Source organism: Superficieibacter electus, assembly GCF_002915575.1.
In the GTDB taxonomy this organism is placed as follows: domain Bacteria; phylum Pseudomonadota; class Gammaproteobacteria; order Enterobacterales; family Enterobacteriaceae; genus Superficieibacter; species Superficieibacter electus.
In genome coordinates this window covers 115344-230686 of the sequence record NZ_PQGD01000008.1, presented here as the reverse complement: position 1 = coordinate 230686, position 115343 = coordinate 115344, and the positions used below count along the sequence as shown (strand labels likewise).

At 51.9% G+C, this 115343-nt stretch carries 102 protein-coding genes, 1 tRNA gene and 6 pseudogenes (1 of these 109 only partly in view); 58 read left to right on the top strand and 51 right to left on the bottom strand.

Annotation, left to right across the window (positions count from 1 at the left end; all coding sequences use genetic code 11):
• Together CHU32_RS12090 and fhuF are read left to right on the top strand one after the other, a co-directional pair.
• A protein-coding gene (locus tag CHU32_RS12090; protein WP_103675772.1) for a GGDEF domain-containing protein crosses the window boundary here: on the top strand, positions 1-76 show its 3' portion. The gene continues 989 nt to the left of window position 1, outside the view; 76 of the gene's 1065 nt are visible here — the last part of the coding sequence; its start codon lies beyond the left edge, outside the window; the stop codon is at positions 74-76.
• A 92-nt stretch (positions 77-168) separates the two neighbouring features.
• On the top strand, positions 169-960 hold the full coding sequence (gene fhuF, locus CHU32_RS12085) for a siderophore-iron reductase FhuF (protein WP_103675771.1): 792 nt from the start codon (positions 169-171) through the stop codon (positions 958-960).
• Between the two features lie 40 nt (positions 961-1000).
• Here the strand turns inward: fhuF and CHU32_RS12080 are convergent, their stop codons facing one another.
• A complete protein-coding gene (locus CHU32_RS12080) occupies positions 1001-2338 on the bottom strand; it encodes a PTS sugar transporter subunit IIC (RefSeq protein WP_103675770.1) in 1338 nt (445 codons plus the stop codon).
• Positions 2339-2677: 339 nt separating this feature from the next.
• On the opposite strand from CHU32_RS12080, the gene CHU32_RS12075 reads away from it, so the two are divergent.
• On the top strand, positions 2678-3136 hold the full coding sequence (locus tag CHU32_RS12075; protein WP_103675769.1) for a YbaK/EbsC family protein: 459 nt from the start codon (positions 2678-2680) through the stop codon (positions 3134-3136).
• A 45-nt stretch (positions 3137-3181) separates the two neighbouring features.
• Here CHU32_RS12075 and bglJ read toward each other — a convergent pair whose 3' ends face one another.
• Positions 3182-3820, bottom strand: coding sequence for a DNA-binding transcriptional activator BglJ (bglJ, locus tag CHU32_RS12070; RefSeq protein ID WP_103675768.1), 639 nt, complete (start codon positions 3818-3820; stop codon positions 3182-3184).
• A gap of 11 nt (positions 3821-3831) precedes the next feature.
• A complete protein-coding gene (locus CHU32_RS12065; RefSeq protein WP_103675767.1) occupies positions 3832-4554 on the bottom strand; it encodes a helix-turn-helix transcriptional regulator in 723 nt (240 codons plus the stop codon).
• A gap of 509 nt (positions 4555-5063) precedes the next feature.
• Here CHU32_RS12065 and CHU32_RS12060 point away from each other — a divergent pair.
• The 8 genes from CHU32_RS12060 to opgB all read left to right on the top strand — a co-directional run bounded on the left by CHU32_RS12060 (position 5064) and on the right by opgB (position 11787).
• The gene (locus CHU32_RS12060; RefSeq protein WP_103675766.1) at positions 5064-5840 is read left to right on the top strand and encodes a threonine/serine exporter family protein; all 777 of its coding nucleotides are present in this window, start codon (positions 5064-5066) and stop codon (positions 5838-5840) included.
• A complete protein-coding gene (locus CHU32_RS12055) occupies positions 5831-6304 on the top strand; it encodes a threonine/serine exporter (RefSeq protein ID WP_103675765.1) in 474 nt (157 codons plus the stop codon). Before CHU32_RS12060 ends, CHU32_RS12055 begins: the two co-directional genes overlap by 10 nt.
• A 66-nt stretch (positions 6305-6370) precedes the next feature.
• Positions 6371-6826 (top strand): MarR family winged helix-turn-helix transcriptional regulator, encoded by a 456-nt coding sequence (locus tag CHU32_RS12050; protein WP_103675764.1) that lies wholly within the window; start codon positions 6371-6373, stop codon positions 6824-6826.
• Between the two features lie 73 nt (positions 6827-6899).
• Positions 6900-7328 (top strand): organic hydroperoxide resistance protein, encoded by a 429-nt coding sequence (locus CHU32_RS12045; RefSeq protein ID WP_103675763.1) that lies wholly within the window; start codon positions 6900-6902, stop codon positions 7326-7328.
• A 133-nt stretch (positions 7329-7461) separates the two neighbouring features.
• A complete protein-coding gene (gene dnaT / locus CHU32_RS12040; protein ID WP_103675762.1) occupies positions 7462-8001 on the top strand; it encodes a primosomal protein DnaT in 540 nt (179 codons plus the stop codon).
• A 2-nt stretch (positions 8002-8003) separates the two neighbouring features.
• Entirely contained in the window at positions 8004-8741 is a 738-nt protein-coding gene (dnaC, locus tag CHU32_RS12035) for a replicative helicase loader DnaC (protein WP_103675761.1), read from the top strand.
• Between the two features lie 64 nt (positions 8742-8805).
• Positions 8806-9279: a YjjA family protein gene (locus CHU32_RS12030; RefSeq protein WP_103675760.1), complete on the top strand. Its 474-nt coding sequence runs from the start codon at positions 8806-8808 to the stop codon at positions 9277-9279.
• A gap of 216 nt (positions 9280-9495) precedes the next feature.
• Positions 9496-11787: a phosphatidylglycerol--membrane-oligosaccharide glycerophosphotransferase gene (gene opgB, locus CHU32_RS12025; RefSeq protein WP_103675759.1), complete on the top strand. Its 2292-nt coding sequence runs from the start codon at positions 9496-9498 to the stop codon at positions 11785-11787.
• Positions 11788-11834: 47 nt separating this feature from the next.
• On the opposite strand, the gene CHU32_RS12020 is transcribed toward opgB, so the two are convergent.
• The 9 genes from CHU32_RS12020 to tsr form a co-directional block, all read right to left on the bottom strand.
• The gene (locus CHU32_RS12020; RefSeq protein WP_103675758.1) at positions 11835-12740 is read right to left on the bottom strand and encodes an Rpn family recombination-promoting nuclease/putative transposase; all 906 of its coding nucleotides are present in this window, start codon (positions 12738-12740) and stop codon (positions 11835-11837) included.
• A 129-nt stretch (positions 12741-12869) separates the two neighbouring features.
• On the bottom strand, positions 12870-13880 hold the full coding sequence (locus CHU32_RS12015; RefSeq protein WP_103675757.1) for an SIS domain-containing protein: 1011 nt from the start codon (positions 13878-13880) through the stop codon (positions 12870-12872).
• Between the two features lie 15 nt (positions 13881-13895).
• Positions 13896-14957 carry an SIS domain-containing protein gene (locus CHU32_RS12010; protein ID WP_103675756.1) on the bottom strand — a complete coding sequence of 354 codons (1062 nt, stop codon included), beginning with the start codon at positions 14955-14957 and terminating at the stop codon, positions 13896-13898.
• Between the two features lie 12 nt (positions 14958-14969).
• Positions 14970-15812 carry a PTS system mannose/fructose/sorbose family transporter subunit IID gene (locus tag CHU32_RS12005; protein WP_176691645.1) on the bottom strand — a complete coding sequence of 281 codons (843 nt, stop codon included), beginning with the start codon at positions 15810-15812 and terminating at the stop codon, positions 14970-14972.
• Positions 15790-16569 (bottom strand): PTS mannose/fructose/sorbose/N-acetylgalactosamine transporter subunit IIC, encoded by a 780-nt coding sequence (locus CHU32_RS12000; RefSeq protein WP_103675754.1) that lies wholly within the window; start codon positions 16567-16569, stop codon positions 15790-15792. The genes CHU32_RS12005 and CHU32_RS12000 overlap by 23 nt, the downstream gene beginning before the upstream one ends.
• Positions 16570-16585: 16 nt before the next feature.
• Positions 16586-17056: a PTS sugar transporter subunit IIB gene (locus tag CHU32_RS11995; RefSeq protein ID WP_103675753.1), complete on the bottom strand. Its 471-nt coding sequence runs from the start codon at positions 17054-17056 to the stop codon at positions 16586-16588.
• 14 nt (positions 17057-17070) lie between these two features.
• Positions 17071-17493: a PTS sugar transporter subunit IIA gene (locus tag CHU32_RS11990; protein WP_103675752.1), complete on the bottom strand. Its 423-nt coding sequence runs from the start codon at positions 17491-17493 to the stop codon at positions 17071-17073.
• 90 nt (positions 17494-17583) lie between these two features.
• The gene (locus tag CHU32_RS11985) at positions 17584-20352 is read right to left on the bottom strand and encodes a sigma-54-dependent transcriptional regulator (protein WP_103675751.1); all 2769 of its coding nucleotides are present in this window, start codon (positions 20350-20352) and stop codon (positions 17584-17586) included.
• A 339-nt stretch (positions 20353-20691) separates the two neighbouring features.
• Positions 20692-22356 (bottom strand): methyl-accepting chemotaxis protein, encoded by a 1665-nt coding sequence (tsr, locus tag CHU32_RS11980; RefSeq protein WP_103675750.1) that lies wholly within the window; start codon positions 22354-22356, stop codon positions 20692-20694.
• Positions 22357-22721: 365 nt separating this feature from the next.
• On the opposite strand from tsr, the gene CHU32_RS11975 reads away from it, so the two are divergent.
• The 3 genes from CHU32_RS11975 to yjiA all read left to right on the top strand — a co-directional run bounded on the left by CHU32_RS11975 (position 22722) and on the right by yjiA (position 26130).
• Complete coding sequence (locus CHU32_RS11975; RefSeq protein WP_103675749.1) at positions 22722-24872, top strand: carbon starvation CstA family protein; 2151 nt, start codon at positions 22722-22724, stop codon at positions 24870-24872.
• A gap of 95 nt (positions 24873-24967) precedes the next feature.
• Positions 24968-25162: a YbdD/YjiX family protein gene (locus tag CHU32_RS11970; RefSeq protein WP_103675748.1), complete on the top strand. Its 195-nt coding sequence runs from the start codon at positions 24968-24970 to the stop codon at positions 25160-25162.
• Between the two features lie 11 nt (positions 25163-25173).
• Positions 25174-26130, top strand: coding sequence for a GTPase (yjiA, locus tag CHU32_RS11965; RefSeq protein WP_103675747.1), 957 nt, complete (start codon positions 25174-25176; stop codon positions 26128-26130).
• 30 nt (positions 26131-26160) lie between these two features.
• Here the strand turns inward: yjiA and CHU32_RS11960 are convergent, their stop codons facing one another.
• Both CHU32_RS11960 and rihB read right to left on the bottom strand, forming a co-directional pair.
• On the bottom strand, positions 26161-27411 hold the full coding sequence (locus CHU32_RS11960; protein ID WP_103675746.1) for a NupC/NupG family nucleoside CNT transporter: 1251 nt from the start codon (positions 27409-27411) through the stop codon (positions 26161-26163).
• A gap of 131 nt (positions 27412-27542) precedes the next feature.
• On the bottom strand, positions 27543-28475 hold the full coding sequence (gene rihB, locus CHU32_RS11955; RefSeq protein ID WP_103675745.1) for a ribosylpyrimidine nucleosidase: 933 nt from the start codon (positions 28473-28475) through the stop codon (positions 27543-27545).
• A 129-nt stretch (positions 28476-28604) separates the two neighbouring features.
• Between rihB and CHU32_RS11950 the strand changes: the two genes are divergently transcribed.
• Positions 28605-29300, top strand: coding sequence for a transcriptional regulator YeiL (locus tag CHU32_RS11950; RefSeq protein ID WP_103675744.1), 696 nt, complete (start codon positions 28605-28607; stop codon positions 29298-29300).
• Positions 29301-29363: 63 nt separating this feature from the next.
• Here CHU32_RS11950 and CHU32_RS11945 read toward each other — a convergent pair.
• A pseudogene (locus CHU32_RS11945) lies at positions 29364-29612 on the bottom strand (cell filamentation protein Fic); the annotation flags it as partial.
• Positions 29613-29732: 120 nt separating this feature from the next.
• On the opposite strand from CHU32_RS11945, the pseudogene CHU32_RS28585 reads away from it, so the two are divergent.
• The 4 genes and pseudogenes from CHU32_RS28585 to CHU32_RS11925 form a co-directional block, all read left to right on the top strand.
• Positions 29733-29920 (top strand): annotated as a pseudogene (locus CHU32_RS28585) (restriction endonuclease); the annotation flags it as partial.
• A gap of 63 nt (positions 29921-29983) precedes the next feature.
• On the top strand, positions 29984-31603 hold the full coding sequence (locus CHU32_RS11935) for a type I restriction-modification system subunit M (RefSeq protein WP_103675743.1): 1620 nt from the start codon (positions 29984-29986) through the stop codon (positions 31601-31603).
• A complete protein-coding gene (locus CHU32_RS11930) occupies positions 31593-33005 on the top strand; it encodes a restriction endonuclease subunit S (protein WP_103675742.1) in 1413 nt (470 codons plus the stop codon). The genes CHU32_RS11935 and CHU32_RS11930 overlap by 11 nt, the downstream gene beginning before the upstream one ends.
• A 94-nt stretch (positions 33006-33099) precedes the next feature.
• Positions 33100-36363 carry a type I restriction endonuclease subunit R gene (locus CHU32_RS11925; protein WP_103675741.1) on the top strand — a complete coding sequence of 1088 codons (3264 nt, stop codon included), beginning with the start codon at positions 33100-33102 and terminating at the stop codon, positions 36361-36363.
• Positions 36364-36443: 80 nt separating this feature from the next.
• Here the strand turns inward: CHU32_RS11925 and CHU32_RS11920 are convergent, their stop codons facing one another.
• Positions 36444-36608 carry a DUF1127 domain-containing protein gene (locus tag CHU32_RS11920; RefSeq protein ID WP_103675740.1) on the bottom strand — a complete coding sequence of 55 codons (165 nt, stop codon included), beginning with the start codon at positions 36606-36608 and terminating at the stop codon, positions 36444-36446.
• A gap of 176 nt (positions 36609-36784) precedes the next feature.
• On the opposite strand from CHU32_RS11920, the gene CHU32_RS11915 reads away from it, so the two are divergent.
• Positions 36785-38197: an aminotransferase-like domain-containing protein gene (locus CHU32_RS11915; RefSeq protein ID WP_103675739.1), complete on the top strand. Its 1413-nt coding sequence runs from the start codon at positions 36785-36787 to the stop codon at positions 38195-38197.
• A 48-nt stretch (positions 38198-38245) separates the two neighbouring features.
• Here CHU32_RS11915 and CHU32_RS11910 read toward each other — a convergent pair whose 3' ends face one another.
• Positions 38246-38704, bottom strand: a complete 459-nt coding sequence (locus tag CHU32_RS11910; RefSeq protein WP_103675738.1) for an RICIN domain-containing protein — start codon at positions 38702-38704, stop codon at positions 38246-38248.
• 286 nt (positions 38705-38990) lie between these two features.
• Positions 38991-40364 (bottom strand): NAD-dependent succinate-semialdehyde dehydrogenase, encoded by a 1374-nt coding sequence (locus CHU32_RS11905; RefSeq protein WP_103675737.1) that lies wholly within the window; start codon positions 40362-40364, stop codon positions 38991-38993.
• A gap of 607 nt (positions 40365-40971) precedes the next feature.
• Between CHU32_RS11905 and CHU32_RS11900 the strand changes: the two genes are divergently transcribed.
• The 5 genes from CHU32_RS11900 (at position 40972) to CHU32_RS11880 (ending at position 44897) form a co-directional block, all read left to right on the top strand.
• Positions 40972-42252, top strand: a complete 1281-nt coding sequence (locus CHU32_RS11900) for a DUF445 domain-containing protein (protein WP_103675779.1) — start codon at positions 40972-40974, stop codon at positions 42250-42252.
• A gap of 9 nt (positions 42253-42261) precedes the next feature.
• Positions 42262-42501, top strand: a complete 240-nt coding sequence (locus CHU32_RS11895; protein ID WP_103675736.1) for a DUF2164 domain-containing protein — start codon at positions 42262-42264, stop codon at positions 42499-42501.
• Positions 42502-42720: 219 nt separating this feature from the next.
• Positions 42721-43872 (top strand): double-cubane-cluster-containing anaerobic reductase, encoded by a 1152-nt coding sequence (locus tag CHU32_RS11890; protein WP_103675735.1) that lies wholly within the window; start codon positions 42721-42723, stop codon positions 43870-43872.
• A gap of 9 nt (positions 43873-43881) precedes the next feature.
• Entirely contained in the window at positions 43882-44649 is a 768-nt protein-coding gene (gene yjiL, locus CHU32_RS11885) for a putative 2-hydroxyacyl-CoA dehydratase activator YjiL (protein WP_103675734.1), read from the top strand.
• Entirely contained in the window at positions 44646-44897 is a 252-nt protein-coding gene (locus tag CHU32_RS11880) for a putative Se/S carrier protein (protein WP_103675733.1), read from the top strand. The genes yjiL and CHU32_RS11880 overlap by 4 nt, the downstream gene beginning before the upstream one ends.
• On the opposite strand, the gene CHU32_RS28245 is transcribed toward CHU32_RS11880, so the two are convergent.
• The gene (locus CHU32_RS28245; RefSeq protein WP_176691641.1) at positions 44894-45064 is read right to left on the bottom strand and encodes a hypothetical protein; all 171 of its coding nucleotides are present in this window, start codon (positions 45062-45064) and stop codon (positions 44894-44896) included. The genes CHU32_RS11880 and CHU32_RS28245 overlap by 4 nt on opposite strands.
• Positions 45065-45122: 58 nt before the next feature.
• A complete protein-coding gene (locus tag CHU32_RS11875) occupies positions 45123-45587 on the bottom strand; it encodes a hypothetical protein (protein WP_176691644.1) in 465 nt (154 codons plus the stop codon).
• Between the two features lie 158 nt (positions 45588-45745).
• On the opposite strand from CHU32_RS11875, the gene CHU32_RS11870 reads away from it, so the two are divergent.
• Positions 45746-46615, top strand: coding sequence for an SdiA-regulated domain-containing protein (locus tag CHU32_RS11870; RefSeq protein ID WP_103675732.1), 870 nt, complete (start codon positions 45746-45748; stop codon positions 46613-46615).
• On the opposite strand, the gene CHU32_RS11865 is transcribed toward CHU32_RS11870, so the two are convergent.
• The 5 genes from CHU32_RS11865 to betC form a co-directional block, all read right to left on the bottom strand.
• The gene (locus CHU32_RS11865; protein ID WP_103675731.1) at positions 46612-47676 is read right to left on the bottom strand and encodes a DUF2955 domain-containing protein; all 1065 of its coding nucleotides are present in this window, start codon (positions 47674-47676) and stop codon (positions 46612-46614) included. The genes CHU32_RS11870 and CHU32_RS11865 overlap by 4 nt on opposite strands.
• On the bottom strand, positions 47666-48733 hold the full coding sequence (locus CHU32_RS11860; protein WP_103675730.1) for an HlyD family secretion protein: 1068 nt from the start codon (positions 48731-48733) through the stop codon (positions 47666-47668). Before CHU32_RS11860 ends, CHU32_RS11865 begins: the two co-directional genes overlap by 11 nt.
• Positions 48730-49200 carry a MarR family winged helix-turn-helix transcriptional regulator gene (locus CHU32_RS11855; RefSeq protein ID WP_103675729.1) on the bottom strand — a complete coding sequence of 157 codons (471 nt, stop codon included), beginning with the start codon at positions 49198-49200 and terminating at the stop codon, positions 48730-48732. The genes CHU32_RS11860 and CHU32_RS11855 overlap by 4 nt, the downstream gene beginning before the upstream one ends.
• Positions 49201-50005: 805 nt before the next feature.
• Positions 50006-50956 (bottom strand): choline ABC transporter substrate-binding protein, encoded by a 951-nt coding sequence (choX, locus tag CHU32_RS11845; RefSeq protein ID WP_245880214.1) that lies wholly within the window; start codon positions 50954-50956, stop codon positions 50006-50008.
• A complete protein-coding gene (betC, locus tag CHU32_RS11840) occupies positions 50953-52497 on the bottom strand; it encodes a choline-sulfatase (protein ID WP_103675726.1) in 1545 nt (514 codons plus the stop codon). The genes choX and betC overlap by 4 nt, the downstream gene beginning before the upstream one ends.
• Before the next feature lie 105 nt (positions 52498-52602).
• Here betC and CHU32_RS11835 point away from each other — a divergent pair, with 105 nt between their 5' ends.
• The 3 genes from CHU32_RS11835 to CHU32_RS11825 all read left to right on the top strand — a co-directional run bounded on the left by CHU32_RS11835 (position 52603) and on the right by CHU32_RS11825 (position 55313).
• Positions 52603-53535 (top strand): LysR substrate-binding domain-containing protein, encoded by a 933-nt coding sequence (locus CHU32_RS11835; RefSeq protein ID WP_103675725.1) that lies wholly within the window; start codon positions 52603-52605, stop codon positions 53533-53535.
• Between the two features lie 102 nt (positions 53536-53637).
• Positions 53638-54474, top strand: a complete 837-nt coding sequence (locus CHU32_RS11830; RefSeq protein WP_103675724.1) for an ATP-binding cassette domain-containing protein — start codon at positions 53638-53640, stop codon at positions 54472-54474.
• A gap of 11 nt (positions 54475-54485) precedes the next feature.
• Positions 54486-55313 (top strand): ABC transporter permease, encoded by an 828-nt coding sequence (locus CHU32_RS11825; protein ID WP_103675723.1) that lies wholly within the window; start codon positions 54486-54488, stop codon positions 55311-55313.
• 123 nt (positions 55314-55436) lie between these two features.
• Here CHU32_RS11825 and CHU32_RS11820 read toward each other — a convergent pair whose 3' ends face one another.
• Both CHU32_RS11820 and CHU32_RS11815 read right to left on the bottom strand, forming a co-directional pair.
• Positions 55437-56657, bottom strand: a complete 1221-nt coding sequence (locus CHU32_RS11820) for a TerD family protein (RefSeq protein ID WP_103675722.1) — start codon at positions 56655-56657, stop codon at positions 55437-55439.
• A 52-nt stretch (positions 56658-56709) separates the two neighbouring features.
• Complete coding sequence (locus CHU32_RS11815; RefSeq protein ID WP_103675721.1) at positions 56710-57606, bottom strand: LysR family transcriptional regulator; 897 nt, start codon at positions 57604-57606, stop codon at positions 56710-56712.
• A gap of 87 nt (positions 57607-57693) precedes the next feature.
• Here CHU32_RS11815 and CHU32_RS11810 point away from each other — a divergent pair, with 87 nt between their 5' ends.
• Positions 57694-58479 carry an NAD(P)H-dependent oxidoreductase gene (locus CHU32_RS11810; RefSeq protein WP_103675720.1) on the top strand — a complete coding sequence of 262 codons (786 nt, stop codon included), beginning with the start codon at positions 57694-57696 and terminating at the stop codon, positions 58477-58479.
• A gap of 55 nt (positions 58480-58534) precedes the next feature.
• Here the strand turns inward: CHU32_RS11810 and CHU32_RS11805 are convergent, their stop codons facing one another.
• Complete coding sequence (locus CHU32_RS11805) at positions 58535-59569, bottom strand: ParB/Srx family N-terminal domain-containing protein (protein WP_103675719.1); 1035 nt, start codon at positions 59567-59569, stop codon at positions 58535-58537.
• Positions 59570-59731: 162 nt separating this feature from the next.
• Between CHU32_RS11805 and CHU32_RS11800 the strand changes: the two genes are divergently transcribed.
• Positions 59732-63058: a DEAD/DEAH box helicase gene (locus CHU32_RS11800; RefSeq protein WP_103675718.1), complete on the top strand. Its 3327-nt coding sequence runs from the start codon at positions 59732-59734 to the stop codon at positions 63056-63058.
• Positions 63059-63101: 43 nt separating this feature from the next.
• Positions 63102-63233, top strand: a pseudogene (locus CHU32_RS28580) (transcriptional regulator); the annotation flags it as partial.
• Between the two features lie 205 nt (positions 63234-63438).
• On the opposite strand, the gene CHU32_RS11790 reads toward CHU32_RS28580, so the two are convergent.
• The 3 genes from CHU32_RS11790 to CHU32_RS11780 all read right to left on the bottom strand — a co-directional run bounded on the left by CHU32_RS11790 (position 63439) and on the right by CHU32_RS11780 (position 65747).
• Positions 63439-64716 carry a type II toxin-antitoxin system HipA family toxin gene (locus CHU32_RS11790; RefSeq protein ID WP_103675717.1) on the bottom strand — a complete coding sequence of 426 codons (1278 nt, stop codon included), beginning with the start codon at positions 64714-64716 and terminating at the stop codon, positions 63439-63441.
• A complete protein-coding gene (locus tag CHU32_RS11785; RefSeq protein WP_103675716.1) occupies positions 64706-65044 on the bottom strand; it encodes a helix-turn-helix domain-containing protein in 339 nt (112 codons plus the stop codon). The genes CHU32_RS11790 and CHU32_RS11785 overlap by 11 nt, the downstream gene beginning before the upstream one ends.
• A gap of 238 nt (positions 65045-65282) precedes the next feature.
• Positions 65283-65747, bottom strand: coding sequence for a hypothetical protein (locus CHU32_RS11780; protein ID WP_103675715.1), 465 nt, complete (start codon positions 65745-65747; stop codon positions 65283-65285).
• Positions 65748-66122: 375 nt separating this feature from the next.
• Here CHU32_RS11780 and CHU32_RS11775 point away from each other — a divergent pair.
• Positions 66123-67344, top strand: a pseudogene (locus CHU32_RS11775) (conjugal transfer protein TraG N-terminal domain-containing protein); the annotation flags it as partial.
• 278 nt (positions 67345-67622) lie between these two features.
• Here CHU32_RS11775 and CHU32_RS11770 read toward each other — a convergent pair.
• From CHU32_RS11770 to CHU32_RS11760, 3 genes are read right to left on the bottom strand one after another with little or no spacing between them, the layout of a single operon-like run.
• Entirely contained in the window at positions 67623-69800 is a 2178-nt protein-coding gene (locus CHU32_RS11770; protein WP_103675714.1) for a Z1 domain-containing protein, read from the bottom strand.
• A 6-nt stretch (positions 69801-69806) separates the two neighbouring features.
• Positions 69807-71321 (bottom strand): ATP-binding protein, encoded by a 1515-nt coding sequence (locus CHU32_RS11765; protein ID WP_176691643.1) that lies wholly within the window; start codon positions 71319-71321, stop codon positions 69807-69809.
• A gap of 21 nt (positions 71322-71342) precedes the next feature.
• The gene (locus CHU32_RS11760; protein ID WP_103675712.1) at positions 71343-72704 is read right to left on the bottom strand and encodes a DNA cytosine methyltransferase; all 1362 of its coding nucleotides are present in this window, start codon (positions 72702-72704) and stop codon (positions 71343-71345) included.
• A gap of 682 nt (positions 72705-73386) precedes the next feature.
• Between CHU32_RS11760 and CHU32_RS11755 the strand changes: the two are divergent.
• The 5 genes and pseudogenes from CHU32_RS11755 to CHU32_RS11740 all read left to right on the top strand — a co-directional run.
• Positions 73387-74242 (top strand): annotated as a pseudogene (locus CHU32_RS11755) (phosphorothioated DNA-binding restriction endonuclease).
• Positions 74243-74536: 294 nt separating this feature from the next.
• A complete protein-coding gene (locus CHU32_RS11750; RefSeq protein WP_103675711.1) occupies positions 74537-74806 on the top strand; it encodes a hypothetical protein in 270 nt (89 codons plus the stop codon).
• A gap of 234 nt (positions 74807-75040) precedes the next feature.
• Entirely contained in the window at positions 75041-75154 is a 114-nt protein-coding gene (locus CHU32_RS28575) for an ArdC-like ssDNA-binding domain-containing protein (RefSeq protein ID WP_245880216.1), read from the top strand.
• 51 nt (positions 75155-75205) lie between these two features.
• Positions 75206-75556: a zincin-like metallopeptidase domain-containing protein gene (locus tag CHU32_RS28570; protein ID WP_245880213.1), complete on the top strand. Its 351-nt coding sequence runs from the start codon at positions 75206-75208 to the stop codon at positions 75554-75556.
• A gap of 67 nt (positions 75557-75623) precedes the next feature.
• Positions 75624-76058, top strand: a pseudogene (locus CHU32_RS11740) (site-specific integrase); the annotation flags it as partial.
• 149 nt (positions 76059-76207) lie between these two features.
• Here CHU32_RS11740 and CHU32_RS11735 read toward each other — a convergent pair.
• A tRNA-Leu gene (locus CHU32_RS11735) sits at positions 76208-76292 on the bottom strand.
• A 237-nt stretch (positions 76293-76529) separates the two neighbouring features.
• Between CHU32_RS11735 and CHU32_RS11730 the strand changes: the two genes are divergently transcribed.
• From CHU32_RS11730 to ahr, 3 genes are all read left to right on the top strand, one after another.
• On the top strand, positions 76530-77543 hold the full coding sequence (locus tag CHU32_RS11730; protein ID WP_103675709.1) for an HNH endonuclease domain-containing protein: 1014 nt from the start codon (positions 76530-76532) through the stop codon (positions 77541-77543).
• Entirely contained in the window at positions 77543-78121 is a 579-nt protein-coding gene (locus CHU32_RS11725) for a class I SAM-dependent methyltransferase (protein ID WP_103750853.1), read from the top strand. Before CHU32_RS11730 ends, CHU32_RS11725 begins: the two co-directional genes overlap by 1 nt.
• 83 nt (positions 78122-78204) lie before the next feature.
• The gene (gene ahr / locus CHU32_RS11720) at positions 78205-79224 is read left to right on the top strand and encodes an NADPH-dependent aldehyde reductase Ahr (protein ID WP_103675707.1); all 1020 of its coding nucleotides are present in this window, start codon (positions 78205-78207) and stop codon (positions 79222-79224) included.
• A 173-nt stretch (positions 79225-79397) separates the two neighbouring features.
• Here ahr and CHU32_RS11715 read toward each other — a convergent pair whose 3' ends face one another.
• The 3 genes from CHU32_RS11715 to lptF all read right to left on the bottom strand — a co-directional run bounded on the left by CHU32_RS11715 (position 79398) and on the right by lptF (position 83328).
• Positions 79398-81038 carry a dihydroxyacetone kinase subunit DhaK gene (locus tag CHU32_RS11715; protein WP_103750852.1) on the bottom strand — a complete coding sequence of 547 codons (1641 nt, stop codon included), beginning with the start codon at positions 81036-81038 and terminating at the stop codon, positions 79398-79400.
• 107 nt (positions 81039-81145) lie between these two features.
• Positions 81146-82228 (bottom strand): LPS export ABC transporter permease LptG, encoded by a 1083-nt coding sequence (lptG, locus tag CHU32_RS11710; protein WP_103750851.1) that lies wholly within the window; start codon positions 82226-82228, stop codon positions 81146-81148.
• Positions 82228-83328: an LPS export ABC transporter permease LptF gene (lptF, locus tag CHU32_RS11705; protein WP_103675704.1), complete on the bottom strand. Its 1101-nt coding sequence runs from the start codon at positions 83326-83328 to the stop codon at positions 82228-82230. The genes lptG and lptF overlap by 1 nt, the downstream gene beginning before the upstream one ends.
• Before the next feature lie 262 nt (positions 83329-83590).
• Between lptF and pepA the strand changes: the two genes are divergently transcribed.
• The 3 genes from pepA to CHU32_RS11685 all read left to right on the top strand — a co-directional run bounded on the left by pepA (position 83591) and on the right by CHU32_RS11685 (position 88582).
• Positions 83591-85102, top strand: coding sequence for a leucyl aminopeptidase (gene pepA, locus CHU32_RS11695; protein WP_103750850.1), 1512 nt, complete (start codon positions 83591-83593; stop codon positions 85100-85102).
• A gap of 181 nt (positions 85103-85283) precedes the next feature.
• Positions 85284-85727: a DNA polymerase III subunit chi gene (gene holC / locus CHU32_RS11690; RefSeq protein WP_103675701.1), complete on the top strand. Its 444-nt coding sequence runs from the start codon at positions 85284-85286 to the stop codon at positions 85725-85727.
• On the top strand, positions 85727-88582 hold the full coding sequence (locus tag CHU32_RS11685; RefSeq protein ID WP_103675700.1) for a valine--tRNA ligase: 2856 nt from the start codon (positions 85727-85729) through the stop codon (positions 88580-88582). Before holC ends, CHU32_RS11685 begins: the two co-directional genes overlap by 1 nt.
• Positions 88583-89132: 550 nt before the next feature.
• On the opposite strand, the gene CHU32_RS11680 is transcribed toward CHU32_RS11685, so the two are convergent.
• On the bottom strand, positions 89133-90338 hold the full coding sequence (locus tag CHU32_RS11680) for a YjgN family protein (protein ID WP_103675699.1): 1206 nt from the start codon (positions 90336-90338) through the stop codon (positions 89133-89135).
• 195 nt (positions 90339-90533) lie between these two features.
• Between CHU32_RS11680 and CHU32_RS11675 the strand changes: the two genes are divergently transcribed.
• Positions 90534-91031 carry a GNAT family N-acetyltransferase gene (locus CHU32_RS11675; protein ID WP_103675698.1) on the top strand — a complete coding sequence of 166 codons (498 nt, stop codon included), beginning with the start codon at positions 90534-90536 and terminating at the stop codon, positions 91029-91031.
• Positions 91032-91131: 100 nt separating this feature from the next.
• Entirely contained in the window at positions 91132-91623 is a 492-nt protein-coding gene (locus CHU32_RS11670; protein WP_103675697.1) for a DUF3617 domain-containing protein, read from the top strand.
• A gap of 43 nt (positions 91624-91666) precedes the next feature.
• On the opposite strand, the gene CHU32_RS11665 is transcribed toward CHU32_RS11670, so the two are convergent.
• From CHU32_RS11665 to rraB, 3 genes are read right to left on the bottom strand one after another with little or no spacing between them, the layout of a single operon-like run.
• The gene (locus CHU32_RS11665; protein WP_103675696.1) at positions 91667-92389 is read right to left on the bottom strand and encodes a topoisomerase II; all 723 of its coding nucleotides are present in this window, start codon (positions 92387-92389) and stop codon (positions 91667-91669) included.
• Between the two features lie 16 nt (positions 92390-92405).
• Positions 92406-93164, bottom strand: a complete 759-nt coding sequence (miaE, locus tag CHU32_RS11660) for a tRNA isopentenyl-2-thiomethyl-A-37 hydroxylase MiaE (protein WP_103675695.1) — start codon at positions 93162-93164, stop codon at positions 92406-92408.
• A gap of 48 nt (positions 93165-93212) precedes the next feature.
• Positions 93213-93626 (bottom strand): ribonuclease E inhibitor RraB, encoded by a 414-nt coding sequence (gene rraB / locus CHU32_RS11655; protein ID WP_103675694.1) that lies wholly within the window; start codon positions 93624-93626, stop codon positions 93213-93215.
• 164 nt (positions 93627-93790) lie between these two features.
• On the opposite strand from rraB, the gene argF (CHU32_RS11650) reads away from it, so the two are divergent.
• Positions 93791-94795, top strand: coding sequence for an ornithine carbamoyltransferase (argF, locus tag CHU32_RS11650; protein ID WP_103675693.1), 1005 nt, complete (start codon positions 93791-93793; stop codon positions 94793-94795).
• A gap of 40 nt (positions 94796-94835) precedes the next feature.
• On the opposite strand, the gene CHU32_RS11645 is transcribed toward argF (CHU32_RS11650), so the two are convergent.
• The 6 genes from CHU32_RS11645 to CHU32_RS11620 all read right to left on the bottom strand — a co-directional run bounded on the left by CHU32_RS11645 (position 94836) and on the right by CHU32_RS11620 (position 101310).
• A complete protein-coding gene (locus tag CHU32_RS11645; RefSeq protein ID WP_103675692.1) occupies positions 94836-95561 on the bottom strand; it encodes a GntR family transcriptional regulator in 726 nt (241 codons plus the stop codon).
• An 85-nt stretch (positions 95562-95646) separates the two neighbouring features.
• Positions 95647-97065, bottom strand: coding sequence for a YfcC family protein (locus CHU32_RS11640; RefSeq protein ID WP_103675691.1), 1419 nt, complete (start codon positions 97063-97065; stop codon positions 95647-95649).
• A 77-nt stretch (positions 97066-97142) separates the two neighbouring features.
• Complete coding sequence (locus tag CHU32_RS11635) at positions 97143-98711, bottom strand: amidohydrolase (protein WP_245880212.1); 1569 nt, start codon at positions 98709-98711, stop codon at positions 97143-97145.
• 97 nt (positions 98712-98808) lie between these two features.
• Positions 98809-99639 (bottom strand): PfkB family carbohydrate kinase, encoded by an 831-nt coding sequence (locus CHU32_RS11630; RefSeq protein ID WP_103675690.1) that lies wholly within the window; start codon positions 99637-99639, stop codon positions 98809-98811.
• Between the two features lie 10 nt (positions 99640-99649).
• Complete coding sequence (locus CHU32_RS11625; protein WP_103675689.1) at positions 99650-100624, bottom strand: SIS domain-containing protein; 975 nt, start codon at positions 100622-100624, stop codon at positions 99650-99652.
• A 233-nt stretch (positions 100625-100857) separates the two neighbouring features.
• Positions 100858-101310 carry a YhcH/YjgK/YiaL family protein gene (locus CHU32_RS11620; protein ID WP_103675688.1) on the bottom strand — a complete coding sequence of 151 codons (453 nt, stop codon included), beginning with the start codon at positions 101308-101310 and terminating at the stop codon, positions 100858-100860.
• A 665-nt stretch (positions 101311-101975) separates the two neighbouring features.
• Between CHU32_RS11620 and arcA the strand changes: the two genes are divergently transcribed.
• The 11 genes from arcA (at position 101976) to CHU32_RS28795 (ending at position 111716) form a co-directional block, all read left to right on the top strand.
• Positions 101976-103196 carry an arginine deiminase gene (gene arcA, locus CHU32_RS11615; protein WP_103675687.1) on the top strand — a complete coding sequence of 407 codons (1221 nt, stop codon included), beginning with the start codon at positions 101976-101978 and terminating at the stop codon, positions 103194-103196.
• A 10-nt stretch (positions 103197-103206) separates the two neighbouring features.
• Positions 103207-104142 (top strand): carbamate kinase, encoded by a 936-nt coding sequence (gene arcC / locus CHU32_RS11610; RefSeq protein ID WP_103675686.1) that lies wholly within the window; start codon positions 103207-103209, stop codon positions 104140-104142.
• 21 nt (positions 104143-104163) lie between these two features.
• Positions 104164-105168, top strand: coding sequence for an ornithine carbamoyltransferase (gene argF / locus CHU32_RS11605; RefSeq protein ID WP_103675685.1), 1005 nt, complete (start codon positions 104164-104166; stop codon positions 105166-105168).
• Between the two features lie 47 nt (positions 105169-105215).
• Positions 105216-106619, top strand: a complete 1404-nt coding sequence (locus CHU32_RS11600) for a YfcC family protein (protein ID WP_103675684.1) — start codon at positions 105216-105218, stop codon at positions 106617-106619.
• 132 nt (positions 106620-106751) lie between these two features.
• Positions 106752-107231: an arginine repressor gene (locus CHU32_RS11595; protein ID WP_103675683.1), complete on the top strand. Its 480-nt coding sequence runs from the start codon at positions 106752-106754 to the stop codon at positions 107229-107231.
• A 98-nt stretch (positions 107232-107329) separates the two neighbouring features.
• Positions 107330-107467, top strand: coding sequence for a pyr operon leader peptide (gene pyrL, locus CHU32_RS11590; protein ID WP_103675682.1), 138 nt, complete (start codon positions 107330-107332; stop codon positions 107465-107467).
• Positions 107468-107469: 2 nt separating this feature from the next.
• The gene (pyrB, locus tag CHU32_RS11585) at positions 107470-108405 is read left to right on the top strand and encodes an aspartate carbamoyltransferase (protein WP_103675681.1); all 936 of its coding nucleotides are present in this window, start codon (positions 107470-107472) and stop codon (positions 108403-108405) included.
• 10 nt (positions 108406-108415) lie between these two features.
• Positions 108416-108877 carry an aspartate carbamoyltransferase regulatory subunit gene (pyrI, locus tag CHU32_RS11580; protein ID WP_103675680.1) on the top strand — a complete coding sequence of 154 codons (462 nt, stop codon included), beginning with the start codon at positions 108416-108418 and terminating at the stop codon, positions 108875-108877.
• Between the two features lie 348 nt (positions 108878-109225).
• Complete coding sequence (gbpA, locus tag CHU32_RS11575) at positions 109226-110680, top strand: N-acetylglucosamine-binding protein GbpA (protein WP_103675679.1); 1455 nt, start codon at positions 109226-109228, stop codon at positions 110678-110680.
• Between the two features lie 122 nt (positions 110681-110802).
• Entirely contained in the window at positions 110803-111189 is a 387-nt protein-coding gene (gene ridA, locus CHU32_RS11570; RefSeq protein ID WP_046495614.1) for a 2-iminobutanoate/2-iminopropanoate deaminase, read from the top strand.
• Positions 111190-111263: 74 nt separating this feature from the next.
• Entirely contained in the window at positions 111264-111716 is a 453-nt protein-coding gene (locus CHU32_RS28795; protein WP_103675678.1) for a transposase, read from the top strand.
• A gap of 79 nt (positions 111717-111795) precedes the next feature.
• On the opposite strand, the gene CHU32_RS11560 is transcribed toward CHU32_RS28795, so the two are convergent.
• The 3 genes from CHU32_RS11560 to CHU32_RS11550 are packed head-to-tail and all read right to left on the bottom strand — an operon-like array spanning position 111796 to position 115094.
• On the bottom strand, positions 111796-112689 hold the full coding sequence (locus tag CHU32_RS11560; protein ID WP_103675677.1) for a PHP domain-containing protein: 894 nt from the start codon (positions 112687-112689) through the stop codon (positions 111796-111798).
• A gap of 17 nt (positions 112690-112706) precedes the next feature.
• Positions 112707-113942 (bottom strand): DegT/DnrJ/EryC1/StrS family aminotransferase, encoded by a 1236-nt coding sequence (locus CHU32_RS11555; RefSeq protein ID WP_103675676.1) that lies wholly within the window; start codon positions 113940-113942, stop codon positions 112707-112709.
• Positions 113943-113951: 9 nt separating this feature from the next.
• Entirely contained in the window at positions 113952-115094 is a 1143-nt protein-coding gene (locus CHU32_RS11550) for a radical SAM protein (protein ID WP_103675675.1), read from the bottom strand.
• Positions 115095-115343: the final 249 nt, after the last annotated feature.

Here is a 115343-nt window from a genome sequence, read left to right as displayed (position 1 = left end):
GGACAAGGCGCTGTATGAAGCTAAGCATTTGGGGCGTAACAATATTCTGAGCAGCGAAGAAATTCGCTTCGCCTGAGCGCCAGGCGGCAGGCGAAAAACAGTTGCGATCGCTTTTATCTATAGTTAGGATTGGCAATCATTATCATTTAGATTCTTGTCTTCCTGCGTATGGCATACCGTTCCGCACCGATCGCTGAAAATGTTATCTGGCGGGCTCCTTTTACAGAAAAGAGAGTCACGCTGGCGGACGCTATACGCACCACCATTGCTACAAACCGGGCGCATATGCTCGATTTTATTCGCCTGGATGCGTTACCTCCCACCCATGCGATGCCTCTTGCCATCTGGTCTCGCCCGGCAGAGTTACGGCGTCTGCTCGCCATTTACGGCGATCATATCTACCGTAATAAACCGACGCAGGCACGGGAAGATAAACCACTACTCTCACTCTGGGCGCAATGGTATCTCGGATTGCTGGTACCGCCGCTGATGCTGGCGTTGCTAACCGGGGACAGCGTGCCGGACCTTTCGCCTGAACATTTTCATGTTGAATTCCACGAGACAGGCCGTGCGGCCTGTTTTTGGATCGAGGTGATAGAAGATATGCAGGGCGCGTCACTTTCCGCCACCGGGCGCATGGAAAAGCTGATCACGCACGCGCTAATGCCGGTCGTCCAGGCACTCGAAGCGACGGGTGAGATTAACGGCAAGCTTATCTGGAGTAATACCGGCTATCTGATTAACTGGTATCTGGGGGAGATGAAATCACTGCTCGGTGATACGCTGACGGAAACCCTCCGTCAGCATTGTTTCTTCCATAAGCAACTTGAGGATGGCAGTGACAACCCGTTATGGCGCACCGTTGTGCCGCGCGACGGGCTACTGGTGCGTCGTACCTGCTGCCAGCGTTACCGCCTGCCGGATGTCCAGCAGTGCGGCGACTGCACATTAATAAAATAAAGACGTACCCGGTGGCGTGATGCCGCCGGGCAATGCAGGTTTATGCAACCTGTTCCCCTTCTACCCGCGCAGCTTCCTGTGCTTCCTGTTCCAGCAGTTGTTTCTCGTATACTTTAAAGAACGGGAAATAAATGACTGCAGAGACAATCGCCAGCACAATCACCAGAATGGCGGCACGGAAATCCCAGCCCAGCGCCCACGCAGCACCAATAGGTGCAGGAGCCGTCCACGGCACCACGGAAATAACCCGCCCGATCAGATCCATCTTCATCACGCCCCAGGCGAGAACGGCGTTAACCATCGGTGCCAGCAGGAACGGAATAAAGAACACCGGGTTCATGACAATTGGCGTACCGAAAATGACCGGTTCGTTGATGTTGAAAATGCTGGGCACAACACTCAACCGGCCAATTGAACGTAAGTGGGCAGAGCGGCTACGCAGATAGCAAATCACCAGACCCATGGTTGCACCAGAACCACCAACCACAATAAAGAACGTCCAGAACGCTTCCATAAAGATGTGCGGTAGCGGCGCGCCCTGTGCAAGCGCACTCTGGTTCATGCCCAGGTTAGTCAGCCAGAACATTTGCAGCATCCCGGACACAATCGCCGCCCCGTGAATGCCCGCGAACCACAACAGGTGACCAATCAGCACCGCCAGCAAAATAGCCGGCAAGGAATCTGCCGCCGAAACCAGCGGTTTAAAAATAGACATGATTGCCTGCGGGATTAGCATACCAAACTCGCTCTGCAGCCACAGACTCAGCGGATACAGGGTGACCACCACAACCAGGATAGGGATCAGTAGATCAAACGAGTTTTTGATCATCGGAGGTACCGCGTCTGGTAACCGAATACCGATATTATGTGCTTTCAGAAAACGCATCACCTCGACACAATAGATCGCCACAAGAATCGCCGTGAAGATCCCGGTCCCGCCGAGACTATCAACCGGCAGTGCCCCATTGGTTTTTGGAGACGCCACCAGCAGAAAAGCCATGATAGACAGCATCGCGCCCATAAAAGGATCGAGCTGGAATTTTTTCTCGTAATGTTTACCCAGGTTGTAGGCAATGGCCGCACAAATGTAGATGGACATAATCCCCATCGTCATATCAAACGGCGTTAAAATACGCGCTTCATATTGCTTCGCCAGATCCAGCCAGGCACGGGCAAACCCCCAGGTGGTATCCGGGGAAAACGGCGGATAAACAAAAACCAGTAAAAACGACCCAACAATCATAAATGGCATGGCGGAGATAAAACCATCCTTGATTGCCATGACATGACGCTGAGCAGAAACACGGCCAGCGACGGGGCTAACGTAGTTTTCTACGAAGCGGAATATCAAGTTAAACGCAGCATGATTAGCAGACATAGCAGCCCTCCTGACAGGCTATAGACGTAAGCACAGCGGCCCTTATTTTATAGCCGTACGTGCTTCCGCCTTGTGAGCGACGTTGTCTACTGGTCAATTTTCCAGCATATATGCTCATAAGGATAGATATCATGCACGGCTCTTATTATTTCAAAACAGTGGAAGTTACAGTCGTAGTATTAAACTGCATTGCAGTTATCTGCAACCGGTTACTGTAACCGGTTGCAGCGAATGTGAAGGCGATCGATAAATCTTAATATTTCTGGTACCAGAAGGTGGTTATTTACATTGGCCCGATGTATGTGACAGATTAAAACGGATAATAGTCAGGAGATCCTCATGAGTCTGGAATCTGTGCGACAATTTTTTGCCGATCGCGCCCCCGATGTTGAAATAATTGAACTTAGTCAAAGTACTGCCACCGTGGCACTTGCTGCTGCCGCTCACCGCGTTGAGCCTGGACAGATAGCAAAAACTCTGTCTTTAAAAATAAAAGATAAGGTGATCCTGGTGGTGGCAAAGGGTGATGCACGGCTGGATAACAAAAAACTGAAATCCTTTTTTGGTGCGAAAGCCCGGATGCTAAGCAGTGATGAAGTCGTCACGTTGACGGGCCATCCTGTGGGTGGCGTCTGCCCTTTTGGGCTGGAAAATCCACTGGCTGTCTATTGTGATATCTCGTTGCGGCAATATCAGGAAGTGTTACCTGCTGCAGGGGCAATTCACAGTGCAGTCAGGATCGCGCCAGAGCGGATGGCGCAACTTACCGAGGCAACCTGGATAGATGTTTGTCAGTAACACCGCCGGCAAAGGAAGCCACTCCTTTGCCGGGTCGCTGTCTCCTCAGTGCGCGGTAACCGCGCTTTCTGCCATCATGTAGTCTTCACCGGGAACGGATATATTGATCAGAATATCCGCCGCGTGTAAAAGCCCCATATCAGAACTTACCCCCAGTTTCGTCATCGCATTGAACTTATGCGCACGAATGGTTTTGATATTGCGCGCCAGCTGGGTCGCAATTTCAGGCATAGAGTAGCCGTACGCCATGAACTGAAGAATGGCGCGTTCAGTCGGGCTGAGCATACGAGAGCTGCTGACATACCAGTGATTGTGGGCATTAACATTCACCCGACGCGTTTCGCGCAGTAAGGTAACCAATTGTGCCTGCAGAACATCCAGTGAGGCCGTTTTACTGATGATACCGTGTAACCCTGAAGGGGCTAAATGACTGACCAGCCGTGCCTCACGCTCATCGTTAGCTAATATGATCCGCTGTGTTTTTGGATACAGCTGACTTAGCTCGCTTAACAATACCAGTCCTTCACGCCGCTGTTCCCTGCTGCCTGAAAGTGAGTAAATGACTGAAAAAAAACCACGCTTACTCAGCGCCTCTTTTAACTCAAGGTAGTCTCTAAAAAAATGTACCGTATAATTCTCAGTAGAGGCTGCCGCAAACAAATGACGCAGCCCAACTTCGGTCATTCTACAAGGTTCTACGATAGCGACATGTCGCTTTGCGGTGCTTTTTTCCATTCGATTGAATCTCCATAGGCTGAAAATAAATTCAGCTCTTTCATTCCCTGTGCGCTATTTATCCATGCGTACATCTCCGCATTACTGCGTAACGCTAAACGGCGCATTGCACTATTTTTTTGCGCGCTAATGGTTTTATTGCTTTTCTTCAGTAATGCCGCAATCTGGTTAATGCCCCAACCTTTACCAAGAAGGCGCAGTACCTTACGCTCAGATAGCGTCAGCACGGCTAGCGACTCTTCTTCACCGATCGCGTTTTCTGTCTCTACAGCCAGTAACGTCTGGCTAATGCGTTCTGCGGACAATCCTCCCGCATGAATCGCTTTGACCACCTGATCGACTGGCTCGGCATCAGAAAGCAAGGTGCTTTCGGGACGCATCAAGAACTCAACGGCCAGAGGATAGATGGGACGGGAGACAAGGAATATCCAGTGGATATCACGGTATTGCGAGATTAATGCGTAGTATTGCTCACAGAGGGCGCGAGCATGACGAAACTCGCCTGAAAGATCGACCAGCACGACCGCGGCACGGCGAAGTTGAAAAAGCGTTAGCTCTTCAGGAGATCGACATGAGGTAAGTTCATACTCAGGGAAATGCATTTCCATTATCCCGCTCAGCCCGGTTTGCATGACCGGTATTTTGCTGATAATGACGCCGTGCTTGCAATATCCTGATACCATTGAAATAACCTCCGCATCCTGTCGAAGAATCACTTTATTTTATGACTGCATAACATCATTCACGTGAATAAATAATTTTAATATATTCACATGCAACTTAGTGAATCTTTCTCTTCCCTGTAAGTGTCCATTATTGTACATTTAACAATGTGCAACAATCCTGTGTATTACATTATACCTTTCTTAGGACAATGTGAACCTGATAAATATCGCACAATAACAAAAAAAAATTAATCAATTTAAAATTAGAAAAGCAGAAATGCTTTTTAAGGCAAACTAAAAATATTCATTAAGTAAATACTTAATGCTTTTTATAGAAGTGAGACAACTACTTTCCCTGCCGCCACGATCATACAGAACTCGCTGTCACATTGGCCAGCGTGACAGGAAAGAGTAAGCCATGCGGGTTTTTTGCACGTTTTTTGATCTTAGCCACCGCCATCACCCGGCCATTTCATGGTAAAACAGGCCATGCACTGCTTTTTCATTCTTCCATTTCAGGGCCATCCATGCAAGTCGATCAGTCGTTACAGCGGACTATTACGCGGTTATGTATTCAGTGCGGGCTGTTTTTATTGCAGCATGGAGCGGAAAGCGCGCTGGTGGAAGAGCTGTCAACACGCCTGGGACGTGCTCTTGGGATGGACAGCGTTGAAAGCTCGATTTCCTCGAATGCCATCGTATTAACCACGATTAAAGACGGACTCTGTCTGACCTCTACGCGTAAAAACAGCGATCGTGGCATAAATATGCATGTGGTAACCGAAGTGCAACACATTGTCATTATGGCGGAACATAAACTGCTGGATTACCGGGATGTGGAAAAACGGTTCAGCCACATTAAACCGCTACGTTATCCGCGCTGGCTACTGGTACTGATGGTCGGCCTCTCCTGCGCCTGCTTTTGCGTGTTGAATAAGGGCGGCTGGGATGGGGCCTTTATTACGTTTTGCGCCAGTGCTATCGCGATGTACGTGCGCCAGGTGCTCACGCACCGCTCTATGCATCCGCAGATTAACTTTTGTATCACCGCTTTTGTGGCTACTACCGTTTCTGGCCTGCTGCTTCGGCTTCCCTTATTTAGTGACACTTCAAGCGTTGCCATGGCCGCCAGCGTTTTACTTCTGGTGCCGGGTTTCCCCTTGATTAATGCGGTAGCCGATATGTTTAAAGGTCATATTAATACAGGGCTTGCCCGCTGGGCCATTGCCAGCCTGTTAACTCTGGCGACCTGTATTGGCGTCGTGATGGCACTGACGCTATGGGGGCTGCGGGGATGGGCGTGATCGACTTTCTGCTGGCATTGATGCAGGACATGATCCTCTCGGCCATTCCTGCAGTCGGCTTTGCCATGGTATTTAACGTCCCTCACCGGGCGCTTCCCTGGTGCGCGCTGCTGGGTGCAATCGGGCACGGTTCACGAATGGTCATGTTCACTGCCGGTTTTAATATCGAGTGGTCAACATTTATGGCCTCCATGCTGGTGGGCACGATCGGTATTCGCTGGTCGCGATGGTATCTGGCGCATCCGAAAATATTCACTGTGGCAGCGGTAATCCCGATGTTTCCAGGTATTTCTGCCTATACCGCGATGATTTCAGCGGTAAAAATTAGCCATTTTGGCTATTCCGAGGAGCTGATGATTATGCTGCTGACCAATTTTCTCAAAGCCTCCTCAATTGTCGGCGCACTTTCCATCGGGCTGTCTATTCCAGGCCTGTGGCTCTATCGCAAGCGTCCACGCGTATGATCGCAGCGCCGGGAGTCATTCTATAATTGCTTGCAATTAAATCGCACGCTATCTATATTGAACATTATGAAAACGACATTCTCCCGGCCTTCGGGCGAGGCGCTGCACCTGGATAAGCAGCTCTGCTTTGCTCTTTATTCCACAAATCTGGCGCTGCATAAGCTCTACCGACAACTGCTGGCTCCGCTTAACCTGACTTATCCGCAATATCTGGTGATGCTGGTGCTGTGGGAGAGGGATGACATTACCGTTTCCGAAATTGGCGAAAGGCTGTTTCTGGATTCTGCAACGCTGACGCCGTTACTGAAACGACTGGAATCTGCCGGCTTACTGGAGCGCCAGCGCTCACGTCAGGATGAACGCCAGGTAATGGTGACGTTGTCCGGCAGCGGGCGAGCGCTGGAAAAGCAGGCGCAAAAAATACCGGATGCGGTCGGCTGCGCCCTCGCCTGCGAGAGTGATACGCTGACGGCACTTAAACAGCAGCTTGAAGAACTTCGTGAACAACTACAGCGGCGTTAGCCTGATTTACGCCGATGAGAACGTTATTTAAATCGCACGCTATTTTATAGCAAACAACAATAAGGAACCTGCCATGTCTTTAGAAAAAGTGATTTACACCGCCAAAGCCAAAGCTACCGGTGGCCGTGATGGTCGTGCCACCTCTTCCGATGGATTTCTGGACGTTAAACTGGGCGTACCAAAGGAAATGGGCGGTGCAGGTGCTGAAGCGACTAACCCGGAACAACTGTTTGCCGCAGGTTATTCCGCCTGTTTCCTCGGGGCCATGAAATTTGTTGCCGGCCGCGACAAAATCGCTATTCCAAAAGAGGCTTTTGTCGAAGGTGAAGTCGGTATCGGCCCACTGCCGACCGGTTTTGGCATTGAAGCTACGCTCACTATTCACCTGCCAGGTATGGACCAGGCGGAAGCGAAAAAGCTGGTGGATGCGGCCCATATTGTGTGCCCGTACTCCAACGCCACCCGTGGCAACATTGACGTGACGCTGAATATCGTCGACTGAGTAAGCCTTCTTAATACAGGCGTGCCCCGGTACGCTTGTATTAATCCCCTCCTCGCCTGCCTGCCATTCCCTGCACTGTGTTACTATGTGCCATTATTACTTCAGTCTCCCTTTTTTAGTATTGAGATAGCGTATGTCTTCCAGAATTTTGACGCCTGATGTGATCGGTATTGACGCCTTTATGCACAATTACGCCAGCGTGCTGGCGCAGGCTGAAGGCCAGGCAGTTGCTGTCTTTGCCAATAACGCACCGGCGTTTTATGCGCTCTCCCCTGCCCGCCTCGCGCAGTTGCTGGCGCTGGAAGCTAAACTGGCGCGCCCTGGCAGCGATGTTACGCTGGATGAGCGTTTGTATGAAGAGCCAGCCAGTGCGCCGGTGGCGGTGCCAATGGGTAAATTTGCCATGTATCCCGACTGGCAGCCCGATGCTGATTTTCAGCGTCTGGCAGCCCTGTGGGGCATTGCGCTTACTCAGCCGGTGACGGCAGAAGAGCTGGCCGCCTTTACCGCCTACTGGCAGGCCGAAGGCCGCGTTTTCCACCATGTTCAGTGGCAGCAAAAACTGGCGCGTAGTGTGCAAATCAGCCGGGCCAGTGGTGGGAGTGCGACAAAACGTGATATCAATAGCCTGAGTGAACCTGACGATCAGATCCCCCCCGGTTTCAGAGGTTGAACATGAAAAACGTCGGCGAATTAATGAAACGTTTGCAAAAGGTAATGCCAGCGCACATCAAGCCCGCTTTCCATACGGGTGAAGAGCTGCTGGCCTGGCAAAAAGAGCAGGGAGAAATCCGCTCCGCCGCCATTGAGCGCGAAAACCGGGCGATGAAAATGCAGCGCACGTTTAACCGCTCCGGCATTCGCCCTCTGCATCAAAACTGCTCTTTTGAAAATTACCATGTGGAAAACGAAGGGCAGATGAATGCGCTGGCAAAGGCACGGCAATACGTAGAAGAATTTGACGGCAACATTGCCAGCTTTATCTTTTCAGGCAAGCCCGGTACCGGTAAGAATCACCTTGCTGCCGCCATCTGCAATGAATTGCTGCTGCGGGGTAAATCGGTTTTGATTATTACTGTGGCCGATATTATGTCGGCGATGAAAGACTCATTCGGCAACCGGGAAATCAGTGAAGAACAACTGCTCACCGATCTGAGCCGGGTCGATTTGCTGGTCATTGACGAAATTGGCATGCAGAACGAGTCACGCTATGAAAAAGTGATTATTAATCAGATTGTCGATCGCCGCTCCTCTTCCAAGCGTCCGACTGGCATGTTGACCAACAGCAATATGGACGAAATGAACAAACTGCTTGGTGAACGCGTGATGGATCGAATGCGCCTTGGTAATAGTTTGTGGGTGATCTTTAACTGGGATAGCTACCGCAGCCGCGTGACCGGGAAAGAGTATTGAGATAATTCTTGTCCGCAGGCGGGGTATACTCAAAAAATGGCTTCTGTTTAACATGAGTATATCTATGAAACCTGCAAAATCGTTGTTTTGTGGCGCACTACTGAGCGTCGCGCTGCTCTCCCCCACCGCTAATGCCGCAAGCTGGCAGGATTCTCTTTCAAGCGCTGCCAGCCAGTTAAATAGTCAGAACGGTAGCCAGCTCTCCTCGCTGGGCAGCCTGCTTAACGGCGGCAGCCAGGCGTTAAGTGCAGACACCATGAATAATGCCGCCGGCATCCTGCAATACTGCGCCAAACAGAAGCTGGCGTCGGTCACCAGCACGGAAAATATTAAAAATCAGGTGCTGGAAAAACTGGGACTGGATCAGCAGGAGCAAAAGGAAGATACCAACTATCTGGAAGGTATCCAGGGACTGCTGAATACCAAAAATGGCGAACAACTCAACCTCAGCAATCTGGGTGAAACGCCGCTGGCGCAAAAAGTGAAAACCAAAGCCTGCGATCTGGTCTTAAAACAGGGCGTTAACTTCCTTTCCTGATCTCCTCTTAATGGCCGCGCCCGTGATGACGCGGCCTCTTCCTTAATGACATAAAAATACGCCCGCGATCGCAAAAGGTCGCTTTTCGGACGAATTCCGAACCACAGCACATTTTTATGACGCCATAATTGCAGCAATGCGACAACGCCATTACATTGTAGGCGCTAAAAAAACACTGATTAGCCAGTAGAGCCTGGCGCTGTTGAGGATAGCTCGTTGTCAGAACTCATTTCCGTTGCCTTGTTCCTGGCCTCAGTGGTGATTTACGCCTGGAAAGCAGGCCGTAACACCTGGTGGTTTGCCGCCACGCTGACGGTACTGGGCATATTTGTTGTATTGAACATCACGCTTTATGCCAGCGACTATTTCACTGGCGACGGCATCAATGACGCCGTGCTCTATACCCTGACTAACAGCCTTACCGGAGCAGGAGTCAGTAAATATATCCTTCCCGGGGCGGGTCTGAGCCTGGCGTTAATCGGCGTTTTTTTTGCGCTAGGCTGGGTGCTGCGCCGCCGTCGACATCATCCGCATCATATTGGTTATAGCCTGCTGGCGCTGGTACTGGCACTGGCCTCCGTTGACGCCAGCCCGGCCTTCCATCAAATCACCGAGCTGGTGAAATCGCAGTCCCGTGATGGCGATCCGGATTTTGCCGACTGGTATAAAGAACCCTCGAAGCGCATCGCTAACCCTAAACTAAACCTGGTGTATATTTACGGTGAAAGCCTGGAGCGTACTTACTTTAACGAACAAGCGTTTCCGGATTTGGCTCCTGAACTTGGCGCGCTAAAGAAAGAAAGCATCGATTATAGCCATACGGAACAACTGCCGGGCACGGATTACACCATTGCCGGTATGGTTGCGTCCCAGTGCGGTATTCCTCTGTTCGCGCCCTTTGAAGGCAATGCGTCAGCGTCGGTTTCCAGTTTCTTTCCGCAAAATATTTGTCTCGGCGATATCCTGAAAAACTCCGGTTATGAAAACTATTTTATGCAGGGTGCCAACCTGCGCTTTGCCGGGAAAGATGTGTTTCTTAAGTCACATGGATTCGATCATCTTTACGGGGCAGAAGAACTGAAAACTACCGTGGCTGACCCGACTTACCGCAACGACTGGGGCTTTTACGATGATACCGTACTGGATGAAACCTGGAAGAAGTTTGAGGAACTTTCCCGCAGCGGTAAACGCTTTTCGTTATTTGCCTTAACCGTCGATACGCATCATCCCGATGGTTTTATTTCCCGCACCTGCAAGCGCAAAAGCTATCAATATGACGGTAAGCCGAATCAGTCTTTCAGCGCAGTAAGCTGTAGCCAGGAGCACATCGCCGCGCTGATTGAAAAAATCAAAGCCTCGCCGTGGTTTAAAAACACCGTTATCGTCGTCTCCTCCGATCATCTGGCGATGAATAACACGGCGTGGAAATACCTGAATAAGCAGGATCGCAGCGATCTGTTTTTTGTTTTGCGTGGCGATAAACCTCAACAGGACGTGTCGGGGGTGAAGCGCAATACAATGGATAATGGCGCAACGGTGCTGGATATTATGGGCGGCGATAACTTTATCGGACTTGGACGTAGTAGCCTCTCCGGGCAGTCGCTTTCCGAAGTTTTCCTGAACATGAAAGAGAAGGTGCTGGGCTGGAAGCCTGATATTGTGCGTCTGTGGAAATTCCCGAAAGAGATGAAGGACTTTACCATCGACGGCGAGAAAAATACGATAGCTTTCTCAGGAACTCACTTCCGTCTGCCGCTACTGCTGCGCGTGTCTGATAAGCGTGTAGAACCCCTGCCGGAAAGTGAATACTCTGCTCCGCTTCGTTTCCAGTTGGCCGATTTTGCTCCGCGCGATAATTTCGTCTGGATAGATCGCTGCTACAAAATGGCGCAACTGTGGGCACCGGAACTTGCCCTTTCGACTGACTGGTGCGTTTCTCAGGGCCAGTTGGGTGGAGAGCAAAAAGTTCTGCATGTCGATAACGCCCAATGGAAGGGGAAAACCGCGTTTAAAGAAACGGTGATCGATACCGATCGCTACAAGCACAATGTCGATCTGCTGAAAGTTGTCGACAACGACATCCGTTATAAAGCCGACAGCTTTATCTTTAATGTAGCGGGCGCGCCGGAAGAAGTGCAACAGTTCAGCGGGATTTCACGCCCCGAATCCTGGGGACGCTGGTCCAATGCGCAGCTCGGTAAAGAGGTGAAGATTGAGTATAAGGAACCCCTGCCGGAGAAATTCGATCTGGTGATCACTGCCAAAGCCTGGGGTCCAAATGCCAACCGGCCAATCCCGGTACGCGTCGGTAATAAAGAGCAGACGCTGACCTTAAGCAATGAGGTGTCCACCACTACGCTGCATTTCGACAATCCGTCGCGCAGCAAAACGCTGGTGATCGTACCGCCGGAACCGCAGTCTACCAATGAGGGTAATATCCTGGGCCATTCACCACGGCAACTGGGGATTGGAATGGTAGATATCAAAGTGGTTAAGTCTGAGGGATAAAATTTTTTGCCGCCCGGCGGGGAGATCCTGCCGGGCATTAAGGAGGCTTAGTGCGGCAGAAGCTGTTTTACATCGCTGGCGCTTAAGCCAGTTGCGCGCAGCACGCTTTCGACTCCAACGCCATCACGCAGCAGATTACGGGCTATTCTCAACGCTTCCGCACGACGTCCTTCTTTATGCCCCTCTTCACGTCCTTTTTGTTCAAGTTGTTCAGCAATAGTCATCAACGTTTCCTCATGTTGCGGTAAACGACGCGCCAGCTGACGAAAAAATGTGCCAGCGTCCAGGGTGCTGCCGTACTGACCGATATAGTTAAACAAGGTGATAAGTTGTCTGTGAGTAGTATATCCAGGCAATATTAGCGTGACCAGTTGCTCAATGAATCCGGCGAGATCGCGCTGGCGAATATGCTTTTGTAACAGTTCCAGTAACGCAACCCGGCGGTGTTGCATAATGACATCATCCGGGATAACGGTAATATCCACCAGCGGAAACGGCTGACAGTAAAGCTGCTGCGCAAGCGCCGGGTCGCTGAATTCCGCCAACCAGTTAAGCGGCCAGGGATAAGGCGTCTCAATGCCGTGGTAAAACAGCATGGGAACCACCAGCGGCAACCGTTTATGACCCGCGTCCAGGTGACGCTGCATCGCGCCAATAGCATAGCGCATCAGGCGAAACGCCATATGGCTGTCTGGTGAACTCTGATGTTCAATGACGACATAAATATACCCTTCACTGTCCTGCATTTTCACGGAGTAAAGTACGTCCGAGTAATACGCCCTGAGATCTTCTTCAACAAAGCTCGCCGACTCCAGCTTTAGCGTCTGTAAATCACAGCGTTGAAGTACAGAGGAAGGCAGATGAATATCAAGAAAATCACGCGCGGTATCCGTATGACGGAGAAACTGTTTAAAAACAGCGTCGTGAGGCGTAGCAGTGCTGTGCTTTTTCATGGCAATCCCGTGCCGGTTAACAGTAAGCCGGACTGTATCACCGTTTGCCTTATCGTCTGTTTCGGGTTCAACGATTTACGAGCCTGCTCGAAAAAAAATTGCCCGGCACAAAAGGCCGGGCAGCGTCGGTTAATACTCGAACTGTCGATAGTAACGGCGAATATTTAAATCGTGTCCGGTATGGTGTTCGAAGTGCGCCGCCAGCCTGTCCACCAGCAGCGTGGAAACTATGCACGGCGCGAGTAGCCAGCGGAAAGCGTCGTCAATGCCGTTCAGGCGGTAATCGCGCGGATCAATCACTACCAGGTGCTGCGTAATTTTCTGCGCAAAATGCTCGACGCGATCGTCCAGCGCGCGACATCTCCCCTCGCCTTTCACCAGGAATAACGGCACCTCTTTCTCCAGCAGTTCCAGCGTGCCGTGGAAAAACTCGGCGGAAGAGACAGATTTGGTGCGCTTCCACTGCATCTCTTCGAGAATACACATTGAGAAGAGATACACTTCGCCCCACATCTCCGCGCCACCAATCCACATCATATAATCACTACTGTGATACTGACGGGCTATTTCCTGCGCGCGCGGATCGAAGTCGCGTTTTGCCTGTAATAAATTCTCCGGCAATAATTCCAGTTGGCGGGCGAAACGCTCGTACTGCGTAAATTCGCCATTCAGCGCAATCAGGCGGAAGAAAAGCCAGTAAAGCAGCATATACTCGTATTCCACACCGTTTTTATGACGCATCGGAATATGCCAGGTAGAGGCACGAGCAAGCGGCGAATCGGCATTTTTCGTGATGGCGACGACGCGAATACCCTGGGCCTGGCACCATTCGGCAATGGCTACAGACTCTTTGGTATCACCTGATTTAGACAGGGTAATTACCACCGAGTCTTTATTCATTTTTTTACTGCCTTTACTGATTAACTCTGCAGCTTGTTCGACGTAGACCGGCAGCATGGTCATTTCTTTGGCAAATTCATTAATTGCCATCATCGGTGCCAGCGAACCGCCAACGGCGGCAAAAAATACATTACTGAATCCGCTCTGATGAATATCTTCCGCGGTGTGCTCCGCCTGTTTACGCGCAGCAACGATCTCACGAGCACTGGTCTGGTACTCGTCCTGATTAAACCCTAACATATTATCTCCTGACTATCAGATTTTGCTTTTTAATACCCGATCGAAGTCATCGAATATCCGCACAGATAAATCAATACCTTTTAATGAAGCAATGTGGAACGCCAGCATTTGAACAGGCACAATTAATAACAGGGGAGCCAGGTGATGATCGAGCGGGCAATTCAACGCCAGCGTATTATCATCTCCCCGATCCTCCAGCGTCAGGACAAATGCGTTTTTTACCGACGGGGACATATAGTCGCATAACGCAACACTGCGCGGCTCGTGGCGATCCTGAATAAAAAACATCACATGCTCACGATTGGCCTCCAGATAGGGGCCATGCATATACGCCTCAAGTTCAAAGCCACTGGAGGGAACGCGTACGGTTTCGGTAAATTTGGTTTCCAGCTCCTTTGCGACCCCAACCAGTGCGCCGTAGCCCACTGCGACGAACCGTGTACCGTCACGCAGGGTATCCCGATGTCGTTGAATAAATGCCTGCGTTTGCGCAATCGTTGCCGGAAGGGCGTGAATCAAACGCTCCAGTCCGGTAAGCCAGACCTCAGCGTGCTGCGGCGTGGTTTTGCCCTGTGCTCTGGCAAGGGTCAACGCCATCAGCAGAAGATTGAGCACCGTAGCGCTAAAACCCCGCGTTACGAAGCCGACACTTTCAATACCGGTATTAATATCAATCACCTCATCACACTCCCGCGCTATCGGACTTTGCGGATCGGACGTCAGAGCGAAGACCGGCAGCGATGCGGCGCGGATTTTACGTACCGCGTCGAGTGTTGACGCGCTTTTCCCGCTCTGTGAGACGGCAATCACCATATCGGTATGCGGATCAATGCGCTCATAGTGGGTAAAGTTATACGGCTCTTTAATTTCCACCAGCATGCCGAATTGCTGTTCAAAGAAGTAGCGCGCGCACAGGGCCGCGTTAAGTGACGATCCGGTTGCCAGGATCAGCAGGCGCTTAATCGCCCGCGTTTGCGCGAACCTGTCCACCGGCTGGAGCGTCTGCGGATAATCACGCAGGATCTGCGCCAGCGCGGCCGGCTCCTCATTGATGTAGCTCATCATTGTCGGTTTCATTTTTCCCTCCGGTTAAAATATGCCTATCCATGAACCTAAAATGCCCACCAGTGCCATACCTCCGATAATGGTCAACGGCTTGACTTTACGCCCGAGCAGCCAGTAAACGATGCCAAAACTCACTAACGGCAGCAGGCAGGGCATGATGTCGTTAATAATTCCCTGGACCTCGGTCTTCGCCTCACCGGCACCAAAGGTAATAGGAATGGTGATGTCAATCATCGACGCAGTCATCGCTCCCACCACCATCAGACCGATAATAGAGGCACCGTAAGTCAGACTTTCCATCATTCCGCTTTGCTGAATGCGGTGCAGCACACCGGTTCCCAGCACGTAGCCCCAGCGGGTAAATAGCCAGCGCACCAGCAGGTGCGGCACGTTAAACACCAGCAGGAACAGGATCGGCCCGAGGATATTCCCCTTCAGCGCCAGACTGGTGCCAATACCGGTGGCAATCAGGCGCAACGTGCCCCAGAAAAAAGAATCCCCCAGCCCGGCCAGTGGTCCCATCAGAGACGCTTTAACGTTATCGACAGCGTTAGCATCCCTATTGCCGTTCTGACTGTTCTTCTCCTCCATCGCCGTGGTAATGCCGAGGATCAGCGTTACGATATGCGGCGTGGTATTGAAAAACACCAGATGGCGTTTCAGCGCGATAACCAGATCGGCCTTACGCGGATATAGCTTTTTCAACACCGGGATCAGGGCATAAACGAACGCCAGGTTCATCTGTCGCTCATAGTTCCAGGAAAACTCCATCTGGAACGACCGCCAGAACACGCGACGCAGATCCCGCGCGGTGATGACGCTCTCCGCCGTTTGTGCGTCGTCGTCAGAAATCATCTTCGTTGTCATCCGGAACTCCTTGTGCGGTAGAAGGGCTGAGCGAATTAAAGGCGGTGACATTCACCATGATGACCGCCACAATGGCCCCGAGAATGGCAATACCCGTCACCGGGATTTTGAGATAGGCCATCAGTACAAAACCGAGGAAAAAGTACGGTGCTACTTTTTTGTTAATCAAAAGCCGCGCCAGCATCGCGAAACCGAGAGCCGGAATGATCCCCGTTGCCACGCTCAGGCCGTGCTTGATAAATTCCGGGATCGCATCAAGTAATCCTTTTACAGCGCTACTGCCCACGAGGAACGACACGGTTACCACCGTTGCCAACATTAATGACAGGCCAAACCCGGCGATCAGGTGCATGCGTTCAATACCGCGGGTATTCGCCTCGTCCGCATAGCTGTCGGCTTTCTGGCTTAGCATCGGAATGAATATCCCCAGATAGACGTTTTTCAACACCAGCGTCAGCGTGGCAATTGGCAGCCCCAACAACAGCGCCGTTTCCGTTCCCGCACCGGAGGTAATGGCAAATGCCACGCCAAGGATGCCGCCAGTCACTACGTCCGGCGGGATAGACGCCCCCACCGAAAACGAACCGATAAACGCCAGTTCCAGCGTCGCGCCCATGATGATGCCCGTCTGTACATCGCCCAGTACCAGCCCCGTTAGCAGGCCAGTCACAATGGGACGAGACAGTAACGAGGTTCCCATCGCATATTCAGACTGGGCGATAAATGCCACCAGCCCAAGTAAAAGTGCTTCAACCATAATGAGTCCTCCGCGATTAAACGCAGTCGGTAAATAGCTGCTTGCGATCGTTAGGTACCAGGCGAATTTCCACTTCAACCCCCGCCTGTACTAATTGCTGCAACTTCTCTATTTCATCCGGCAGCAAATTAATCGCTTTAGAAATATTCTTACTTCCCTCTCTGGCTTTAATGCCGCCCAGATTAATGCTCGTAATCTCAGGCACTTCACGAATAATTCGCCAGGCATCGTTAACGGACTCCACCACAATAAATAACTGGTATTTGTCCGTTACTCCGCTTTTTATCGCTTCAATTGAATCGTGAATATTTTTAATGACAAGCTTAACCGATGGCGGTTTAGCAAGCTTGATCGTTGTCTTTCTTAATTCATCATCAGGTACATCATCATTAGCGATGAGGATACAGTCCGCCCCGACATACTGGGTCCAGGAGAAGGCTACCTGCCCGTGTAACAGTCGATGATCTACGCGTAGAAAAGTAATCATAATATCCCTCTGTGTCAGAATTCTTTATCGTTATGCATTGCGTCATGAATCGTTTGATTGCAATACTGAATACTCTCCTTCGAATTTATTAGTGCCTCATTGATATATTTAAGGGTGTTTTCTTCTTCCATTGAAATTAATAAGTCGATGGCCAGAGGTAAATTCAACCCCGCTAACAGATGGAAGCCCGGACGAGGTAAAAAGCGAATGAATTCGTTATTTACACTGCCAGCAAAGATATCAGTAATGACCACAACTTCGTCATTATCAGAAAAGCGCGCCATCAGCTCGTTGACCTGATGGCTGATATCCACGCCGTCATCTATATAGGCGCACAGTGTGTGGATATCGCGCTGTTTACCCAGAATAAGCTCTACGGAGCTTAATATACCGCTGGCGAGCAAGCCGTGACTGGCAAAAATAATGTGTCGTTTCATCCTGACCTCGTTAAGCCCCTTTACTGAATAAAAGAGTGCAACCGGCGTGCCAGAAAAAGTGGCGCGCCGTAAAGGAGATGAGGAAAAACGCTAAAACTCTTGATCCTGCTCGATTAATTCCGTTTCAAGCGACAGGATGTCGTGAATGTAATACAGCTCGGAGACAGGGATTTTGACACTATAACTGCTTTCAATGACACTAAATGCTTCGCGCAATAACGCCAGCGCTTGTTCCTGACACTGTCCGTTACCGCTATAACGCTGAATAGCTGTATTGCGGATCAGGCGCTCAATCAGGCAACTGATGTGAACATACAGGGCAACTTTGCGATCGTTGGCGACCTCTCTACCGACAAGATGTTCGTAGCGCGCTAAAAACTGCTCCACCTGATTGAGGACTTTGCCCGTATCCAGAATCGTCACTGACTCAATAACCCGACGCAGAGAAAAGTTTTTTAACATCAGATTATTGATTTCATTTACTCTTTCGGTAGTGGTGACATTGCCAAAAATACGCATCAAATGGCGGTTTCCTTCACCAGAAACCAGCGAATCCAGCGAAATCCACGGTACGGATGTAATATGCGGGTCGAGGGTGCCGACAATTGCCAGCACGTCATAACGCGTAAAAATAGCTTCATCACCGCGGTTCCCTGCCAGCGAGTCGTAGTCACAGGCCACAACCTCAATCGCCAAATCCTGCGGGATGCTGTCCTTCAACAGCGTACATAAATTTGATGCCGCCCCTATCCCTGTGGCGCAGGCGGTCAGGATCACCTTTGGTTTATTGATTTCTGGCCAGACCAGCTGATATTCCACTGGCAAAGAGGTATGGATGTCGCGGGCAATATCCTCAATAAAATGGCCCTGTAAAATACGATCCCCCACGTACAGCGCCATGCCAGTTGAAACATTATTAATAATCGCCACCGGCGTGGTCATTGCGCGGTTAAAGTGACGATGGATCTCTTTAAGCGATCCCATATCAACAAGGATCACCAGCCCGCTGGCCAGTGTGTTGCGCTCAATGTAGCTCATCACTTCTGCGGCAATGGCCTCCGGCGTGACATCGAGCGGCATATCAAATGATTCAAACAGATTACTTTTCAGCAGTCGATTTGCCACATTAGCGATACTACTGGCGGTGGCATAGCCGTGCGCAAGGATCACCGCCCGCGTTACGGGCTGCTGGTTCATCGCTCCCGCTTTTTGTAGCCACAGCATCAGTAGCAATATGTCAATGCGCCGTGGTTCGATATCCAGTTTGTGTCCGATGGCTTCCAGCACCTCCTGACAAAAATGCCACAGCAGGGGGTATTTTTGCGCCAGAAAAGTTTCCATTTGCCGTGTGCGCTCATGACTTAGCCGTGATGTTACGCTGGCAGAACGGTGTACCAGATAATGGCTTAATGCATAAAGACAGTTGCCGTTGAACTGAATATTAAAACGTTTCTCCAGCCGGTAAAATTCCTCACGCACCTGATTTGTCGTCAGCAATAATAATGTCGGGCTTTGCTTGTGATGACTCTCAAAAATCAACCGATCAAAAAGCGTTTCAATCTCCTCCCCCATCAACTTTTGTACATCCTCCCACCTGGCCTGCCCGTCGGCCACGTGGCCGAAAAGCGCCAGCACGCGACACTGTACATCACAGATAATCCCCTGCACGCTGTCTCTGGCGTTGAGCAACCACAGCAGGCTGTTATGCGGATCGACCGTCAGCGGCGGCTCTTCATTAAGCGGCTCGCTGAGCGCCACCATTGAGGCCAGTACGTTTTCGGGCAGATCGTGGATGGCAATTTTCAGCGTCTCGCTACCGGGTTTTTTTGCCCAGGCAGAGGCGACCGTGTATTTCACTACATTTTTTAGCTCACCAACGTTGCCACGGTAAACGGTGCCGTTCAGCACCTGAATCAGCCGCGAGCTTAGCGTTAACGGAACGCCCACCTTTTTCGCCTCCTGCCAGAAAAACTGCAAAATCAGCGCTTCTTTCTCTTTGCGGCTACGGTTTTGCAGGTCCGGCAGCGTTACCTGAATGGGAATACGGCGCAGAAAAGTGGTCAGGAAGGTACTGTGAATATCCTCAGTGGTGGCGAAGACAAGCCGAACCTGCACCGCTCGCCCCCGCGCCGTTTCACCCAGCCGGTAAATTTCCCCGCAGTCCAGCCAGGTAAATAGTTTCTCCTGACCATCAGCGTTGAGGCGATGCACTTCATCCAGAAAAAGTACGCCACCGTTCGCCGCCTCAAATGCCCCTTCCCTGTCGTTTTGTGCACCGGTAAATGCGCCTTTCACATAACCAAACAGATTGGCGGCCAGCAACTCCGGGTTGCTGGCGTATTGCGCACAGTTGAAGCTAACCAGCGGCGCATCCGGCTCCAGTATTCCCTGCGCCAGCGCGTATTCATGCATCAGCTGTGCCATATAACTTTTGCCGGTACCACTCTCACCAGTGATCAACAGCGGCAGGCCACCGTCCGGATAAAACAACGCCGTTTTCATTTGCTCAATGGGTTTTTTCAGGCTTTCATCGTGGCCAATAAGTAAAGAGAAATGGTCGGGGGCAGGTCGCTCCTGCTCTCCCTCTGTCAGCAGTTCCGCCACGCTGGCATATTCCTCGCGGCTTAACGGAAAGTAGTGCTGGCAAAAGGTGCCTTTATGCAGAAAGTAGACGGGTCGGGTATTTATTTTGATTAGCTCGCCTTCTGCCACCAGTTGATTCAGATAGTGGCTGGCGGTATTACGCTGCATAGCAAAACGCCCGGCGAGGTAACGTGCCGTGAAAACCTCGCTCACCGCCTGGGGATTAAAAAAATCCGTTTGATTACTGAGGAAAGCCAGCAGTTCTTCTTTACGCATCGACTCCGCCCTGGTGAATGCATGGGGAGGCTATGATGCCGTCAAATGCCTATTCTTTTGTACACTGATTTCACATTCTGCGGCGCAGGGCACAAAATGATCGTCACGACCTTATGTGTAAAGGGGTGAACACCTTGATTAAGGGGCGGAACAATCCGCCTTTAGATTGGAATAAAGGCCCCTTCAGATCGATTGTTCACCAACCTGTTTTTGTTATTTTTCCGGGTAAAGGTTCCTTTTACCCGGCCCTATAAAAGCTCTAATATCAATACGTTATTGTAACCTGTAGATCTGTGCAAGCGAAGCACCGCCTGGCATCATTCTACGGTATAACGTTTATCAGAAGGTTTCCCAGTTCTCGCTGCCCTCAGCGGCAACCGCTTTACGCGCCATCACCGGAGCCGGAGTGGACGTCACCTTCGCCGTATTCACCTCACGCTGCTGCGCCTGCAAAATACGGAATACAGCGACGGCCTGGGTCAGGCGACTGGCCTGCTCTTCCAGCGCGGCGGCGGCGGCGGCAGATTCTTCCACCAGCGAGGCGTTCTGCTGTGTCACACGATCCATCTCGGCAACCGCCAGCCCCACCTGGTCAATACCCCGGCTTTGCTCGTCTGAGGCGGACGCGATTTCACCCATAATATCAGTCACGCGGGTGACGGCATTGACGATCTCATCCATTGTTTCACCCGCGCTCTCAACGAGTGTGGAACCCAGATCAACACGGTTTACCGAGTCTTCAATCAGGCTTTTGATTTCGCGGGCTGCCTGCGCGCTACGCTGCGCAAGGTTACGCACTTCACCGGCCACCACTGCAAAGCCCCGACCCTGCTCGCCAGCGCGCGCAGCTTCAACGGCGGCATTTAACGCCAGGATATTTGTCTGGAAAGCGATACCATCGATCACACTGATAATATCGGCGATTTTTTGCGAACTGCCCGCAATGTCCCGCATCGTTTGTACTACGTTGTCCACCACTTTGCCGCCTTTCTGCGCCGTTTCGGAGGCGCTCAGCGCCAGCTGGCTGGCCTGGCGGGCGTTCTCGGCGTTCTGCTTGACGGTGGCGGTTAACTCTTCCATGCTGGCAGCCGTTTCTTCCAGAGAGGCCGCCTGCTGCTCGGTACGGGAAGAAAGGTCATTGTTACCCATCGCAATTTCGCTGGCCCCGCTGTAAATGGCATCCGCGCCATCACGCACGTCACCCACGGTACGTACCAGCTCACCCTGCATATGGCGCAGACTATCAGCCAGTTGCCCCATCTCATTGGAGCCTTCCACGTCGATAGGTTTCACCAGGTCGCCGCTGGCAATATGTCGAATGCTTTCTATCAAACGGTGCAGCGGCGTCAACAGTGCGCGGGTAATGCCCATCCACACCACCATGATGACGAGCAGCACCACTAAAAGCGTTCCGCCCAGTACCCATAATGTCTGGTTATACGATCCCTGGTTTTCTTCGACCGCTTGTTGATACAGCGTGTCATTTTGCTGCAGGTATTCACGATACTGCTTCTCAAAACCGTCCTGATAGCTCTGGGTCGGCTGATCGAAAAACTCGTTGATCTTACCTGCACCCAGTAAGCGGATCAGATCGGCCAGCGCATCGTGGTAAATGCCATAGTTACGCTTGATTTCCATCGCCGCTACGTTGCTTTGACGCGGATCGCGCGGCTGAGCTTCGTATTCTGCCCATGCCTCTTCCGCCTGCTTCAGCGTACGGCTGGCGATCTGCGATAGATCAGACACGGTTGCGCCGCTGCCGATATTGTTCTGATCCATCATATAGCGGATGCCCGCGCGGTTAAGCGTATTACGGGTCTGTAACAGCGCAACCCAGCTTTCATTAAGGGTGGACTGCTGCTGGCGGATGGTTTGCAGGACAGTGAAGTTTTCTTTGTCGTGCTTCAGGGCGTTAAAGAACAGGCCACCTGAGGTGAGCTGTAAAAGGCCAAATAATCCCAGTACCAGCATTAAGCCGGTGACAATCTTGATACGATTTAACATGTCTTCTCTTCCATTAAACTGATATCGGGTTTTCGGCCCGGGAGGAGAAAACTTTACGGAAAATCGTGCTGTACACCCTTCTCAATAACCTGGTTCTGGTGACGGTAGCGGCTTTAAGACTGTCCACGTAACCGCTTTTTTAATTGTGATCTCAATCACATATTCGTTTTGCGCCTGTCTTGCCTGCTAACCGCTCCCCCGCTTCTCTGACCGCTTAAATTCGCATACGACCACTCATTCAAATTGTCCAATTTTTACGCGCCCCCCTCTGGCATCATCCGCACTGGCATAGCAATTTCAGAACATTTCTTACACATACCTACGCAGCTGCGGCTGCTTATTTTCTTAAACGGCCAGGTTTCACTATGGATACTAAAAAACTCTTCAGGCACATACCCTGGGTGATTCTCGGGATCATCGGTGCATTCTGTTTGTCGGTTGTCGCCCTGCGACGGGGTGAGCACGTCAGCGCCCTGTGGATTGTGGTGGCGTCCGTCTCGGTCTATCTGGTGGCGTATCGCTACTACAGCCTTTACATCGCCCAGAAGGTGATGCAGCTTGACCCGACGCGGGCAACACCTGCGGTCATCAATAATGACGGTTTGAACTATGTTCCGACCAACCGTAACGTCCTGTTTGGACACCACTTTGCCGCCATCGCTGGCGCAGGCCCGCTGGTTGGGCCGGTGCTGGCAGCGCAGATGGGCTACCTGCCCGGCACCCTGTGGCTGCTGGCCGGGGTGGTTCTCGCCGGTGCGGTACAGGACTTTATGGTGTTGTTTATCTCGTCTCGCCGTAACGGTGCGTCTCTCGGTGAGATGATCAAAGAAGAGATGGGTCCGGTACCCGGGACTATTGCGCTCTTCGGCTGCTTCTTAATCATGATCATCATCCTCGCCGTACTGGCGCTGATTGTGGTGAAAGCGCTGGCGGAAAGTCCGTGGGGCGTGTTTACTGTCTGCTCAACGGTGCCGATCGCATTGTTTATGGGCATTTACATGCGCTTCCTGCGGCCTGGTCGCGTGGGCGAAGTGTCGATTATCGGCATCGTGCTGCTGGTGGCTTCCATTTACTTTGGCGGCGTGATTGCCCACGACCCGTACTGGGGTCCGGCGCTGACCTTCAAAGACACGACGATCACCTTTACCCTGATTGGCTACGCGTTCGTGTCCGCCCTGCTGCCGGTATGGCTGATTCTGGCCCCGCGCGATTATCTCGCCACCTTCCTGAAAATCGGCGTGATCGTCGGTCTGGCGATTGGCATCGTGATCCTTAACCCGGAACTGAAAATGCCTGCCATGACCCAGTACATTGACGGTACCGGGCCACTGTGGAAAGGCGCGCTGTTCCCGTTCCTGTTTATTACCATTGCCTGCGGTGCGGTCTCCGGCTTCCATGCGCTGATTGCCTCCGGCACCACGCCGAAACTGCTGGCCTGTGAAACCGACGCCCGTTTCATTGGCTATGGCGCAATGCTGATGGAGTCGTTTGTCGCGATCATGGCGCTGGTGGCAGCGTCAATCATTGAACCGGGTCTCTACTTTGCGATGAACACCCCGCCAGCCGGTCTTGGCATCACCATGCCGAACCTGCACGAGCTGGGCACTGAAAATGCGCCGGTGATCCTCGCACAGCTAAAAGACGTGACCGTGCATGCAGCGGCCACCGTCAGCAGCTGGGGCTTTGTGATCTCCCCTGAGCAAATTCTGCAAACGGCGAAGGATATCGGTGAGCCTTCGGTACTGAACCGTGCCGGTGGTGCCCCAACGCTGGCTGTCGGTATCGCCCACGTGTTCCATAAGATCATTCCGGCGATGGATATGGGCTTCTGGTATCACTTTGGCATCCTGTTTGAAGCGCTGTTTATCCTCACCGCCCTGGATGCGGGTACCCGTTCCGGTCGCTTTATGTTGCAGGATCTGCTGGGTAACTTCGTGCCGTTCCTGAAAAAAACCGACTCGCTGGTGGCGGGTGCCGTTGGTACGGCGGGCTGCGTCGGCCTGTGGGGCTATCTGTTGTATCAGGGCGTGGTCGATCCGCTGGGCGGCGTGAAAAGCTTGTGGCCGCTGTTCGGTATCTCCAACCAGATGCTGGCCGCCGTCGCGCTGGTCCTCGGCACCGTGGTACTGGTGAAAATGCAACGCACCAAATACATCTGGGTCACAGTGATCCCGGCGGTATGGTTGCTGATTTGCACCACCTGGGCGCTGGGCCTGAAACTGTTCAGCACCAACCCGCAGATGGAAGGCTTCTTCTACATGGCGAACCAGTACAAAGAACGTATTGCCGCCGGTAGAGAGCTGACCGCGCAGGAAGTGGCCAACATGAATCATATCGTGGTCAACAACTACACCAATGCGGGCCTGAGTATCCTGTTCCTGGTGGTGGTTTACAGCATCATTTTCTACGGTCTGAAAACCTGGATGAAGGCGCGTAACACCAGCGGTCGCACCGACAAAGAAACTCCGTACGTTCCGGTGCCGGAAGGCGGCGTGAAGACCTCTTCACATCATTAATAGTCATGCCGGATAGCCTGTTGCTAATCCGGTATTGACTCAGGCCAGACGGTACGTAAATCACCGTCTGGCTTTATTCATATCTGGATGGCGCAATGTTTGGTAACTTAGGACAGGCAAAAAAATACCTCGGCCAGGCGGCAAAGATGCTGATTGGCATTCCGGACTATGACAACTATGTTGATCATATGAAAACTAACCATCCGGATAAACCTTACATGACCTACAACGAATTCTTCCGCGAGCGTCAGGAAGCGCGCTACGGTAGCGGTGGAAGCAGTTGCTGTTAAAAGGAACGATGATGACTCCGATTGCTGTCACTCTTCTTACGGGCTTTCTCGGCGCGGGAAAAACCACCCTCCTGCGGCATATACTCAATGAACAGCACGGTTTTAAAATCGCCGTGATCGAAAACGAATTCGGCGAAGTCTCCGTAGACGATCAGCTGATCGGCGATCGCGCCACGCAAATTAAAACCCTGACCAACGGCTGCATTTGCTGTAGCCGCTCTAACGAGCTGGAAGATGCGCTGCTGGATCTGCTTGACGGTCTCGACCGGGGTGAGATCGACTTCGATCGACTGGTGATTGAATGCACCGGCATGGCCGATCCCGGTCCGATTATTCAGACCTTTTTCTCGCATGAAATCCTCTGCCAGCGCTACCTGCTGGATGGCGTTATTGCGCTGGTGGATGCCGTTCATGCCAATGAGCAGATGAACCAGTTCACCCTTGCCCAATCGCAGGTGGGCTATGCAGATCGCATCCTGCTGACCAAAACCGACGTTGTGCAAGAGACAGAAAAGCTGCGTGAACGCCTGGCGCGCATCAACGCCCGCGCGCCGGTTTACACGGCTATCCATGGCGATATCGACCTTTCCCTGCTGTTTAACACCAACGGTTTTATGCTCGAAGAGAATGTCGTCGCGGCTAAGCCACGTTTTCATTTTATGGCGGATAAGCAGAATGACATTACTTCCATCGTGGTCGAGCTGGATTACCCGGTTGATATCAGCGCTGTATCACGGGTAATGGAAACGCTGCTGCTGGAATCGGCGGAAAAACTGCTGCGCTATAAAGGCATGTTGTGGATCAAAGACGCGCCGAACCGCCTGCTGTTCCAGGGCGTCCAGCGGCTGTATAGCGCCGACTGGGATCGCCCGTGGGGTGAAGAAACGCCGCACAGCACGCTGGTGTTTATTGGCATCCAGCTGCCGGAAGACGAGATCAGGGCCGCATTTGCGCAGTTGCGGGGTTAAAAAGTGCCCGCCTTATCCGGCGCGCCTCCTTCAGGCCATACCAATAAAGAAACCGGCGATGGTGGCGCTCATCAGGTTGGACAGCGTGGCCGCCGCCAGCGCGCGCATTCCCAGTTGCGCAATTTCTGACGCCCGCCGGGGCGCTATGGCGGAAAACGCGCCGACGACCACGCCGATGGAGCCGAAGTTGGCGAAGCCACACAGCGCGAAAGACACAATGGCAACGGTTTTCACATCCAGTGTTCCGGCTGCCTGTAGATACGGAGAAAAACTGAGATACGCCACGAACTCGTTAATTGCCAGTTTCTGCCCGATCAAACTCCCCGCCAGCGTCGCATCATTCCAGTCAACGCCCATCAGCCAGGCCAGGGGTGCCAACAGATAACCAAGGATGCTTTGCAGCGTGGCATCGCCGAAGCCGAACCAGTCGCCTACGCCACCAATAATGCCGTTGATCAGCGCAATGATTGCCACGAAGGCCATCACCACCGTCGCCACGCCAACGGCGATTTTTGTACCGGTCATCGCCCCACTCGCCACTGCTTCAATCAGACTTTTCGGCGGCGTTTCGCTAAATGACAGATTGTCGAACGTCACCTGTGAGGCTTCCGTTGCCGGGCTGAGCAGGCGGGCAAATAGAATCCCGCCGGGGATCGCCATCAATGACGCCGCCAGCAGATATTCAATCGGCACGCCCAGACTGGCATAACCAATCATCGTCGAACCAGCAATAGACGCCATCCCGCTACAAATGGCGGTAAACAGCTCGTTACGATTCAGACGATTGATAAACGGCTTCACGATTGCCGGGATCTCATTTTGCCCGAGAAAAATGGTGGTGACGGCGACAAAAGATTCGATCTTACTAATGTTAAGGGCCTTCTGAAAAATACCGCCAAGAAGGCGGATCAGTATTCCCATTACACCAATATAATAAAGCAGGCTAACTAACGCGGTGATAAAAATAATAGCGGGCAGAACCCGGAAGGCAAAAATAAAACCGGCACCGTCAAACAACGTATCCATTTTCGGCCCAACCAGCGAACCAAAAATAAATGCGCTACCGGCGTCACTATAGGTAATGACCTGATGAATTCCATAGGCAGCCTTTTCTGCCAGCCATTTGCCTGGCGGCAAATAAAGCATAATCCCGCCAATGACGATTTGTAATAATAATGCTGCACCAGTTGTTCGCAGACTAATGTTCTTTTTATTTACTGACAGTAGAAAAGCAATTGCCAGTAATACCACCATACCCAGAACGCTTCTCATTACTTCCATAATGATGATCCTTTATATTGGTCTTTCGGTATGTCTGATATCGTTACGGGCGACCGCTGACTGCCCGTTGCAGGAGTCAGGCATACAGCGATACGGCTGAATGCCTGTTACAGAGGGTGTTGATGCCAGAATTAGTGATACATCCGCACACACTCTTCGACCAGTCCCCAGAACCAGTCGGTATCAATGGTGATCCCCACCTTCGCGTTCGCCGGTTTACCAAGAACGCCGAGTTCATCGCAGACGGTACGTCCATAGCAGGGGCCGCTGTTCACATCGATTTCAACGTACATGTCCTGGGTTTTAATGCCCTGCGGATTGATCAGATAGCCGATACAGGTTGCATCATGCACCGGTCCACCGGCTAAGCCGTAGTTTTCAAACTGGGTTTTCAGGGTGAAGTTCATGATATCGCTGAACAACTGACCGGCGACACCGCCAGCTTTTTCCATCCTGGCAATAACGTCAGGAGTACAAACCGTTTGATTGGTTAAATCCAGCCCCATCATTACCAGCGGTGCGCCGGAGGTAAAGACCACACGAGCCGCTTCCGGGTCGGCAAAAATATTAAATTCGGCCGATGGCGTAAAATTCCCGGTACCATAGGCACCACCCATCAGGATAATTTCGCGGATTTTAGGAATAATGGCGGGCTGCATGCGCATCGCTACGGCAATGTTAGTAAGCGGCGCGGTGGGAATTAGCGTAATATCACCGTCGCTGGCCATCAGCGTATCGATAATATAATTAACGGCATTTTTACTTTCCGCCTTACGGGTCAGCGGCTCAAATACCGGACCATCCAGCCCCGTTTCGCCATGGATATTATCCGCCACGATCTGCTCACGCATCAGCGGCTGCGGCATTCCCGCGTAAACTGGCACATCAATCCCCAGCTTCTGACAGACGTTTAAGCCGTTAGTCACCGTTTTATCCAGCGTTTGATTGCCTGCAACAATCGTGATGCCCAGTAAATCAATTGCCGGATGACGTGCCGCCATCATTATTGCAATAGCATCATCATGACCAGGATCGCAATCCAGAATAATTTTTCTCTTTTGCATTTTTTATTTCCTCTGTTAGCTGTTACGTTATTTTCGTCTCATCAACGGAAAACTAACCCTGTCGATGATTGAATCATAACAACAGAAAACGTATGCTAAATATGAGAAATCTCATACCGGGAAATTATTATGCAAGAAATAAAAAATGACGTTCTTCGCCAGCAACTGATAAAAAAATCGGAGTATAACGATCGTTTTTCTATTGATGTCATGCATGAAACGAGATTGTTTCGCATTGTTGCCGGTGATTATATTGTCAGAGAAGGTCATCAGCCGATGTACCTTTTTTACCTCGCTCGTGGGCGGGCAAAACTGTACGCCACCCTTGCTAATGGCCGGGTGTCGCTAATTGATTTCTTTAGCGCGCCCTGCTTTATTGGTGAAATCGAGCTGCTGGATCAGCACCACGAGCCACGCGCCGTGCAGGCACTCGAGGAGTGCTGGTGCCTGGCCCTGCCAATGAAATCCTTTCGTTCGCCACTTTTAAACGACACCCTCTTTTTACGCAATCTCAGTATTGCGCTAAGCCAGAAAAACTACCGTAATATTGTTTCCCTGACCCAGAACCAGTCATTTCCGCTGGAGAACCGGCTGGCCGCTTTTATTTTATTAACACAGCATTGTGACATATATCACGAAAAACATACCCAGGCGGCGGAATATATGGGAGTGTCTTATCGCCATTTATTATACGTGATCGCGCAATTCACCCGTGACGGCGTGCTGGAAAAGCAAAAAGGCGGGTATGTTATCCGTGACAAAAAGGCGCTGACGGCGCTGGCGCAAGAGATGGAGCCGGAGCACAGGACGGCACAAGGAGCATGATACCTTACGTCTGATAGCATTCCTGCAAAAATGCCATCATCTCGCTGGCCTTTTTGCTGTGGTAAAAACGCCCCACTCCAGCGCCTCGTTACGGGCGATAATACCGTGCAGCAGAGGGAAAGTTTTTTTGTCGAGCTCGAAACGCCCGCTCTGCACCAGTGCAATGAGTTTTTTTGCGCTGTCCGCCAGGTTCAGTACCTGCTCGGTATCACTGACTTTATGCCCGCCCACCTTAACGCCATCCAGCAGAGTTTTCACTTCAACGTAGGTATAGGGATTATTTTCAAGTTGCGCAGCATCCCAGGTGAGTCCCTATAATTCGGTTGTCATTGTTCAGCCCCTTTTGCACAGTTTTACCGTAGTATTATTTCATAGCCTCGTTTTTAACCCAATGCTCAGGATCTGGGACCCATTTTCGCCATTTTGCCTGTAAAAGCTTTACGCAGCACGCTGATCACCATGGGAAAATTTTCCGCCAAATGCGCAGTAGCCGCACCATTCCCCGGTAATAGCCTGCTGGAGCTGTTGATTGAAAACAATGTCGGTATTCGACGCAGCAACGCGGTGAAACCACACTGAATGTGGATTTACAGCTATTCGATGAACTGGAGATTGAGTAGAGGGCGAATTTCGCCGCTTTTATCGTTACAATAGCCTCCAAATTTTTCCTAATCGAGTTCATCATGGCCAAAGCACCCACTAAAAAAGCCAAACCAAAGAAAGGCTTTGAAGACACATTATGGGATACCGCGAACCAGCTTCGCGGCAGCGTTGAATCCTCCGAGTACAAACACGTGGTATTAAGCCTCGTGTTCCTCAAATTTATCAGCGATAAGTTTGAAGCCCGCCGTCAGAAGATGAAAGACGAAGGTCAGGGCGATTTCCTCGAAATGGAAGTCTTCTATCAGCAGGATAACATTTTCTATCTGCCGGAAGAGGCGCGCTGGTCGTTCATCAAGCAGCACGCCAAGCAGGATGATATTGCCGTACGCATCGATACCGCGCTCTCGACCATTGAGAAGCGCAACCCGACGCTGAAAGGCGCGCTGCCAGACAACTACTTCAGCCGTCAGAATCTGGAAACCAAGAAGCTGGCATCGCTGATCGATACCATCGACAACATCGAAACGCTGGCCCATGAAACTGACGTGGAAGCGCTGTCGAAAGAGGACCTGGTCGGTCGCGTGTACGAATACTTCCTCGGCAAATTTGCCGCCACCGAAGGCAAAGGCGGCGGCGAGTTCTATACGCCAAAATGCGTGGTGACGCTGCTGACCGAAATGCTTGAACCGTTCCAGGGCAAAATTTATGACCCCTGCTGCGGCTCGGCGGGGATGTTTGTCCAGTCAGTGAAGTTTGTTGAAAGCCATCAGGGGAAAAGTCGCGATATCGCTCTGTACGGTCAGGAGCTGACGGCCACCACCTACAAGCTGGCGAAGATGAACCTTGCCATTCGCGGGCTTTCCGCCAACCTTGGCGAGCGTCCGGCGGATACCTTCTTCAGCGACCAGCACCCGGATCTGAAAGCCGACTATATCCTGGCCAACCCGCCGTTTAACCTGAAAGACTGGCGCAACGATGCCGAGCTGACTAAAGACCCACGTTTTGCCGGTTACCGCACGCCGCCGACCGGGAACGCCAACTACGGCTGGATTTTACATATGCTCTCTAAGCTGTCGGCAAACGGCACCGCCGGTTTTGTGCTGGCGAACGGCTCGATGAGCTCCAATACCAGCGGCGAAGGCGAAATTCGCGCGCAGATGATCGAAAACGATCTGATCGACTGCATGATTGCCCTGCCCGGCCAGCTGTTCTACACCACCCAGATCCCAGTGTGCTTGTGGTTTATGACCAGGTCGAAAGCAGCCGATCCGGCCAAAGGCTACCGCAACCGTCAGGGCGAAACGCTGTTTATCGACGCACGTAATCTCGGCACCATGATGAACCGCACCACCAAAGAGTTGACGACGGACGATATCGCCACCATCGCCGACACCTACCACGCCTGGCGCAGCACGCCGGAAGAGCTGGCCGAGCGCGTAAAGCGCGGCGACAGCAGGCTGGCGCAGTACGACGATCAGGCCGGGTTCTGCAAGGTCGCGACTATTGCAGAGATCAAGGCTAACGACTACGTGTTGACACCGGGTCGCTACGTCGGCGCTGCCGAGCAGGAAGACGATGGCGTGGCATTTGAAGCCAAAATGCGTGAATTGTCGAAGACGTTGTTTGCACAGATGAAGCAGGCGGAAGAACTGGATAAGGCGATTCGCCAGAATCTGGAGGGGTTGGGTTATGGGGAGTAATTGGGTCACCGTTAGCATTGACGATATTAAGTCACCTGAGAAATATAGTTGTGTTGGAGGCCCATTCGGTTCTTCTCTTTCACAAAAACATTATGTCGATTCAGGTGTTCCTGTTATCCGAGGCACCAATTTAACCGGAGATATATTTTCAGAGAGTGGCTTTGTTTTTGTTTCTCCGGATAAAGCAAATGAATTACAACGCAACATGGCCTTTCGTGGAGACATTGTATTTACACAACGGGGAACGTTGGGACAAGTAGCGTTGATTCCTGAAGACTCAATATACGAACGATATATTGTGTCTCAGAGCCAAATGAAGTTGACTGTAAATCCGAAACAAGCGGATGCATATTTTATCTACACATATTTCAGAACTAACGAAGCCAAGGCATTGATTGAAAATAATGCTATTGTTGGAGGAGTTCCTCATATCAACCTTGGTATTTTGAAAGAATTTAAGTTGAGACTCCCTCCACTTTCAGATCAAAAGCGAATCTCTGAGGTTTCCAAGTCTATTGATAACAAAATCAATCTAAACTGCCAAATCAACCAAACCCTGGAACAAATGTCCCAAACCCTGTTCAAATCCTGGTTTGTGGATTTCGACCCGGTGATTGATAACGCGCTGGATGCGGGAAACCCAATCCCGGAAGCGCTGCAATCTCGCGCCGAACTGCGTCAAAAAGTACGCAATAGTGCAGATTTCAAACCACTTCCAGCGGATATTCGTGCTCTGTTCCCGGCTGAATTTGAAGAAATAGAGTTGGGTTGGGTGCCAAAAGGTTGGATCACAACATCTTTCAACGATTTGATAGAACTAATTGGTGGTGGCACACCTAAAACCTCTGTAGAAGAGTACTGGAATGGAGATATTCCGTGGTTCTCTGTCGTCGATGCACCTAATGAATCCGACGTATACGTATTAAATACAGAGAAAAACATTACCACTGAAGGGCTCAATAATTCCTCAGCAAAATTATTAAGAAAAGGAACAACAATAATCAGCGCCAGAGGAACTGTAGGGAAATGCACTATGGTTGCTGTACCGATGGCAATGAATCAGTCATGCTATGGTGTTAATGGTAAAAATAATATTTCTGATGAGTATGTTTATTTTCAATTAAAAAATGCAGTCCAGACTCTTCAACAAATGGGGCATGGTTCAGTTTTCAACACAATAACAAGAGATACATTCAAAAATATTAAAATTCCCTTTTGCAATGAAGAATTAACAAATAGCTTTTCTTTGCTTGTTAAAAATTATTTTTCAAAAATACTGAATAATAATTATCAAAATATTGCTTTAACCGCCCTCCGCGACACCCTGCTTCCCAAAATCATTTCCGGCGAGCTGTCCCTGGAGGCTCTGCCAAACTTGGTAGCCCAAACCGAACCCGCATAACGCATTTTGCCCCTGAAAAATCAGGGGCTTTCTGTTAAGGTTTTCTCTGTTACAGGAACCCTTACCAGAAACTCAGCCAGGGCCGGAGCGAGATATGCATCTCTCATTCAGTGAAGCGAAGTTAGAACAGGCGATAATCGAACTGCTACAGGATCAGGGCTATCAGCACCTGATCGGCGATGATGTACCGCGTTCCAGTCTCGATCAGGTCATTATCGAAGACGATCTTCGTCATTACCTCGCCGCGCGCTATCAGGTCGACGGCATCACCGAAGAAGAGATCCAGCGGCTGATCAAGCAGTTCACCACCCTGCCCGCTTCCGATCTCTACGAAAGCAACAAAACTTTCTGCGCCTGGCTGGCCAATGGTTTCCTGTTTAAACGCGACGATCGCCAGCAGAAAGATCTCTATATCGAACTGCTCGACACCCGGCACCTGCCCGCCGCGCTGCGTGAACTCTTTGATACTGACGACGTGCCGCTGCGACAGGCCGCTGAACCCAGCGCGCCGTATATCTGCAAGCCGCTAAACCGCCTGAAGGTGGTTAATCAGTTGAAAATCACCGGCAAAGAAAACCAGCCACGCATTCCGGACGCCATTCTGTATATCAACGGCCTGCCGTTAGTGGTATTCGAATTTAAAAGCGCGGTGCGCGAGCAGGAAGCCAATATTGGCGACGCCTATAAGCAGCTCTGCACCCGCTATCGTCGCGATATCCCGCAGCTGTTTGTCTATAACGCGCTGTGCATTATCAGCGACGGCGTCAATAACCGCATGGGCAACCTGTTTGCACCGTACGAATATTTCTACTCCTGGCGTAAAGTCACCGGTAATGAAAACCGCGAGCAGGACGGCATCCCTTCCCTGCACTCGATGATTCAGGGGCTGTTTCACCCGGTCCGCCTGCTGGATGTGATTAAAAACTTTATCTGCTTCCCGGATAAAGCCAAACACGAAATAAAAATCTGCTGCCGCTACCCGCAGTACTATGCGGCGCGTAAGCTGTACTACAGCATCGAACGGGCGCGTAAACCTTTCGGCGACGGCAAGGGCGGCACCTACTTTGGTGCGACCGGCTGCGGCAAGAGTTACACCATGCAGTTCTTAACTCGTCTGCTGATGAAAAGCGTCGAATTCGCCAGCCCAACGATCGTGCTGATCACCGACCGCACCGATCTGGACGATCAGCTCTCAGCGCAAATGTGCAATGCCAAAAACTATATCGGCGACGAGACCGTGGTGCCCGTCACCAGCCGCGACGATCTGCGGGAAAAACTGGCCGGTCGCAACAGCGGCGGCGTCTTCCTGACCACCATCCATAAATTTACCGAAGACACCGAACTGCTCTCCGGGCGCAGCAATATCATCTGTATTTCCGACGAAGCGCACCGCAGCCAGGTCAACCTCGATCAGAAAGTGATCGTCGATAAAGAAAACGGCAAGGTACGCAAAACTTACGGCTTCGCCAAATATCTGCACGACTCACTGCCGCAGGCCACCTACGTCGGTTTTACCGGCACCCCTATCGACGCCACGATGGAAGTCTTTGGCAACATTATCGACAGCTACACCATGACCGAATCCGTGCAGGATGAGATCACCGTGCGCATCGTCTACGAAGGCCGCGCGGCGAAGGTCATCCTTGATGCCGGTAAACTGGAAGAGGTGGAAAAGTACTACGCAGAGTGCGCTGATGCGGGCACCAACGAGTGGCAAATCGACGAGAGTAAAAAAGCCAGCGCCACCATGAACGCCATTCTTGGCGATGACGATCGCCTGGAGGCACTGGCGGAAGACTTTGCGAAGCACTATGAAAAACGTGTCAGCGAAGGCTCAACGGTGAAAGGCAAAGCGATGTTTGTCTGCGCCAGCCGTGAGATTGCCTGGGATTTCTATCGTCAGTTGCAAGACTTTCGTCCGGCATGGTTTGAGGTGAAACAGGCCCCGGATGGGGTTGAGCTGACGGAGCAAGAGCAAAAAGAGCTGCCGCTGTCCGAAATGGTCAAGATGGTGATGACGCGCGGCAAAGATGACGACGGCAAACTGTACGATCTGCTGGGCAGTAAAGAGTACCGCAAAGAGCTGGATAAACAGTTCAAAAATGCGAAGTCGAATTTCAAAATCGCCATCGTGGTGGACATGTGGCTGACCGGGTTCGACGTGCCGGAGCTGGACACCATTTATATCGATAAGCCGCTGCAAAAGCATAACCTGATCCAGACCATCTCCCGCGTCAACCGCAAGCTGGAAGGCAAAAGCAAAGGGCTGGTCGTCGACTATATCGGCATTAAGCGCCAGATGAACCAGGCGCTGGCGATGTATTCCCGCATTGATGCCACTAACTTTGAAGATATCCAACAGTCAGTGATTGAGGTGAAAAATCATCTCGATCTGCTCACACAGGTGTTCCATGAATTCGACAGCCGCCCTTATTTCAGCAGCGAGCCGCAGGCGCAGTTAGCCTGCCTGAACAACGCGGCAGAATTTGTCATGCGTACCCAGAAGCTTGAACGCCGCTTTATGGGGCTGGTGAAGCGCCTGAAAGCGGCCTATGACGTTTGCTGCGGCAGCGAAGCGCTTTCGCAGGCCGAGCGCGACCATATCCATTTTTATATTGCCGTGCGCTCTATCGTCTTCAAGCTGACCAAAGGCGATGCGCCGGACGTCACGCAAATGAATGCCCGCGTGCGCGAGATGATCTCCGAAGCGCTAAAAGCTGACGGCGTGGAAGAGCTGTTTTTCCTTGGCGACAAGAAAGCGGAGTCGATCGATATTTTCGACGACGATTATCTGGCGCGCATTAATAAGATCAAACTGCCGGCCACCAAAATCCAGCTACTGCAAAAGCTGCTGGAAAAAGCCATCAGCGACTTTAAAAAGGTTAACCAGTTACAGGGGATTAACTTCACCCGTCGTTTCCAGTCGATTATGGATAAATATAACGAGCGCCGGGAAGATGACGTGCTCAACGGTGAAGAGTTCGATCATTTCAGTCAGGAGATGACCGATATTATCTACGATATTAAAACCGAAATGGGCACTTATGCCGAGATGGGGATTGATATCGAAGAGAAAGCCTTTTACGACATTCTGGCGCATATGCGCGATAAATATCAGTTCACCTATGAGGACGACAAGATGCTGGCGCTGGCAAAAGAGATGAAGGCGGTGGTCGATAACACCTCGAAGTATCCGGACTGGAGCAAGCGCGACGATATTAAGGCGAAGCTGAAAGTTGAACTCATTCTACTGCTGCATAAACACAAGTTCCCGCCGGTGGCGAACGATGATGTTTATATGGGGGTGCTGGCACAGGCGGAAAATTTTAAGCAGCATCAGATGAGTAGTCCCTTATAACCGTTAGTGGTGGACGCCGCGCTAACCTCAGCCACACATAGCACATACCAGCCAGGCAGGATACCATCCCGCCTGGCCCTTCAGCAGATATCATCCCGCTCGAGCCCCATATCCCGTAGCTGGGCGTCGCTCATTCTCTGCAACACCTTCTTCGCCTGTGCCTGGCGACGCCACTGTTTGAACGCCTGCCAGATCATCACCAAACCGACAAAAGGCCGTTTAGCCCGGTTCTCATGAAATTCCATCGTCTGTCTCCTCACCGTGTCTGTGAGGCTATTTTCCGGGAGATCGACCGTAGCAATACAGATTCAAAAAACACTTTTCTTTAACATACAGATTGCGTAAAACAGGATCTGCACGGCGTTAATTGACCTCATCTGTACTGGTTTTTAAATCTGTATGGTGAAAAAAAGGATACAGCATGACGCGTTACCAATATCTGGCAAATTTACTGGCGGAGCGGATTGAGCAGGGTCTGTACCGCCACGGGGAAAAGCTACCGTCAGTACGTACCCTGAGCCAGGAGCATGGGGTCAGCATTAGCACCGTACAGCAGGCGTATCAGACGCTGGAAAATCTTCAGTTGATCGCTGCGCAACCGCGCTCAGGCTATTTTGTCGCGCCACGTAAGGCACAGCCGCCGGTACCGGCGATGAGTTCACCGGTACAGCGCCCGGTGGAAATCACCCAGTGGGATGAGGTTAATACGCTGCTGGCCGATCATCATGACAAATCGCTGATCGCTTTTGGTAGTGGTGCGCCGGATGTCAGCCAGGCGACTCTGAAACCGCTGTGGCGCGAGCTGAGCCGTCTTGTGCAACATAATCCATGTGCGGTGCTGGGCTACGATGAACTGCCGGGCCGAAAGGATCTGCGCGAACAGATCGCACGCATCATGCTGGACAGCGAAACCGTGGTGGTCGCGGAAGACGTTGTGGTAACCAATGGCTGTCACAGCGCACTCGCTATCGCCCTGCTGGCAGTCTGTAAGCCGGGCGATATTGTGGCGGTAGAGTCGCCGTGTTATTACGGCACCATGCAGATGCTGCGCGGCTTTGATATTAAAGCGATAGAAATCCCGACCGATCCGCAAACGGGTATCAGCATCGAAGCGCTGGAACTGGCGCTGGAACAGTGGCCGATCAAGGGCGTGATCCTCGTGCCCAACTGCAACAACCCGTTAGGTTTTATTATGCCGGATGCGCGCAAGCGCGCTGTGCTCTCCCTTGCCCAGCGTCACGATATCGTGATTTTCGAAGATGATATTTATGGCGAGCTGGCGCGCGAGTATCCGCGCCCACGTACCATTAAATCCTGGGATATCGATGGCCGGGTGCTGCTGTGCAGTTCGTTTACCAAAAGCATCGCGCCGGGACTGCACGTCGGCTGGATCGTACCGGGACGCTATCGCGACCGCGTGCTACATATGAAATACGCCACCAGCAGCACCAGCGTACCCGCGATGCAAATGGCGGTCGCGGCGTTTATCCGCGACGGGCACTATCACCGTCACCTGCGGCGAATGCGCCAGATTTATCAGCATAATATGGAAGACTGGACCTGCCGGGTGCGTCAGTATTTTCCCTGTGACATCTGCGTCACTCGTCCACAGGGCAGTTTTATGCTGTGGATCGAATTACCGGAAATGGTTGATATGGTTTGCGTGGCAAAGCAGCTCTGCCGACTGAAAATTCAGGTCGCCCCGGGTTCGCTATTTTCGGCGACGGGGAAATATCGCAACTGCCTGCGCATTAACTGCGCGCTACCGCTGAACGATAAAAACCAGGAGGCGCTGAGACTGATGGGTGAAGCAGTGAGTATTGCACTGGAATAAATAACATATACAGGCTTCAATAATATATTGAAGCCTGTATTTCAATAATCAGGCGTGCGACGGTTCGTCCTCTGCCATGACCTCTTCAGCAAGGATATTTACCGACATTTCATCCATCGGTACAAATTTCCACTGCTGGGCTTCTGAACCATTATAAGGGTAAAGGATCACCGGGTTGTTGTCATGTGTACCGCGATTATTGCTATCAATAACGTGAGTGGTATATTGTTTATTACGAATAAAACCGCGGGTTGTCGCGATATCCCATTGTTGGGACAGCTTACCTTTACTCCGCTGCTGTAGTGTAATACTTGAACCACCATTGGTATCCATTACCATATCATCACTGGCGGCCAGGACGATCTCGCCGGTTTTCATATTCATATTCCAGAGAATTTTCCTTAGCTCTGAATTAATCGGTTTTAATACCAGTTGAGAACCCGTCTGCTGATCTGAAATACCGATAACCATATTTGGGCAAGAAACATATTTAAAAAAGCCAATCATGACAAACTCCTTGTATTATTGCAGATAGTAAATAGCATCTGAAGTTATTAACCATGGGTAAATCATTAAGCCGTGGATATTATTATCGCTGCGGCGTGAATAAATAATGGGATAAGATTCAATAATAAAATGTGATCGCGATCTAATTCCTTCGCCGAATTTAAATATCCAGATAAAATCATCCAATCGTATTACTATTTATAGCGTAAGTGGAGTAAAGACATTATCAGTAAAGACTAATAATAAAATAAAACTCCCCCGTTGTTCGGGGGAGCGTTACGCTTAGTTACTGATGACTCACTACCACCAGTTTTTGATTCACAAACTCTTTAATACCCAAATCGGACAGCTCGCGCCCGAAGCCGGAACGTTTAACGCCGCCGAACGGCAGTTCTGCCGCCGTATCGGTCAGGGAATTAATATAGACCATCCCGGTTTCAATTCGTGACGCCAGCCGTTTCGCCCGTTCAATATTCTGACTGAAGATCGCCCCGCCCAGACCGTAGTGCGAATCGTTAGCCAGTTTCACGATTTCATCGTCATCTTTCACCACATATACCTGAGCGACGGGGCCGAAAAACTCTTCAAAATAAGCCGGATTATCGCGCGTGATATGGGTCAGGATCGTCGGCTCAAAGAAGTTACCTTTATGATCCACTGGTTTGCCACCGAAGTGAACTTTGGCCCCGTTTTTCACTGCCTCTTCAACCTGACGGGTTAGCGTTTCGAGAGCCTCTTTTGAGGATAGCGGGCCGAGTGTCGTGCTTTCATCCAGAGGATCGCCCAGTTTCACCTGGCGGAACGCGTCGCTAAATTGGCTAAGGAAAGCATCGGCTACTTTCTCATGAATGATAAAGCGTTTGGCTGCGGTACAAACCTGTCCGGCATTTTGCAGGCGCGCCTGTACGCCAACCTGCACTGCTTTTTGCAGGTCGCTGTCATCGAGTACGACAAAAACATCGTTACCCCCCAGCTCCAGCGTAGCTTTTTTCAGCTTCTTCGCTGCCTGCGCGGCCACGACTGCACCGGCTTTTTCTGACCCGGTAAGGGCCACGCCCTGTACGCGGTCATCATCAATAATCGCGCTAACCTGCCCGGATGAAATAAATAGATTGGTATAGGCTCCCTCGGGCGCTCCGGCCTCGCGCACCAGATGTTCGAAGGTTTCCGCACAATGCGGTACGATACTCGCATGTTTGACGATAATCGGGTTACCTGCCGCCAGATTCGGGGCCAGCACGCGCATTAATTGATAATACGGGAAGTTCCACGGTTCAACAGCCATCAGCACACCAATGGGATGATGTTCAACCCATGCTTCACCCAGGCTGGAGTCATATTTCACCGGAGCGAGGAAATCTTTAGCGTGGTCGGCGTAATACCGCGCAATTTGCGCGCACAGTGTTACCTCAGCGCGGCTCTGTTCAATGAGCTTGCCCATCTCACGGCTGGCAATCTTTGCCAGTTCTTCATTTTGCTTATCCAGCAGATCGGCAAGCTTGTGCAGGATCGGCAGGCGCTGGTCAATATCGCCTTTCGCCCAGTCAGAATGGTACAGCGCATCGGCTTTTTCCAGCGCGGCTTGTACATCGGCATTGCTGTGCGCCGGGTATTCTTTAACAAGTTGATTAGTAAAAGGATTTATTGTCTGATAGGCCATGATACATGTCTCCTTAACCTCAGGGCGGTGACAGTAAAAGATACTGCGAAGAGTATTAAGGGTAGTCAAAACAGAGGGTAATGCAGATAAAAGGCGGATAAAACGGAGGTTTCTGAAGACGGCATATCATAGTTATACCGCCTTATAGAAGGAGGTATGGTAATGACAAGCATGCGCGATTAATGATTTACGGTAACAAGCTCTTCCGCGAAGAGTCCGGTGATTTTAAGCACCGTGTCACGATCCAGCCCACTAGCCAGCATAGTGTGAGCGATGCGTAACGCTTCAAGGTGTCAGCCCTGCTATAACCCCTTCCTGTCGGTCGCTAAAATGCCCCTTCTGACGGATATGTTTCAACATAAACTCCAGAGTGTAGAGGTAGTGATTTTTATCATGGCGTTCCATCACCGGGTAAAACACAGTGACGCGACTCTCCTCCCCCGCGATACGGGCAACCCCCCGCTTTTCCCGACTTTGCGAAGAGAGACGAAAGAAGATTACGTATAAGGGTAATGATTGCCGATTCGACGGAATCTTGCTCGCAAAGTCTCACATCCACCGCCACCAACATTTTGCGAACCTGCCGTCAGGTTATATGCTTAACGCCATGGATAAAGTTACCGAACTCAAACGTGCCAAGCGTCTGGCGCTCTCGCTACTGCTGATTGCCGCAGCGACTTTTGTCACCACGCTATTTTTACCGCCTAACTTTTGGGTCAGCGGGGTGAAGGCGATCGCGGAAGCCGCGATGGTCGGCGCACTGGCGGATTGGTTCGCCGTCTCGGCGCTGTTCCATCACCTGCCGATACCGTTTATTTCCCGGCATACGGCGATCATTCCGCGCAATAAAGATCGTATTGGCGACAATCTCGGCCAGTTTGTGCAGGAGAAGTTTCTTGATACCGCGTCGCTGGTAACGTTGATCCGTCGTCATGAACCGGCGAGGATGATCGGCGTGTGGTTCAGTCAGCCGGATAATGCGCGGCGAGTCGGGCAACATTTACTTCAGGTGATGAGCGGTTTTCTGGAACTGACTGATGATACGCGCATACAGCGCTTGTTGAAGCGTGCGGTGCATAAAGCGATTGATAAAGTTGATCTGACCCAAACCAGTGCCATGATGCTGGAAAGCATGACCAAAAATAACCGCCATCAGCGCTTGCTGGATGCCATTATTGATCAACTGATCGCCCTGCTTGGGCGTGACAGCTCACGGGAATTTATCGCCCGACAAATCGTCCACTGGCTAAAAACCGAGCACCCACGTAAAGCGAAGCTATTACCGACCGAGTGGCTGGGCGAGCACAGTGCGGAACTGGTTTCTGACGCCGTCAACTCTATGCTCGATGATATCAACCAGGATCGTACCCATCAGATCCGTCGCGCGTTCGATCGCGCCACATTAAAGCTGATCGACAGCCTGAAAACCGATCCCGATATGCTGGCAAAAGCGGAAAATATTAAACGTTATATTAAGGATGATGAGGCTTTTAACCGCTATCTGGGCGAGTTATGGTCAGATCTACGCACCTGGCTGAAAGAAGATATGCACAGTGAGGATTCGCGAGTGCATAAACGGATCGCCGAGGCCGGGCAATGGTTTGGTGAAACGCTCATTGCCGATGATGCGCTGCGCACCTCACTTAACGGTCATCTGGAGCAGGCAGTGGTCCGTGTTGCTCCGGAGTTTGCGACCTTTCTGACCCGGCATATCAGCGACACGGTAAAAGGCTGGGACGCACGCGATATGTCGCAGCAAATTGAGCTTAATATTGGCAAAGATCTGCAATTTATCCGCGTTAACGGCACGCTGGTGGGCGGGTTTATCGGGCTGGTGCTGTATTTGCTCTCGCAGCTTCCTGCCCTGCTGACGTTGCCACCTTTTTAAGGAAAAAGAATGGCTGATATTACCTTGTCCCCGGCGGAGCGCGATCGCCTGCGTAGCGAGCTTGAGAGTTATTGCGCCACGCATTTTGACCTCGAGCTTGAACAGTTCGACGCCGAGTTTTTTATTGATTTTATTATCGAGAAACTGGGTCCTGCCTTCTATAACGCCGGCATTGAGGAAGCGATTCGCACGCATATTGCCTGGAGCGATCGTATTCAGGAAGAGATGGACGTGAAGAAAATTTTATAAACAAAATAATTGAGTGCAGGAAGGCGGCGACGCAGCGAATCCCCAGGAGCTTATTCAAGTAAGCAACTGGGTTGAGCGAGGAAAGCCAACACACCTGCACCTTGAAAGATGACGTGTATATAAGCCGTTGTCCCGCAGGAGATCAATATTTACACACTAACACCAGGTTTATAATGCGCCATCATTCCACTTTCTCCCGTGTAACGGGGAAGGAAAATCATGTCGCTTATTACTGCACTTCCCACCCTTTTTGACCAGTTCTCCGACGCCCGCCAGAAAGGTTTCCTTACCGTCATGGATCTTAAAGAACACGGTGTTCCGCTGGTGGGTACTTACTGTACCTTTATGCCGCAGGAGATCCCGATGGCCGCAGGCGCAGTCGTCGTGTCGCTATGCTCTACCTCCGATGAAACGATTGAAGAAGCCGAAAAAGATCTGCCGCGCAATCTGTGTCCGCTGATTAAAAGCAGCTATGGTTTTGGCAAAACGGACAAATGCCCCTACTTCTATTTTTCTGATCTGGTGGTGGGGGAAACCACCTGTGACGGCAAAAAGAAAATGTACGAATACATGGCTGAGTTTAAGCCAGTCCATGTCATGCAACTGCCCAACAGCGCCAACGATGCCGCATCCCGTGCGCTGTGGAAAGCGGAGATTTTACGTCTGCAACAGGTGGTGGAAACACGGTTCGGCACTCCCATTAGTGAAGACGCTTTGCAGCGCGCTATTGTGCTGAAAAATCGCGAGCGCCGCGCACTGGCGAATTTTTACCGCCTCGGACAGCTTAATCCCCCGGCGCTCAGCGGCAGCGATATCCTGAAAGTGGTATACGGCGCAACCTTCCGCTTCGACAAAGACGCGCTCATTGCTGAACTCGACGGACTGGCCGGGCGCACACGTCAGGAATGGCAGGAAGGTAAACGGCTGGAGGCCCGGCCACGCATTCTTATCACTGGCTGCCCCATCGGCGGCGCGGCGGAGAAAGTCGTCCGCGCCATTGAGGAAAACGGCGGCTGGGTCGTTGGTTACGAAAATTGCACCGGCGCGAAGGCAACGGAGCGGTGCGTAGCAGAAACAGGTGATCCCTACGAAGCGCTGACCGATAAATACCTTGCTATTGGGTGTTCGTGTATTTCTCCTAACGACCAGCGCCTGGCCCTGCTCAGTCAGATGGTGGAAGAGTATCAGGCGGATGGCGTGGTGGATGTTATTTTACAGGCTTGTCATACCTATGCCGTTGAATCAATGGCGATTAAACGGCACGTGCGTCAACAGCATAATATTCCTTATATCGCTATCGAAACTGACTACTCGACCTCAGATATCGGGCAGCTCAGCACCCGCGTTGCAGCCTTTATTGAAATGTTGTAGGGAGTTTGCGTGGCACTGACAATAGGTATTGATTCTGGCTCCACCACCACCAAAGGTATTTTGCTGGAGGATGGCATCATCCGCCGCCGTTTTCTCTGCCCGACGCCGTTTCGTCCTGCTGACGCGATAAACGAGGCGTGGGAAACATTACGGGCCGGGCTGGGAACGCCTCCGTTTTTGACCGTCACCGGTTATGGCCGCAAGCTGGTGGATTATGCCGATAAACAGGTTACGGAAATCTCCTGTCATGGGCTGGGCGCGCGGCTTCTGGCTCCTGACACCCGTATCATTATCGACATCGGCGGCCAGGACAGTAAAGTGATCCAACTGGACCACAACGGCAATCTCACCGATTTTCTGATGAACGATAAGTGTGCAGCGGGAACCGGACGCTTCCTGGAGGTCATCTCACGTACGCTGGGAGCAAGCGTAGAGCAACTGGATCACATCACGCAGGGGGTTGCGCCGCATCCTGTTAGCAGTATGTGTACCGTATTTGCTGAATCTGAGGTAATCAGCCTGCGCTCGGCAGGCGTCGCCCCACAGGCCATTCTGGCCGGGGTCATTAATGCAATGGCCCGACGTAGCGCTAACTTTATTAGTCGCCTCCCGGCGCAGGGACCTTTATTGTTTACCGGTGGCGTCAGCCGCTGCGTTACCTTCCGCCAGATGCTGGCGGAACAACTTGGTATGCAAGTACACACTCACTCTGACGCCCAGTTTGCGGGGGCAATCGGCGCGGCGTTAATAGGCCAGCGGCAGAGACATTCCGCATGACAGAATATCTGTTTTTATTTTACTCCACGCCAGGTGTGATCCGAACCCGCAAGGCGCTGCAGGCGGCGGGAGTCACCTTCAGGGTGGCGGATATTCCCCGTCAGTTGCGCGGCGGCTGTGGGCTATGCGTTTATTTGCACTGCCCGGCAAATGAGGTGCTGCAATGGGTGCTTCCCGGCCTAACGCAAGCCATCTACCGCTGTACAGACGGGCAGTATCAGTTGCTACAGACTTTTACGCTGCCTTAGCGTTGCGGAGCAGTCTGCTGAAGCTCAAGCAGCAGAAGCATCATAAGCGCCTGGGCACAGGGAACGGGGGCCATCGCACTATCACAGTAATATTGCAAATCGGGGCCAGCCATCGTCCCTTTTGAGGCTTCCAGCACCAATACGTTCACAAAGCGCGGAAAACGCATGGCGTGCGTTTTCCGCAACCTCCGGCGGCAGGATACCCATCCGCCCGAAACAGGCAGGTCATAAACAACGTGTCATCCCATAAATGGCCGTCATTCGCTGACACAGCAGCGTCATTTTGTCGCTCAAATAACGGCACCAGAAATCGGTATTGAAGCTCGCGCCCGCGTCTTTATCGATCAGCTGTGGGTGTGCCACCAGCAGGTCGGCAGGAAAACTAAACTCTTTTGCCTGAAGATAAAATTTCAGGTCGTGCTTCTGGCAGTAGCGGGCGAGGTGATTGAGATAAACGCAGCGAGCCAGTTGCTGACTGGATAGTCGATCGTTGTATTGATGTGGAGTATAGCCTTTAGGCGAAACCAGCTGGTCGAACAGGTCAACCTGACCGACCACAATGGTATTGAACTGGTGATTGATAGCCCATGCCACCCGTTCACACGCTTTGATCCAGTTCCAGAACTCCCGATTATTTAACTCCAGCGCCCGCGTCTGCCACATCACGCTCTCCTGCACAGTGAGTACCATCCTCGTTTCCTCTTTTTAGCACAGAAGCGATCAATCAGGGACCTTGCGTGCTTTGCACTTTCAGAGCCGGACAATAATTTTTCAGGAATTAAGCATCGTTTAAGATTGCTGCGTATAATGACCCACCATAATTATTCTTAACCGCCCGTGGAGACGCTATGCGTGGGATCGCACTCCTTAAAAAACATTCAAAAAAAGTGCTCACTCTCCTTTTCGTGACGCTTATTGCGCTGTTTTGTATTAACAGTCAGTTTTATCCAGACAAAAACGCGAATAGTGCTTCGTCGCTACGTGATTATCACGTCATTCTTGATGGCAAAAAAATTAACGGCGTGAGCGAGAATATTTCCTCCCTCACCTGGTCGGCAAAAAGCGATACGTTATTCAGCACCATTAATCGTCCACCGGCTATTGTCGAATTGAGCAAGCAGGGTGACGCCCTGCGCACCATTCCCCTTGATTTTGTTCAGGATGTTGAAACTATTGAGTATGTGACTAACGATACTTTTGTCATCACGGATGAAAAAGACTATTCCATTTATGTCATTAACCTCGACGATCAATCGCACGTTTCGGTGGTGAAAAAGCTTCAGCTTGCGCTACAAAAAACGCCGACCAATACCGGCTTTGAAGGGCTGGCGTATTCGCCAGTTGACCGCGTGTTTTACTTCTTTAATGAGAAAAAGCCGGTCGCCATTTATCGTATTGAGGGCCTGCTGGAAAACAACGATCTGCAAATCTCTGATGATAAACACCTTTCGCGCGAACTGGACGTCAAAGATATCTCTGGTGCCGATTTTAACGCCGAAAATAATTCGCTATTAGTTTTATCTCATGAGTCGAAAAACCTTCAGGAAGTGACGCTGTCCGGCGATGTTCTCGGCGAAATAGCATTACGAGAGGGTGAGAACGGGCTGAGCCACGATATCAAACAGGCGGAAGGGATCGCCCGCGATGGTGCTGGCAACCTGTTTATTGTTGGCGAACCAAATCTGTTTTACCACTTTAGCAAAGCGCCGCCGCGCTAATCGGCAATGATATAGCGGGTGGCGGCGAAACGGTTAAGAATTAAATGGACCAGAAAGACCATCGTCAGCGTCGCCACCAGCGCGACGGTGACAGACGTTACGCGATACAGATCGCTAAAGACCAGATCCTGCTCCGGATGCAAATTCTGACCAAACATAATACCGATGGTGGTGATGCTGGAAAAACCAACGCCCGCGCCGACCTTTTCCATTACATGCAGACGTGCGCTAAACGCCAGCCCGAGGCCAATCAGGGGCATCATCAGCAACATATGACTGCTGTGATCGTAAAGCAGCAGTTGCACCGCCAGAATATAGAGGCAGGCCAGTACCACACCCACTACACGCCATAGCGAGCTCATTACCGCGCCGCGATAGTTCATCGGGAACAGGATGAGTATTCCGGCCATCAGTGCCGACAGCGAGTCACTGAGATCGCTTATCTGAAAAATCACGAAGATGATGGTGGCCACCGTGCCGGAGAGTAGCGATTCATGGCGCACCCGCGCTGCATCTTTCTCAATCAGCGGCGGGCGGCCGCGCGGCTCCACGTCCGGGATGAGATAGTTCATCAGCGCGCTCAGGCACACCGCCATGATGCTGGCTTCAACGTTGGAAAACATTAAGGTGTGCCAGTCGTTGGTGGGATAGCTCATAAAGTTGAGCATCACGCTTTGGCAAACCACGCCCATAGAGCCGAACAGAAACAGCGGGCCCTGGCTCATAAAGCGAAAACGCATGACGTACAGCGCGAAAACCACCAGCGTCATGATGACCGGCCAGCGCGATAAAAAGCCGATAATCAACACCATTTCAATACCGTTCAGCACCGCGCTGAAGATAAACTGCTTCGCCACATGGCGGTTAAATACTGGCACCAGCGACAGCAGCATGATCGGATAGACCACGAAAAAGACGCCGTACTGCACGTTATAAAAAGTTGAGACACTGAGCGCCAGTGTGCCCGCGACCACGATGCGCAGGGTCTGACGAAAATCATTAGCCGTGAAGGTAATGTTGTCATGTGGCGTAAACACGCGCGCCAGGGTGTTAATAGACATAGTGCAGCAGGCTCACCAGATGAATTTGCAGCCCGGAAAAGAAATGGGCAAACGGGCCTTCGCTATTGTAGAGCTGGACGGTGGCTCGCGCGCCGGTCGGCAACGGCTGCGCCAGTGGTTCATCCAGCGCCACATGGATGCGCATCCGCTGCGCGTCACGCACCCAGCGGTTCGACTGTTCTGGCTGGGAAAGCTGACCGTTAACCGCTTCCTGCCCGGCGAGGATACCGGCGTCGCTGCTGGTGACGTGGGCGGCGAAGACTTTACCTGGCATGGCATCGAACACCACCGCCGCATCGGTGCCAGGGCGGGTATGGCGCAGGCTTTTTTCACGGAAATCCGCCACGATATCTGTGTGAGCACTTACTAACGCCAGCAACGGCGTCCCTGCGGCGGCGTAAAGACCGGGACTGAGCTGGAGATTACTTACCGTGCCGTTATCCTCCGCACGAATTTGAGTCCAGCGCAAGTTAAGCTGCGCCTCCTCCAGCGCGTTACGGTATTTCTGCAGAGTCACGTTACGATTGTCGTCACGCTCGCCGCGCTCAATCGCCAGTTGATGAAGCGTGGCGTTAAGTGACGTCACCGACTGTTCGCTGCTCTGCCAGGTGGTACGCGCTTTATCCAGCTCCTGCTGCGACACGTTCTGGCTGGCGCTTAGCCGCTGGTAGCGCTGGAATGTCACCGCGTCGTTGCGAGCGGTCAGCTGCGCTGTTTTCAGGTTTGCCCGCGCGGCGGCAATCTGCGCGTCGAGCTGCTGATTGGTCAACTGAGCCTGATGCAGGGCAATTTGCGCAGCGTCAACACGATTACGAAACGGCGTCGGGTCCAGTTCGTAGAGCAGGTCGCCTTTCTTCACCGGGCTATTGTTGCGCACGTGTACCGCTGCCACATAGCCGGAAACACGCGCGGAAACCGGCGTCACGACGCGCATCACCGTTGAGTCCGGCGTCAGCGGTATCCAGATATCCGCCACGATAAAGTAGATGAACATCAGCAGGAAAGAGGCAATACTCACCCTTACCCAGCGGGCAAATTTTTGTTCAGGGGTCATTATGGTTTTGTCTTGTTATCTTCTTCGCGGATAGACCGCAAATTGCAGGCGATTTGATTTAATGTCGCGTTGAACATGTCTCTGTCCGGCGCGGGAATATCGTGCGTAACGCGTTCCTGAAACTGTTCAATAACCTGAGTCAGTTTTTCCAGTACCGCTTCTCCGTCAGGCGTCAGCACCAGCAGGCGTATCCGCTTATCGTAAGGCGATGTCTTACGCAGCAGATAGCCCTGTTTTTCCAGCAGCGTGAGGGTACGCATCAGCGGCGGCAGTTCGATGCCCTGCACTTCCGCCAGTTCAGTGATCGAAACGTTATTGCCCAGTTGATGCAGTTGCATAAGGACAGTCCAGCTTGACTGGGTCAGGCCGGTATCGAGCACCGCCCTGTCGATGACAGAGCGCCACTGGCGCACCACCATGGCCATTCGCATTCCCAGCGGACGGCGGGCGAACAGTTCGTCTTCGGTCATTGTGTCCCCTCTCGTTGCGCAGGATAAATTAATACTTATCAGAGTAAGTATCAAGAAACGAAGAGGTTAAGCGCATGGATTGCGAAAAGGAGAGAAGCCGGAGAACGATGCCAGGTCGCGACCGCGATGCCCGGTGGCGCTGCGCTTACCGGGCCTACAGAGTGGATAATTTTCAACTTCGGGGGCGGTAACTTCCTGTACGCTGACACCGCCTGCAACGCTCCCCCTCACCCCGGCCCTCTCCCTCAGGGAGAGGGAGAAAACCTATACCTCTGGCTCCGGCTGGCAGGAAAAAACCTCTCGTCGTCACTGTCGATGGCAATGACTCCCGTTGTCTAAAGTCTGCTCCCTCTCCCGATGGGAGGGGGAGAAAGCCCATACCTCTGGCTCCGGTAGTCGGGTCAAAACCACGCTTCCCGCAGACAGGAGAAAATCTACGTTTCCGGCTTTGGCCGTCGGGACGAAAACTTCTCGCGGCCGCTGTTGACGGCAATAACTCCCGTTGTCTGCAGACTGCTCCCTCTCCCTCAGGGAGAGGGAGAAAGCCCATACCTCTGGCTCCGGCTGGCAGGAAAAAACCTCTCGCGGCCACTGTCAATGGCAATAGCTACCGGTGTCTGCAGACTGCTCCCTCTCCCTCAGGGAGAGAGAGAAAGCCCATACCTCTGGCTCCGGCTGGCAGGAAAAAACCTCTCGCGGCCACTGTCAATGGCTATAACTCCCGTTGTCTGCAGACTGCTCCCTCTCCCTCAGGGAGAGGGCTGGGGTGAGGGGGGTACCCGGCACTACGCCAGACAAAACACCTTTACAGCCCCAGCGCCTTTTTCACCGCCGGTTCGGCTGGCTGGCCGTCGCGGCTGGTTACGCCGTTCAGCCACTGCCCCAGCAGTTCAGGCCGCTTCGCCAGCTCGGCGCGCGCGGCTTCGTTCACATCCTGTTTATCATCCAGCACACGGGTAATGACCGCGTTCTCAATCGCCACGTCAAACTTCAGCTGGCTGAAAAAGCGGTTGAGATTCGGGCAGTCGCTGGCGAAATCCTTACGCGTCACGGTATTCACCGTTGCGCTGCCGTAATTGGGGCCAAACCAGCTGTCACCACCGCTCAGATAGGTCAGCGGGAAACGGGTATTCATGGCGTGCGGCTCCCAGCCGAGAAACACGATCCACGCTTTACGACTCACCGCACGACTCACCTGCGCCAGCATCCCGCTCTCGCTCGACTCCACCAGGCTCCACTTCTCCAGCCCGAAATCATGCTTATCGAGCATCTTTTTAATATTCTGATTCGCCGGTGCCCCCGGCGCGATGCCGTAAATCTTATGCCCGAATTTATCAGCGTATTTTTGCAAATCGGCGAAATCCTTCACCCCTGCGTCAGAAACGTATTTCGGCACCGCGAGGGTAAACTTCGCGGCGGGCAGGTTTGCGCCCACCACTTTAATATCCTGCCCCGGATTAAATTTACCGATCACCGGCTCCTGCGCGGGCATCCAGTTGCCGAGAAAGACATCCAGCTGGCCGGACTTCAGCCCCTGAAAGGCCAGCGCCACCGACAGATTTTGTACCTTCTGCTGATACCCCAGCGCATTCAGCACCACGCCAGAAAGCGCGTTAGTGGCCGCAATATCGGTCCAGCCCGGATCGGACTGGTTCACCACCGCGCAGCGATCCGCTTCAGCGGCCGACGCGGTGAAGGGCGATACCGCCGCCGTTGCCAGCAACAGTAAAGGAGTCAGGTTTTTTGCTTTCATCATTGCTCTCCGACGCTATTTTTAATGGGACGCGGATAGCGGGCAAAAGCCTCCTGCTCATCCAGCGTCTGATGGTTACGAATAAAGCGCTGCGTCGCTGGCTTATGGGGCTGAAAATCCCACTGCGGGATCGCATCCCGGCCCGCCACGCGGGTCAAAAACAGCCGCTTTTGCTGGCTGGCGAGTACATCCTGATTCAGTTGCGGCAGATCCCAGCGCGAGGCGACGTCCTCAGCAAATACCTGAGCAATATCGTAATACTGCGGATCGGCGGCGAGATTACGCCGCTCATGCGGATCGTCCGATAAATTGAACAATTGTGGCGCTTCATGCCAGGCGAAAATATATTTCCACGGCCCGCGGCGGAGCATCACTTGCGGGCCAATTGCGCCTTCCGCCAGATACTCAACGCAGGCACCGTCCGGGCCAGGCTCTCCGCGCAGATGCGGCACGAGGCTGTGCCCGTCAAGCGGCGCAACCGCGCTGGCGCGGCGATCTTCCCCGCTCGCCAGCTCAACGAAGGTGGGCAATAAATCCACCAGCGACACGCTCTTTGCCACCCGACGCGGGGCAAAAAGATGCGGGTTATGCACGATTAACGGCACACGCACGGCGTTCTCGAAAAACGACATCTTGTACCACAGGCCGCGTTCGCCGAGCATTTCACCATGATCGGCAATCACGAATACCACCGTATTCTCCGCCAGCCCGGTCTCTTCGAGGGTGCTGAGGATCTCGCCAAAACAGTCGTCCACGTAGGCCAGCGCGCCATAATAGGCGTGACGCGCCCGGCGAATATGCTCGTCGGTCAATAGCCCGTCCTCCAGTTGATACATCGCGCGCAGTCTTGCCGAGTGCGGATCGTCGTCGACATCCTGCGCACCGATCTGCGGCAGATCGACCTCCGCGTCGCTGATCCGATCCAGATAACGTTTGGGGATCGCAAACGGATCGTGCGGATGGGTCAGCGACAGATGCAGCAGGAACGGCTGTTCGTCGGGGCGGCGGGCGGCGTCGTATAACCGCTGGCGCGCGAGGAACAGCGCTTCATCATCAAAATCAAGCTGGTTGGTGCGTACACACTCACCGGCTTCCAGCACCGAACTCATGTTGTGATACCAGTCGAGACGACGCTCAGGATGCTGCCAGTCCGGCGTCCAGCCAAAATCCGCCGGGTAGATATCGGTGGTCAGACGCTCGTCAAAACCGTGGAGCTGATCCGGACCGCAAAAGTGCATTTTGCCGGACAGCCAGGTGCGATAGCCCTGCTCGCGCAGGTAATGGCAAAATGTCGGAGAATCGGCATGAAACTCGGCAGCATTATCGTAAACCGCGTTACGCGAAATAAACTGCCCGGTCATTAGCGACGCACGCGAGGGTGCGCACAGCGGACTGTTGCAGTAGGCCGATTCAAAGACCACGCCTTCCCGTGCTAATTTATCAATATTGGGTGTCAGACTGACATTATTTCCATACGCTTTTAACGCACTCGCCGTTAACTGATCCGCCATAAGAATAACGATATTCGGTTTATTTATAAGCATCGTTCCGCCAAAGATAAAATTAATTCTGTAACCGTGTTATTTTTATCGCACGCGATTTTCGCGCTGTGAAGTCATTATTTTATTATCGTGGCATAAGGTGTATTTATGGCTGGAAAATTACAGCTCCCTCCGTTACAGGTTTTAGTCGTATTTGAAGCAGCGGCGCGCCACGGTAATTTTACCGCTGCTGGCAATGAATTGGGTCTTTCGCAACCGGCGGTCAGCCAGCGTATTCAGTTACTGGAAAGTCAGTTAGATGCGCCGCTGTTTGAGCGCCGTCACCGTGGCGTGCAGCTTACCGAGGCGGGTAACAGCCTGTATCACATCGTGCGCAGCAGCCTGAATGAGATCAGCGAACAGCTGGAGCGCACCCGCTATCAGCGCAGCGTGCTGCGCATCGACACCGACATGGGCTTCGCCAGCTACTGGCTGATGCCTCGCCTCAACGCCATCCAGGCGCTGATCCCCGGCGTCGAGGTACAGGTTTCGACCTCGCCCAACGACTACAATTTTCGCGACAGCAACGCCCCGCTCACCATCTGTTTTGGCGGCGGTCACTGGCCGGGAACCCAGAGCCAGCGCCTGTTTCCGGAGCACGTCGTCCCGGTGTGTAATCAACAGATTATGCAGCAGCTCGGCGATAATCCCGCGCCAGCGTCGCTGCTCGGCTTCCCGCTGCTGAAGCTGCCGGAGACCCGTCCGCAGCGCTGGCTGACCTGGGAAGACTGGTTCCGCCAGCAGCGGTTACAGGCCAGCAATGTCACCGCCTCACGTACCTTCAACGCCTACTCGCTGGTGATCCAGGCCGCGCTGGAAGGCCAGGGGATTGCGCTGGGCTGGCGACCACTGATCGCCCCGCTAATCGCCAGCCGCCAGTTATTTATCTGCGGCCCGGAAATGCGCAGCGAACGCGGCTATTTTTTAATTTCATCGGCCAGCAAACCTTTATCACCACAGCAGCAAAAAGTGAAATCGTGGCTGCTGGATGAAGCCTGGAATTTTCACTATTCCGACATCGCTTTGCCGAAATTGATATAACCTAAGCAATAAAAAGACTATTAAAAAACTGTAAAACGCTTTACCCCGGATACTTATTTTAAGGTAGGGTAGGTTTGCTCCCGTTAAATATGTGATTGCAATATGCCAAAACCAATAATTGAACTGCGCCATGTGAATAAATACTATTCAACGTCGGCACCCGGCTCCTTTTTTTCACGCCAGCAGGCAAAAGCCAGGGTGCAGGCGCTGGACAACATTAATCTGGAAATTTATCCCGGCGAGATTTTCGTGATTGTCGGTTTATCCGGCTCGGGCAAATCAACGCTCCTGCGCACCCTTAACCATCTGATCCCGCCTGAAGAGGGTGACGTGTTTTTTGAACAGCAGTCGCTGACATCACTAACCCCGGCCCGGCTGATCGCCCTGCGCCGTCAGCATATCGGCATGGTGTTTCAGTCTTTCGCTCTGTTTGACGAGCGCACGGTGCTGGACAACGTTGCCTTCGGGCTGGAAGTCGCTGGCGTGGAGAAAGCGGAGCGCCACCAGCGCGCCCGCCTCATGCTGGAGAAAGTCGGTCTCGCCGCCGTTGCCGACCAGCATCCGCACCAGCTTTCCGGCGGCATGCAGCAGCGCGTGGGACTCGCCCGGGCGCTGGTCGTCAATCCGTCCGTACTGCTGATGGACGAAGCGTTTTCAGCGCTGGACCCGATTATCCGTCGCGAGATGCAGTCCCTGCTACTGAACCTGCAGGCTGAGCATCAGCGCACGGTGGTATTCGTCACTCACGATATGGAAGAAGCGCTGCGCCTTGGCTCGCGCATCGCCATTATGGAGAAAGGCCAGCTTGTGCAGGTTGGCTCGCCGGAGGCGCTGATCAACGCCCCCGCCACGCCCTACGTGCGCCATTTCTTCGCAGGCGTTGACGTTTCCCGCTGGCAACTGGCGGAAAACTACGCCGATGTCTGGCCCACGCATTAAAAGAGGACGCGATGGCTTATCCCTTAGATTTCAGCCGTGAGATCGACCACGGCATTCAGGCGCTGCTGACCCATGCAGGCGGCTTTTTTGACGGCCTTGCGGCGGTGATTGACGGTTTTGCCGGTGGACTGGAGACGGTGATCAACTGGCTTAACCCGTGGGGACTGGTGGTGCTGACGGTGGCGCTGGGGCTCTGGCGCATTGGCAAAGGCTTTGCGATTTTTGCGCTGCTGGCGATGCTGTACATCATCTACAGCGGCTATAGCGATCACGCGGCGGTCACGCTGGCCCTCACCCTCTCATCCACCTTTTTCAGCCTGCTGCTTGGCATCCCGCTCGGCATCTGGAGCGCACGGCGCGCGGCGGTGGGCAGCGTGGTACGTACCCTGCTCGATTTTATGCAAACCATGCCCGCGTTTGTTTATCTGATCCCGGCGACGATCCTGTTCGGGCTGGGACGCCCGCCCGGCATTTTTGCGACAGTCCTGTTTTCCATGCCGCCGGTGGTCAGACTGACCGACCTCGGCATTCGCCAGGTCAACGCCGCGCGCCTTGAAGCCGGGCTGGCGTTTGGCTGTACGCCGCGACAGCTTCTGTGGAAAGTCCAGCTCCCCGCTGCGCAGCCGGCGATCATGGCCGGCGTAAACCAGACCATCATGATGGCAATGTCGATGGTGATCATCGCCTCAATGGTCGGCGCAGGCGGGCTGGGGAACGATATTCTCAGCAGTATTCAGCAACTGGATATTGGCCCCGGCCTGCAAAGCGGGATCGTGGTGGTGCTGATGGCGATCCTGCTCGACCGGCTCTCTGCCAGCCTCGCCCGCCGCCAGCATTAAGGAGCGCGCAAGGCCGCTCCTTTCGCCGATCGTGTGACCATTCCGAGTCGTCTCGCGGCTCAAAAGCCTGTAACCCTGCGGCAGTCCCGCGCAACCGCAGGGGTTACGATTTGCAAGGCGGCTTCAGACGTAGCGTTTACCCTTTTTACTGCTGGCGGGTTTCCCTTTGAACACCCACGGACCATCCATCGTCAGCACCACATTGTCGCCCTTGCGGGTCAGCCACGGCGTGTCTTCACTGCCTTCTTCCGAGGTGACGCCCGCCGGACGCAGGACGATACTGTCTTCGTCAATCTCGATCAGGCCAATTACGTAAGTGTAAATCCCTTCGTCATCCTCACCGTTATTGAAATCATATGCGCAGTCCACCACCTGTTCGCCGTACTCCATACGCATGGTCGGCTGTAAAGACGCCACCGACACCGCACCGTTGCTGACCGCAGAGTACACACTGCACACGATAGCCACTTTCCCGCCCATCAGACGTGAGATCGCCGGGTTAATTTCTACCGTTTCGGTTGCCGGTGCCGAGGCGCTGGCCGCGACCACATCGCCACTGTGGCGTATCCACGGATAAGCGTCAAACGCACCAGGATTATCCGGGGCACAAACCAGTGACATCTGACCATCCGGGCGCAGGATGCCGATCCGCAGGTCGAGATCGTCATTATCTTCGCCATCGCCATTGTCAATCCAGGTGGCGCTGACGCGGATGCTTTTCGGCGCGGCCGATCCTTTGATCAGCGACACTTTATGGTGGGCATCAGGTTTGGTGAGGGTGACTTTTTTCAGGCTGACTGGCGGCGTGGCCGGTGCTGGCGCTTCCACCTCAATGCCGTACAGATTACACAGCCCTTCAAGCCCGGAGTTAAACCCCTGCCACACCGCACGGGCTTTGTTTTCGCCGTTGCGCACGTATAACTCCAGCACGATGATGCCGGTTTCCGCACTGAAAGCGCCAGCCGTCAGCTCAAGCGTCTGGCTGCCCGCCACAATTTGCGCCTGCAAATCCCTGACGCTGGCAAACCCGCCTGCGCTACCGTCCTGGGTCAAGGTCACGGCAATTTTGACGATCTCTGCGGGCAAACGTGAGAGGTCAAAATCGATGCAGTGGCTTAAGGTGGTGCCGCTGGCAGCAGGTGCCACAAAGGTCGCGGCCCCTGACGCATGCTGCGGTGCATTGAAAAAGACCATGTCATTATCGTTGATCACTTTGCCGGAGGCGGTGACCAGGAAGGCCGTCAGGTTGACGTCGAGATCCGCGCTCGCGGTATGGCTCACGCGCACCTGCCCGCGCGCCTGAGATAATGCCGTGTTCTGGCCAGGTTGTAATGCCTGATTCATTAAGTCATCCTTTCCGTTGCGGTGAATTCATCCCCCGGTTTACCACAGCCGCTTAATGGAGGGAATCGACAATGTGCTGTCGCAGCCAGATATGCCCTGGATCGCGATGCACACGCTCATGCCACAACATCATCATCTCAAACCCGGCAATTTCCAGCGGCGGCTCAACAATTTTCAGCATGCGCGCCTGTTTTACCAGACGTTCAGGCAGCATTGCCACCATATCGGAGCGCGCCAGTGTCTCCAGCATGACTAAAAAATGCGGTACCGACAGCACCACCCGGCGCGACAATCCTTTGTTTGCCAGCGCCACATCGGTCGCCGCATGAAACCCGCCGCCGTCCGGGGAGACGATGACGTGCTCCATCTGGCAGAACTGTGCCAGGGTCGGCGGCCGTTTCAGGCCCGGATGATCGGCCCGTCCGGCCAGCACATAACGTTCGGTAAAAAGATGCCGCTGGTGCAGCGACAGCGGCGCACCTTCGCGAGTATGAAAAACCAGATCGACCTCCTGCTGCTCCGCCTGACGGACGATCTGATCCGGTCGCAGTTCCAGCACCGCCAGCCGGGTGCCGGGCGCAACGGTACGCAGTTCATTTAGGGCAGGCAAAATGATGGCCGAGGCCATGTAATCGGTGGCGACAATACGCCAGGTATTGACTGCCTGTGCCGGGTCGAACGCCTGAGCGGGCGCAATGGCACTTTCCAGCGCCTCCAGCGCCTGCCGCAGCGGCTCACGCAACGCTTCGGCTCTGGCGGTGGGCTGCATGCCACGCGGGCCGGGCAACAACAGCGGATCGGCAAAAGTATCCCGCAGCCGCGCCAGTTGTACGCTGACTGAAGGCTGTGACAAATTCAGCCGCCGCGCTGCACGGGTCACGTTGTGCTCGGTCAGCAACACGTCCAGCGTCAGCAGCAAATTCAGATCCAGGTTGCGAAAATTAATCATTACTATACCTGTAATATCAGTAATTAATTTCTACTATAGCGACCAGCGACCTACTATGCAGCGACTTTCTTATGACAGGTAACCCTTATGAATGTTCTTATTGTGTATGCCCATCCGGAACCGCGCTCGCTGAATGGATCGCTGAAAGACGTGGCGGTCGCGCATCTACAGCAGGCCGGGCATCAGGTACAGGTGTCCGATCTCTATGCGATGCAGTGGAAATCGCAGCTCGATCCGGCAGACAGCCTCGCGCCGGTTCAGGGCGATCGTTTTGATCCGTCGCTGGATTCAAAATACGCCTTTGAAAACGGCATGCAGCGCGAAGACATCGCCCGCGAGCAGGAGAAATTACGCTGGGCTGACACGGTCATCTTCCAGTTCCCGCTCTGGTGGTTTTCGATGCCCGCGATCCTCAAAGGCTGGTTCGATCGGGTCTACGCTTACGGCTTTGCCTACGGCGTCGGCGAGCATAACGATCGTCACTGGGGCGATCGCTACGGCGAAGGCACGATGGCCGGTAAACGCGCGATGCTGATCGTCACCACCGGCGGCTGGGAATCGCACTACAGCCCGCGCGGCATCAACGGCGCGATTGACGATATCCTCTTCCCCATTCAGCACGGCATGCTGCACTATCCGGGATTTGAGGTATTGCCACCGCTGGTGGTGTACCGCTGCGGAAAAATGGATCAGGCGCGCTTTGGGGAGCTGACCCGGCAGTTAACGCAGCGGCTGGATAACTTATGGCATACCGCGCCGCTGCCGTACCGCAAGCAGAACGGCGGGGATTATCTGATCCCGGATCTGACGCTGCGGGAAGGGCTGGCGGCGGGTGAATCGGGACTGGCGATCCATCAGCATAAGCGGGCGTAATACGCCGTTGTTCCCGGTGCTCTGCCAGCTCAGGAAAGCCTGGCTGACAGGGCATTCACTCCTCCCGTTTAAGGATCTTCTCCAGATAGTCCTCAAGCTGGTGCCGCCGCAGATATTCGCTTACGTCCTGCCTCCAGCCTTCGCCATCGCCCAGCACCGCGCGGCTGCTGGTGGCGGCGTGCAAATAGCGATTGTCGTAGAGATTAATCAGCGTCTGATTCATGGAATCAATATTGAATCCGGGTTTCTTGCGCTGCTGATGCTCCAGCGAACGCAGTATTCGCGCCTGCTTCTCAGGGTCCGGGGTAAAAACCTGTTCGTTAAGCTCGCTGATCACCAGGAAGTCGGGCGGGATACCCTCTTCCCTTGCTCCCTGAAACCGATAGTGCCCGTCGAGGATCACAAAGGACGCCAGCCCGGCGATATACCAGACGAGGACGGGCGGAAGTTGCCCCTCGCGGCATTTTTTGCGCCACCACTTCAGCCGCCCGGCATTGGTATCCACCGCGTAACGGCCCAGCAGTAAATTGCCGCCCCACCACCAGTCCACCATTTTCACTTTTTCCGGACGGGTGAGATCGGCCATGTCCTCAGCGTAAAGCATCCAGTCGCAGCCCATCTTGTCCGCGCTGGCAGGCGAGTGAAAATGCCAGTTCTCCGGGGTAAAGGGCTTTTTTAGCGAGTACGGCGCACGATCTTTGACCTGCGCCATCGGGCGCATCAACCAGCGACCTGCGGGGAGCAACGGCGAAGACGATTCCATTAACTGACGGGCAAAATAGCGGCACCATTCGCTGGTCCAGCTCACGCCACCTTTACGGAGAATGGCTTCGATATCCTGAGAAGTGACGGGCGGCAGCAGGTCTTGCTGGTCCGGGTGATCGGCGTTAAACACCAGCCAGACGCCGGAATAGTCTTTCAGCACCGTCGCCCAGAACAGCGTCTCGCCGCGCACCTGGAGCGCCATTCGCTGATGATGGCCACTCAGCATTTGCAGGGTATGCGCATTTTCGCTGTCACGGATGATCAGCTCAAGGCCCTGCCAGCGGTCGTTACGATCGAGGTAGTCTTTCCACCAGTAGTCAGGCATAGGGAATTCCGGTAAGAGAAATTTATCAAATAATCATCGTGGAAATAGAACCATCCCGTAAGGTAATAATAAAGCTACCAACAATTATGACTACACAAATTAAATATGCTGGAGTATTCTCATCATTTTAGTGATATTACGAATAATAATCAAAGAGCTAAGATGTCAACAATTCCTTTACCTACTGAAATCCTGCGCGCCTGGCAACGAATAGAGTTTTTCCAGCCCTATAAGCTTGATAAAAAAGAAAAGAGCCTGCTGATATCACTGGATAAACTTATAAAGCACGGTGATAAATTACTACCATGGCATTCAGAAGAATTACGCCAGCAATATGAGATCCCTCCGAAAGTGTCCTTTACGGTTCATATCGGGATTTTTGAAAACAATATTGCTGACGCAATAAGCTCACAGATATTTGGTCAATCAGACACAAATGAAGCTGAAGAGTGTGAACAGCGTCTGAACCATGAGGGGGCGACCTGCTTTGCAAAAGTGCAGCTCAATGCTGAAGGCGCGCCTGCGATACAGAAGCTGTCCGTAAGCTCCCTGCCCTGGGCGCTGGGCCACCTGCAAAAACAGCGCTTTGAAAAACTACACTCAGCTGTTTTTGAGGCAGATTGCCAGTATCTTGCCGACGAGCTTGAGAACTTCGGCGCTACCCTGAAACCAGTGCGAGAAAACGGTCCCGGCGTGTTACACGCCAGCGATATTTTGACCCTGTTAACGACGCATCTGGTTTCGTGGGCTGACTTTACGCCGGACTGGCAATATGCCCTGCAAATTGACTGGTTTGAGAGCAACGGCAATGATTTACAGGCCGCTCAGGCAGACGACAATGACGCTGAAGAAGAGCTGAGCGAAAGTGAAAAAAGTCTGGCACTTCCTATTCTGAACAGCTTCTTTTTTGAAGATATTGAAAATGCAATCATCGCGTTGCAGAACCATCCTTCTAATACGCTTAACGCTTACCTCTCGCAGGGCGCAACAAGAAAACCGGATTTATATTCTCAGGCCGGCATGCCCGCGCTTATTGAAAAATTACACCCCGTCAACATGCCGCTGGGTCGCTGGCCTTCTGAGCCCGAACATCCTATGTCATTAATGCAGCAATTCGCGATTAATACCGCCATTGATGAACTTTCTGAAGGCGGAATATTGTCGGTTAATGGCCCACCGGGAACCGGAAAAACCACGCTATTACGCGACCTGATTGCCCATAATATTGTTGAACGCGCGACAGTGCTTTCCGCTTTTAATAAGGTGGACGATACGCTGGACAGCGACGGTTTCATCGTTCCCTCACTTACCGGCTTTGAAATGATTGTGGCCTCCTCCAATAACGCCGCAGTAGAAAATATTTCTAAAGAGCTTCCGCAATTAAAATCGCTGGCGAAAGAATTTCGCCTGCTGGATTATCTGGCCCCAGTGGCCAACCAGATAGCCGCTAAAGCGCGCCCCAAAAGTGAAATCAAACGCGGGAAAAATGGCGAAGGGAAAGAGCGTAACTATCATCTGTTTAGTCCACTAAATGAGGATAAACAGTGCTGGGGCCTGATTTCAGCGGCGCTGGGTAAAAAAGACAATCGCAAAAAATTTGCCCAACGCTTATGCATGGATGAGCATTTCTTACGTAAAACCCCGGCGGAAACATCCCGCTCTGACGATGAAAATTTTCTCAGCCTATGGCGCTGGCGAGCCTGCCATGATCCCATTACGTTTTCCGCCGCGAAACAGTGCTTTGTTGAGTGCCTGAAGCAGACGCAAGACCTGCAAAATCAGCTAGTCACGTATGCCGATTTACTGGCTAAAAAACCCGATAATGTTGCGAACCTTCAGGAAAAACTCAAAAAAGCGCAGGCACTGCATGATGAACTTACGGAAAAGTTAAAGCAGGCGGAGCTGGAAAAAGAAATCGGCGAAAAACAGGTTCAGCATGTTACGCAGCAGCAGAAAATGGTGGAAAGCGAAGCACCGGGCTTCTTTAGCCGTTTATTTGACCGGCAGAAGGTGCATGCCCATCAGCAGGCATTGCGGGAAGTTCAACAACACCTGCTCACGCTTACCGCGCAGATGACGCAAAAAACGCAGGCTGTCGCCAGCCAGCGTAAACAGTGTACTGAAGCCGCGTTAACAATAAAAACGATCGGGCAAGAGATTGACGGCGTAGTAAAACAGCAGCAGCTAAATAAGCAACGTCTCGCCGCGCTGGAAAAACAATTTCCGGAGATTACCCTGCCTGACCGTGAACGCCCGATCGACGATCCGGACCTGCAACGCACGGCATTCTGGCAAAATGCACAGATCAACCGTCAGCGCTCCAGATTATTTATGGCGGCGATGGATCTGCATCAGGCGTGGCTTTATGAAGCGATGGGCATTGGACGATTTGGGAAAAAGCTGCGCCAGCTTAGCGATTTTATGAGTAATCCGCACGCAGAAGCTGCCCCCTTACGTCAATGGCAAACGCTATCCATGTTCGTTCCTGTACTCTCCACCACTTTTGCCTCCGTGGGCCGTATGCTGAGCGGCGTGAAAGGAGAAGAGATTGGCTGGCTGATGATTGATGAAGCAGGCCAGGCCTCACCGCAGCAGGCCGTCGGTGCGATATGGCGCGCTAAGCGCGTACTGATCGTTGGCGATCCACTACAAATAGAACCGGTATTTACGACATCGCCCCCGCTGGTAAAACGTCTGTGTGAAGATGTTTTGCAGGAACATGCTGAAGACTGGAACCCGGGACTGCTGTCGGTTCAACAAGTGGCTGACCGCAATAATCACTGGGGCTGCGAATTAGAGGTAATGAATATCCCGATCTGGATTGGCATACCGCTATGGGTTCACCGCCGTTGTATTGAGCCGATGTTCAGTCTGGCAAATAAAATGGCGTACAACAGCCGCATGATCCATGGTTTTAATACCGACGAAATTGTCAGCCGCTCCGTCAATAACGTTATTGAAAATCACTGGCTGGTTTCAAAAGGTGGCGTGGGCGAAAAACAGTATCGCGAAAGCCATGGTCAGGATCTGCTGACTTTGCTCGATCGCCTGCTGGCAGAACAGGTTGAGCTGCAGTCGATTTACATCATCACCCCGTTTAAAGCCGTGAAATCAGCGCTGGCAGAACAGCTCGCATACCGCAGTTTAAAGGTCTGGCAACAGTACAGTCCGCAGCTTAAACGCAAAGACATTAATGAATGGCAAAAAAATTGTGTTGGCACCGTGCATACTTTTCAGGGCAAAGAGAATGACATTGTTATTTTCGTTCTGGGCTGTGATGAACAGGATAACGGCGGCGCAAAATGGGCTTCCAGTAAGCCCAATCTTTTAAACGTGGCGCTGACGCGGGCGAAAAAACATATTTTTGTGATTGGCGATCCGGCGGTATGGCAAACCTTGCCGGGCTTTGAGAGTGTGGCGAAAGTGTTGCCGGAGAAACGGGCTGCGGACATGATTACCACACCTGAAAATACTGATTTGATGTTTTAATGACAGAGCCTGGTGTATTTCGCTGAGTTGACGGGAAGCGGATGAGCGAGGCATTCATACGCCTGATTTCGCGCTGGCGTGTCGACTGGCGGAGGTGCTGAAGGTCCCAGCCAGCTACTTTTACACGGTAGAGGATGATTTGGCGGAGGTGGTGATGGGATGGCTGGGGGAGTGAGTTTTAGCCATTAACCGCCATCAGCGCGCGTCAATTTCGTAGTTTTAACCTGCGATAATATCTCTGCGCTTTCCGGCTCAGAAAGCTTTTCCCGGCTAAGCGTTAATTCAGCCAGCTTATCATCCAGGATATAATTTAAACCATGCAGGCGAATAACAAAATTTACTGCCGACCGCATCGTCAATTAACAGGCAATAAGAATAATTCAACGCAAATGTGCAATCGCTTCAGGTGTACCCTCAAAAATAAACGGATTGAGGAACATTCGTCCCCATAAGAAGTTACGATCCACTTCGCTCAATGAAGCCTCACGACACACCTCTTCCCAGTTCGTGTGAATCGTCCTGATACAGTGTGTGATAACGTCAATAGCGTCCTTTTCACTCAGCAAAAATTTAGCTGCCGCCGACAAACAAACCGCAAGATTACTCATTCGGTTTTCACCAATAATCAGCATTGCCTGTGTTGCTTCATTACCAGAACGGCTCTGGGGACAAATATCATAAGCCGGTGTCAGGCGCAGTTCTTTGCCATCCCAGAATGCTGCATGGTTTCTGGCGTGGTCGTCAGTATTACCGCAAATAATATTAAAAACCAGACGCCCGAACAGCTCCCGTAATGTCTCTTTAGGTGCATCAAAGCGCTGGCGAATAATATCCGTCAGGTCCTCGTAACTCGCATATCTTGCCATCATTTCATCAAGACCGAAAATGGTCAGCGCAGAAACCATCAGGCGGCGCTGCCATCCTGCATGGTGTCGTATACGATCAAAGCGTTCAATAAGTATGACGTCTTTACCTGCTGTATGGCGAAGAAGAACAGGTGCAACATTTAACCCGGCACAGGCAGCCAGCCGCATAGCGATATATTCGGTTTTAACAACGTTATAGGTATCTGTGGAGGAGGAGAATTTTGCAATAAATTTATGCTTCCCGGACACTATCATCGCTTTTGGTCGCGCGCCGCCTAATGAACTACCGTGGAAGAGTGCCTGCTCCAGCTCCGGAGTTAGCGGCACACCACGTTCAACCATTGATGCTGCCTGCATTAATTCCTCAAGAGATGCGCTTTGGGACTCACGCGATACATATTCCGTTGCGGATCGCTGGAAGTCGAGTCCCCCAATTCTGTCTGAGCCAGACTCAAGCAAATAAGTCAGTTCGTCCAGTCTGTCAGGGTCAGCATCTTTGCCCTGCGCTCCCATCAGCCGGTTCAGAATAACACGACGCCCCCAGGCATCCGGAGCAGCATCACGCAATGCACTCGCCTGCTTTAGGCCTGCCGCGGGAAAAATCGCGCCCTGGACTAGTGGGAGTTCCGGCTCATAGACAGGGATTGCATCTTTCCGCTGCAGGTAACTGCGCCCATAGTTGAAGATGAATCGGTCATCATCACGAGTTAGCGCACCTGCGACAACGGGTTGAAGTGCACCAGGCAACCAAATCCATACATATGCCCGGTCGGGACTGTTATCAGAAATCATCGTTTACCACCTTTTTGGAGTGATACACCGAGCGTGGCATTAGTGATAGCGTTTTCTCTGCGTTCGCGGTATGTAACGTCATTGATACCTGGTCAGGCGTAAAAAGTGGAACACCAACAATGGTTGCCAGTTCAAATACCGCGCCAATGGCGCATCCCATGTCCCCTTCTTCAGCGCGGTAAATGAGTCCACGGGATACACCTGCACGTTCAGCCAGTTCTTCAACAGTCAGTTTACGTTCAATACGCGCAGTACGAATCATCAGCCCCAGCAGTCGCGCCGCATCACGACTGTAGCGGGAATAGGTCCGGGTGGATGTTTTCGCCATTACACACCTCATTGTTCCATAAACAGAGCATCTTAGGTGAGTATATCCTTTTTATAGAACAACCAAAATTATTTACTTCGATGGCTATTTGGATTTGTTCCATAAACAGACCTTTACGGCACCCTGCGCTCCATTAATGGAACATAATAGTCTCGCGTTCTTGATGCCAGCGATGGTGTGGCGCAACTGACATAACCGTTTTACGCCACTGACGCGACGCGCCAGTGGCTGATAACAATTAATGTTTCATCACGTCTTCAATAAACCTCACGCCTTCCGGTGTCCGTATCCAGCGCGGCGCGCGTAAGCCGTCGCTGAAGAAATACACCAGCTCATACAGCAACCCGGTTAATGCCTTTTCCACCTGCCCAGAGACGCCGCCCGCCAGCAGGATCTGCGTCAACGCATGACAGTATTCACATAATAGTTCCGGGTCCGGCGTAAATTCAGGTTGCTGTTCCGGGAGCGTATCGGTAGTCAGGCTTTCTTGCAGATGCGGCGGGATCGGATCGTACAGTCCCGGGCGCAGCAAATCGAGACATGCGGCAAGTCGACCGCAAAATGCCATGCGCAGCGAAGGAACGGCGTTTTCCAGTAATCCAGTTGCCAGGTTTTCGCAGTGCTCAGCGAGTACGGTGAAATCCGTGCTGGCATCGAAAGAAGCGGAAAGTGACGGGTGAGTCTGAGTGGGGATCGTAGCCATAAGGCAGCCTCCTGTAACGGTAAATTATTCCGCCACTGGAGAGGCTAATCTCACGGGTGGCGGAGCCTGACGGGGTTAGCCTTACCGGCGTTACAGGAAACCGGCGCGTCTTGCGACGCCCCCGCCCGGTCCGCCATTGACGTGTGACCGAACGCACGACACAAAAAAAGACGCGGGCGCGTCGTGTATCGCCTGTAACTGATTTCAGGAGGCTAATCCCGACGCCTGATTTTGCAGGCGTGGAGGTACGATACTGCGATTGAGGGGTGAGTGCAAGGGGGATAGTAGGGATGTGGAAGGGGGAGAGCAGAACTGGGGGAGTGGCTATTTGTCTGCGTGTCATCAGGTAAACACGCGGACGAAAACCTAAGGCCGCCGCTGCTGAATATCGACCTTGATACCATCAAATATGACACCACGCGCTCGAAGCAATGTGGGATGTCGGTGCCGCAACCGCCGATAATGGCTATCAGCCGATTATAAACTTGCTGGGCGGCAAAACCGCTGCCGTTCCGGTCTGGTGGTACTTTATTCATGTGATCAGCAAAGGGATTACCGGCGCAACGGTGGCTACCCTGCCCTGTCAGCCAGATCTACGCCAGATCCGCTTTGAGGTGCAGCCCCCCCGAATCAAGGATCCAGCTCTGGCTCAGGAACTGCGGGATTTCGTTGAGGAGTGTTACTCCCCTTCCCGTTCCCGTCTGAAATTCCGCGCCGGGGAGCTGGACGATGACACCAGTGACGATACGGCTTGGGGGGGAGCACCTTATTTTCTCAACACGGCTGGTTACTACGATACCGACCATGCGCTTTCACCACATAGCGCCTGGCCGTACAGTGCATCACGAGACGCCGGGCTGGCCGATACGGGCTCAGGCTGCTACCCCACCTGCAAACAGTGGTGGGCCGACGACACCGTTGGATTGAAGGCCCGACTCATGCAACTCTCGGCTCCGGATATCTGGACAGCGTTTAAAAAGATCGGTCAGTCCCAGGCCGTTTATGAAGAGGCCGTGCTGCGTTCGCTGGTCAGCGAGCGCAATAGGACGGGCGCGTTTACCTTGGCTATGGCGGCAATGTTGACGGCACGCTCACCAACGCCGCCACGCGGCTAGCATCCACTGCCGGAAATATAATCGGCAGCGCCGTGGCGTTCCCGGCATTTGACAGCGTGCGCCAGGCGCTACCGATGGTGCAGGCGTTGCTGCAAATGGCGCTGGTGATCTACATTCCATTGGTCACGCTGTGCTCGGCGTGGGACGTGAAGGCAGTGATGACGCTGACGTTTGTGCAGTTCGCGATGTTTTTTATGACGTTCTGGTGGGAGCTGGCAAGGTGGCTAGATAGCTGGCTGCTGGATGTGCTCTACAACAGCAATACTCACAGTAGCTGGAATCTGGCCGGAATCCAGAATACGCAGGATGACGTGATTATTAATCTGGTGATGGGGTCGATTTTTCTGGTGCTGCCAACGTTCTGGCTGGGAGCAATGACATGGGCTGGGGTAAGGGCTGGCGTGGCGGTGAATGGAGCGCTGGCGGGCGGGGTTAAGGTGGCGCAAGATAGTGGGGGGAAGGCTGGGGGGCGGTTGTTCTAATACATCTTAATTTTATACAATATATTAAGAAAATATAAAGACACATTGAATTAATTAACTCTTAGTTGTTATATAAAATTCAAAACACCCACACCTAGAACAAAATATTGAAATTTATTAACCATGCACTCAAGGAGAATAAAACTTAAAAGGTTACCCCTCAGCAAAGATTAATTCATACTAAAATTAGAAGTTGTTTTTATATTCAATCAACACATTAACCTTAGTTAAATATATATAAAGGGTAGAGAACTCTCTCTACCCTAGCAGAATAAAATTTAACTTTGATGTTGTATTATAATTGAACAAGCCAATCGCCTCGGTATCCACACCGCAACGACAGGAACATTGCTGATAATTATTTTATCGCCTTGTTTTAAATCAATAAAATGTATTTGAACACTCACTCGTTCATTATCTTTAATTGAGGAATCGCCAGGATATATTTCTCCACGTCTAGCGTGTGTTGCAGGATAAGCACCTTGGAATAAATAAGAATCTACATTACGAACCCTTTTCTCATTTGGACTCATTCTATAAACAATACAACTCTCTGTCGAATCCCTTTCAATTGCCTTTGCTAAATGCAATAATAAAGCCGTATTATTCTGAGAATTAGAATTTCCAGTAACTCTTATTTTTACAAGTAAATTTTCGAACAAATCGCTTACAAGAACATTATCACAAACATAATGTTTCTGAGTTTCTGTACGGTCTACATGTCCCTCATCACAACGCATGGATAGACGGTTCAAAAATTCTGATACTGTATTTTTGTTTTCAATGACTACAGCTTCTGAAGGATATGTTATTTTCGGGACAACCCATTTGTCAGAAAATTTAGTATGCATGTAATCAAATGCAAGAACACTATCCCTACAAGGTTTCAAATCAAGATCTAATAAGAATGCCCGTTTCCAAGAATTTAATGACTTATTACTTACTTCAATTTCCTTAAGTTGTCTCCTAATATCTTCTTCATGCGTAACATAATTTCTAAAGGCATCAAGTGTACTTTGTTCTAAATAAACCCTACAAAACCCCAAATAGCTTTTTTTATATCCAAAGAACCTTGCCCGCTGCTGTATAGTGTCAGCGTTACCGACACCAATACCTCTAGGCATATATGTTACAGTCAGTCCTTCAACTGTAAATCCTCGGTCAACCGCAATTCCGCCGACCAAAATCCATCCATATTTATGTTGCCAGTCTATCGCCGGTGTTTTATTAGTTCTTGCATTAACTTCAACTATCTGAGTACTTTTAAATGCAATGCTAAAAGAATTTATAATCTTATCAAATGATGGTAGCGCTGCTGTTGTATTTAACTGATCATAAGATTCTCTAAATTCGCTTAGGAGATCTATCTTATCCGGATCATCATCACGTAACGCTAAACACCTGTGCCATTCATCGAATATACTTCTAACCCAGCCATAATACTCTTTATGCTGAGAAGTCAGATGGGAAGGATGCACAAGCATTGAGCGGTTACCGGTATTACCTGACTCACTAATGCCTACAGTTACTCCAACCATGAATATACGTAGGGCATCTAGCAATGATGAAGGAGGATGGCTTAAAGGATTATCTTTCGTCGGAACTTCACTTGGTGGAATAATATTAATATATGCAGAGTTCGACCCAAAAAAATCACGACCACCAACATAAGCATCGCCTGGTTCTAATACTTTCACAAAATTAGGCGATAAGGAATCTATAATACTTATAAGAAGAGGTGCTTGAGGCGTAGCTGTATATTGTAAATAGGTGTGATTTGGCAAAGCTTTTCTTAGTCTCATTAAGCAACCATATGTTGCACTCTCTTCTCCCTGAGAAACTCCAGTATTTAGACTAACCTGATCTGCCTCATCATCAATAATAAGAACCGATGTTCCATTCAAATCTAAAGCTTCAAGTATTTCAGCTAACTTATTGATTCTTTTGTGATTTTTAAGGACAGTAATAAGGATTGTTTGTTTATATATATCCTCAGTAGACGAATCTTTTGATATGGATAACGTACTACGGATGACCTGCCCAGCAGTATCATAAGAGGACGGATTTTCTAGTTGTACCCATCTCCGGCCCCGTTTTGAATCATTTAGCCCCAAATCTTTTTTTAATCGACTCGAGGATTGTGCAAGTAGAGGATTTGATGTCCCTGCAACAACAATTACTATATGAAAACCGTTATCCCTTGCAAGCGCAACAACAGTCTCAAAGGACATGGTCTTGCCACTTTGCACATAGCCAACAATAAGACCAGTTTCTTGCCCATTTTCTATTTCAGGAGAAACTCCGCGGGATAATATTGTAATAGCATCTTCTAGTAATTTTTCTTTAGCGCCATCCGGCATACCACTCTGTTCTAAAAAGGCTTCAGTTTCTTTACCCTTTTCAGGAGACCAATTCATTCCGTTATTAATGAAATCATTTCTAGTTTCTAAGCTCATTTATGTTTACCTATTCGAAAATACATCTCGTAAGATATCATTCATGTTTCGCCTGACTGTTCCGGCTTTACTGACACCTGAGTCCCTAGCCAATACTTCAGCTATAGCAAGAGCAGCCCCCACGCGAAACATAATTTCAGAAACATCTCCATCCTTTTGAGCGAACTGAATCATTAGAGGATGAGACATCGACATCTGAATATGTAACTGTCGACATGTATCACCTATCCTCCCTGTATCACTCAATGCTAACCACTCACTATTAGAAACATCGTTCGATATTTCAATACATACAGACCAATTCTGATCACGAAACGAAATATCAAAAGTTCGTTTCATTAGCTGAGCCTGATATTCAGTATGTTCGACAGGAGTATCAACTAGCGCAGAGTCAAGTATACTAGGAATTATCAACGGCAAATGATTCCTCAGTTCATCCACTGAGCTATCAACAGCGTGTCCAACAAGTGATATTAGCCTATTATCATTCCCTCTAACTCTATGCCCTTCCGCCTGACGTAATAAAGGCATATCATCGCTATCTAAATTATCGCGTAACAATTTTAGAAAAGTTTGCTCTAACTCTCCCCATCTAAAGCCGTCTTTTGTATGGCTAACTTCAACCCCATTAATATATAGCTCGCCAAACACACGCTGATATTTATAACTATTCGAATTACCAAAAATATAGGCGGGACGATAGGTTTCATCGGCGCTTCCTTGAATAACCCTACCTCGTCTGAAAAGCGAGAATCCGGCTTCACTAGTATTACCCACAGCACGTATAGCAGCAAAACCATTTACGGAAATATTATCACCAAACTTAAAGTCAATATCTTTTCGCCAAATAAGAGGCTCTCCCTCTTTATCCTTAAAATAGGGGGCGTTAAGTATTTTGGGATCTTGATAACTTAATACCTCCCCATTAACCTTCAGTATTAAAAGCCCCTTCCTAATATAGCATCTATAGATACTAGCTAGATGGCTTTTTATTTTATGGATAGTTCGTTTAACTGGAACATGAAAAACATCATTTAAAATAACCTCCGTAAAATGTTGTTCTTCACTACCTTGAGTTTCTTTTATTGATAGTTCATATGACTCATCCGCAATCATATTTTCAATATCAAAGTACACTGTTCTTATTATTGGTTCACCAATCACAGATGTACGAACCTCCCATTTAGGAGAAAACCAACAAGCTGCACTTTTCATACCCATACCAAATTCGGATAGACCAGTATTATCTGGAGGGATTGATGCAGGTTTAAAAGCTCTTGGAAAATCCTCTAAAGGAATCCCAAAAGCGTCATCTTTAATTGATATTCGGGCAGGTTCAGTTGAGTCTATATTTATTTCTATAGTTACTTTTTTTAAAGAACTCGTTGCCGATTTTGCTAAGAAGCTCTGCAATGCATTGTCTACAAATTCCCCCAAAGCAAACCAAGGTTTATAGTTGAGGTGCCGCAAAACGGCTAATATACTTACTCCTGGACGAATATCAACCTTTGAAAGCGCCACAATTATCTCCTTAAAGCACTCTTAATTATAGGAAATGCATCTATCTTCTAAAAAATTCAAATGATTGTTATAGCTTTCATCAAGTGAGGTACTTAATAACGCGTTGGCTACCCATTCGACAACTTTTGAGTTGACCGCATTACCTAAAGCTTGGAAGGCTTGGGTTGGACTTTCAGGGAGCTTGTTTAATTCATCAAGACACTGGAGCTTAGCACACTCATGAGGTGTCATATAACGCCTTTGCCAAGCAATAATTGGGACTTGGGTATCAGTCATGGCAATTAAGCTTGGAGCAGTGGTTCTTCTCTTAACTCTCACTCCAGAGGCTCTAAACTGTAGAACATAGTTCCAAATATTCCTCTCTTCACCATGAACATTCCATTCAAGTTTTTGAAGGCTTGACGGGAACCTTAAAATATCGGGTAACCATTCATCTATCCAGTTTTTATTATCGTTATAAAACTTTCTATTTTGTCTAATAAAATTCTTTTTCCACTTTGGAAATTCAAATTCTTCTGTTCGAGCATGACTTGGCAATGCCATCCAACGATCTTCCATACTTCTTCGAAGGCCAATTTTACAACCATGGCTCGCCCTGAAGCCTTTTAACCCATTAATTCCTAAACGCATTTTTCTCGCATAAGGAGTTTCATTTTCAAAAGGATAGGTTGCCCCCCACTCCATCGACCACAATGGGAAGGAAGGAATTTCAATATCAGGAGGACAGAGTTCTAAAAATTTACTCCAAACATTTAAACAATCGATAACTTGAGGAGAAAGTGATTTCGCATCAATCGGATTATTGTCCAAAATACTATCTATCGAGGTTTCGATATTCAGAGCTTCGGGCCATTTAAAATCGTCAAGCGGCAACAATGAGCCAACTATATATATTCGTTCACGAATTTGGGGAATACCGAAATGATGCGGTGAAAGTTTTGTCGCATCAATATTATAGCCAAGTCCATCTTTGCCAAGCAATTGTTGGATCTTTATCCACGTTTTTCCATCATCATGTTTCAACAGGTTAGGGACATTTTCAAGAATGAAAAATTTAGGCTTCTTATGCTTTAAAATTTCGACTACGTTGAAAAATAATCCTCCTTGTTTTGTACACTCGAACCCTAATTGTTCACCAGCCTTTGAAAAAGGCTGGCATGGAAACCCAGCTGTTAAGACATCATGATCAGGGATTATATCAAGTGGTATTTTAGTTATATCGCCAAGAGGTCGAATACCAAAATTATCCTCATATAAGTTCTGGAGAGGCTCTTTCCACTCGACTGCAAAACGACAAACCCCACCTAATCGTTTCAGTGCCAAATGAAAACCTCCCAGACCAGCAAACAAGTCAATGAAAGTAAACGTTTTTTTATTTTCCATTCAAGCACTCTCTACAAACATAAATTAGGTGATGTTTATTCAAACACATCAACAACTGTATATAAACACATATTTACAATATCAGGGATGCTTTGTCTTTAGCATCAAAGAAATTGGAAATAATTTCACTAGTAAAATATCTAATACTTTGAATTGTATAACAGCTAACCCGTTTTCACTACAGGCTCTGACGCGCTTTTAGCAACATTAGCTTAAAATCATTAGGAATGGTTTCTCTGAATTCATTCATAACCAGAGCCTTCTGATTATCCTCTTACCCGGAGGGACTAGTCTTTTCATCCCTACAGCCCCTAGCTGTCAGCGTTCAGCCCTGATTAATCCTTCAACCCCCCTGCTAAGCGGTGTTTCTCTGCTTCGCTACCAGAGGAACGTGGTATTGGCTTTCTCTCACCTTGAGCCAAGGCTCTTACCATTACCTTTCTCGTCAAAAGCCTAAGGAATGGCAAGGATACCTCACTCGATTATCTATACTGATGTTACGATACACAATTAGCCATTCCCATAAATTACGTACACTTACCTTTCTGAGTTATCAGTACAAAGGGTCAATTCCTCTCTCATGAACATGACGTGCAGCAATTGAATTTCACCGCTTTTGCGAGCATGATCGCAATAACATCAGCCTGTTACCCGGTTCATTCCTATGACATAACTCGAAACACTGCGATCGGCTATCTCTAACTTCTCTGTATGGCGTCAGGGTGATGTATGCGCTCCGCATAAGCCGTTGTTGCTGTTGTATGTGCTGTCGCAGTACAAAGCAGGCCACCCGCGCCTGTTCAACTACGCTCTGGAGATCCACGAACCACTAACTCGTCTGCTAAAAGAGTTTGGTCCCAAGCGGCGCACTGACTATCCCAATATGCCTTTCTGGCGACTCAGAACTGACGGCTTTTGGGAAATTGCCAATGCAGAAGGTTGTAAACCCCGTAAAGGCAACACCCAACCGACCAAGAAAGAGCTGATTGATAACCAAGTAGCGGGTGGCTTTGATGAAACCGCTTATCAACAGTTACTTGCACACCCTGAAGTAATCGACCAGTTGGCCCAGCAGATCCTGATAGATCGCTTCCCCGAAAGTATTCAGAGGATCCTCGCGAATCAACTAGGCTTGGATTTTATTGACCGCTCAAAGAACCGTGATCCGCGCTTCAGAGATATCGTGCTCCGGGCTTACCACTCCCGATGTGCTTTCTGTGGTTACGACCTCCGGCTGGATGGTGCGCTGGTTGGTATTCAAGCAGCCCATATCCACTGGAAAACCTATGGCGGGCCGTGTGTGGTAAACAACGGTCTGGCGCTCTGTTCGCTGCACCATGATGCTTTTGATATGGGCGCATTCGGGCTGGATGAGAATCTGACTATCCACATCTCTGGCGGCGTCAGCCGTAGCCCGGTGGGTGGATAACCTGTTCTGGCAACGGAACGGCCAGCAGTTGCATCTTCCTCATGACACATCACTGTGGCCCACTGAACAATATGTCGGCTGGCATCGTAAGCTGATCTTCAAAGCCTGAGATCGTGAGCTTCGCAGGTATCATCGAGTGCCCAATATGCTTTATCCCCTAAAGAGGATAAATCACACACCAGACTAGCTCTTGATTATTATTAATCCCGTATTAATCTGTACGAAGTTCAACCCGCAACCAGAGCCTTCAGGTTGCCTCCTTCCCGGTGAGACTCGCCTTTTCGTCCGCTCCGTATCATCCTCGCGGACAGCGCTTAGCGCCTGATACATCCTCTGCCCCACCATGCAGGGAATCCCTCCCTGCCGGGCGGTGTTTCTCTGCTTTCATCACTGGAGAAATACTATGCCTACTTCATCTTGCACTGAAGCAAAATCCTTATCGTTGTCTGTCTCATCTGAAGCCTGGGAAAAGGTAGCCAGTTTTCCACCCGATCCCTCTCAGGAAGACGACCGTCTCGAAAACCTGATTGTCGCCACCATGCTGACATTCAAAAGTGCGGGCCCAGACCGTAAGAGCATTAATTTCGGTCTGTACTGTTTGCCCTCTGACGGCAGCAGCAATGTACCGCTGATGACGCCGCTGCGCTTAACGCTTGAAGGTAACCACCTGTAGGTTACTGCCCTTCATACCAGCTGATTCCCTCAGTATCCTTTACTCCCTGTGCCGGGTAACTCCCTGTGCCGGGTGACTCCCGACCGAGAGCGCTGTACCCGGCTTCTTTATCATGAAGTTACGCTTATGAATAGAAGCAACGATCTTTCCCAGAAAGTCACCGATGAAATTATCGCCGCGCTGGAGAAAGGCGTGATCCCCTAGGTTCGCCCGTGGCGGGAAGGGGAACTGGTGATGCCGATGAATGCCCTGTCCGGACGGTTTTATCACGGCATCAATATTCCTCTGCTCTGGAACAGCGCTGAGCGGCAGGGATATGAAAGCGATCGCTGGCTGACCTTCACATAAATTCGCAATGCGGGCGGTAACATCCGCAAAGGCGAACGATCTACACTGGCCGTGCTTTATCTGCCCCAGCAGCGCGAGGTAGTGGACAGCAACGGGAACACGGTTCTTGATGCTGATGGTAACCCCAAAGTGACGTCTTACGCTTTAATACGCGAGTTCCGGCTGTTCAACATTCAGCAATGTGAAGGACTGCCGGAAGCGTTCTCACAACCTGTCGGAATGGTTGATGATCCTATCGCCGCCGCTGAGCAGATTGCCTGGCAAAGCGCGGTAGTGATCACTCACCGATGCCAGAACCTGGCGTATTACTCGCCGCGGTGCGACTGCATCATCATGCCGCATCCTGCGCAGTTCACTTCGCGTGAAGATTACTATGGTACGGTACGCTGCCGCATGAACTGACACACGCGGCTGGACACGCTTTATGGCTGAACTGGGACGGCATCACCGCCGGAAGCCATACTTTTGGCGATTTATTGATCTGGTTCATGACAAGCTGTTTATCCAGAGCGAAGGCAGCAAAATCCATGATGAACATGTGGTTCCCATCGCCTCCCTGCTGCGGCCATGGCTGGAGCATCTACTTGAAAAAGCAGAAACGAGAGGAATACGGGCTGACGATCAGTTGTTCAACATCAATCGTTTCAGTCGGCGGACGCTACGGCAGGGCAAAGTAATGACGGAAAATCAGGTCAGTTATTTCTTTGCCAAGCTCAGCGATGCCTGCCACAGCCGTTTTTTATCGCACCGCTACCGTCATACCGTTGCCACAGAATTAATGCAAAAACCGGAGCAAAATTTGTATGTCACGCAGAAACTACTCGGCCACCACGATATTAAGGTGACGCTCAGCTATATTGAACACAATGTCGAGATGCTCAGAAGTTGCGTGGAGAGAGATTGACAAAACAGGGAGTGAGTGAAAAGATCCGGCCCGAGGCTTTATGAATAAAAAGAGCCGGAGATGCGGCCATTTAGTAGTTGCCGTCAACGTCCAGCTTCATTGTACAACGTACTGATTATTGTAGATTTTCCGATTATCACAATCGTTTTTGGTGCCGAAGGCCGGACTCGAACCGGCACGTATTTCTACGGTTGATTTTGAATCAACTGCGTCTACCGATTTCGCCACTCCGGCACGGAAGGGGATGCAGATAGCGGGATGCATTATACCTGTTGTACTCCCTCACGCAAGCACTCCCCTACCCCTTCCCAACTAAACGCCGAAAAAATCAACACTTTGCTCTCCGGCACAATTCTGGAACCCTCCTCGTAAAATTCTGCAACGTGACCTGAGTCGTTTACATTTGTCGGTGTTTATTATCTGATCCTGTTAGTGGTTCATGTAACCCATTCATTCACATCAGGGCAGAGCATGCATTTTTATCGGGTTGAGCCGACGCTGGAGAACTACTGGCGCGGGATTATTCTGTTTGGCAAAAACGTGGCGTCGTATAAATTTGCGCTGGCGCATGCGCTGTATGACGTGCGGCGCGACGGTAGCGATCTGATCCGGCTGGAGGATCTGGCGGTGCCGTATAGTGAGCATCTGTGTCGCCATCTGAAAGAGGCACCGAAGCAGATCACCTCGCAGAAAAGCCAGTTTTTAGCGGCATGTGCGCAGTATAACGTCGCAGAGATCGACCGTGATGCGCTGACGGCTATCACCGTGCGCCTCGGTTTTAATAACGTGATCAACGCCTTCCATAATGTGAATCAGGGCGAGATCGACAAACGTTTTTTTATCGACGAGCGCAAAACGCATAAGGGCATCCGCCTGACGGACAACTTCTATCGTCTGGGCGAGCGGTTGCAGTATCAGAATCTGATCCATGAAACCGATGCGCGCTGGAAGCTGGTTGAGCAGGCGTGGGCGATGAACGTGTCGCGCAATCTGGTCGCCATTGAATATGATCCGCAGGCGCAGATGCTGTTCAGCACTATCAATACGCGCCGGAAGGCGATTACCAGTTGTCGGCACAGCCTTAATGGCTACCAGAAAGGTCGCTGTTTTTACTGCAACGCGCCGATTATGCTGGATAGCGGCGATGTGGATCTGGCGGATGTCGATCACTTTATCCCGTGGAGCGCGAGGGAGGATGTTCCCAATATCAACGGCGTGTGGAATCTGGTGCTGGCCTGTAAAAGCTGCAATCGCGGCGAGCGCGGCAAGTTCGCGCATCTGCCTTCGCAGCGGTTGCTGAAACGTCTGCGGGATCGCAATGAGTATTTTATTTCCAGCCATCTGCCGCTGCGCGAGACGCTAATCCGCCAGACCGGCAGGACGACGCAGGCGCGGGATGACTTTTTAGCCCAAAACTGGAACACTGCCCGTCTTCGTCTGTTTCACGAGTGGGAGCCTGTTGCCGTCGGGCCGGATCTGTTCTGATGACGCTTAATTATTACCGGCAACATGCCGGACGTTTTTTTACCTCTACCGTCTCGGTGGATATGTCTGCGCTGTATCAGCCGTTTGTCGCGGCGCTGCCTGATGGCGCGACGGTGCTGGATGCCGGGTGCGGTTCCGGGCGGGACAGTAAAGCCTTTGCCGGAATGGGCTATCGCGTGGAGGCATTTGATGCGTCTGCGCAGATGGTCGCGCTGGCGACGGAGCACAGCGGGCTGGCCGTGCAGGAGATGCATTTTGATCAACTGGACGCGGTGGCGCGTTATGATGGGATCTGGTGCTGCGCGTCGCTGCTTCACGTCAGTCAGGCGGAGTTGCCGGATGGGATGCAGCGGCTGGCGCGGGCGCTGAAGCCGGGCGGCGTCTGGTATGTGTCGTTTAAATATGGCGATGGCGAGCGGGTTCAGGAGGGGCGTCATTTTACCGATCTGAATGAAGCGGCGCTGGAACGGCTGGTTGCGCCGCTTAAAACGGTACGCATTACCTCAACCTGGCAGACGGCGGATAAGCGCCCGGATCGAAATGAAATCTGGCTAAACGCGTTGTTGCGTAAAATCTGATACTCCCCCCATGCCCTCTTCAGCCAAGCGCCCTGCTTTCCCATGCTCTACACTTCCCATTCCACACCACACGAGGGTAAACCATGTCCACAATTAAAAGTTATGCCGCAAAAGAAGCCGGTAGCGATCTGGAACTGTACGAGTACGATGCGGGCGAACTGAAGGCGCAGGACGTCGAGGTACAGGTGGATTACTGCGGGATCTGCCACTCGGATTTGTCGATGATCGATAACGAATGGGGCATGTCACAGTATCCGCTGGTGGCTGGCCATGAGGTGATTGGTCGCGTGGTCGCGCTCGGCAGCGATGCGCAGGATAAGGGCCTGAAAGTGGGTCAGCGCGTGGGAATTGGCTGGACGGCGCGTAGCTGCGGGCACTGTGATGCCTGTATCAGCGGCAACCAGATTAACTGTCTGGAAGGCGCGGTGCCGACCATTTTAAACCGGGGCGGTTTTGCCGATAAGCTGCGCGCGGACTGGCAGTGGGTTATTCCGCTGCCGGAAAGTATTGATATTGAGTCGGCAGGTCCGCTGCTGTGCGGCGGCATTACCGTGTTTAAGCCGCTGCTGATGCACCATGTGACCGCCACCAGCCGTGTGGGGGTGATTGGTATTGGTGGGCTGGGGCATATCGCCGTCAAGCTTCTGCATGCGATGGGCTGCGAGGTGACGGCGTTCAGCTCGAATCCGGCGAAGGAGCAGGAAGTGCTGAAGATGGGCGCGGATAAGGTGGTCAACAGCCGCGATCCAGAGGCATTGAAGGCGCTGGCGGGTCAGTTCGATCTGATTATTAATACCGTGAATGTCGATCTGGACTGGCAGCCGTATTTTGAAGCGCTGGCGTACGGCGGAAATTTCCACACGGTGGGCGCGGTGCTGAAGCCGTTGCCGGTTCCGGCGTTTACGCTGATTGGCGGGGATCGCAGTATCTCGGGTTCGGCCACGGGGACGCCGTATGAGCTGCGTAAGCTGATGAAGTTTGCCGGACGGGCGAAGGTCGCGCCAACGACGGAAGAGTTCCCGATGTCGCAGATTAACGAAGCATTGAAGCACGTGCGCGAGGGGAAAGCCCGTTACCGCGTGGTGTTGAAAGCGGATTTTTAACGGCAATGACTCCGGCGTGGTGAGTGCCGGGCGGCGCTGCGCTTGCACCGGCCTACGATCGGTGTGGCGAACGAACGGTCGCTATCGTGACGTCAATGCCGGGCGGCGCTGCGCTTGCGCCGGCCTACAAACGGATGAGATTAACTGGCCGGGGTAAATACCCCGGCCTTTTTTTAGCCTTTCGCCAGTGCGGCAAACACTTCAGCAACCGCGACTGCGCCGGGGTCGGTGACGCCGTCGAGGTTCTGGCTGTTGACGTAGGACGAGCGTCCCGCGCCTGCCTTCTGCATTGTCGCGGTGTTATCAGCGCCCTGCTGCGCGGCTTTTGCCGCTGCGTGAATATCGCCTTCGCGCAGCGCGTCCAGCGCCGGTTGCAGGGCGTCGATCAGCGTTCTGTCACCCAAATCCGCCCCGCCGTAGTGTTTCATCTGCTTCAGGCCCGCGATCAGCGCGTCCGGCAGCGCGTTGCCGTCCTGAACTGCCTGTCCGGCGGCGGTAAAGAAAATCGACATCAGCACGCCGCTGGAGCCGCCCATCACGGTGGCCAGCCGATCGCCGGTCAGTTGCAGAAGCTGCGCGGTGTGGTTAAGCGGCAGTTTGCCCTGCTCCAGCAGGTGCGCGATGTCGCGCGCGCCTTCGGCAAAGGTCGAACCGGTGTCGCCGTCGCCGACTTTAGCATCCAGCGCGTTGAGGCGGTTCTCAAGGTCGATCAGCGTCCGGGTGGCAGTGGCGACAATCTGTTTTACCTGCGGGTTGTTGGACGGCTCAGCATCCACGCTGTCGTGTATTTTGGCGTGCGGCACGGTTTTCAGCGGCGAGAAGGCCACTGGCTTTTGCCAGCCAATGGTCTCAACGCTGGCGTTTAACGCCTGTTCGAAATGTTCGTTAAGGCGCAGCAGCGAAAGCGAGAAGCCTTTCATGTCCAGCGAGCTGACCAACGGCGCGGGGCCGATGAAATATGCGATCTGCGCTTTTAACGCCGAGTGCGCCAGCTCTTTAGTGAGCAGCGCCATCTCCAGCGCCGAGACGCCGCCGAGGTTGTTAATGAGCACCGCAAAGCGCCCTTCGCCCGCCTGTTCCCGCAGCGGGGCGACCAGCGCGTCGATGATGGCCCGGCTGTTGTGGGTGTCGAGGGTTGAAGCCCCCGGTTCGCCGTGGATGCCGAGGCCGAGTTCGGCCTGGCCCGCCGGAATTCGGCCTTCCTCGTCATCACTGCCCGGCAGGTTGCAGGTCTGCATCGCCACGCCGAGGCTGTACAGGTTGTCGCAGGCCTCCTGCGCAATGTCGCGGACTTCGTTCAGGCTTTTGCCCTGTTCAGCGGCGTAACCGGCGATTTTATGCACCAGCGCCGTGCCAGCGATGCCGCGCGGCTGCTTGTTGTCCGGCAGCGCGATGTCGTCGGCGACGATCACCATCTCAACCTTCAGGCCGTGGCGGTTGGCTTTCTCGGCGGCGAGGCCGAAGTTAAGGCGATCGCCGGGGTAGTTTTTGACGATCAGCAGACAACCGCGATCGCCGGTAACGGCAACGATGGCGTTCAGCACCGCGTCAACGCTGGGTGAGGCGAAGAGATCGCCGCAGACGGCGGCAGTGAGCATCCCTTTGCCGACAAACCCGGCGTGGGCCGGCTCATGACCGGAGCCGCCGCCGGAGATCACTGCGACGCGGCTTTTATCCCAGTCGGCGCGGGCGACAACGCGGATTGCCGGGTCAATGTCGAGACGAACCAGGTTGGCATGCGGGGCGGAAAGGACAATCCCTTCGATGGCGTCGTTGACCAGTTGTTTGCGGTCATTGAAAAAGAATCTGGACATAATTTCCCTGAAATAAGTGGAACACAGGGAAAGCATAGTTCGCGTGGCGGGATAAACCGAGAAAAGCGGAAAATCCCTTCACCCGCAAGCGGGTGAAGGGAGAGGTGTCAGGCCCGTTTCATCATCAACAGCAGGCTGATGAGGAAGAACAGCGCGCTGGGCAGCAGTGCGCCGAGGATCGGCGGAATGTTATACACCAGGGTCAGCGGACCGAATATCTGGTCCAGCACGTAGAAGATAAAGCCAAAGCTGATACCGGTGACAACCCGCACGCCCATCGGCACGCTGCGCAACGGCCCGAAGATAAACGACAGCGCCATCAGCATCATCACCGCCACCGACAGCGGCTGGAAGATTTTACTCCACATTTTGAGTTCATAGCGCCCGGCATCCTGGCCGCTGGACTGCAAATAGTGGCTGTAGCTGTAAAGCCCGCTAATGGACAGTGCATCCGGCTCCAGCGCCACCACCCCCAGTTTGTCCGGGGTGAGATTGGTTTTCCAGGTGCTGGTCACGGTCTGGGTGCCGGTGATCTGTTTCGGGTCTTTCAGGTTGGATTCGTCCACCTGCGACAAATTCCACTGGCCGCGATCTTTATCGAATTTCGCCGAGGCGGCGTAGCGCACCGACTGCAACCGACGCTGGTCGTTAAAGGCATAAATACTGACGCCGCCCAGTTCATCGTCGCCTTTAATGCGCTCGATATAGACAAAGTCGTTGCCGTCTTTGGCCCACAGCCCCTGCTGCGTTGACAGCAGCGAGCCGCCGTACATCGCCTGCGCGCGGTAGTTACGCGCCATCTGCTCGCCTTGCGGCGCGACCCACTCGCCGACCGCCATGGTCAGCAGGACCAGCGGAATAGCGGTTTTCATTACCGACAGCGCGACCTGAATACGGGTAAAGCCGGAGGCCTGCATCACCACCAGCTCACTGCGCTGTGCCAGCATCCCCAGCCCCAGCAGCGCGCCAAGCAGCGCGGCCATCGGGAAGAAAATCTGAATATCTTTCGGCACGCTGAGGATGGTGAACATCCCCGCGCCCAGCGCATCGTAGCTCCCCTGCCCGGCTTTTTTAAGCTGGTCGACAAATTTGATGATGCCGGAGAGCGACACCAGCATGAACAGCGTCATCATGATGGTGTTGAAAATGGTCTTGCCGATATAGCGGTCAAGTACGCCAAATGCCTGCATTATACCGCTCCTTTACGCGTAAAACCGGCACGCAGACGGCGCACAGGCACCGTGTCCCACAGGTTCAGGCCGACAGCGAGACCGAAGTAAAGCAAGTTCACCGCCCACATCCAGATCATCGGGTCCAGCTTGCCTTTACTGCCGTTGGATTTCAGCGAGGTCTGCAACAGGAAGAAAATCAGGTACAGCAGCATCGCCGGCAGCATCGACAGCACGCGCCCCTGACGCGGGTTAACCACGCTCAGCGGCACGACCATCAGCGCCATGATAAACACCGTCGCCACCAGGGTGAAACGCCAGTGCAGTTCGGCGCGCGCACGGTCGGTATCGGTGTTCCACAGGGTACGCATGTTCATCTGATCGGTATCATCAGGATCGAGCGCCACGGCCTGATGGCCGATAATCGCCTGGTAGTTCTGAAAATCGGTAATACGGAAATCGCGCAGCATCGCGGTGCCTTCGAAGCGGGTACCTTTGTTTAAGGTCACGCTCTGGGAGCCGTCTTTATGCTGGGCCATTTGACCGGAGTCAGCAACGACGACCGAGGGGCGCGCGTTGCCTTTAGGCCGCAACTGGGCGAGGAATACATCGTGGAAGCTGCTGCCGCTAACGCTCTCAATAAACAGCACCGAGTTGCCGTCGGTGGCCTGCTGGAACTGGCCCTGTGCCAGCGCCGCCATGCCGGGGTTGGCTTTAGCGTCGGCCAGCACTTCATCCTGATGTCGGGAGGACCACGGCCCTGCCCACATCACGTTAACCGCCGCCACGATGCCGGTGAACAGCGCCAGAATAAACGCCGCCTTCACCAGCACGGCCTTGCTCAGGCCGCAGGCGTGCATCACCGTAATTTCACTTTCGGTATACAGTTTGCCCAGCGTCATCAGCAGCCCGAGGAACAGGCTAAGCGGCAGGATAAGCTGCGCCATCTCAGGCACGCCCAGTCCCAGCAGCGAGAGCACGAGGTTTGTCGGGATTTCGCCGTCAACCGCTGCGCCCAGAATTCGTACCAGTTTCTGACAGAAGAAGATCAGAAGCAGGATGAAAAGGATCGCTAACTGGCTTTTGAGCGTCTCCCGCACCAGATATCTTATGATTATCACTTTAAATACGCCTGTAAAAACCCGTCTTTTTGCTGGAAAATCGCTTGTTTCATGGCTTAAACGTCATTTATGCTCTTGAGTCGTTGAAAACATCGCTAAGATAGTTTTACTTAGCAGATGGTCGCTTCAGAAACGCTCTGAGGTGTTTAAACCGTCACAGTAAGATTATCACGAAGTCACCGCAACAGCGGACATAGTTACGAAAGCTTGCAATTCTATCCGCAGCTTCCGCTGTTGTCTTTAAGATTCAGGAGCGTAGTGCATGGAGTTCAGTGTAAAAAGCGGTAGCCCGGAGAAACAGCGGAGCGCGTGTATCGTCGTGGGCGTCTTTGAACCGCGCCGCCTCTCCCCGATTGCCGAACAGCTCGATAAAATCAGCGACGGCTATATCAGCGCGCTGCTGCGTCGTGGCGAGCTGGAAGGTAAACCGGGGCAGACTCTGCTGCTTCATCATGTGCCCAACGTCCTGTCAGAGCGAATTCTGCTGATTGGCTGCGGCAAAGAGCGTGAGCTGGATGAACGCCAGTATAAGCAGGTGATCCAGAAAACGATCAATACCCTTAACGATACCGGTTCGATGGAAGCGGTCTGTTTTCTGACCGAACTGCACGTTAAAGGGCGTAATAACTACTGGAAAGTGCGTCAGGCGGTAGAGACGGCGAAAGAGACGCTGTACAGCTTTGACCAGTTGAAGACCACCAAAAGCGAGCCGCGTCGTCCGCTGCGTAAGATGGTGTTCAACGTGCCGACCCGCCGTGAACTGACCAGCGGCGAGCGCGCCATCCAGCACGGTCTGGCGATTGCCGCCGGGATTAAAGCCGCAAAAGATCTCGGTAATATGCCGCCGAATATCTGTAATGCGGCGTACCTGGCCTCTCAGGCGCGCCAGCTCGCGGACAGCTACAGCAAAAACGTCATCACCCGCGTGATTGGCGAGCAGCAGATGAAAGAGCTGGGGATGCACTCTTATCTGGCGGTCGGCGCAGGTTCGCAGAATGAATCGCTGATGTCGGTGATTGAGTACAAAGGCGATGCCTCCGAAGACGCGCGGCCGATCGTGCTGGTGGGCAAAGGGTTGACCTTTGACTCCGGCGGCATCTCCATCAAGCCGTCCGAAGGTATGGACGAGATGAAGTACGATATGTGCGGCGCGGCGGCGGTGTACGGCGTGATGCGGATGGCGGCGGAACTTCAGTTGCCCATCAACGTGGTCGGCGTGCTGGCAGGCTGTGAGAACATGCCGGGCGGACGGGCGTATCGTCCGGGTGACGTGCTGACCACCATGTCCGGCCAGACGGTAGAAGTGCTGAATACCGACGCCGAAGGCCGCCTGGTGCTGTGCGACGTGCTGACCTACGTTGAGCGTTTTGATCCGGAGACGGTGATTGACGTGGCGACGCTGACCGGGGCCTGCGTGATTGCGCTGGGCCACCATATCACCGGGCTGATGGCGAATCATAATCCGCTGGCGCACGAGCTGATCGGCGCGTCCGAGCAGGCAGGTGACCGCGCGTGGCGTCTGCCGCTGGCCGACGAGTTCCAGGAACAGCTTGAGTCGAATTTTGCCGATATGGCCAATATCGGCGGGCGTCCGGGCGGCGCAATCACCGCCGGTTGCTTCCTGGCGCGTTTTACCCGTAAATACAACTGGGCGCACCTGGATATCGCCGGTACCGCCTGGCGCTCGGGTAAGGCCAAAGGGGCAACTGGTCGTCCGGTGGCGCTGCTGTCGCAGTTTTTGTTGAATCGCGCCGGGGTTAACGGCGCCGAGTGAGTTCCCCCTCACCCCGGCCCTCTCCCTCAGGGAGAGGGAGAAAGGCGGATAACGTCTTAACCACCGGAGGAGAGGGAATCATCCCTGGCCGGGTAAACGCAGCGCCACCCGGCATTAAAAGCACCAAACCCAGGCCGGGCCATCCGGCCTTCACCGGTAACGTCATCACAAGAAGCCCAATATGAAAAACGCAACGTTCTACCTTCTGGACAACGACACCGCCGCCGACGGCCTGAGCGCCGTGGAACAACTGGTGTGTGAGATTGCCGCAGAACGTTGGCGCAACGGCAAGCGCGTGCTCATCGCCTGTGAAGACGAGCAGCAGGCCATCCGCCTGGATGAAGCGCTGTGGGCGCGCCCGGCGGACAGTTTTGTACCGCACAATCTGGCAGGCGAAGGTCCCAGAGGCGGTGCGCCGGTCGAGATTGCCTGGCCGCAAAAGCGCAACAGCAGCCCGCGCGATATCCTCATCAGCCTGCGGACAACCTTCGCAGATTTTGCCACCGCTTTCACAGAAGTGGTAGACTTCGTTCCTTATGAAGATTCTTTGAAACAACTGGCCCGCGAGCGCTATAAAGCCTACCGCGTAGCTGGTTTTAACCTGAATACGGCAGCCTGGAAATAATGGAAAAGACATACAACCCGCAAGATATCGAACAGCCGCTTTACGAGCAGTGGGAAAAGCAGGGCTATTTCAAACCCAACGGTGATGAAAGCCAGGAAAGCTTCTGCATCATGATCCCGCCGCCGAACGTCACCGGTAGCTTGCATATGGGTCATGCTTTCCAGCAAACCATCATGGATACCATGATTCGCTACCAGCGCATGCAGGGTAAAAACACCCTGTGGCAGGCGGGTACTGACCACGCCGGTATCGCCACCCAGATGGTGGTTGAGCGTAAGATTGCCGCTGAAGAAGGTAAAACCCGCCACGACTACGGTCGCGATGCGTTCATCGACAAAATCTGGCAGTGGAAAGCGGAATCCGGCGGCACCATTACCCGCCAGATGCGCCGCCTGGGCAACTCTGTTGACTGGGAGCGCGAGCGCTTTACCATGGACGAAGGCCTTTCCAATGCCGTGAAAGAAGTCTTTGTTCGCCTGTACAAAGAAGACCTGATTTACCGTGGCAAGCGCCTGGTGAACTGGGACCCGAAACTGCGCACCGCCATCTCTGACCTGGAAGTGGAAAACCGTGAGTCGAAAGGCTCAATGTGGCATATCCGCTATCCGCTGGCAGACGGCGCAAAAACCGCCGACGGGAAAGATTATCTGGTGGTCGCGACCACCCGCCCGGAAACCCTGCTCGGCGATACCGGCGTGGCGGTTAACCCGGAAGATCCGCGTTACAAAGATTTGATCGGTAAATTCGTCATTCTGCCGCTGGTTGACCGCCGCATTCCTATCGTGGGCGATGAACACGCTGATATGGAAAAAGGCACCGGCTGCGTGAAGATCACTCCGGCGCACGACTTTAACGACTATGAAGTCGGCAAACGTCATCAGCTTCCGATGATCAACATTCTGACCTTTGACGGCGATATCCGCGAAAGCGCCCAGGTGTTCGATACCAAAGGCGAGGAGTCTGAGGTTTATGCCAGCGACATTCCGGCAGAGTTTCAGAAGCTGGAGCGCTTCGCCGCGCGTAAAGCGGTGGTCGCCGCCGTTGATGCCCTGGGCCTGCTGGAAGAGATCAAACCGCACGACCTGACCGTACCTTACGGCGACCGTGGCGGCGTGGTGATTGAACCGATGCTGACCGACCAGTGGTACGTGCGTGCCGACGTGCTGGCGAAGCCTGCCGTGGAAGCGGTGGAAAACGGCGACATCCAGTTCGTGCCGAAGCAGTACGAAAACATGTACTTCTCCTGGATGCGCGATATTCAGGACTGGTGTATCTCCCGCCAGCTGTGGTGGGGTCACCGCATCCCGGCATGGTATGACAACGACGGCAACGTCTACGTTGGCCGTACCGAGGACGAAGTGCGTCAGGAAAATAACCTCGGCGCGGACGTTGCCCTGCGTCAGGATGAAGACGTTCTCGATACCTGGTTCTCCTCCGCGCTGTGGACCTTCTCAACGCTGGGCTGGCCGGAAAACACCGACGCCCTGCGTCAGTTCCACCCGACCAGCGTGATGGTTTCCGGCTTCGACATCATCTTCTTCTGGATCGCCCGCATGATCATGATGACCATGCACTTCATCAAAGATGAAAACGGCAAGCCGCAGGTGCCGTTCCATACCGTCTACATGACGGGACTTATCCGCGATGACGAAGGCCAGAAGATGTCCAAGTCCAAAGGCAACGTGATTGACCCGCTGGATATGGTTGACGGCATTTCACTGGCAGATCTGCTGGAGAAACGTACCGGCAATATGATGCAGCCGCAGCTGGCAGAAAAAATCCGCAAGCGCACCGAGAAACAGTTCCCGGACGGCATCGAGCCGCACGGCACCGACGCCCTGCGCTTCACCCTGGCAGCCCTGGCTTCAACGGGTCGCGACATCAACTGGGATATGAAGCGTCTGGAAGGTTACCGTAACTTCTGTAACAAGCTGTGGAACGCCAGCCGCTTTGTGCTGATGAATACCGAAGACCAGGATTGCGGCTTTAACGGCGGCGAGATGACGCTGTCGCTGGCAGACCGCTGGATTCTGGCCGAGTTTAATCAGACCATCAAAGCCTACCGCGACGCGCTGGACAACTTCCGCTTCGACATCGCCGCCGGCATTCTGTATGAGTTTACCTGGAACCAGTTCTGCGACTGGTATCTGGAGCTGACCAAGCCAGTAATGAACGGCGGTTCTGAGTCAGAACTACGCGGCACCCGCAATACGCTGGTCACCGTGCTGGAAGGTCTGCTGCGCCTGGCGCACCCGATCATCCCGTTCATCACCGAAACCATCTGGCAGCGCGTGAAAGTGCTGAAAGGTATTACGGCTGACACCATTATGCTACAGCCGTTCCCGCAGTACGATGCGTCTCAGGTAGATGAAGCAGCAGCGTCTGACACCGAATGGCTGAAGCAGGCGATCGTTGCCGTGCGTAACATCCGCGCGGAAATGAATATCGCGCCGGGCAAACCGCTCGAACTGCTGCTGCGCGGTGCGAGCGCTGACGCTGCTCGTCGCGTAAACGACAACCGCAGCTTCCTGCTGAATCTGGCGCGCCTGGAGAGCATTACCCTGCTGCCAGCCGATGATAAAGGTCCGGTATCCGTGACCAAAATTATCGACGGCGCAGAGCTGCTGATCCCGATGGCCGGGCTTATCGATAAAGATGCCGAGCTGGCTCGTCTGGCGAAAGAAGTGGCGAAGGTGGAAGGTGAAATCGGCCGTATCGAAAGCAAACTCTCTAACGAAGGCTTTGTGGCGCGCGCCCCGGAAGCGGTGATCGCCAAAGAGCGTGAGAAGCTGGAAGGGTATGCTGAAGCGAAAGCAAAACTGATTGAACAGCAGGCGGTGATTAGCGCGCTGTAAGCCGGCCCTGCCCGACGGCGCTTCGCTTGCCCGGGACTGTGGGTGTCATCCACATCACGTAGGCCGGGTAAGCGCAGCGCCACCCGGCATAATTCCACGCTATAACGTTTGTCATTTTGTACGTCGTTTGCCGGGTGGCGGCTTCGCCTTACCCGGCCTACAACGTATTGAATATCAATAAATTATGTGGAACCTGTAGGCCTGCGCAAGCGCAGCGCCGCCAGGCATAATTCCACGGTATAACGTTTGTCATTTTGTACATCGTTTTGCCGGGTGGCGGCTTCGCCTTACCCGGCCTACAACATATTGAATATCAATAAATTATGTGGAACCTGTAGGCCTGCGCAAGCGCAGCGCCGCCAGGCATCAGTCCACGGTATAACGTTTGTCATTTTGTACATCGTTTTGCCGGGTGGCGGCTTCGCCTTACCCGGCCTACAACTTCTTGAATATTAATAAATTACGTGGAACCTGTAGGCCTGCGCAAGCGCCGCCAGGCATAATTCCACGGTATAAGTTTGGCCGGAATATCTTCCGGCCTTTTTTATCATTACAGGAAAGGTAATGTCGGCATTATGCCGCGCGACAGTGTCGCCAGCATACCCTTTTCGGTTTCCTGAGAGCTGTTTTCCAGCGCCAGCGCATCCAGATCGCCAATCACATACGTATTTTGCGCCTGCCAGGTGAGCATCCATATTTTCAGCAGAGGATAAGCAAAACCGCCAGTAATGCCGGAAATAACCACTAACGCACACATCCGATAGAGCATGCCAAAATAGGTCAACGTCGAACGAAAACGAATACGCCCGTTATCCAGTGAAAGCCGGCTCATAAAATGGTTGCGCAGAGAAACCGTCAAATAGCTGGTCGCGATCGCGATACCAAAATAATAGACAACTTGCGCGGTGATCATTCTCCGCTGTACTTCAATAAACTCGCTCATGTCCATCATATCATTAGTCGCGTATAGCGGAAGCGAGCCGTCGCGCAGGTCGTTCATAATCTGCTCGGACATGATATAGCCCGCTACACCTAAAAACGGCAGCAGGGTGATAAAGGCCAGGATCGCATATTTAATGCAATAAACAGTATCTACTTTTGCCTCAAAGCGATGTACACCAAAGCTGATGTTATTCCAGATGAACGACATAACTTTGCTAAATAAGGTACCGTTCAAAATACCTATTGCCGCGACGACAACCAACGCCAGCACAATCCCCGAAATAATGATTTCGGTATCAGTATCTGCCGGACAAAGCTTAGCGATGATCATAACGCACAGGACTAACCCAATCACCATCGCCACAGGTAAGCCAACCACGATTAACCAGAACCGCGCCATCGAACAGGAGAACCCGAAGCGCACACCGTTCAGGGAGGTCATCATGGCCTGGTAGCTTAGCCCTTTCACAAACATAAAAGGCAACAGGATAAAGAGTATAATTATCAGAGCAAAACCAATAAAAGGTAGCCTTGCCGCTATCGACATCAAAGCGGCAATATACATAACCAGAAAAACCAGCACGCTGACAAAAATATTCCCGCCAGTAACTCCATAGCTAAAGCTCTGGCCGTTCACTTCCATATTAGAATAAAGATAACGGCGACATTTCATTAACGCCCACGGTAAATAAATACCCAATGTAATAAGGCAAAGCAAAACATTCACCAAACAGATAAGAAAATATTTTCCGCCGTCACCGCGAAACACAAACGGATGACAATGCGCCTCGGTGCCTTTTATAGCTTCATTCATAAAACATCCCTAAATTAACAAATCCATAACTAAAAAGAATAATACAACAACAGAAATATGGCCTGCGGCAGTACAATACCTCTTTCCCCTGGCGGCTGACAAAATTTTTTCACGCTTTATAAGCCGCTTGCGCCGCATAAGAGACAATGGTATTAAATAAATATATAAGTATGTAATGTGTAATTGGGTAATGTTATGAATGTAGTCAGCACGCTCGCGCTGCGCCGCCTGACGGCTCAGGATAATGCCGCCATCGCCGCCGTCATCCGTCAGGTTTCCGCTGAATATGGTCTGACCGCCGATAAAGGCTATACGGTGGCCGATCCGAATCTGGACGAACTACACCCGCTCTACAGTCAACCCGGTCACGCCTATTGGGTGGTGGAGCAGGACGGTAAGGTGGTTGGCGGCGGCGGCATTGCCCCGCTGGCCTGTAGCGAGCCAGATATCTGTGAATTGCAGAAAATGTATTTCCTGCCCTCGGCGCGCGGCCAGGGACTGGCGAAAAAACTGGCGCTGATGGCGATGGATCATGCGCGCGAGCAGGGGTTTAAACGTTGCTATCTGGAAACGACAGCGTTTCTCAAAGAAGCGATCGGGTTATATGAACATCTGGGGTTCCAGCATATCGACTATCCGCTGGGCTGTACCGGGCATGTCGATTGCGAAGTGCGGATGTTAAAATCGCTGTAAGCCTGAATATCCTCGCCTGAATTTTTATTTCCTGCTATAACTCCCTTCTGGATGACCATTCGGCATCCAGAAGGTTTTTCATTATTCAAGGATGTTATAAATGAAACGTATTGTACCCGCGCTATTATTATCTTCATTATTTATTACCGCCCATAATGCCTCTGCACTTGATATTCAAGCCGGTGAATGGAAGATGGAAAATATCGACATGCGAACGGTTGACGTTGATACCGGGCAGGTACTGATGGACCCAAAAAATTCCGGCGTGGCAAGCAACATTTGTTACACCCCAAAAATGGCGGCCGACTCTAAAAAAATGGTTAAAGGATTTAGTCACACTGAAGGGGGATGTACGGTAACTTTTTTAGAAAGTACGGATACAAAACTGGTTAACGAAACCGTTTGTAATAATGACAAAACCAAAACCCATTCGGTCGTCGAAACCACAAAAATTAGCGATACTGAATTTTCCATAGACATGAAAATGGATATGGACTCATATGGTCAGAAAAGGTCTTCAACCAATAAAGTCAGGCAAACCTTTGTTGGCAAAACCTGCTCTGAGGCATCTAAAGGGCCGGGAACGAAATAACACACGAGCAGGATCTGAGGCAAAGCATCAGATCCTGCTCAATTTATTTTGATGAATCAATAGCAAAGCGAATAACGCCAGCCGCTTTGTCCTGCGGCAGCGTCAGGACGCCATTCCACAGATCCTGCACAATATTACAGGTGATTTTTTCTTTGCCGACGCCACTTGCCGGGTTGGACATAATTGCCAGATCCTGACCGTATTTTTGGCTCAGTTGCTGAGCAACGGGTTTAATATCCTGCTGCGCATGTTCACGCTCCTGTGGCGTCACGGTGTGCTTATTCGGCCCGACAGCGGCACGCATCATGGCGGCGTCGATTTCCATGCGTCGATGGAACAGATCCTGCGACAAAATGCGTATCGGGTTAATCCCACCCTTCACATCCGGGAATAAAAAACGATAGCAGTCGTCGTCGCTGACCTTCTGCACGGCGGCGGTCTGTTCCATGTTGATTTTCATGTAGGCCACGACGTTTTCATCCGGTGCGGTTTGCAGGCGCTGCATTTGCAAATTCAGCACCTGCGGCTGGATGGCATCAACAATTTGCTGCTCGATTTTACCTTCCTTTTGCATGGTCAACGCGCGGGTACGAATGGACTGCCAGAGCTGCGGCTCCTGCTCTTTGAGGACCTGATACGTCGGCATGGTGCTGACGATGGCGTCAAATTGTTCATCGTCCGTTTTGGCGGGAGAGCGATGGGCAATCCAGGCAAAAGCCATAAATGAGATAACGCCAGCCAGCAGAGCGGTTGACCATTTTTTCATGTGATGTCCTGTATTGTCAGACCGGGACCCCGCTATGAAAACGGAACTCAGCGTCCTCAGTCGTTATAAGCGCTGCTTCAATGCGCCCGAAATGCTGCACGCGCGGTGCAATATCATCACCAGCAACCTGCTGCGCCAGCGCGAGATAATCCTGATAATGGCGCGCTTCAGAACGGAGCAGGGAGAGGTAGAACCTCTGCAAATCCTCATCCAGATACGGTGCCAGTGCGGCAAAACGCTCGCAGGAGCGGGCTTCGATATACGCGCCGCAAATCAGCTTATCAATTAGCGTCAGCGGCTCGTGGGTGCGCACCTCTTTCAGCATCCCTTTAGCATAGCGGCTGGCCGTGATTTTGACGTAAGGAATATTACGCACCGCCATCGCCTCACGCACCTGCCAGAAATGGTGTAATTCCTCTTTAATTAACAGCAGCATACTGTCGATAAGCTGGCGTCCCCACGGATCGTCAGTGCGTGGCATCACGCTTTTACCGATCTGCTTGTGCAGCGCAAGAAAGTCCGGCTCCGGTCCTTCACGGAAGGTAAAAGCTTCATAGGGCTGCAGCCATGCCAGCAGCGCGTCGCCGCCGTCTTTATCGGCGACATATTTACGCACCAGCAGCATCGCGGTTTGCGCGGCTTTGAGTTCGCAGACCATGTGATCGGTGAGTAACAGCGGCAGGTTTGCCGGATCGCGGGCTTTGTCGATCCACGCCTGAGGCGTCGGGCAGTGCAGAAATCGGGTGACAGGGGAGAGTAAGTGTGAGTAATCCATGAAGGGTCCTGAGCGTGCGGCAGCTGGACTGCCGCACCGGGTTATAGCTTAGTGACGCACGCCGTCGTCATCTTCGTCGATATCCTCTTCCTCACCGTCTTCGGCATCCGGATCTTCGAAGTAGGTGCCCCAGCCGTCATACTCAACGTTGAATTTTTCCGCCAGGGTCATCAGTTGCTCAACCTGCGCGTCGATCAGATCGGCATTCAGCGCGCATTCGCTGAGAATATCGCAGCAGATGACCGTGTCGCCCTCTTCCACTTCCAGCTCTTCCGGCTCGGTCACTTCATAACCCAGCTTGAAGGCTTCGACCGCGAATTTCTCCAGCGTATCGAAGTCGTCAGCGGAAAGGTGATGTTCAATGGTGTACAGGGCATCAGGATCGCTGCCGTCTTCAAGTAGCTCTTCAATCGTTAAACGCGTTTCTTCGCGCTGCTCTTCCAGGTATTCCGGGTTTGCCATGGCAGGGTCCTCATAAATTGCCGCAGTTACTTATATTGTCACACACCGCCGACATTGCCTCCAGCCCATCCGGCAAAGATTTATGACTCAGGCTTGCAATTGCATATTCATACATATAAATTGAATTTTAATTCAACAAGTGACCTGCGTCATGAGAGGGAAATATGTCGTCGTTCTACCAGAAACATTTTTTAAAACTACTCGATTTTACCCCTGCGCAACTCCAGACGCTGCTGCAACTGGCCGCAAAACTCAAAGCGGATAAAAAACAGGGCCGGGAAGTGCCGCAGCTTAGCGGGAAAAACATCGCGCTCATCTTCGAAAAAGACTCCACCCGTACACGATGCTCTTTCGAAGTTGCCGCATACGATCAGGGCGCGCGCGTCACTTATCTTGGCCCGAGTGGCAGCCAGATCGGCCATAAAGAATCGATTAAAGACACTGCCCGCGTACTGGGTCGAATGTACGACGGCATTCAGTATCGCGGCCATGGTCAGGAGGTGGTGGAAACGCTGGCGGAGTTTGCCGGTGTACCGGTATGGAACGGGCTGACCAACGAGTTTCACCCGACGCAATTGCTGGCGGATTTGCTGACCATGCAGGAGCATCTGCCGGGGAAATCGTTCAGTGAGATGACGCTGGTGTATGCCGGGGATGCCCGCAACAATATGGGCAATACCATGCTGGAAGCCGCGGCGCTGACGGGTCTCGATCTGCGGCTGGTGGCACCAAAAGCCTGCTGGCCGGAGGAAAATCTGGTGGCCGAGTGTCAGGCGCTGGCGGCACAAACCGGCGGCAAAATCACCCTGACGGAAGACGTTGCTGCGGGCGTCCAGGGCGCGGATTTTATCTACACCGATGTCTGGGTGTCGATGGGCGAGGCAAAAGAAAAATGGGCCGGGCGTATCGCCTTGCTGCGCGATTACCAGGTAAACAGCACTATGCTGCAGTTAACCGGTAATCCGCAGGTGAAATTTCTGCATTGCCTGCCCGCGTTTCACGATGACCAGACGCTTCTCGGCAAGCAAATGGCCGAACAGTACGGGCTGCACGGTGGCATGGAGGTCACGGACGACGTATTTGAGTCGGCAGCCAGTATCGTGTTCGACCAGGCGGAAAACCGGATGCATACCATTAAAGCGGTGATGGTGGCGACGCTGGCGGAATAATCTCCGGCAGGGAAAGCGACTGTCTCCGCAGTCGGTTTCCTTAAAAGCTGAATTTGTAGCGCTCTGCAACAATGTACTGTTCGCCGTAGTGTATCGGATGATATTCACCATCCATAATCAGCGTTTTCATCAGAAATAGCGGTTCTCCGGCAGGCTGCTGCAACAGGGGAGCCGTGTCCGCATGGGCACGCACCATTTCAACCGTGGTCTCACCGGCGTGGGTAGGACAAATGCCGTACTTCTCTGTTAACAACTGATAAAGCGAGCCGCTGAGATCTTCCTGCTGTAAAAATCCAAACCGCTGTAATGAGTAATAGTTATTTTCCAGCATCAGCGGCAGCTCTCCTGCCATTCTCAGGCGCTGGATATAGAGCACAGCATCATCATCACTGAGCTGTAAAGCCCGGCGCACATGACGATAGTCGTCGAGGATCGCGGTCTGTAATACCCGGCTGGTGGTGGGAAGATGGCTGCTTTCGCAGGCGGCGGTAAAGCTCAGCAGATGAACGACTTTGCGTTCGATCTTAGGCAGGCAAACAAAAGTCCCTTTGCCCTGTTTTTTGACCAGATAACCTTCTGCCACCAGTTCCTTAATGGCATTACGCACCGTCACACGGCTGATGTTGTATAACTCGCTGAGTTCGACTTCGGTAGGTATTTTCGCGCCCTCAGCGAGCTTTCCGCTGGCAATATCGCTGAGGATTTTATCTTTTAACTGTCTGTATAACGGGACAGCCGTATGCTGCTGTAGTCCATAACCCGACATAGCGTTTTTTACCCACTGGGTCGATGATCCGAACCCAAATTATAAAGGATGCGCGCATGTCAGACTACGACAGCGCGCATATTCCCTACACCCAGGCTGAGACAGCCGCGAAAATGGCGCTGGTTATCCACAGCAGCGGGAACAAACGCATGATCACTCTCAACCATTGCCCAAAACCTACGCGGGCAATAGAAAGCCCGGCCAGCAGCACGCCGCCCGTAGGAGAAATCAGGTTAGTCAGGCCGTTACCAAACTGGTAGGCCATGACCATGGCCTCTTTATTCACGCCAACCAAATCGCCTAAAGGAGCCAGGACCGGCATCGTCAGTGCAGCCTCCCCTGACGAGGAGGGAACAAAGAAAGTAATGACGTTGTGGCCCAGCAGCATCAGGGTGGTAAACGCATAGTGCGGCAGGCCATCCAGAATTTCAGAGAGTCCGAAAAGCAGCGTGTCAATAATTTTGCCATTATCCGCCACCACCAGAATGCCGCGCGCCAGGCCGATCACCACCGCCGCATAAACAAATTCTTTGCAGCCTTCAACAAAGTTTTCTGCCATGGTAGTGGCGTTCATTTTATGAATAAGGCCGGAGAACAGGCCCAGCGCTAAAAAGACCGTACCGATTTCGATCATATACCAGCCGCGAGTAATCAGCCCCCACGAAATAATCGCCAGCGCCAGGACAAAAGCCGCAATGATCAGCCGGTCACTCCACGAAAACGTCACTGTCCCGGACTGTGTGGTCATAAACTGCGAGCGGATCTGTAGATCGCTTTCATACACAGGCGAGATTGTTGGGGAGCGTTTGACCCGGTGGGCGTACCACATGGTGAAAATAATCGCCATACCGGTGAACACCACCCAGGCGATAGCCCGTAACCATAGTTGAGGGTTGCCCTGGATTCCCGCGACGCCCTGAGCAATAAGCACCGAAAACGGATTGGTCATCGCCCCTACATAGCCGATTTGGGTACCCAGAAATAAGATCAGAATAGCGGTCAGCGAGTCATAGCCCAGCGCAAACATCAACGAAATGAAAACAGCGTACAGCGGAATAACTTCTTCGCTCATACCGAAGGTCGCCCCGCCGAGACTAAAGAGCGTCATGGAAAGCGGTATAACCAGAATCCCCTTCCCGGCCAGACGTTCTGCCAGCACGTGCAGACCGCGTTCAATAGCGCCAGTACGCATAATAATGCCAAACGCACCACCAACAATGAGTACAAAAGCAATGACGTCAGCCGCTTTAATGATCCCTTCCAGCGGCGCGGCAAGAATAGCCGACACGCCCTGGCGTAAATCGCCTTCGACAGTCACTTTGTCCAGCAGATGATAAGAGCCAGGAACGACCAGCGTTTTGGTCTCCCCGCCAGGCAAGGTCACAGAATGATAGTCAAAGCTGCCGCTGGGAATACACCAGGTTAAGATGGCAACAATAATAATGATAAAAAAGATCAGAGCGTAGCAGTGGGGTACCGCCCATTTTATTTTCAAAATACGCATAATCTGCCTCGGTAAGATAGTCGCTTTATCGCCTTTGTTCACGCGGCGACAGAAGGTGAAACTGGCATCTTTTTTCGCTATAACGTGTCGTAGGTGACGCTCCCCTCAACCAGCGTTAATACCACGCGGGCTGATCGCACCTCGTTATCCGGACACGCCAGTAAGTTGCGGTCAAAAACCGCGATATCTGCGTATTTCCCGACCTCAAGGCTGCCGGTTTGCGCCAGCGTGCCGTGATGCTGCGCACTATGCCTGGTCCAGGCTAAAAGCAGCTGCTGGCGGGTCATGCCACGCTCGCGATACCATCCTTGCGCTGGTGAGCCATCGACAAAATGCCGACAGCAGGCGGCGTACATGGAATCCGGAATGCTGGGGATAAACAGAGGAAGGTCTGTGCCGATGGTGGTAACTACTCCCGCACGAAAAAGCGCCGCATAGTCGTAAAACTGCGCTTCGCGCTCGTCACCGCCGCGCTCGCGCATCCAGGCCTCAGCGACGCCGGGGTTAAGCAGAAGGATCTGGGCATAGACTTCCGCATAGATACCCAGCGCCGCCATGCGGGGAATATCATCTGGATGCGGACATTCAAGATCGCTGATGGAATGGTGGCGCAGGCGCGGCGGATTGTTTTGCAGGCAGGCAGCGAAGATATCAATACAGTGGCGGATGGCGGCATCCCCTTCCGCGTTCAGGCAGCAATCAAAACCCGCCCGGTCCGCCGCCAGTACCTGCTGGCGCAGCGCCTCGTAATTGACCGGTTTTTCGTTATGCGTCTGCGGCCGATCCGCATAGGGTTGCAGCATATCGCCGGTATGATCCGCAATAACGCCATCGACCATGAATTTGAAGCCGTGAAAACGCAGCCGTGGAGAGTGAAAACGCGCGAGCGCCCGCTGGCCGAAAGCGAAATTTACCGGTTCGGCGACCGGTTCAGACACCAGGCTCACGCGCAGCGGTAACGTGTTTTGCGACTCCAGTTCCGCCCATGCATCCAGTAATGCGGGGGCGCTGTCAAAACAGACATCTTTAATCGCCGTCACACCGCGCGAGGCAAGCATTGCTATAAATGCACGCAGTTCTTCTCGCACCCGGGAGGTGTCAGCGAGCATCTCATTAAGCAAATGCACCCGCGCTTCTGCGCTGCATTCACCCGGCGTAAAGCCATAGCGGGCAATCGCCGCCTGATTCATCCAGCAGTAGCTTTTGTCATTGTTAATGGCGACGACCGGCCGCTGGGGAAAGGCGATATCCAGTACTTCGCCGTCCGGCAGTGCGCCCCAGCGTGATGTTGACCATCCCCAGGCATAAAGGCTGTCATCTGTCGATAATTGCGCTGCCGCCGCGGTCAGTATTGCTAACGCTTGCGTACTGTTGTCGGTCTGCGAGAGATCCACACCGCGCCGCATGCTCATATAGCCGGTAAAAAACGTATGGTTGTCGCAAAAGCCCGGGCACACTAGTCGCTCACCCAGTTCGCGTATTTGGGTGTCAGGCCCGCACCAGGGACGAATATCCTGCCCGGCAGGTACCATCGCTATAATTACACCGTCGCGGATGACAATATATCCCGAAAATAAACTATTGCTGGCAGCCGTAAATATATTTTCAGACTGCAAAATAAGATCGGCACTATTATTCATATTCATAATCTTTTCCCTTACAGGAAAAATGGCACAGTCCCGCATTTCCCACCCATAGAGATGGGTGAGAAACATACAAAAATAATCAAAAAAAGGTTATTGCTTAGTAGTGAATACCGTAGCCAAACGCGCCCTCTTTTAAACAAATCTGTGCGGAGAAATCGGCAGCGTATTGAAGACTTTGCACCAGCGCCTCGTCAGCCTGACGATGCGTTGTGGCGAGGTAATGGCAAACAAAAGCGGTAATAAACGCATCGCCGGCCCCCATGGTATCAACAGGGACAACATATTGTGGCCGTTGGTGATACCACTGTTTACCGTCATACAATAAAGCGCCCTCACTACCGCGCGTAGCGCAGACGATGCCGCTGCCCGCCTTGCTGGCCTGCATCATGATGTCCTGCGTTTGCTCCGGGCTGTATTCGGCGCAGGAGAAAAAAGCAAAATCAACGTAACGACAAAGCGGTAAAGCCTGTTCGAGAACAAAGTCATCTGAGAAGTCATAAGAAAGCGGGATACCCAGTTGATGCAGCGCCGGAAGCTGATCTTCTATATAGCTGTAACAACCGCTGTGGATCAACGCGAACTCATGCAGATAATCCTTATGCTCAAAGATAAAATCCATTGAGGTCGTTTTACGGATGCCACCAGCATTAGAGCCAAGGAATATTCGCTCCCCGTGTTCTATTTTAAGCTGCGCGCAGCCGTTTTCACCTTCAACCTGTAAACAGTAGGGTCGATTAATACCCAGTTCATCTACAACCGAAATAACATGTTGCGCCGCACTATCATTACCAAATATGCCAAGATAATCGGCGCGATGACCCAGCATTTTTGCATACACGGAAAAGTTAAGCGCATTACCACCAGGATACATCGTGCGCGTGTGCGCATATTTATCGACGACATTATCGCCAATACCAATGACGTTCATAATAACCCCTTTAGTAGGCGACCTGCCCCATATAGCGACGAGTTTCCAGCGGATGCTGACGGATTTCAGCCAGCGCCGAACGATATTCACACATGATGCTGTAGAACAATACCGGATTGAAAAACTCCACCACATCCGGCGGAAGAACACCAATGCCTAATTCTTTTGCATCGACAACTTCCACTTTTTCACCGTAGGTCGCCAGAAAATCACTGGCGCGCTCGTCCATCGCGCGGGTACGGCCTTCGTTCATCAGCAGGATAAACGGCGTTTCTTTATCCGTGACTTCAAACGGCCCATGGAAATATTCACCGGAGTGGATCGGTGCCGCATGCAGCCACTGCATTTCCATTAGCGAGCAAATCGCAAAGCCATAGGCATGTCCATAAGAGGCCCCGCTGGACAAAATATAAAAAAGGTTTTCATCCTGAAAACGCCGGGCAAAACGCTGGCAACGGTCGCTGACCTGCAGGCGGGCGCGGGCAATCACACCGTTGATTTGTTCCATCCCGCGCTGGAAGTCAGCATAGCTGGCATAACCTTCAACCTGCTCAAGTACCTCGACACACAAACTGAGGATAATCGCCATCGGGTTATCCACCACGTTAGTGTCATTCCCCCAGGCATAGAGAATATTGTGGCTCGCGTAGTCGATAAGCTGCGCCTGGTCATTATGCGTAAGCGTAACGGTTTGCGCGTCCCGCGCGCGGGCCAGCCTGGCGGCAGCGACCGATTCCGGAGTATTGCCCCCATGCGAACAGACAATCACCAGCGAATTCTCGCTCAGAGTTTTAGGTGTTGCATACACAAATTCGTTGGCAGTATACATGCCGACATGCAGGGTCGTGGATTCGCTGTCAAAGAAGTATTTCGCCGGATACATATCCACCAGCGATCCGCCACATGCCACCAGGAAAATCTGCTTAATACCGCCCTTCTCTTTAACATTCTCCAGCAGTGAGGAAATAATTTCTTTGCTATTCATACAGATAACTTCTCCAATAAAAATGTCTGTAAAGAGGATTCATTGCGCAACAACATTAATACGTTATAATACGTATTAATGAGATCTTAATCATATTTTTACTACGCCGCGGCTGGCAGGAGAACGTCAGAACAGGAGGTTTATTGACAGAGAAGCAGGAAAGGCGCGGCAGCTTTGCAGGTGTTATCTGCAAAGCTAGCGCATTTAAACAGGAAAAAAATCTTAACCAGTGATTACGCCATCAACAACTTAACCACTACTTTACGCCCCTGCGCCGGTGCGCCGACCGCGCACAGCGGCTTGTGGACTTCGCCCGGATAAAACACCACAAAATCCCCTTCGCTCAGTACCACGGTTTTCTCCTGGGCACCTTCCGCTAAAAACGCGATGTCTTTATCCGCCAGCCAGTCAGTGTCTGGCGTACCCGCCGGGAGCGTGCTGAAGGTCATCCCTTCCTGACCTTTGAGAATAATTTGAATGTCGAGATAGCGGGCATGGTACTCCGCACGACGCTTTTCAAAAGGCTCGGTCATATCTTCAGAGAGAATGTAAAACAGGCGGCTGCCATCGATTTCGTATTTGCCCGTTGCCGTAGCATCGGTGACGTGAGCTTTAACATGTTCAATGGCCTGACGCAGTTCTTCAGGCAGCCAGTTTTGTAGATGATGAATATTGCCGACGATCATAATAACCCCTCTTAATTAAAACGATGTTTCATTTCTTCCGTTATACGATCAATCCTTTCAACCTGCCACCCGTTTCTGGTGAACTCTTGCGGTAGCGCATGTTTATCGGATATCAGATTAACCGCCTGTGATCGCGCCTCGCTTTTTATGCATCGATTATGCATACTCTGAAAAATGTAAATCCATTTCAATCTGTTAAGCTTATGAAAATTAGGCTTTTATAATAAAAACAATCGATACATCACACTTTAGTCTCCAGGTTTTTTGCAGCAAATGAGCATAGTTATTTATTAATTTAACTTAGGTTCTGAATAATATTTTATGTTTTTTGCATAATTTAAAAAAACCAATAAATAATATTATATTTTTCAATTAGTTAATTATTTACCAGCAATCTTAACAAACAACATATCATTAACAAGCAAGAATAATCCTGGCGCTAAAGGCGTATTCATTCATTTGTCACATCAAGTTAAATAACTAATTTCTGACGCCTGTCATAAATAATAAACAATTCTTCCAGCCACTATTATCACGTGACCTGAATCACATTCTCACCATCCAAAGAAACTATTATCCATCAGGAAATAAATTGTCGGCGACCAATGCGAAATACATTTTCGTCGCTCCCTCTTGATATTTACATAAAGCATCAAGGAATAATTATGGAAAAAAATTACGTTGGTTCCGAGGTGGGGAAACTGCGAAGCGTAATGCTTCATCGACCCAATCTCAGCCTGAAAAGATTAACGCCATCGAATTGTCAGGAACTGCTTTTTGATGATGTTTTATCCGTTGAACGTGCGGGGGCTGAGCATGATATTTTTGCCAGCACGCTACGCGATCAGGGCGTGGAAGTGCTGCTATTGACGGATCTTCTGGCACAAGCCCTTGATATTCCAGAAGCAAAAGACTGGCTGCTCAGCACTCAGGTTTCAGATTATCGGCTTGGGCCTGGCTTTGCCTGCGATGTTCGGGGCTGGCTGGCAGATATGCAGCACCGACAACTGGCGCGTCATTTAAGCGGCGGTCTGACCTACGGCGAAATACCTTCATTTATTAAAAATATAGTTGTGGATACTCATGATGCTAATGATTTTATTATGAAGCCGCTGCCCAATCATTTATTTACCCGCGATACCTCATGCTGGATATATAACGGTGTGTCAATTAATCCGATGGCCAAACCTGCCCGCCAACGGGAAACTAATAATTTACGCGCTATTTATCGCTGGCATCCGGCATTTGCCAGTGGCGATTTTATAAAATATTTCGGCGACGAAAATATTAATTACGATCACGCCACGCTTGAAGGCGGCGACGTTTTAGTGATTGGCCGGGGGGCCGTGCTGATCGGTCTCTCGGAGCGCACTACCCCGCAAGGCGTTGAATTTCTGGCGACCTCGTTATTCAAACACCGCCAGGCCGAACGCGTGGTGGTAGTCGAACTGCCTAAGCATCGCTCCTGTATGCACCTCGATACGGTAATGACCCATATCGATATAGACACATTTTCTGTTTACCCCGAAGTGGTGCGTAAAGAATCCCAGTGCTGGACCCTGACCCCGGACGGACGCGGCGGCCTGGATCGCGTTCAGGAAACCAGTTTGCTCCACGCCATTGAAAAAGCACTGGGCATCGACCAGGTGCGGTTGATCACTACTGGCGGCGATGCCTTCGAAGCGGAACGCGAACAGTGGAACGACGCCAATAACGTCCTGACCCTGCGCCCCGGCGTGGTGGTGGGCTACGAGCGTAACGTCTGGACCAATGAAAAATATGACAAAGCCGGTATCACCGTGCTGCCCATTCCCGGCGACGAACTGGGTCGCGGACGCGGCGGCGCACGCTGCATGAGCTGCCCGCTGGAACGTGATGACATTTAAGGAGCCTGTGATGGAAAACAAACCCACTCTGGTGGTCGCGCTCGGCGGCAATGCCCTGCTCAAACGCGGTGAACCGCTGGAAGCTGACATTCAGCGTAAAAATATTGACCTGGCTGCCGCGATCATCGCCAGCCTGACCCGGCAATGGCGCGTGGTGTTGGTCCACGGCAACGGGCCGCAGGTCGGCCTGCTGGCGTTACAGAACAGTGCCTGCGATGCCGTCACCCCCTATCCGCTTGACGTTCTCGGTGCAGAAAGTCAGGGCATGATCGGTTACATGCTGCAACAGGCGCTTAAAAATCAGCTACCTGAACGTAACGTCAGCGTGCTGCTGACTCAGGTGGAAGTTGATGCGGACGATCCGGCCTTCCGTAACCCGACCAAATACATTGGCCCGGTGTATGACCAGGCGCAGGCCGACATGCTCGGACGCGAGAAAGGCTGGACGTTTAAGCCCGATGGCCGCTGGTTTCGCCGCGTGGTGCCCTCTCCCCAGCCCGCACACATCGTAGAAAGCGACGCCATTCAGGCGCTAATCGAACGCGATCACCTGGTGATTTGCAACGGCGGCGGTGGCGTACCGGTCGTGCAAAAAGCCGACGGCTACCACGGTGTTGAAGCAGTGATAGACAAAGATCTCTCTGCTGCGCTGCTGGCCCGCCAGCTTCATGCCGATGCGCTGCTAATCCTCACCGACGCTGACGCCGTATACCTCGACTGGGGCACACCAGGACAGCGGCCTTTACTCCAGGCGACGCCGGAACTGCTCAAAAACATGACATTCGATGCCGGATCAATGGGACCCAAAATCGCCGCCTGCTGCCGCTATGTGGAAGCCTGCCACGGACGCGCCGGGATCGGTGCGCTGGCCGATGGCGCAGCGATCCTGGCCGGTGATAAGGGCACGTTGATCCGTATGGAAAACATCACGTCTCCGGCTCTCTAATCATTTAAAAAGGAATTAACTATGTCTATCTCATTAAAAAACCGCAACTTTCTCAAGCTGCTGGATTATACCCCGGCAGAAATACAGTACCTGATCGATCTGGCGATTGAACTGAAAGCAGCTAAAAAAGCGGGCCGCGAAACGCCGAAGCTGACGGGCAAAAATATCGCTCTGATTTTCGAAAAAACGTCCACCCGCACCCGCTGTGCGTTTGAGGTCGGCGCGTTCGATCAGGGTGCACAAGTCACTTATCTCGGCCCCAGCGGATCGCAAATTGGCCATAAAGAGTCAATGAAAGATACCGCGCGGGTACTGGGCCGCATGTACGACGGCATCGAGTATCGCGGCTTCGGTCAGCAAATTGTTGAAGAGCTGGGCACCTATGCTGGCGTGCCGGTGTGGAACGGGCTGACGGATGAATTTCACCCCACGCAGATCCTCGCCGACCTGATGACCATGCTGGAGCATGCGCCGGGCAAAACGCTGGCGGATCTGCGCTTTGCCTACCTCGGCGACGCGCGCAACAACATGGGTAACTCCCTGATGGTCGGCGCAGCGAAGATGGGGATGGATATCCGTCTGGTCGCGCCGAAATCTTTCTGGCCCGACGAGACGCTGGTGGCGCAATGCCGTGCTATCGCAAAGGAAACCGGCGCATGCATCACCCTTACCGATGACGTGGATGAAGGCGTGCACGGTGTGGATTTCCTCTATACCGACGTGTGGGTGTCGATGGGTGAGCCGAAGGAAGCGTGGGCGGAGCGCGTCAGCCTGATGAAGCCTTATCAAGTTAATCAGCAGGTACTGGAAGCCACTGGCAATCCGCAGGTGAAATTTATGCACTGCCTGCCGGCCTTTCATAACGAGCACACCAGAACCGGCCGTGAAATTGAAATGGCGTATGGCATGAAAGGGCTGGAAGTCACGGAAGAGGTATTCGAATCGTCGCATTCCATCGTCTTTGATGAAGCGGAAAACCGTATGCATACCATCAAAGCGGTGATGGTAGCGACACTCGGCGATTAATCACGCTCCCGGCCTGCTGAGCGGCGGGCCGGGACAGGGAAACTATTATGAGTAAATTTAAATTCCCCTCGGCTTACACGATTTTGTTTGTGCTTATCGCCCTGGTTGCCGTTTTGACCTGGCTTATCCCGGCCGGACAATATCATATGGCACTGAACGATACGCTGGGCAAAGAAGTCCCGGTAGCGGGTACTTATGCCCACGTTGCCGCCCATCCACAAGGATTTATCGCGGTCGTGATGGCTCCGATTAGCGGACTCTACGATCCCGAAACTGGCCAGGCGGGAGCCATCGACGTGGCGCTGTTTATTCTGATCATCGGTGGCTTTCTCGGTATCGTGACCAAAACGGGCGCGATTGACGCCGGGATTGAGCGGGTCACCCTCCGTTTGCGTGGACGCGAGGAGTGGATGATCCCGATTTTGATGGCGCTTTTTGCCGCTGGCGGCACCATTTACGGGATGGCGGAAGAGTCATTACCGTTTTATACCCTGCTGGTCCCGGTAATGCTGGCGGCACGTTTTGATCCGGTAGTGGCGGCCTCAACGGTTCTTCTTGGCGCGGGTATTGGCACGCTTGGCTCAACGATTAATCCTTTTGCCACGGTGATTGCCGCCAATGCGGCCGGTATTCCTTTTACCGCGGGGATTGGCCTTCGCGCCGTGTTACTGGTGGTGGGCTGGATCATTTGCGTGGTCTGGGTGATGCGTTATGCCCGTCAGGTCCGGCAAGATCCTTCCCGCTCTATCGTCGCCGATAAGCAAGAAGAAAACCGGGCGCATTTTCTCGGCAGCAAAACCCAGGAATCTCTGGTATTCACCCCGCTACGGAAGATAATTCTGGTGATTTTTGCCCTCGCGTTTGCCGTAATGATCTATGGCGTAGCCGTGCAGGGATGGTGGATGGCGGAGATCTCGGCGGTTTTCCTTGTTGCCGCAATCCTCGTCGGCCTCATCGCCCGAATGAGTGAAGAGGAGCTGACGTCAACGTTTATCAATGGCGCACGCGAGCTGTTGGGCGTAGCGCTCATTATCGGCATCGCGCGCGGCATCGTGGTGATTATGGATAAAGGCATGATTACTCACACTATTCTTCATAGTGCGGAGCAAACGGTCAGCGGCCTGTCCAGCATGGCGTTTATTAATGTGATGTACTGGCTGGAAGTGATCCTCTCCTTCCTCGTGCCCTCATCGTCGGGCCTGGCGGTACTCACCATGCCTATTATGGCTCCACTCGCTGATTTCGCCGGTGTGCCGCGCGATCTGGTGGTCACGGCTTATCAGTCGGCCTCCGGGATTGTTAATCTGGTTACTCCAACGTCTGCCGTGGTCATGGGTGGGCTGGCAATTGCGCGTGTCCCCTACGTTCGCTATTTGAAGTGGGTGGCACCGCTACTGGTCATTCTGACGTTGGTTATTATGGCAACTTTAAGCGTGGGGGCATTACTATAAGGCCAATGCGCTGGCAGTGGCGCTGCGCAGGTTACAGGCAGCGCCCTGCTTTTTGGATGACGTCTGACGACTCTCTTCTGTGCCGGCGAGAAGAATTGCCTGCTAACCCCATACTATTGACAGGATCAACCTATGAAGGAATATGGTGAATACTCCGCCAAAGAACAACTTCAGCTCACCGTGTGTCAGCGTCTGATTGCCGAGAAAAGCTACCTTTCGCAGGAGGAAATTCGCCGTGACTTACAGTTGCATGGCTTTGAGAATATCAGCCAGTCCTCCGTTTCGCGCCTGCTCTCGCTGCTCGGCGTAATAAAAATCAGAAATGCCAAAGGGCAAAAAATCTACTCGCTGAATCCTAAACTGCGCCCTGCCCCGGACGCTGCGCGATCGGTGGCGGAAATGGTGGTCAGCGTGGAGCACAACAGCGAATTTATTCTCATCCATACCGTCGCTGGTTACGGGCGGGCAGTGGCACGTATTCTCGATCACCATGCGCTGCCGGAAGTGCTGGGTATTGTGGCGAGCGGCAATATTGTCTGGGTTGCGCCCCGGGCGGTGAAGCGAACTGCGCTGGTGCATAAGCAGATTAATTACATACTTAAAATGAATTAATATTCAATAGAACCGTTTGCGTTGAATAAAAACGCCATTTATCGCTTGATCCCGCTTTAGAGCTGAGTATAATCGCGGGCAATTTGCCGGGAGGAAGCATGGTCCAGTGTCTACGACATACTGTCTTCGCGCACCTGAAACAGGGTGCCGGCCTGCCGTTTTTCTTCCCGTTGCTCCATCAATTCTCAAAGCCCCTCATTGTAGGGGCTTTTTTTTGCCCAGGCGTCAGGAGATAAACATGGCTAATCCGTTATTTCAGAGACATATCATTTCCATCAACGATCTCAGCCGCGAAGAGCTGGAGCTGGTTCTGGTGACTGCCGCAACGCTGAAAGCGACTCCACAACCAGAGCTGCTGAAACATAAAGTGATTGCCAGCTGCTTCTTCGAAGCCTCGACGCGAACCCGCCTTTCCTTTGAGACCGCCATGCATCGTCTGGGGGCCAGCGTGGTTGGCTTCTCCGACAGCGCTAACACGTCGCTTGGCAAAAAAGGGGAAACGCTGGCGGATACCATCTCGGTAATCAGCACCTATGTTGATGCCATTGTGATGCGCCATCCGCAAGAAGGCGCGGCGCGTCTGGCGACCGAGTTCTCCGGCACGGTTCCGGTGCTTAATGCGGGGGACGGTGCGAACCAACATCCGACGCAAACATTGCTGGATCTGTTCACCATCCAGGAAACGCAGGGGCGACTGGAAAATCTTACTATCGCGATGGTGGGCGATTTGAAATATGGCCGTACCGTGCATTCGCTGGCCCAGGCGCTGGCAAAATTCAGCGGCAACCGTTTCTGTTTTATCGCCCCGGATGCGCTGGCGATGCCGCAGTACATTCTGGATATGCTGGATGAAAAGGGCATCGCCTGGAGCGTGCACCACGCCATTGATGAGGTCGTGACCGAGGTGGATATTCTTTATATGACCCGCGTGCAGAAAGAACGCCTCGACCCGTCAGAATACGCCAATGTTAAAGCGCAGTTTGTTCTGCGCGCCAGCGATCTTCACGGCGCACGCGAAAACATGAAAGTGCTGCACCCGCTGCCGCGCATTGATGAAATCGCCACCGACGTCGATAAAACGCCGCACGCCTGGTATTTCCAGCAGGCCGGAAACGGTATTTTTGCCCGCCAGGCATTGCTGGCGCTGGTTCTGAATCAAGACTTAGTACTGTAAGGGGAAGACCATGACACACGATAACAAACTGCAAGTTGAAGCCATTAAACGCGGCACCGTCATCGATCATATTCCCGCTCAGGTCGGCTTCCGGCTACTGACCTTGTTTAAACTGACCGAAACTGAACAACGCGTCACCGTTGGTTTGAACCTGCCGTCCGGAGCGATGGGCCGCAAAGACATCATCAAAATTGAAAACACTTTTCTGACCGATGAACAGGTTGACCAGCTGGCGCTCTATGCCCCGCTGGCAACGGTCAACCGCATCGACGATTATGAAGTGGTGGGTAAATCGCACCCTAAATTGCCAGAGCGGATTGATGCCGTGCTGGTCTGCCCGAACAGTAATTGCATCAGCCACGCGGAGCCGGTGAACTCCAGCTTCAGCGTGAAAAAGCGCGTCAGCGATATTGCGCTGAAATGTAAGTATTGTGAGAAAGAGTTCTCCCATCAGGTGGTGCTGGCAAACTGATCGAGTAAAAGCGTCACACCGTGGCAGGTTATGCCTGGTGGCGCTGCGCTTGCACAGGCCTACGATTAACGATAAGCCATTGATGTATAAATTGTAGGCCGGGTAAGGCGAAGCCGCCACCCGGCATAACGGCGCATGGAATAGCACTATTCCTTTAAGCATATCCGAAAGCGTGGGTTTTATTTCCGCTGGCTTGAGTCTAATCAAAAAATATCATCACAGCACATTTAAACCTCATTATTTCCGGCTCACACTCATTAAATATCATTACCCTGAAAGCACATTGAATTCGCGCAAGCCGATTAATACACTCGCCAGTCAGTTTATTAATTATTCAAGGGATGGATTATGAAAATTAAAAAGGCTTCGCTGTGTATTGCAACGCTATTATTTAACGCCCCGGTATTTGCCCACGGCTATGTCGAATCACCCGCCAGTCGGGCCTTTCAGTGTAAATCAGGTAACAATGCCAACTGTGGCTCCGTACAGTGGGAACCGCAGAGCGTAGAGCAAACCAGCGGTTTTCCTGAGGGTGCCATGCCGCCAGACGGGCAACTGGCCAGCGCCGGGAAATCCGCGTATTCACCGCTGGATGAACAAAGCCCTACACGCTGGGTAAAGACCCCCATTAAAAGCGGTAAAAATAATTTTAGCTGGTATCATACTGCGCCGCACAGGACCACCAACTGGCGTTATTATATTACCAAACAAAATTGGGATCAGAATAAACCGCTGACGCGTGATGACTTTGAAAATAAACCGTTCTGTATCATTGATGGTCACGGTAATATACCCGCAACCCAGGTAACTCACTCCTGTAACGTTCCGCAACGCACGGGCTATCAGGTAATTTATGCGGTCTGGGAAATTGCTGATACTGCCAACAGCTTTTATCAGGCGATTGACGTCGATTTTGGCAATGGTGCCAGTGGTGAAGACAGCGCCGCGCAGGCGGGCTGGACGAAAACGCTCAACGGTATTATTCAGGGTGGTGCGCTTAAAGCAGGAGATCGCGTGGTGGCGAAATTTTTCAACGCTTACGGTGAAGTCCCTTCCCTGCGCACAACGCTCACCATTACCAGTGATGACGCCGGGGCCAGCACGCAGTGGCCGTGGGCAATGGCCAACGCGATTAACGCGGCCCACCCCGATCTGCGCGCGGGTATAAAAAATGCCGAGGGTACGATTGAGCCGGTCCATGGGGCGAACATGGTATATGCCAAAGAGGGCAGCGACCTGGAAACCATGATCCTCTATACCGGGGAAGAGGCCGCCACATCGTCATTGACCGTTTCAGATGTTGCAGCCACAGCGATTGACCATGGTAATGCGACCGTCACGCTACGGGCAAACGCACAGGGCCACATTCAGTTTGAGGCCAACGTGAGCGATCACAGCGGCAATGAGAGAGGGCAAATCAGTCAATCGCTTCGCGATCAATCTCAAACCCTGACCATCAAACTAACCGGAGCACAGGCAGGACATCATATGCTGCGCTACGTTGGCCGTAACGACGCGGGTGATATCGCCAGCCAGGGCGTGGTGGATCTGATGCTGAAAGAAAAAGCGGTTCAGCCCACGCCTGAACCTGCCCCGGCGATCAAATACCAGTACGTTTTTCCGGCGCACCTCAACGCCTATAAAGCAGGTACCCGCGTCCTTCAGCCCAAGGATAGTAAAGTCTATCAATGCCGCCCATTCCCTTATAGTGGCTATTGTGTACAGTGGAGCCGCTATGCCAACCAGTATGAGCCGGGCGTCGGATTTGCCTGGAAAATGGCATGGACCGTGGTCACGGAGTAACCACGATGTCATCCATAAAGGGATAGCGTGGGCTATCCCTTTTGTTGGCTGCTAAAACAGAATACAAACTTGTATAATGGTTTCACTTAGCTGGAAATCATCAAACCACTTCAGGAGAAACTATGTCTAAAACCATCGCGACGGAAAATGCACCGGCAGCTATCGGTCCGTACGTTCAGGGTGTTGACCTTGGCAGTATGATCATCACCTCCGGGCAGATCCCGGTCGATCCAAAAACCGGCAGCGTCGCGGATGACGTTTCCGCACAGGCGCGTCAGTCGCTGGAAAACGTGAAGGCTATCGTCGAAGCCGCTGGTCTGAAAGTCGGCGATATTGTGAAAACCACCGTTTTCGTTAAAGATCTGAACGATTTCGCTACCGTTAACGCCACGTATGAAGCGTTCTTTACCGAGCACAACGCGACCTTCCCGGCACGTTCGTGCGTGGAAGTGGCGCGTCTGCCAAAAGATGTAAAGATTGAGATTGAAGCCATCGCGGTACGCCGTTAATCGTCTGACATAACGGTACCATGCCGGGCGTCTGAATCGTCCGGCGTGGTCGCCAGGACCACGGAGGGAGAGCAATGGCAAAAGCACGTTTTACTGAGGAGCAGATCGCTGACTTTCTCCGCCAGTCTAAAAGCGGCGTTCCCAACAAAGAATTATGTGAAAAATATGGGTTTAGCGTCAGCACGCTCCGGCGCTGGCAGGAATTACATGCCGAAGGTGTGCGCCTTGAGTTAAAACAACTTGAATCAACCGCTCCGATTATCTATTTAGGGTTTATTGTGGTTGCAGTATTACTCACGCTGGTTTTCCCCAAACCGACTGGCGCATTGGTTATTCCTCCCTTCATAATTTATTGTATTTACTATATCCGCCGCTTTCGCCGGATATCGGCAAAGCATATTAAGGAAGAAAACACCTTTCTCGCCCGCTCGGGGATGGGTGCCAATAATGCATTTTACAAATTTTGCTGGGCCATGATAATTTTATTAATGGTTATGCTTGGCTATATTATCACCCATCCGGGATAAACAATTGCAAGTTAAATCTATGCCAGCTGCAAGTATGCCCGGCGTAATGCATTGCCGGGCAGATAGCTACGCAGACAGCTTAATAGAGCAATACATGCTCCAGAAATTCATTAACTTTTTCACTTTCGCTTAAACTGAGCTTGCAGCTTCCCATCCGGATCTTGGGTTTATTCTTACCATGAAAATCACTGCCGCAGGTCATCAGCAAGGCGCGATCCTGCGCATAGTGATAAAGCTGCTGGCGAAGATCGTTATCATGGTAGCTGGAGAATACCTCTACCCCCATCACACCCACTTTTATCATTTCGCTAATGACATCGGTATGCCCGCTTTTCACATTGGCACCAATATGCGCAATAACGGGAATCCCACCGTTACTACGAATAACCTCAACCATTTCTTGCAGAGGCGGAAAAGCAATTTCAACATGGCATGGTTTTCCTTTGCCAAAAAAATCCCAGAAGAAATTAATCAGCGGCATATCTCCCCGTGCATTGCCCTTTCGGTAGGGCACCAGTAGCGAATGTCCGGCATTGCGTTCATCCTCAAGGATCAGTTCCGCCATCTCCTCTTCCTGGGGAACCCTATCGCCTGCGAGAGAAAAAAGATGTTCTTCATTGAGGAAAAAACCGAGCGCTTTTAACTTCTCAAGTTTTATTGGTGTGGCCGCCTGCTGTAGCTGATTAAAATTATGCTCAATGTCAGTAAAATCGGAGCTATGACGACGATAACCGTAGCCTAACAAATGATAGTTATTGTTGCCAAACGAACAGTCAATTTCAATACCCGGCAGCACGTGGATATTATTTTGATGCCCCCAGTAAATTGCCTCTTCGACTGAAGAAGAGGAATTATGATCGGTAACAGATAACACTGAAACCTGCTCTGTTTTAGCAATTTTTATCAGATTGCTGACCGAATAATCAGCGTCATCACTCCAGGAAGAGTGAACATGAAGGTCTATGTTTTGCATGATCTTTCTCCCCGCAATTATAAAGATGCCTTACATTTATCAAAAACCTGTTTCACGCCCTGGATACAGGCATGAATATGTTCAACACTCCACGTGGGATGAAGATAAAGACTAAAGGTCACAGGCAGCAGGCTTCTCGCTTGTTGGCAAACAACGCGGGTGTACTCTACCGATTTTGGATCGGTATACTCCTTTGATTTAAAGGGGAAATTGGCGCTGCCAAAACCATTTAGCTCACGATACACTTTTTCGCCGTAGGCTTCCGGCCACTGAATTTTAAAGGCAGGAATACCTGCTTTTTTAAGCTCTGCTAATACCGTTGAAGCATCAACCGGGAAGGTGTCATGATTTAACACTAACGGGTATAACCAGTAAGCATTTTCTCTTTCTTCAGAGGTAAACGGTAGCGATTCTATCTCCGGCATGTTTGCAAATGCCTGATCGTAAATGGCAGCAAACGCTTTTCTGCGCTTGAGGTTCCACGTATCAAATCTTTTTAACTCGTTTATTCCTATCGCCGATTGAATTTCGGTCATGCGATAGTTAAAACCAATGCGATTATGCACATGAAACGTTTGTTCCTCTAACGTTAACAAATCTATTTTTCGTTTTACATCAAACCCATGATCACGAAACGCGCGACATTCCCAGGCAATATCCTCATCATTGGTGACCACCATTCCACCTTCGCCTCCGGTAGTAAAGTGTTTACCCTGACAAAAGCTGAAGGTGCCAATATCACCTATGTTTCCTGTTTTTCTGCCCTGATACAGACCACCAATACACTGGGCACTGTCTTCTATAACTTTTAAATTATGCTGTCTGGCAATCGCCATAATGGGAGCCATATCGCAAACAACGCCATACAGATGAACAACAATGATGGCTTTCGTCCGTGGAGTAATTAGCTCGGCTATTTTAGCCGGATCAATAGTATGATCGCGTGTGACATCACAAAAAACGGGAATGGCCCCCGCCTGTAATACGGCAAAGGAAGTGGCGATAAAGGTGTAAGAAGGAACAATAACTTCGTCCCCCGGCCCTATATTTAATGAACTTACCGCAATATGAACGGCTGAGGTGCCTGATGAACAAGAAATAGCATACGCGGAATCATTCCATTTCGCGAAATCCTGTTCAAACTGCATTCCTTTTTTTCCAGTCCAGTAATTTACTTTGCCACTAGACAGAATCTCTTCGATATCAAGGTAGCTTTGTTTATCGAACTGAGGCCAACCGGGAAAATTTTTCATTGTAATTCCTCAATAAAAATAATCATTAATATTACTGTTATTATTTAACATGCCAGGCTGCGTGATGGACTCTTCTACCGTCTCGTTAACAACGCCAGCTAAACGGCAACAACTTTCACACCCCTTGCAGAATCCAGGCGCAAAATTATAGTAACCCTTTAGGTTATAATTTATTTCCTCGACAGCAAGCGAAGATAAATTACCTATAGGTAATCCTGCATTGGTTGCCATCATCACGCACGGATAAATATTACCATCGGCACGGATTAACCAGCGAGCTAAAGTAGAGTAACAATGGTTAAAACGAAGAGATTTTTCCTCGACGTTTACCAGTACGTTTGATAAATTTGTATTATTGATCACGAAATTATATAAATCCTGATCTTCTCTGGCGGTCTTCAGTAATTGCTGATGCAATTTTTCAATACGGTCCAGCCAAAAAGACTCACGATCTGACGTGAATAGTTTATCATTCGCATAATTCTGCGAGGGACAATGGCAAGACTGAATTCGGCATATTGGCCTGAACTGGATATTGACATGACGATTAAAATCTCTAAAAACATCACGACAAACAGTAAGCAAATTAGCAATGTTATGATCACCATATAAATACCCAATTCCCACATGCTGACACTTTGACGCCACGGCAGCCTGAAGAAATTTTGTTCTTATAGAGAGCTTACCTTGTTTAAGGGCGAAAAAGTCTTCTTCGGTAATTGCATCCAGAGAAACACGGAGCCAGCTTAGTTTATCCAGCGTCGAAGCGTTTAATTTACGGCTACCATTGGTGATCAGCCCTACGGCAACGTTATTCGCGAATAAAAAATCAACAACATCATTTAGATTAATACCATCATTACTATAAAGCGTGGGTTCTCCACCGCCAGCAATAACCACGGCTTTAGGCTTTAACTTCAGTAGATTTCTCAGCGCACTTAAATTAAGACTTTCTCTGTTTTGTTGATTCTTGTAGCTACAATAACGACAGTGCAGGTCGCAGATGTCCGTGGGATGTATCTCAACAACATTGATTACCGGTAGCGAGTAAAGATCATCATCTCCATGAATTAATTTTGTATTGTTTATAATCTCCGAGAATGAATTTAATATTCTCTTTGAATTTCTCAATTTAGAGGTCACTATCGACATGCTGTTTTCCTTGCATTATGAAAAAAATGCATATAGCAATGTTGGGGGTAAACAATAACGCAGCAATGCCAAAAAGCATTACTAAATTTTATACATATAGTTGAAATCATTTTTTGAATGAATACTAATGAACTTATAGCAAGGCAATTAACCCTCGAAAGTCGATAAATAGTCGCGTTTAGCATTTTTAAACGTAAACCCTGACAACAAGCCGAATGCCGTCCTCACTCCTCATGCAATAAAAAGGCT

What these genes read in the sequence shown, in the direction of transcription:
- CHU32_RS11550 (WP_103675675.1), bottom strand. Translation starts at nt 115,094, where the DNA reads ATGTCGATAGTGACCTCTAAATTGAGAAATTCAAAGAGAATATTAAAT.
- CHU32_RS11950 (WP_103675744.1), top strand. Translation starts at nt 28,605, where the DNA reads ATGCAAGAAATAAAAAATGACGTTCTTCGCCAGCAACTGATAAAAAAA.
- argF (WP_103675685.1), top strand. Translation starts at nt 104,164, where the DNA reads ATGTCTATCTCATTAAAAAACCGCAACTTTCTCAAGCTGCTGGATTAT.
- CHU32_RS11715 (WP_103750852.1), bottom strand. Translation starts at nt 81,038, where the DNA reads ATGTCCAGATTCTTTTTCAATGACCGCAAACAACTGGTCAACGACGCC.
- lptG (WP_103750851.1), bottom strand. Translation starts at nt 82,228, where the DNA reads ATGCAGGCATTTGGCGTACTTGACCGCTATATCGGCAAGACCATTTTC.
- CHU32_RS12060 (WP_103675766.1), top strand. Translation starts at nt 5,064, where the DNA reads ATGCAAGTCGATCAGTCGTTACAGCGGACTATTACGCGGTTATGTATT.
- CHU32_RS11960 (WP_103675746.1), bottom strand. Translation starts at nt 27,411, where the DNA reads ATGGAAGTAATGAGAAGCGTTCTGGGTATGGTGGTATTACTGGCAATT.
- CHU32_RS11555 (WP_103675676.1), bottom strand. Translation starts at nt 113,942, where the DNA reads ATGAAAAATTTTCCCGGTTGGCCTCAGTTCGATAAACAAAGCTACCTT.
- arcC (WP_103675686.1), top strand. Translation starts at nt 103,207, where the DNA reads ATGGAAAACAAACCCACTCTGGTGGTCGCGCTCGGCGGCAATGCCCTG.
- CHU32_RS28795 (WP_103675678.1), top strand. Translation starts at nt 111,264, where the DNA reads ATGGCAAAAGCACGTTTTACTGAGGAGCAGATCGCTGACTTTCTCCGC.
- CHU32_RS11865 (WP_103675731.1), bottom strand. Translation starts at nt 47,676, where the DNA reads ATGTCTATTAACACCCTGGCGCGCGTGTTTACGCCACATGACAACATT.
- CHU32_RS11880 (WP_103675733.1), top strand. Translation starts at nt 44,646, where the DNA reads ATGACAGAATATCTGTTTTTATTTTACTCCACGCCAGGTGTGATCCGA.
- CHU32_RS11800 (WP_103675718.1), top strand. Translation starts at nt 59,732, where the DNA reads ATGTCAACAATTCCTTTACCTACTGAAATCCTGCGCGCCTGGCAACGA.
- CHU32_RS11680 (WP_103675699.1), bottom strand. Translation starts at nt 90,338, where the DNA reads ATGAATGAAGCTATAAAAGGCACCGAGGCGCATTGTCATCCGTTTGTG.
- CHU32_RS11600 (WP_103675684.1), top strand. Translation starts at nt 105,216, where the DNA reads ATGAGTAAATTTAAATTCCCCTCGGCTTACACGATTTTGTTTGTGCTT.
- CHU32_RS11875 (WP_176691644.1), bottom strand. Translation starts at nt 45,587, where the DNA reads ATGGTACTCACTGTGCAGGAGAGCGTGATGTGGCAGACGCGGGCGCTG.
- CHU32_RS11970 (WP_103675748.1), top strand. Translation starts at nt 24,968, where the DNA reads ATGTTTGGTAACTTAGGACAGGCAAAAAAATACCTCGGCCAGGCGGCA.
- CHU32_RS11640 (WP_103675691.1), bottom strand. Translation starts at nt 97,065, where the DNA reads ATGCGTATTTTGAAAATAAAATGGGCGGTACCCCACTGCTACGCTCTG.
- CHU32_RS28245 (WP_176691641.1), bottom strand. Translation starts at nt 45,064, where the DNA reads ATGCGTTTTCCGCGCTTTGTGAACGTATTGGTGCTGGAAGCCTCAAAA.
- betC (WP_103675726.1), bottom strand. Translation starts at nt 52,497, where the DNA reads ATGCTTATAAATAAACCGAATATCGTTATTCTTATGGCGGATCAGTTA.
- CHU32_RS11985 (WP_103675751.1), bottom strand. Translation starts at nt 20,352, where the DNA reads ATGCGTAAAGAAGAACTGCTGGCTTTCCTCAGTAATCAAACGGATTTT.
- CHU32_RS11830 (WP_103675724.1), top strand. Translation starts at nt 53,638, where the DNA reads ATGCCAAAACCAATAATTGAACTGCGCCATGTGAATAAATACTATTCA.
- CHU32_RS11925 (WP_103675741.1), top strand. Translation starts at nt 33,100, where the DNA reads ATGCATCTCTCATTCAGTGAAGCGAAGTTAGAACAGGCGATAATCGAA.
- CHU32_RS11670 (WP_103675697.1), top strand. Translation starts at nt 91,132, where the DNA reads ATGAAACGTATTGTACCCGCGCTATTATTATCTTCATTATTTATTACC.
- CHU32_RS11725 (WP_103750853.1), top strand. Translation starts at nt 77,543, where the DNA reads ATGACGCTTAATTATTACCGGCAACATGCCGGACGTTTTTTTACCTCT.
- CHU32_RS11785 (WP_103675716.1), bottom strand. Translation starts at nt 65,044, where the DNA reads ATGGCGAAAACATCCACCCGGACCTATTCCCGCTACAGTCGTGATGCG.
- CHU32_RS12020 (WP_103675758.1), bottom strand. Translation starts at nt 12,740, where the DNA reads ATGAAAAAGCACAGCACTGCTACGCCTCACGACGCTGTTTTTAAACAG.
- argF (WP_103675693.1), top strand. Translation starts at nt 93,791, where the DNA reads ATGTCGTCGTTCTACCAGAAACATTTTTTAAAACTACTCGATTTTACC.
- ahr (WP_103675707.1), top strand. Translation starts at nt 78,205, where the DNA reads ATGTCCACAATTAAAAGTTATGCCGCAAAAGAAGCCGGTAGCGATCTG.
- pyrI (WP_103675680.1), top strand. Translation starts at nt 108,416, where the DNA reads ATGACACACGATAACAAACTGCAAGTTGAAGCCATTAAACGCGGCACC.
- ridA (WP_046495614.1), top strand. Translation starts at nt 110,803, where the DNA reads ATGTCTAAAACCATCGCGACGGAAAATGCACCGGCAGCTATCGGTCCG.
- CHU32_RS11750 (WP_103675711.1), top strand. Translation starts at nt 74,537, where the DNA reads ATGCCTACTTCATCTTGCACTGAAGCAAAATCCTTATCGTTGTCTGTC.
- CHU32_RS12075 (WP_103675769.1), top strand. Translation starts at nt 2,678, where the DNA reads ATGAGTCTGGAATCTGTGCGACAATTTTTTGCCGATCGCGCCCCCGAT.
- CHU32_RS11810 (WP_103675720.1), top strand. Translation starts at nt 57,694, where the DNA reads ATGAATGTTCTTATTGTGTATGCCCATCCGGAACCGCGCTCGCTGAAT.
- yjiA (WP_103675747.1), top strand. Translation starts at nt 25,174, where the DNA reads ATGACTCCGATTGCTGTCACTCTTCTTACGGGCTTTCTCGGCGCGGGA.
- arcA (WP_103675687.1), top strand. Translation starts at nt 101,976, where the DNA reads ATGGAAAAAAATTACGTTGGTTCCGAGGTGGGGAAACTGCGAAGCGTA.
- CHU32_RS11990 (WP_103675752.1), bottom strand. Translation starts at nt 17,493, where the DNA reads ATGAAACGACACATTATTTTTGCCAGTCACGGCTTGCTCGCCAGCGGT.
- CHU32_RS11930 (WP_103675742.1), top strand. Translation starts at nt 31,593, where the DNA reads ATGGGGAGTAATTGGGTCACCGTTAGCATTGACGATATTAAGTCACCT.
- rihB (WP_103675745.1), bottom strand. Translation starts at nt 28,475, where the DNA reads ATGCAAAAGAGAAAAATTATTCTGGATTGCGATCCTGGTCATGATGAT.
- CHU32_RS11820 (WP_103675722.1), bottom strand. Translation starts at nt 56,657, where the DNA reads ATGAATCAGGCATTACAACCTGGCCAGAACACGGCATTATCTCAGGCG.
- CHU32_RS11815 (WP_103675721.1), bottom strand. Translation starts at nt 57,606, where the DNA reads ATGATTAATTTTCGCAACCTGGATCTGAATTTGCTGCTGACGCTGGAC.
- CHU32_RS12065 (WP_103675767.1), bottom strand. Translation starts at nt 4,554, where the DNA reads ATGGTATCAGGATATTGCAAGCACGGCGTCATTATCAGCAAAATACCG.
- CHU32_RS11890 (WP_103675735.1), top strand. Translation starts at nt 42,721, where the DNA reads ATGTCGCTTATTACTGCACTTCCCACCCTTTTTGACCAGTTCTCCGAC.
- CHU32_RS12045 (WP_103675763.1), top strand. Translation starts at nt 6,900, where the DNA reads ATGTCTTTAGAAAAAGTGATTTACACCGCCAAAGCCAAAGCTACCGGT.
- CHU32_RS11730 (WP_103675709.1), top strand. Translation starts at nt 76,530, where the DNA reads ATGCATTTTTATCGGGTTGAGCCGACGCTGGAGAACTACTGGCGCGGG.
- dnaC (WP_103675761.1), top strand. Translation starts at nt 8,004, where the DNA reads ATGAAAAACGTCGGCGAATTAATGAAACGTTTGCAAAAGGTAATGCCA.
- tsr (WP_103675750.1), bottom strand. Translation starts at nt 22,356, where the DNA reads ATGTTAAATCGTATCAAGATTGTCACCGGCTTAATGCTGGTACTGGGA.
- CHU32_RS11595 (WP_103675683.1), top strand. Translation starts at nt 106,752, where the DNA reads ATGAAGGAATATGGTGAATACTCCGCCAAAGAACAACTTCAGCTCACC.
- CHU32_RS11760 (WP_103675712.1), bottom strand. Translation starts at nt 72,704, where the DNA reads ATGGAAAATAAAAAAACGTTTACTTTCATTGACTTGTTTGCTGGTCTG.
- CHU32_RS12005 (WP_176691645.1), bottom strand. Translation starts at nt 15,812, where the DNA reads ATGACAACGAAGATGATTTCTGACGACGACGCACAAACGGCGGAGAGC.
- CHU32_RS11790 (WP_103675717.1), bottom strand. Translation starts at nt 64,716, where the DNA reads ATGATTTCTGATAACAGTCCCGACCGGGCATATGTATGGATTTGGTTG.
- CHU32_RS11920 (WP_103675740.1), bottom strand. Translation starts at nt 36,608, where the DNA reads ATGGAATTTCATGAGAACCGGGCTAAACGGCCTTTTGTCGGTTTGGTG.
- CHU32_RS11915 (WP_103675739.1), top strand. Translation starts at nt 36,785, where the DNA reads ATGACGCGTTACCAATATCTGGCAAATTTACTGGCGGAGCGGATTGAG.
- CHU32_RS11560 (WP_103675677.1), bottom strand. Translation starts at nt 112,689, where the DNA reads ATGCAAAACATAGACCTTCATGTTCACTCTTCCTGGAGTGATGACGCT.
- CHU32_RS12050 (WP_103675764.1), top strand. Translation starts at nt 6,371, where the DNA reads ATGAAAACGACATTCTCCCGGCCTTCGGGCGAGGCGCTGCACCTGGAT.
- CHU32_RS11620 (WP_103675688.1), bottom strand. Translation starts at nt 101,310, where the DNA reads ATGATCGTCGGCAATATTCATCATCTACAAAACTGGCTGCCTGAAGAA.
- holC (WP_103675701.1), top strand. Translation starts at nt 85,284, where the DNA reads ATGAAAAACGCAACGTTCTACCTTCTGGACAACGACACCGCCGCCGAC.
- CHU32_RS11835 (WP_103675725.1), top strand. Translation starts at nt 52,603, where the DNA reads ATGGCTGGAAAATTACAGCTCCCTCCGTTACAGGTTTTAGTCGTATTT.
- CHU32_RS11905 (WP_103675737.1), bottom strand. Translation starts at nt 40,364, where the DNA reads ATGGCCTATCAGACAATAAATCCTTTTACTAATCAACTTGTTAAAGAA.
- CHU32_RS11625 (WP_103675689.1), bottom strand. Translation starts at nt 100,624, where the DNA reads ATGAATAGCAAAGAAATTATTTCCTCACTGCTGGAGAATGTTAAAGAG.
- CHU32_RS11975 (WP_103675749.1), top strand. Translation starts at nt 22,722, where the DNA reads ATGGATACTAAAAAACTCTTCAGGCACATACCCTGGGTGATTCTCGGG.
- miaE (WP_103675695.1), bottom strand. Translation starts at nt 93,164, where the DNA reads ATGGATTACTCACACTTACTCTCCCCTGTCACCCGATTTCTGCACTGC.
- CHU32_RS11685 (WP_103675700.1), top strand. Translation starts at nt 85,727, where the DNA reads ATGGAAAAGACATACAACCCGCAAGATATCGAACAGCCGCTTTACGAG.
- CHU32_RS12000 (WP_103675754.1), bottom strand. Translation starts at nt 16,569, where the DNA reads ATGGTTGAAGCACTTTTACTTGGGCTGGTGGCATTTATCGCCCAGTCT.
- CHU32_RS12015 (WP_103675757.1), bottom strand. Translation starts at nt 13,880, where the DNA reads ATGTTAGGGTTTAATCAGGACGAGTACCAGACCAGTGCTCGTGAGATC.
- CHU32_RS11770 (WP_103675714.1), bottom strand. Translation starts at nt 69,800, where the DNA reads ATGAGCTTAGAAACTAGAAATGATTTCATTAATAACGGAATGAATTGG.
- CHU32_RS11805 (WP_103675719.1), bottom strand. Translation starts at nt 59,569, where the DNA reads ATGCCTGACTACTGGTGGAAAGACTACCTCGATCGTAACGACCGCTGG.
- CHU32_RS11935 (WP_103675743.1), top strand. Translation starts at nt 29,984, where the DNA reads ATGGCCAAAGCACCCACTAAAAAAGCCAAACCAAAGAAAGGCTTTGAA.
- CHU32_RS28575 (WP_245880216.1), top strand. Translation starts at nt 75,041, where the DNA reads ATGCCGATGAATGCCCTGTCCGGACGGTTTTATCACGGCATCAATATT.
- CHU32_RS11895 (WP_103675736.1), top strand. Translation starts at nt 42,262, where the DNA reads ATGGCTGATATTACCTTGTCCCCGGCGGAGCGCGATCGCCTGCGTAGC.
- pepA (WP_103750850.1), top strand. Translation starts at nt 83,591, where the DNA reads ATGGAGTTCAGTGTAAAAAGCGGTAGCCCGGAGAAACAGCGGAGCGCG.
- CHU32_RS11630 (WP_103675690.1), bottom strand. Translation starts at nt 99,639, where the DNA reads ATGAACGTCATTGGTATTGGCGATAATGTCGTCGATAAATATGCGCAC.
- CHU32_RS11780 (WP_103675715.1), bottom strand. Translation starts at nt 65,747, where the DNA reads ATGGCTACGATCCCCACTCAGACTCACCCGTCACTTTCCGCTTCTTTC.
- CHU32_RS11910 (WP_103675738.1), bottom strand. Translation starts at nt 38,704, where the DNA reads ATGATTGGCTTTTTTAAATATGTTTCTTGCCCAAATATGGTTATCGGT.
- CHU32_RS11645 (WP_103675692.1), bottom strand. Translation starts at nt 95,561, where the DNA reads ATGTCGGGTTATGGACTACAGCAGCATACGGCTGTCCCGTTATACAGA.
- CHU32_RS11870 (WP_103675732.1), top strand. Translation starts at nt 45,746, where the DNA reads ATGCGTGGGATCGCACTCCTTAAAAAACATTCAAAAAAAGTGCTCACT.
- CHU32_RS12030 (WP_103675760.1), top strand. Translation starts at nt 8,806, where the DNA reads ATGAAACCTGCAAAATCGTTGTTTTGTGGCGCACTACTGAGCGTCGCG.
- CHU32_RS12080 (WP_103675770.1), bottom strand. Translation starts at nt 2,338, where the DNA reads ATGTCTGCTAATCATGCTGCGTTTAACTTGATATTCCGCTTCGTAGAA.
- CHU32_RS11900 (WP_103675779.1), top strand. Translation starts at nt 40,972, where the DNA reads ATGGATAAAGTTACCGAACTCAAACGTGCCAAGCGTCTGGCGCTCTCG.
- rraB (WP_103675694.1), bottom strand. Translation starts at nt 93,626, where the DNA reads ATGGCAAACCCGGAATACCTGGAAGAGCAGCGCGAAGAAACGCGTTTA.
- choX (WP_245880214.1), bottom strand. Translation starts at nt 50,956, where the DNA reads ATGATGAAAGCAAAAAACCTGACTCCTTTACTGTTGCTGGCAACGGCG.
- CHU32_RS11995 (WP_103675753.1), bottom strand. Translation starts at nt 17,056, where the DNA reads ATGATTACTTTTCTACGCGTAGATCATCGACTGTTACACGGGCAGGTA.
- CHU32_RS11665 (WP_103675696.1), bottom strand. Translation starts at nt 92,389, where the DNA reads ATGAAAAAATGGTCAACCGCTCTGCTGGCTGGCGTTATCTCATTTATG.
- gbpA (WP_103675679.1), top strand. Translation starts at nt 109,226, where the DNA reads ATGAAAATTAAAAAGGCTTCGCTGTGTATTGCAACGCTATTATTTAAC.
- pyrL (WP_103675682.1), top strand. Translation starts at nt 107,330, where the DNA reads ATGGTCCAGTGTCTACGACATACTGTCTTCGCGCACCTGAAACAGGGT.
- pyrB (WP_103675681.1), top strand. Translation starts at nt 107,470, where the DNA reads ATGGCTAATCCGTTATTTCAGAGACATATCATTTCCATCAACGATCTC.
- fhuF (WP_103675771.1), top strand. Translation starts at nt 169, where the DNA reads ATGGCATACCGTTCCGCACCGATCGCTGAAAATGTTATCTGGCGGGCT.
- CHU32_RS11675 (WP_103675698.1), top strand. Translation starts at nt 90,534, where the DNA reads ATGAATGTAGTCAGCACGCTCGCGCTGCGCCGCCTGACGGCTCAGGAT.
- bglJ (WP_103675768.1), bottom strand. Translation starts at nt 3,820, where the DNA reads ATGACCGAAGTTGGGCTGCGTCATTTGTTTGCGGCAGCCTCTACTGAG.
- CHU32_RS12010 (WP_103675756.1), bottom strand. Translation starts at nt 14,957, where the DNA reads ATGAAACCGACAATGATGAGCTACATCAATGAGGAGCCGGCCGCGCTG.
- CHU32_RS11825 (WP_103675723.1), top strand. Translation starts at nt 54,486, where the DNA reads ATGGCTTATCCCTTAGATTTCAGCCGTGAGATCGACCACGGCATTCAG.
- CHU32_RS11635 (WP_245880212.1), bottom strand. Translation starts at nt 98,711, where the DNA reads ATGAATATGAATAATAGTGCCGATCTTATTTTGCAGTCTGAAAATATA.
- CHU32_RS12055 (WP_103675765.1), top strand. Translation starts at nt 5,831, where the DNA reads ATGGGCGTGATCGACTTTCTGCTGGCATTGATGCAGGACATGATCCTC.
- dnaT (WP_103675762.1), top strand. Translation starts at nt 7,462, where the DNA reads ATGTCTTCCAGAATTTTGACGCCTGATGTGATCGGTATTGACGCCTTT.
- CHU32_RS11855 (WP_103675729.1), bottom strand. Translation starts at nt 49,200, where the DNA reads ATGACCGAAGACGAACTGTTCGCCCGCCGTCCGCTGGGAATGCGAATG.